This is a genomic window from Kitasatospora sp. NPDC052896 (assembly GCF_044547075.1).
Lineage (GTDB): Bacteria > Actinomycetota > Actinomycetes > Streptomycetales > Streptomycetaceae > Kitasatospora.
In genome coordinates this window covers 111,381-206,773 of the sequence record NZ_JBITZU010000007.1, presented here as the reverse complement: position 1 = coordinate 206,773, position 95,393 = coordinate 111,381, and the positions used below count along the sequence as shown (strand labels likewise).

Here is a 95,393-nt window from a genome sequence, read left to right as displayed (position 1 = left end):
GTGTTGTGGGACGGGTGTCACCGGGGTGGGCGGGGCCGCCGCGACTACCACGCGGCCGGCTGTGGAGGGGTGGGGCCCCCCCCCACCCGCGGGGGGGGGGGCCCCCCCCCCCGGCCCGCCCCCCCCACCGTGCTGTTCGGGCCGGGCCTCGGCCCGGCCTACTCGTGCCGACCCCGCCGCAGTCCGGCCAGCGCCCGGTCCGCCCCGGCCCGCCCGCGCTGCCGCAGCACCGCCAGCCGGTCCAGCGCCTGCCGGACCGGCCGGGCCAGCGAGGCCGGGAGCAGCACCGCGCGCAGCCGCTGCCGCCGCCCGGCCGCGGCCCGCAGACCGTCCCGGACGGTGCGGACGTCGGCCCCCAGCGGTGCCGAGGGCTCGGGATCGCGGGCGTACAGCACCCGCTCGGTGGCCAGCGCCACCCGTCCCACCGCCTCCCGCGCCGGGCCCTCCAGCCCGGCCGCCTCGGTGAGCCACTGACCGGTGTGCCGCGGGCTGTGGGCCTCGTCCGGCAGGATGCCGAGGTCCCAGGCCGAGTCGACCAGCTCGGTCCAGGCGGCCAGCACCGCGGCGTCGGTCAGCCCGCCGTCCGGCGCCCCGGGCCGCCGCCCGCCGCCCAGCCGACCGCGCCGCAGCCGGGCCCGCCACAGCATCGGCAGCAGGAGCAGCAGCAGGACGAGCAGCCCCCCGCCGACCCACGCGAGCAGCGCCGGCAGGACCGTGCCGCCCCCGACGGTCGAACCGGTGGCCGTCGTGGTCACCGGCGCCTGCTTGCCCGGGCAGTCGCCGGCCCGGCTCAGCTGCGCCGGGCAGCCGCCGCCGGTGGCCGGCAGCGCGGTCGGCTGGCCGGACGGCACCGCGCTCTGCCCGTCGGTGGGGGCGCTGGTGGCCGGCACCGGCAGGCTGCCGGAGTAGTCCGGCGGGGTGCCCCGGGTCGGCGTCGGCTCGAAGCGCAGCCAGCCCGCGCCCTGGAAGTACAGCTCGGGCCAGGCGTGGTAGTCCTGCGAGCCGACCACGTAGTTGCCGTTGCCGAGGGACCGGCCGGGAGCGAAGCCCACCGCGACCCGGGCCGGGATCCCCAGCGTGCGGGCCATCGCCGCCATCGAGGCGGCGAAGTGCACGCAGAACCCCTTCTTGTCCTGCAGGAACTTGGCGATGGCGGCGGGTCCGGTGCCAGGGTCCACCTGTGAGCTGTAGGTGAACAGACCGGAGGTGGCGAAGTAGGCCTGGAGCGCCATCGCCTTGTCGTAGTCGTCGTCCAGCCCCTGGGTGACCTGCAACGCGGTGCTGCGCACCACGCTCGGCAGGTTGCTCGGCAGCGCCAGGTCGCGACCGGTCACCGAGGCCGGCGCCGGGCCGGCCTGGCGGAGCTGGTCGGCGGTCGGCCTGGGGAGCAGCGAGGTGACCGTGTAGGAGAGGCCGGTGGCCTTCTGGCCGGAGTCCCCGATCAGCGAGCGGCTGACCGGCTCGTAGCGCCAGTCGCCGGACGGGTCGGCCCGGGTCATCGGGTAGGGCGCGGGGAGCCACTGGGTGCTGAGCTGGCCGCTGACCACCACCTGGGTCTGCATGGTGCTGCTCGCCGTCGCCGTGGAGAGCCCGTCGGGGGGCGGCAGGGTGCCCGGGACCGGCTCGGTGTCCTGCTGGCTGGGCTTCCACTCCACCCCGGTGAAGTCGTCCAGCGAGGTGATCCGCAGGTAGGAGCTCGCCGCGTCGGGACTGTCGCTGTGGTAGTGGATCAGGTCCTCGCTGCGCTGGTCGCGCAGCCCGTCGGCGAGCGAGACCACCGGGTTCAGCGCGTCGATGCTGTCGCCGTTGCCGGCGCCGGCGTCGGGGTTGCGGTTGATCAGACTGAGGTCCAGGTTCGGGGCGAGCCCCGGCAGGATCAGGGCCACCGCGAGGGCCAGCACGCCGATCAGCTGCCCGCCGGCGGCGAGTGCGGTGCTGTCCGCGCCGTTCCCGGCGGTCGGGCCGCGGAACACCCGGCCCCAGCGGGAGAGCCGGTCGCGGCCCTCGGCGTAGAGCAGCGCGAGGTAGCCGGTGGCGGCCAGCAGGAACCAGAGCCAGGCCGCCCCACTGCTCCCGGCCAGCCCGCAGCCGACGGTGAAGAGCGCCAGCAGCGGCAGCCCGGCCGGCGCGGCCCGCCGGTGGGTCACCGCCAGGGCGTCCACCAGCACCGCGACCACCGCGACCGAGGCGATCAGCAGGAACCGCAGGCCGGGGGTGGCCGGGGCCGGGATGGCGTACAGCCGGATGTCGCTGCCCGCGGAGCTGAGCAGGTCGCTCACCGCGCCGGGAGTGGCCGGCCCGGGCAGCAGGCCGCCGATCAGCGAGGGGCGCACCGCGCCGAGCAACAGCAGGTAGCACAGCACCAGCAGCTGGCCCGCCACGACCAGCAGCGGGTGCCGCGCGACCCGCCGCAGGCCCATCCCGACCAGGGCGTTGACCAGCAGCAGGGAGAGCGCGGGCACCAGCCAACCGGCCGGCTTCAGCAGCGGGGTCAGGCTGAGCGTGGCCAGGCCGGTGGCGGCCGTGGCGCTGAAGGTGAGCCGGGCGCCGGCGGTCATCCGCTCGCCCCCTTCCGGGTCGGGCCGCGGTCGGCGCCGGCCGCCTGGGCGTATCGGTCCAGCTGCCGCCAGAGATCGGGTACGGCGTCCCCGGCCCGGGCCGGCAGGACGGTCCAGCCGGCCTCGCGCAGCAGCCGCAGCGGTCGGTCGCTCTCCCGCCCGTCGTTCGGGAGGGGCCGGTCTAGCCCGGTCCAGCTGCCGGTGTCCAGCAGGAAGGCGACCGCGGTGCCGGCCCGCCGGCGCAGCCGGCCCAGGCTCGCGGTCCGCTCCTCGTCGAGCGTGCCGAGGATCGCCACCAGCAGGCCCTCGCCCTCCAGCCGCAGCGCCTCCTCGGCCTGGTCGAGTCCGGCACGGTCGGAGAGCCCCACCGCGGCGAGCGCGTCCAGCACCAGACCGACCGACTCGCCGACCGAGCCGACGGTGAGCCCCGCGGTGTCCGGCAGCGACTCGCCGGTGTCGGTCAGCAGGCGGGTCCGGAAGCCGCGCTCCAGCAGGTGCACCGCGACCGAGGCGGCACAGCTCACCGCCCACTCGAACGAGCCGGCCGGGCCGCTGCCGTGGTGGCCGATCTCGCGGGTGTCCAGCAGCACGGTGGCGCGGGTGCGCACCGGCTGCTCCTCGCGCCGGACCATCAGTTCGCCGTACTTCGCGGTGGACTTCCAGTGCACCCGGCGCAGGTCGTCGCCGTACCGGTACTCGCGCGGCACCGCGTCGTCGTCCCCGGCCTGCGCCAGCGCCCGGGAGACGCTCTCGCCGTAGCCCGCCCACTCGCCGGAGACCCGCACCGCGGGCAGCGGCAGCACCTGCGGCACCACGGTGAGCACGTCGGAGGCGTTGAACGCGCGGGTCAGCTCGCACATCCCGAACGGGTCGGAGAGCCGCAGCCGCAGCGGGCCGAGCGGGTAGCGGCCGCGCAGGTCGGAGCGGACCCGGTAGGAGACCTCGCGGTGGCCGCGCGGCTCGACCCGGTCCAGCACGAAGCGCGGGCGCGGCCCGAGCACGTACGGGACCATGTCCTCCAGCATCAGCAGCCCGGTGGGCACCCGGGAGACGTTGTCGACCCGCAGGTGCACCCGGGCCTCCTGCCCGGCGGTGGCCCGGTGCGGGGTGAGCCGGCGACCGGACGCGACCCGGTAGCGGGTGCGCACCAGCAGCACGGCGGCGGCCAGCGGCAGCGCGGCCAGTAGCACGCCGACCCGCAGCAGGGGGGCCTGGCCCAGCAGGTACGAGCAGACCACGGCGGTCAGGCCGGCGGCCAGGAACGCGCGGCCGCGGGTGGTCAGGCCGCGCAGCCCGGCCCGGAACCCGGACGGGTCATCCTGCTCCGCCACCTCAGCCTCGCCGCGCCGGGCCCTGCGGGTGGGGCTGCTGCGGACGTGGGATCGGCAACCGGGCCACCAGGTCCCGGATGATCTGCTCCGCGCCGCGCCGGGCCAGCTGGGCCTCGGCGGTCGGCAGCAGGCGGTGGGCCAGCACCGGGACGGCGAGCGCCTGGACGTCGTCCGGCAGCACGTAATCGCGCCCGGCCAGGGCGGCCGCCGCCCGGGCGGCCCGGACCAGGTGCAGGGTGGCCCGCGGCGAGGCGCCGAGCCGCAGTTCGGGGGAGGTCCGGGTGGCGGTCACCAGGTCGACCGCGTAGCGGCGGACGCTGTCGGCCACGTGCACCGCGCGGACCACGTCGATCAGCTTGAGGATGTCGTGCGCGTGCGCGACCGGCTGCAGGTCGTCCAGCGGGGAGGCGCCGCCGTGCACGTCGAGCATCGCCAGCTCGGCCTCGGGGCTGGGGTAGCCGATCGAGATCCGGGCCATGAAGCGGTCCCGCTGGGCCTCGGGCAGCGGGTAGGTGCCCTCCATCTCCACCGGGTTCTGGGTGGCCACCACCATGAACGGCGAGGGCAGCTCGTAGGTCTCGCCGTCGATGGTGACCTGCCGCTCGGCCATCGACTCGAGCAGCGCGGACTGGGTCTTCGGCGAGGCGCGGTTGATCTCGTCGCCGACCACGATCTGCGCGAAGATCGCGCCGGGACGGAACTCGAAGTCCATCCGCTGCTGGTCGAAGACGTTGGTGCCGGTGACGTCCGAGGGCAGCAGGTCGGGGGTGAACTGGATCCGGCGGACCGTGCAGTCCACCGAACGGGCCAGCGCCTTGGCGAGCATGGTCTTGCCGACGCCCGGCACGTCCTCCAGCAGCAGGTGCCCCTCGGCCAGCATCACGGTCAGCGCGATCCGGACGGCCTCCGGCTTGCCCTCGATGACGCTCTCGATCGAGGCCCGGACCCGGTTGACCACCGCTCCCAGCTCGGGCAACCCGGCCGGTCCGGCTGGACCGGCCGGGAACGCCCCGGCGCCGGGCCGCGGCCTGCCGGCGCGCCCGTCCAGAGGGGCCTGCTCGTTGTAGGTCGTCACCCGATTTGCTCCTCGCCCTGCTCGCGCCGGTCCGTCCGATCGGAGCCGGCCCACCCCGAAGTCGTTTCCGCTCACCGATGGTCGCCCATCGCAACCGGCTGGTCGGGAACGGGGTACCCGGACGGACCGCCCCAGGTGGTGCGGGGCGCGGGTCCGCAGCGGCATTCTTCCCTGAGCGGTGGCCAGAAGTCACCCGAGCAGGCGACGGCTGCCCGAACGGCCCGAGCCGGGCGAGGTCGCGGCGGGCCTGACGTCAGGTCAGTGGATTTCGCGGAGCAGGCCGGTGTGGACGTCGAAGACGAAGCCCCGGACGTTGTCGGTGTGCGGCAGGAACGGCGAGGTGCGGACCCGCTGCATGGACTGGCGCACGTCGCCGTCCAGGTCGACGAAGGACTCCACCGCCCACTGCGGGCGCTGGCCCACCTCCAGCTCGAGCTCGCGGCGGAAGTCCTCGGTCAGCCCGAGCAGGCCGCAGCCGGTGTGGTGGATCAGCGCGATCGCGCGGGTGCCCAGGGCGCGCTGGCTGATCGTCAGCGAGCGGATGGTGTCGTCGGTGACGACCCCGCCCGCGTTGCGGAGCACGTGCGCGTCGCCCAGCTCCAGGCCGAGCGCCGCGAAGAGGTCCAGGCGGGCGTCCATGCAGGCCACCACGGCGACCTTCTGCACGGGCCGGGCGTCCATGCCGCCGTCCCGGAAGGAGACGGCGTACTCGCGGTTGGCGGCGACGAAGCGATCGATAATCGTCTCGGTGGCCGGAGCGGTGGGACGGCCCGGGGCGGGCCGATCGGGGGTGACGGTCATAGGTACGACGTTAGTAGGAATTCGCTGGTCGCGGTGAGCCCTGCCCAAACCAGGCCCACCGGTGTGATGGAGCACATAGGGAGCGCGTGGCGGGGCGCGGCCGGCGCGACCCCGCGCGGTACGCTGGGCCGCAGTAGCAGCCCGCGGCCTCGTCCCGCTCCGTGCCACCTGGCGCACCTTCCCCGGCGCCGGGCGGTCACAGCCTTCCCCCTCGCGAGCGGGCGGGGACCCCGGGCGGTGTCCGGCTCACCCGTCGCGGTGGGCCAAAATGGTCGGATCACAGCTCCCCGGCGCCGTCCGCGCCCGGCGGACGGCTCCGTACCGAGGAAAGGCGCACCAGCGCATGGCCACAGGCAGCCCGGACCCCAAGCACGTACCGGTCATGCTGCAACGCTGCATGGACGCGCTCGCCCCGGCGATCAGCGCGCCCGGCGCGGTGGTGGTGGACGCGACGCTCGGCCTCGGCGGCCACAGCGAGGCGCTGCTCACCCAGTTCCCCGAGGTGCGGCTGGTGGCGGTGGACCGCGACCCGGAGGCGCTGCGGCTCTCCGCCGAGCGGCTCGCGCCGTTCGGCGACCGGGCCACCCTGGTGCACGCCGTGTACGACGAGATCCCCGAAGTGCTGGACCGGCTCGGCCTCCCCGAGATCCAGGGCGTCCTCTTCGACCTCGGGGTCTCCTCGATGCAGCTGGACGAGGCCGAGCGCGGCTTCGCCTACGCCCAGGACGCCCCGCTCGACATGCGGATGGACCAGACCCGCGGGCTGAGCGCCGCCGAGGTGCTCAACACCTACAGCCACGGCGACCTGGCCCGGATCCTCAAGGTCTACGGCGAGGAGCGGTTCGCCGGCAAGATCGCCTCGGTGATCCTCCGGGAGCGGGCGAAGGAACCGTTCACCACCAGCGCGCGTCTGGTCGAGTTGGTGCGCAACGCCATCCCGGCCGCCACCCGGCGGACCGGTGGCAACCCGGCCAAGCGGACCTTCCAGGCGCTGCGGATCGAGGTCAACGGCGAGCTGGAGGTGCTCGACCGGGCCATTCCGGGGGCGCTGGCCAGGCTCGCGGTGGGCGGCCGGATCGCCGTGATGTCCTACCAGTCGCTGGAGGACCGGCTGGTCAAGCAGTACTTCGCGGCCGGCGCCACCAGCACCGCGCCGCCCGGGCTGCCGTTCATCCCGGAGGAGCACCAGCCCTGGCTGAAGCTGCTCACCCGCGGGGCCGAGCTGGCCACCGAGGAGGAGATCGAGCAGAACCGGCGCGCCGCGCCCGTGCGGCTGCGGGTGGCGGAGAGGATCAGAGCGACCCGCTGACGGCGGGTGATCGGCTGTGGGACGCGGGCGGGCACCCGGGGCCGCACGGCCGTGCGGGGGGCGATGACGGGCGAGGCGTGAGGGAGAGCGTGGTGCCGGTACCGGCGGCCAACGATGGCATCCAGCGGGGCAGACTGCTGCCGGGGCAGGCGGGGCGGGCCCGGATCACCGTCCGTCCGGGCCGTTCGCCGCGCGGCGGTCGCGGGCGGGCGCCGTTCGCGATCCTGATGGGCCTGCTCCTCACGGCCGGCCTGCTCGGGCTGCTGATGCTCAACACCGCGCTGAACGAGGGCTCCTTCGAGCTGTCCAAGCTGCAGAAGCAGACCACCCAGCTGACCGACCAGCAGCAGGAGCTGCAGCAGCAGATCGCGCAGAACTCCGCGCCGGACGCGCTGGAGCGCAACGCCCGGCAGCTGGGCATGGTGCCGGGCGGCGACCCGGCCTTCCTGGAGGACGACGGCAGGGTGCTCGGCTCGCCCGCGCCGGCCAAGGACAGCCCGCCGGTGTCGCGCACCAGCGCCGACCTCTGGCCGGGCGAGTCGGCCGGCCAGCCCAGCCCGTCGCCGGCCACCGCGGCCTCGCCCGCCACGGCGTCGCTGGTCGCCGCCGCCCCGGCCGCCACCGGCGAGGGCGCGATCCGGGTGGACCCGGTCACCCCGTCGCCGAACGGCGGTGCCACGCGATGACCACCCCGCGCCGCCCCCGGACCCCGGACGATCGTCCGCGCAAGCCCGCCGCACCCCAGCAGCGCAAGGGCGCCGGCACCGCGCGCCCTCCGCAGCGGGTCCCGCGCCCGGGCGAGCGCCCGCGCAAGCCCGTCCCGCGCCCGCCGGCCCGGCCGCAGCCGCGCCGGCTCCAGCTGGCCGACCCGCGCCGCCGGCTGCGGGTGGTGACCGTGGCGCTGGCCGTGGTCTTCTCGATCTTCGCCGGCCGGCTGGTGCAGATCCAGTTCCTCGACGCCGGCGAACTGAGCCGGGACGCCAGCCGCTACCGCTACCAGGACGTGGTGCTGCCCGCCCAGCGCGGCGCGATAACGTCCTCCGACGGCGTGGCCCTGGCGACCACCGTGGACGCCTACGACATCACCGCCGACCCGACCATGTTCACCGCGGACCAGCTGCACGTCCCGGACGGCCCGGAGCAGGCCGCCGACCTGCTGGCGCCGATCCTGGGCCTGGCCAAGGACAAGCTGGCCGCCAAGCTGCGCACGCCGAAGAGCCGGGGCGTCACGCTGGCGTTCAAGCAGAGCCCGCAGGTCCGCAACCAGATCCTGGACCTCAAGGCCTCGCTCGGCCAGAAGATCAACACCAAGGCCTGCCGGGCCGAGCAGGCGCAGCTGGCCAAGCCGGCCGACCAGGGCGGCCGGAGCAGCCTGGACGACTCCTGCGTCAACCCGCTCACCGGGGTCTTCTCCGGCGACCTGACCAGCAAGCGGATCTACCCGGCCGACGGCCTGGCCTCCAACCTGGTCGGTTTCGTCAACGCGCAGGGCAACGGCGCGGGCGGCCTGGAGCTGCAGTACCAGCAGCAGCTCGCCGGCCAGCCCGGCTACAGCTACTCGGAGCAGTCCGGCGGCCAGCAGATCCCCACCGGCTCCGACTCGACGAAGCCCGCGGTGCCCGGCAGCGACCTGCGGCTGAGCATCAACCGGGACATCCAGTGGGCCGCCCAGCGGGCCATCACCGACCAGGTCAGCGCGTCCGGGGCGGAGAAGGGCTACGTGATCGTCCAGGACGTGCGGACCGGTCAGATCCTCGCCATGGCCACCTCGCCCGGCTTCGACCCGAACGACCTGAGCAGCGCGAGCCCGGACCAGCTCGGCAACCCGGCCCTGCAGGACGCCTACGAGCCCGGCAGCACCGCCAAGCTGATGACCATGGCCGCGGTGCTGGACACCGGCGCGGCGACCTGGGACACCCACGTCACCGTGCCCGGCACGCTGACCCGGGCCGGCCAGGTCTTCCACGACGACGTGGACCACGGCACCTGGTACCTGACGCTGAACGGCGTGCTCGCCAAGTCGTCCAACATCGGCACCATCGAGGCCGCCGAGCACCTGGGCGGGACCCAGCCGCAGGCCAACGCCGTGCTCGGCGGCTACCTGCAGAAGTTCGGCATCGGGCAGCCGACCGGGCTCGGGTTCCCCGGCGAGACCCGGGGCATCCTGGCCGACCCGCAGAGCTGGAAGGGCACCCAGCAGTACACCATCCCGTTCGGCCAGGGCCTCTCCGTGAACGCGCTGCAGGCCACCTCGGTCTACTCGACGATCGCCAACGGCGGCGTGCGGGTCGCGCCCACCCTGGTCGAGGGCAGCACCGGCCCGGACGGCAAGTACACCCCGGCGCCGGCCCCGGCCGAGACCCGGGTGGTGAGCCCGCAGACCGCCAAGACGCTCGGCCAGATGCTGGAGTCGGTGGTCACCGACGACCAGGGCACCGGCAACACCGCCCAGATCCCCGGCTACCGGGTCGCCGGCAAGACCGGCACCGCCAACCGGGTGGACCCCAAGACCGGGCTCTACAACGGCTACACCGCCTCGTTCATCGGCTTCGCACCCGCCGACCAGCCCCGGCTGACCGTCTCCTGCGTCATCCAGAACCCGACCACCGGCAGTCACTTCGGCGGCCCGCTCTGCGGACCGGTGTTCAAACAGGTGATGGAGTTCGCCCTGGAGACCCTCCAGGTGCCGCCGAGCGGCAGCGAGGCCCCCAACCTGCCCGTCGACTGGAAGCCCTGAACCATGAGCACCGAGCCCGACCGCGCTGTGAACCCGCTCACACCCGGGGGCCCGCCGGCCCCGGTGCCCCAGGGGACCGACGGGGCCTCACTTGGCCTCGACGGCCCCGGGGCCGATAGCCTGCCCGCCGTGCCGAAATCAGACCAAACCAGTGTGACCCCGCCCCGCCCGAGCACGGCGGCGCCGACCCCGCTCGCCGAGATCGCCGCGGTCCTCGGCCTGCCGGAGGTCGCCGGAGCCGCCGTCACCGGCATCACCCACGACTCCCGCGCGGTCCGTCCGGGCGACGTGTACGTGGCGTTCGCCGGCGCCAACCACCACGGCGCGGCCTTCGCCGGCCAGGCGGTGGCGGCGGGTGCGGTCGCGGTGCTGACCGACCGGGCCGGGGCCGAGCAGGCCGCCGCGCACGGGGTCCCGCTGCTGGTGGTGGAGAACCCGCGGGCCTGGATGGGCGCGCTGGCGGCCCGGATCTACGGCGACCCGTCGAAGTCCCTGCTGACCCTCGGCCTGACCGGTACCAACGGCAAGACCACCACCTCGTACCTGGTCGAGGGCGGGCTGCGCGGTGCCGGCCGGACCCCCGGTGTGATCGGCACCGTCGAGATGCGGGTCGGCACCGAGCGGATCAAGAGCGAGCGGACCACCCCCGAGGCCACCGACCTGCACGCGATCCTCGCGGTGATGCGCGAGCGCGGCGCGGACGCGGTGGTGATGGAGGTCTCCAGCCACGCCCTGGTGTTCGGCCGGGCGGACGGCGTCGAGTACGACGTCGCGCTCTTCAACAACCTGACCCCGGAGCACCTGGACTTCCACCCGGACATGGAGGACTACTTCCGGGCCAAGGCGCGGCTCTTCGAGCCGGGCCGGACCAGGGCCGGGGTGGTCAACCTGGACGACGCCTACGGCCGCCGGCTGGCCGCCGAGGCCGCCATCCCGGTGACCACCTTCTCCGCGACCGGCGCGGCCGAGGCCCACTGGCGGGCGGTGGACGTCCAGCTCGGTCCGATCGGTTCGACCTTCCGGGTGGTCGGCCCGGGCGGGCAGTCGGCGGACGCCGCCGTCCCGCTGCCCGGCCCGTTCAACGTCGCCAACGCGCTGGCGGCGATCACCGTGCTGGTGACCGCCGGGCTGCCGCTGGCCGAGGCGGCGGCCGGGGTGGCCGCCGTGCCGGGCGTGCCGGGCCGGCTGGAGCGGGTGGACGCCGGGCAGGCCTACGTGGCCGTGGTGGACTACGCGCACAAGCCGGACGCCCTGCAGGCCGTGCTCTCCTCGCTGCGCGAGGTCACCAAGGGCCGGCTGCACGTGGTGGTCGGCTGCGGCGGGGACCGTGACCCGTTCAAGCGCGGCCCGATGGGCGCGATCGCCGCCCGGCTGGCCGACACCGCGGTGCTGACCAGCGACAACCCGCGCTCGGAGGACGCCCTGGCGATCCTCGGCAGCATGCTGGGCGGCGTGCTGGAGGTGCCGGAGGCCGAGCGCGGCGAGGTGCTGCTGGTGCCGGACCGGGCCGAGGCGATCGCCGCCGCGGTGGCCCGCGCGCACGCCGGTGACACCGTGCTGGTGGCCGGCAAGGGGCACGAGCTCGGCCAGTACGTACGTGACGAGATCCGCCCGTTCGACGACCGGGAGGTGCTGCGCGCGGCGATCGCCCGCACCCACCCGACCGGCGTCGAGGGCCACCGAGGAGTAGAGCAGCCGTGATCGCACTGACCCTGGCCGAGGTGGCCGCCGCCACCGGCGGCCGTCTCGCCGACGTGACGGACCCGCAGGCCCAGGTGACCGCCCCGGTGGTGGTCGACTCCCGGAAGGTCGAGCCGGGCGGCCTGTTCGCGGCGTTCCTCGGCGAGCGGGTGGACGGCCACGACTACGCCGAGCGCGCGATCGCGGCGGGTGCCGTGGCGGTGCTGGCCGAGCGGCCGGTCGGGGTGCCCGCGGTGCTGGTCGAGAACGCCCAGACGGCGCTCGGCCTGCTCACCCGGGCGGTGGCCGAGCGGGCCAAGGCGGTCCGCACCGTGGCGCTGACCGGCTCGGCCGGGAAGACCAGCACCAAGGACCTGATCGCCCAGCTGCTGGAGCGGATCGGGCCGACGGTGTACACCGAGGGCTCGCTCAACAACGAGCTCGGCCTGCCGCTGACGGTCAGCCGGGTCGAGGAGTCCACCCGGCACCTGGTGCTGGAGATGGGCGCCCGGCACAAGGGCGACATCGCCTACCTGACCGGTCTGGTGCGCCCGTCGATCGGCCTGGTGCTCAACGTCGGCTCCGCGCACCTGGGGGAGTTCGGCTCCAAGGAGGGCATCGCCGAGGCCAAGGGCGAGCTGGTGGAGTCGCTGGCCGAGGACGGCGTCGCGGTGCTGAACGCGGACGACCCGCTGGTGCGGGCGATGGCCGCGCGCACCCGGGCCCGGGTGGTCTTCTTCGGCGAGGGCCGGGAGGCCCAGGTCCGCGCACAGGATGTTCGCCTCGACTCCACCGGCCGTCCATCGTTCACGCTGATCACCCCGGCCGGTTCCGCACCGGTTCAGCTGCGCCTGTACGGTGAGCACCACGTCTCGAACGCCCTCGCCGCCGCCGCGGTGGCGATGGAGCTCGGACTGTCCGTCGATGACACCGCCGCCGCCCTGGGCGAGGCGGGTGCGCTGTCCCGCTGGCGCATGGAGGTCACCGAACGGGCCGACGGTGTCACGATCGTGAACGACGCCTACAACGCGAACCCGGAGTCGATGCGGGCCGCGCTGCGGGCGCTCGCGACGATGGGGGGCCGCGGTCCGGAGCGCCGCCGCACCTGGGCGGTGCTCGGCGAGATGCGGGAGCTCGGCGAGGAGAGCCTCGACGAGCACGACGCCATCGGGCGGCTCGCGGTCCGACTCGACGTCACCAAGTTGGTGGCGGTGGGCGGGCGCGAGGCGGCCTGCATGGAACTGGGCGCGAGGAACGAAGGTTCGTGGGGTGAGGAGTCGGTGCTGGTGTCCGACGCGGAGGCGGCGGTCGAGCTGCTGCGCGGTCAGCTGCGGCCTGGGGACGTGGTGCTGGTGAAGGCCAGCCGATCGGTGGGTCTGGAGAAGGTCGCCGAGGCGCTACTCGCCGGCGGTGATGCCCGGTGATGAAGCAGATCCTCTACTCCGGCATGATCGGGCTGGTGCTGACGCTGTTCGGCACCCCGGCCCTGATCAAGCTGCTGGCCCGGCACGGCTACGGCCAGTACATCCGGGACGACGGCCCCAAGGCGCACCACAGCAAGCGCGGGACCCCGACCATGGGTGGGATCGCCTTCATCCTGGCCACCCTGATCGCCTACTTCGCCACCAAGGCGATCGCGGGTGAGCGGCCCAGCGCCTCGGCGCTGCTGGTGCTCTTCCTGACGGCGGGTCTGGGCCTGGTCGGCTTCCTGGACGACTACATCAAGGTGGTCAAGCGGCGCTCACTGGGCCTGCGGGCCAAGGCGAAGCTGCTCGGGCAGTCCTTCGTGGCACTGGCCTTCGCGATCCTGTCGCTGCAGTTCAGCGACAACCGCGGGATCACCCCGGCCTCCACGCACCTCTCGTTCGTCCGGGACTTCGGCTGGTCGATCGGCCCGGTGCTGTTCGTGATGTTCGCGTACTTCATGATCGCGGCGATGTCGAACGGCGTGAACCTGACGGACGGTCTGGACGGCCTGGCCACCGGCGCGTCGGTGATGGTCTTCGGGGCGTACACCTTCATCGGCGTCTGGCAGTACGGCCAGACCTGCTCGCGGATGCTGAGCGCGACCGCCAACTGCTACGAGGTCCGCGACCCGCTGGACCTGGCGGTGGTGGCCTCCGCGCTGATGGGCTCCTGCTTCGGCTTCCTGTGGTGGAACACCTCGCCCGCCAAGATCTTCATGGGCGACACCGGCTCGCTGGCCCTCGGTGGCGCACTGGCCGGGCTGGCCATCTGCTCGCGCACCGAGCTGCTGCTCGCGCTGCTCGGCGGCCTCTTCGTGATCATCACCCTCTCGGTGATCATCCAGGTCGGCTCGTTCCGGATGACCGGCAAGCGGGTCTTCAAGATGGCGCCACTCCAGCACCACTTCGAACTCAAGGGCTGGAGCGAAGTGCTGATCGTGGTGCGGTTCTGGATCATCCAGGGCCTCTGCGTCGCGGTCGGCCTCGGCCTCTTCTACGCGGGATGGGTGACCAGTTGACGATCCAGGAGTGGACCGGGCTGCCGGTCGCCGTGGCGGGCCTCGGGGTCTCCGGGATCAGCGCCGCCCGGGTGCTGCGCGACCTCGGTGCCGAGGTCACCGTGGTGGACGGCGGCGACGGCCCGGCGCTGCGGGCCAGGGCCGCCGAGCTGACCGGCATCACCGTCCGCCTCGGCGACGGTGACACGCTGCCCGAGGGCACCCGACTGGTCGTCACCTCGCCCGGCTGGCCGCCGAGCAGCCCGCTCTTCGCCGCCGCGGACCGGGCCGGCGTGCCGGTCTGGGGCGACGTGGAGCTGGCCTGGCAGCTGCGCAAGCCGCTGCCCGCCACCGGCGAGCCGGCCCCCTGGCTGGCCGTCACCGGCACCAACGGCAAGACCACCACGGTCCAGATGCTCGCCTCGATCCTGACCGCCGCGGGCCGGCGGACCGCCGCGGTCGGCAACGTCGGGGTCTCGGTGCTGGACGCCGTGCTGGCCGGCTTCGAGGGTGAGGGCGAGCCGTACGACGTGCTCGCGGTCGAGCTCTCCAGCTACCAGCTGCACTGGGCGCCCAGCCTGCGCCCGCACTCCGCCGCGGTGCTCAACCTGGCCCCGGACCACCTGGACTGGCACGGCTCGATGGCGGCCTACGCCGCCGACAAGGGCCGGATCTTCCAGGGCAACCAGGTCGCCTGCGTCTACAACCTGGCCGACCCGGCCACCGAGGAACTGGTCCGCGAGGCCGACGTCGAGGAGGGCTGCCGAGCGATCGGCTTCGGCCTCGACGCGCCGGGCCCCTCCCAGTTCGGCGTGGTGGACGGCCTGCTGGTGGACCGGGCCTTCGTGCCGGACCGCCAGAAGAACGCCGCCGAGATCGGCGCGGTCTCCGACGTCAACCCGCCGGCCCCGCACAACATCGCCAACGCCCTGGCGGCGGCGGCGCTGGCCCGGGCCTACGGGGTGGACACCAAGGCGGTCCGGGACGGGCTGCGGGCCTTCGCGCCCGACGCGCACCGGATCGCCCGGGTGGCCGAGGTGGCCGGGGTGACCTGGATCGACGACTCCAAGGCCACCAACACCCACGCGGCGGCCGCCTCGCTGGCGGCCTACCAGCCGATCGTGTGGATCGCCGGCGGCCTGGCCAAGGGCGCCGACTTCGACGACCTGGTCCGCGGCGCGGCCGGCCGGCTGCGCGGTGCCGTGCTGATCGGTGCCGACCGGGCGCTGATCCGGGAGGCGCTGGCGCGACACGCCCCGGATGTACCAGTGATCGAACCGGCCGAAGGTGAGACTGGCGCGGTGGCGATGGCCGAGACGGTGCGTGCGGCCGCGAGCCTGGCCCGGCCGGGGGACACGGTCCTGCTCGCCCCGGCCTGTGCGTCGATGGACATGTTCACCAACTACGGCGAGCGGGGCGACCTGTTCGCCGCGGCGGTACGGGAGCTGACGAAGTAGCGGGCACACGGGAGAGGGGCGACGCGGTGGCGGGTCAGAGCAGGGCGGAGACGACCGCACCGCCGGAGCGCGGCCCCTCCCGGCTGAACTTCATCTCGGCGACCACCACGACCTTCAAGACCGAGGGCCTGACCGGCCAGCTGCGCGCGCTGCGCGACCGGCTGCGCTACACACTGGCCCGGCCGCTCACGCCGTACTACCTGATCCTCGGGGCGTCGGCGCTGCTGCTGGTGCTCGGTCTGATCATGGTCTTCTCGGCGTCCAACATCACCGCCATCCACCAGGGTCTGCCCGGTCTGTACTACTTCCGCAAGCAGCTGGTGGCGGTGCTGCTGGGCAGCGTGCTGCTGGTGGCGGCGGCCCGGGTGCCGCCGGCGGTGCACCGGGTGCTGGCGTACCCGGTGCTGCTGGGCGCGATCGGCGCGCTGGTGCTGGTGGCCATCCCGGGCGTCGGGATGCGGATCAACGGCAACCAGAACTGGCTGAACTTCGGTTTCTTCCAGCTCCAGCCCTCGGAGTTCGCCAAGCTCGCGCTGGTGCTCTGGGGGGCCGACCTGCTGGCCCGCAAGCAGAAGGCCGGCACCCTGACCCAGTGGAAGCACCTGCTGGTCCCGCTGGTGCCGGGCGCCCTGCTGCTGCTCCTGCTGATCATGCTCGGCGGTGACATGGGGACCTCGATGATCCTGGTCGCCATGGTCTTCGCACTGCTCTGGATGGTCGGCGCACCGCTGCGGCTGTTCGTCGCCACCCTGGGCATCGCCGTGGTGGCCTGCACCGCACTGATCATCACCGTGCCGCACCGGCTCGACCGGCTGGCCTGCATCGGGATCACCAAGCAGGTGCCCGGGCCCGACTGCTTCCAGGCCCTGCACGGCCTCTACGCCTTCGGGCTGGGCGGGATCTTCGGGACCGGGCTGGGCGCGGGCTACGAGAAGTGGGGCCAGCTGCCCGAGGCGCACACCGACTTCATCTTCGCCGCCACCGGCGAGGAACTGGGTCTGGTGGGGACGCTGTCGGTCATCGGTCTCTTCGCGGCACTAGGGTATGCGGGTATCCGTGTGGCCATCGGCACGAAGGACACCTTCGTCAGGTACGCCGCGGGAGCCGCCACCACGTGGATCATGGCCCAGGCCGTGATCAACCTGGGGTCGGCGCTGGGACTGCTGCCCATCGCGGGCGTCCCCCTCCCGCTGTTCTCCTACGGGGGGTCCGCCATGCTGTCGGCCATGTGTGCCCTGGGCATGCTGCTCTGCTTCGCACGCAGCATGCCGGGGGCGAAGGCGGCCCTGGCCGCCCGGAGCTCGAAGTCCCGGTTCAGGACAGGTCTGCGCCGGGTGCTGCCACGACGACGAACCACAGCGCGCCCGGCCGCCCGGCCGCCGCGCAGGGAGCGGTGAATTTCGGTGCATGTCGTACTCGCCGGCGGGGGTACCGCCGGACACATCGAGCCCGCAATGGCGCTCGCCGACGCGCTGCGCAGGCACGACCCCAGCATCGGCATCACCGCGCTCGGCACCGAGCGCGGCCTGGAGACCCGGCTGGTGCCGGAGCGCGGCTACCAGCTGGAGCTGATCCCGGCCGTGCCGCTGCCACGCAAGCCCACGCCCGAGCTGATCACCGTGCCGGGCCGGCTGCGCGGCACCGTGCGGGCCGCCCAGGACATCATCGAGCGGGTCAAGGCGGACGTCGTGGTCGGCTTCGGCGGCTACGTCGCCATGCCCGCCTACCTGGCGGCCAAGCGCGCGGGCGTGCCGATCGTGGTGCACGAGGCGAACGCCCGTCCGGGCCTGGCCAACAAGATCGGCGCCCGGTACAGCGACTTCGTCGCGGTCTCCACCCCGGACAGCAAGCTGCGCGACTCGCGGTACATCGGCATCCCGCTGCGCCGCACCATCGCCACCCTGGACCGGAACGCGGTGCGTCCGGAGGCCCGGGCCTACTTCGGCCTGGACCAGCGGCTGCCCACCCTGTTGGTCTCCGGCGGCTCGCAGGGCGCCCGGCGACTGAACGAGACCGTCCAGGCCATCGCGCCGCGGTTGCAGCAGTACGGCGTGCAGATCCTGCACGCGGTCGGCCCGAAGAACGAGCTGCCGCGGATCGACGACATCCCCGGCATGCCGCCGTACCGCGCGCTGCCGTACGTCGACCGGATGGACCTCGCCTACGCGGCGGCCGACCTGATGCTCTGCCGGGCCGGCGCCATGACGGTGGCCGAGCTGGCCGCGGTCGGCCTGCCCGCCGCCTTCGTGCCGCTGCCGATCGGCAACGGCGAGCAGCGCCTGAACGCCCAGCCGATGGTCAAGGCCGGTGGCGGGTTGTTGGTGGACGACGCCGAGCTCACCCCGGACTGGGTGCTTGGCAACGTGTTGCCGGTGCTCACCGACCCGCAGCGGCTCTGGGACATGAGCCGGGCGGCCGCCGAGTTCGGCCGTCGGGACGCCGACGACCTGCTGGTCGGGATGGTCTACGAGGCGATCGACGCCGCTCGGGGCGGCCGTCGTCGTGGTTGACGACCGGCGGAGGGCGGACGACGAGGAGCAGCGGCTCCCTCGGCTCCGCCTCTCCCGCCGGGGGATCGTGGTCCTCACCGCACTGGGCGCGGTCCTGCTCGGGTCGGTCGTCTGGGTGGTCTTCTTCTCCTCGGTACTGGACGTCCGTTCGGTGGCGGTCCAGGGGCTGCGGGACGACCAGCTGACGGCGGACCAGGTGCGGACGGCGATCGGGCCGCTCCAGCACGGCCCGCTGGCCCAGGTGGACCTGGACGCGGTGAAGCACCGCGTCCAGGCGCTGCCCCGGGTGGCCTCGGCGGAGGTCTGGCGTGGCTGGCCGCACACCCTTCAGGTGAAGGTGGTGGAGCGCCAAGCGGTCGCCGCTGTCAAGGGTGATGACGGAAAGTTCACTCAAATGGATGCGGATGGGGTGAGTTTCGCCACCGGGCCGACTCCGCCGCCCGGCGTTCCGGTCGTCGAACTCCAGCTCAGCCCGGCCGGGCAGAACGCCCTGTCGGCCTTCCCGCCCGCCGATCTGGTCCGCGCCGCGGTCCAGGTGGCCGCCGGCCTGCCGCCCTCAGTGGCCGCGCAGGCGGGTTCGTTGCAGGTTCGTTCGTACGATGACATCGAGTTGCACCTGAGCGGCGGGGCCACCGTCCGTTGGGGGAGTCCGGAGCGGACCGACCGCAAGGCCAAGGTGCTGCTCGCACTGCTGACCCACAAGGCCACCAGCTACGACGTGAGCGCCCCCGACGCCCCGGCGATCTCGGGGTAGCCCGCAATCGGGTAGGTTCTCCTCTCTGGGGGGACCATTGACCAACCGTCGGTGACTCCCGATCCTTGTGGTCACCCCGGTTCCTGTCGGCGCTCGATGATCACATAGGCTCAAAAGAAAAAAGGGAAGCTCGGCGTGTTCGTTGAACACGGGCCCGCCGCGACTTAGTGTCCTGTGTCACCAGGCTGTGCAGCGCAGTGATCTGACGCAGGCGCAGCATGAACCCTCAACGTCAAGTTTAGGGTTCGGGTCGGCGGTCTCCATTTCGGACATTCAGTCAGGAACCGGGCTCCCCACCCATCGACATCCGTCGGCGTCCGCGACCCAGGAGCCGACCCGGAAATTCGAGGCGAGAGGCCTTCGACGTGGCAGCACCGCAGAACTACCTCGCAGTCATCAAGGTCGTCGGGATCGGCGGCGGCGGTGTCAACGCCATCAACCGGATGATCGAGGTCGGTCTCAAGGGTGTCGAGTTCATCGCGATCAACACCGATGCGCAGGCCCTGCTGATGAGCGACGCGGACGTCAAGCTGGACGTCGGCCGCGAACTCACCCGGGGCCTCGGCGCCGGTGCCAACCCCGAGGTCGGCCGGAAGGCCGCCGAGGACCACCGCGAGGAGATCGAGGAGGTCCTCAAGGGGGCCGACATGGTCTTCGTGACGGCCGGCGAGGGCGGCGGCACCGGCACCGGTGGCGCGCCCGTGGTCGCCAACATCGCCCGCTCGCTGGGCGCCCTCACCATCGGCGTGGTCACCCGCCCCTTCACCTTCGAGGGTCGCCGCCGCGCGAACCAGGCCGAGGACGGCATCGCCGGGCTGCGCGAGGAGGTCGACACCCTCATCGTCATCCCGAACGACCGGCTGCTCTCCATCTCCGACCGCCAGGTCAGCGTGCTGGACGCGTTCCGCTCCGCCGACCAGGTGCTGCTCTCCGGTGTCCAGGGCATCACCGACCTGATCACCACGCCGGGTCTGATCAACCTCGACTTCGCCGACGTGAAGTCCGTCATGTCGGACGCCGGTTCGGCCCTGATGGGGATCGGTTCGGCCCGCGGCGAGGACCGCGCCAAGGCGGCGGCCGTGATGGCGATCTCCTCGCCGCTGCTGGAGGCCTCGATCGACGGCGCCCGTGGCGTGCTGCTCTCCATCTCCGGCGGTTCCGACCTCGGCCTCTTCGAGATCAACGAGTCGGCCCAGCTGGTCAGCGAGGCGGCCCACCCCGAGGCCAACATCATCTTCGGCGCGGTCATCGACGACGCGCTCGGCGACGAGGTCCGGGTCACCGTGATCGCCGCCGGCTTCGACGGCGGCCAGCCGCCGGCCATCGTCCGCGACCCGGTGGTGAAGTCCACCCCGTCGAGCGCCGGCTCGTCCGCCCCGGCGGCGCCGGAGCGCCCGGCCACCCGACCGTACGGCGGGATCGGATCGGTGACGAACCGTTCGGAGGAGCCCGCCGCCGCGCCGGAGCGCCCGAAGGCCGAGCCGTCGGTCCCGCCGGTGCCGCCGCAGGTGCAGCCCACCCGGCCGCTGTACGTGGAGAGCCCGGCCGAGGAGCTGGACGTTCCCGACTTCTTGAAGTAGCGGGTCGGCCGCTGAGTAGCGGCGACAGTAATAAGAAGTATTTTTGGCGGGGCCAAGGTGCCCGCCGCGCGACACCACCGGTGCCGCGCGGCGGGCACCTTGGCGTGAGCGCGCCGGGACCGGACGCCGGGGCGCCGTGGCGCGGCGGATCGACGAGGGATCACAGCAGATGACGAACCAGCAGGAGCAGGAGTTCCCGGGCGAACGGCTCGCGCAACTGCGCGCCGGCCTGGACGCCGTGGAGCGGCGGATCGACGCGGCCTGCGCGGCGGCCGGGCGCCCGCGGTCCGAGGTGACCCTGATCGTGGTGACCAAGACCTACCCGGCCTCGGACACCCGGCTGCTGGCCTCGCTCGGGGTCCGGGAGGTGGCCGAGAACCGCGACCAGGACGCCGCCGCCAAGGCCGCCGCCTGCGCCGACCTGCCGCTGACCTGGCACTTCGTCGGACAGTTGCAGACCAACAAGGTGCGCTCGGTGGTCGGATACGCCGACGAGGTGCACTCGGTGGACCGGCTGCGGCTGGTCGAGGCGCTGTCAGCGGCCGTGCTGCGGGCCGAGCGTCCCGAACTGGGCTGCCTGGTCCAGGTCGCGCTGGACAAGGAGGCCGGCGCGGGGGAGGGCCGGGCCGGGGTCGCCCCCGCCGACGTGCTCGCCCTCGCCGACGCCGTCGCCGACGCCCCGGGTCTGCGCCTGGACGGTGTGATGACGGTCGCTCCGCTGGCCGGACCGCTGGCCGGCGACCCCGCCGCCGCGTTCGCGAGGCTGACGGAAATCGCAACCGCCGTACGCGCGGCCCATCCTGCTGCCACGATGGTGTCCGCTGGGATGAGCGGGGACCTTGAGCAGGCGGTTGCCGCCGGAGCGACACATGTACGCATCGGTACGGCGGTGCTCGGAGTGCGGTCACCGCTCGGGTAACGTCACCGGGTAAGTAGATCAGACTGCAGGACAAATCGGGACAAATCAATGATTCGTCCTGAGGATGCCAACCAATTGTGGATCGTATGTCCGCGGCCACGCGCACGGACTGACGGAATCTCGGCGCTCAGTGGCCGTGGTCTGACAGTCTGTGAGCGGACCGCGGTCCCGTCGGAACCACCGTACTCGAATGGGTAACGGTCCGGCGGGGTCCGGCCGGTGACGGGCCGATCCACCACAGAGCGGAGGACAGGAGCATGGCCGGCGCAATGCGCAAGATGGCGGTCTACCTCGGCCTCGTGGAGGACGAGACGTACGACGGCCAGGGTTACGACCCGGACGACGACTACGACGCGGACCCCGAGCCGATCCGAACCGGGCGCACCGAGGACATCCCGCGACCCGCGGCCGCGCCCCCGGCGCAGGTCGCGACGATCGCGCCCCAGCCGGTGCCGGCCGCCGTGCCGATCCGGCAGGAGTCGCCGCGGATGGCGCCCGTGTCGTCCATCACACCCGAACGTCGTCAGAGTCTGGAGAAGAGCGCACCGGTGATCATGCCCAAGGTCGTCAACGAGCGGGAGCCCTACCGCATCACCACGCTGCACCCGCGGACCTACAACGAGGCCCGTACCATCGGGGAACAGTTCCGTTCGGGCACCCCGGTGATCATGAATCTGACCGAGATGGACGACACCGACGCGAAGCGGCTCGTAGACTTCGCGGCTGGACTCGTCTTCGGTCTCCACGGCAGCATTGAGCGCGTGACGCAGAAGGTGTTCCTGCTGTCGCCTGCTAACGTCGATGTCACGGCGGAGGACAAGGCGCGGATCGCCGAGGGTGGGTTCTTCAACCAGAGCTGACCCGGCCACGACGTCATGTGTGGGTCTGATGGACAGTGAGTGATCGAGCGGCACCGGATTGAACTGGGAGAGGGATACCCGATGGGGATCGTGGGGGCAGTGCTCTACTACGCACTGACCGTCTTCCTGGTCATTCTGCTGTTCCGCCTGGTCATGGACTGGGTCTTCCAGTTCGCCCGTTCGTGGCGTCCCGGGAAGGCCATGGTCGTGGTCCTGGAGGCCACGTACACTGTCACGGATCCGCCACTCAAGCTTCTTCGGCGGTTCATTCCGCCGTTGCGTCTCGGGGGCGTGGCGCTCGACCTGTCCTTCTTCGTACTGATGATCATTGTGTATGTCCTGATCTCGCTCGTGCAGCGTCTGCCGTGGTGAGCGATGCGGCAGGATGCCAGTGTGCCGACGATCACGTTGAGGTGAAGAGATGCCGTTGACCCCCGAGGACGTTCGGAACAAGCAGTTCACGACCGTCCGCCTGCGCGAAGGCTATGACGAGGACGAGGTCGATGCCTTCCTCGACGAGGTCGAAGCCGAACTGACCCGACTGCTCCGCGAGAACGAGGACCTGCGCGCCAAGCTGGCCGCGGCGACCCGGGCCGCCGCGCAGAACCAGGCGAACATGCGCAAGGAGCCGCCGCAGGACTCGCGTCCGGGTGCTCCGGTCCCCGCTGCCATATCCGGCCCGCCGGTCCCCGGCCAGCAGGGCGGTCCGCAGCAGCAGCCGCAGCAGCAGATGGGCGGCCCGCAGCAGCAGATGGGCGGTCAGCCGCTGGGCCTGCCGTCCGGTGCTCCGCAGCTCCCGGCCGGCCAGGGCGGTCCGATGCAGGGCGTCCCCGGTCAGGGTGGCCCGATGCAGGGTGTGCCCCAGCAGCAGATGGGCACCATGGGTGGCCAGCAGCAGCTGGTGCAGCCGATGGGCGGCCAGATGCTGCAGCCGATGGGTGGCCCGATGGGTGGCCCGATGCAGCAGCCGATGGGTCAGACCATGGGTGGTCAGCAGCAGCTCGCCCCGATGGGCGGTCCGATGCAGCAGCCGATGGGCGGCCCGCTCGGCGGCAACCCGATGCAGCAGCAGGGCCCCGGTGGCGACAGCGCCGCCCGGGTGCTGGCGCTCGCGCAGCAGACCGCCGACCAGGCGATCTCCGAGGCCCGGTCCGAGGCCAACAAGATCGTCGGCGAGGCGCGCAGCCGCGCCGAGGGTCTGGAGCGCGACGCCCGTGCCAAGGCCGACGCCCTGGAGCGGGACGCGCAGGAGAAGCACCGGGTCGCGATGGGCTCCCTGGAGTCCGCCCGCGCCACGCTGGAGCGCAAGGTCGAGGACCTGCGGGCCTTCGAGCGTGAGTACCGCACCCGGCTCAAGTCCTACCTGGAGACCCAGCTGCGCCAGCTGGAGTCGCAGGCCGACGACTCGCTCGCCCCGCCGCGGATCCCCGCCACCGCCTCGCTGCCGCCGGCCGCGTCGTCGATGGCGCCGGCCAGTGGCTCCGGGATGAGCAGCCCGTCCTTCGGCGGCAACCAGCCCTCGTTCGGCGGCAACCAGTCCTTCGGCGGCGGACAGTCGTTCGGTGGCGGCAACGGCCAGCCCTCGTTCGGTGGTCAGCCCTCGGGCAACGGCGCTCCGCAGATGGCCCCGGCCGGGATGACCCAGCCGATGGCCGCGGTCCGCCCGCAGCCGCCGCAGCCCATGCAGCCGATGCAGCAGGCCCCGGCCCCGATGCGCGGTTTCCTGATCGACGAGGACGGCGACAACTAGTCGGCCGCCTTCCGCACGGAAGCGCCCCCACCGCATGACGGTGGGGGCGCTTCCGTGTGCTGGCCGGGTGGAGGGTACGGGAACGGCGAACGGCGCTGCCGCCACCTGGAGAGGTGGGGCGGCAGCGCCGTTCGCCGTCCGACTACGCCTTGCGGAGCTGGAAGGTCAGGCCGAGGCCCTCGTCGGTGAAGGTCTCCGACTGCCAGTCGGCCGGGCCGGTGGCGAAGTCGGTGGCGAGGACCTCGTCGGCGACCAGCGGGCCGTGCTCGGTGATGGCGTCGGTGGTCTCCGGGACGGTGGCCAGCCAGCGCAGCACGATGCGGTCGGCGACGTCCAGGCCGGAGTTCTTCCGGGCCTCCTGGATCTGCCGGATCGCGTCGCGGGCGATGCCGAGGCGCTTGAGCTCCGGGGTGATGGCCAGGTCGAGGGCGACCGTGGCGCCGGACTCGTTGGCCACCGCCCAGCCCTCGCGCGGGGTCTCGGTGATGATCACCTCGTCCGGGGAGAGCGCGACGGTCTCGCCGTCCAGCTGCACCGAGGTGGCACCGGTGGCGCGCAGTTCGGCGGCGAGCACGGCGGCGTCGGCGGCGGCGACCGCCTTGGCCACCTCCTGGACGCCCTTGCCGAAGCGCTTGCCGAGGGCGCGGAAGTTGGCCTTGGCGGTGGTGTCGACGAGCGAACCGCCGACGGCGGCCAGCGACTCCAGGGTGGAGACGTTGAGCTCCTCGGCGATCTGCGCGCGCAGGTCGGCGGGCAGCTCCTCCCAGCCCTGGGCCGCGATCAGCGCACGGGAGAGCGGCTGACGGGTCTTCACCCCGGACTCGGCACGGGTCGCCCGGCCCAGCTCGACCAGACGGCGGACCAGCGCCATGTGTCGGGAGAGGTCGGTGTCGACCAGCGCCTCGTCGGCCACCGGCCAGGAGGCCAGGTGCACCGAGGCCGGCGCGTCCGGGGCCACCGGGACCACCAGGTCCTGCCAGACCCGCTCGGTGATGAACGGGGTGAGCGGGGCCATCAGCCGGGTGACCGTCTCCAGCGCCTCGTGCAGGGTGGCGAGCGCGGCGGCGTCGCCCTGCCAGAAGCGGCGGCGGCCGCGGCGCACGTACCAGTTGGAGAGGTCGTCGACGAAGCCGGAGAGCAGCTTGCCGGCACGCTGGGTGTCGTACCCCTCCAGCGCCGCGTCGACCTCCTTGACCAGGGTGTTCAGCTCGGAGAGCACCCAGCGGTCGAGCTGCGGGCGGTCGGCCGGCGCCGGGTCCCCGGCGCTCGGCGCCCAGCCGGCGGTCCGGGCGTACAGGGCCTGGAAGGCGACGGTGTTCCAGTAGGTGAGCAGCGTCTTGCGGACCACCTCCTGGATCGTGCCGTGGCCGACCCGGCGGGCCGACCAGGGCGAACCGCCGGCCGCCATGAACCAGCGCACCGCGTCGGCGCCGTGCTGGTCCATCAGCGGGATCGGCTGCAGGATGTTGCCCAGGTGCTTGGACATCTTGCGGCCGTCCTCGGCCAGGATGTGGCCCAGGCAGACCACGTTCTGGTAGGACGACCTGTCGAACACCAGGGTGCCGACCGCCATCAGCGTGTAGAACCAGCCGCGGGTCTGGTCGATCGCCTCGGAGATGAACTGGGCCGGGTAGCGGCTCTCGAACAGTTCCTTGTTCTGGTACGGGTAGCCGTACTGGGCGAACGGCATCGAGCCCGAGTCGTACCAGGCGTCGATCACCTCGGGCACCCGGGTGGCGGTGCCGGAGCACTCGCGGCAGGCGAAGGTGACCTCGTCGATGAACGGGCGGTGCGGGTCGAGCCCGCTCTGGTCGCTGCCGGTCAGCTCGCCCAGCTCGGCCAGCGAGCCGACGCAGGTCAGGTGGCCCTCCTCGCAGCGCCAGATTGGCAGCGGGGTGCCCCAGTAGCGGTTGCGGGAGAGCGCCCAGTCGATGTTGTTGTTCAGCCAGTCGCCGAAACGGCCGTGCTTGACCGTCTCCGGGAACCAGTTGGTGGCCTCGTTCTCACGGATCATCGCGTCCTTGACGGCGGTGGTCCGGATGTACCAGGACGGCTGCGCGTAGTAGAGCAGCGCGGTGTGGCAGCGCCAGCAGTGCGGGTAGCTGTGCTCGTACGGCAGGTGGCGGAAGAGCAGGCCGCGCTCCTTGAGGTCGGCGACCAGTTGCTCGTCGGCCTTCTTGAAGAAGACCCCGCCGACCAGCGGGACGTCCGCCGCGAAGGTGCCGTCGGCCTCCACCGGGTTGACCACCGGCAGGCCGTACTTGCGGCAGGTCGCGAGGTCGTCGGCGCCGAAGGCGGGCGCCTGGTGGACGATGCCGGTGCCGTCCTCGGTGGTGACGTAGTCGGCGTTGAGCACGAAGTGCGCGCCCTCCAGCTCCACCAGCTCGAACGGGCGCCGGTAGGTCCAGCGCTCCATCTCGGCACCGGTGAAGGACTCGCCGGTGGCCTCCCAACCCTCGCCCAGCGCCTTGCCGAGCAGCGGCTCGGCGACCACCAGCTGCTCGGTGCCGTCGGTGGCCACCACGTAGCGGACCTCGGGGTGCACGGCGGCGGCGGTGTTGGAGACCAGCGTCCACGGGGTGGTGGTCCACACCAGCAGCGCGGCCCGGCCGGCCAGCGGGCCGCTGGTCAGCGGGAAGCGGACGAAGACCGAGGGGTCGACGACCGTCTCGTAGCCCTGGGCCAGCTCGTGGTCGGAGAGGCCGGTGCCGCAGCGCGGGCACCAGGGGGCGACCCGGTGGTCCTGGACCAGCAGGCCCTTGTCGAAGATCTGCTTGAGCGACCACCAGACCGACTGGATGTACGAGGGGTCCATGGTCCGGTAGGCCTCGTCGAGGTCGACCCAGTAGCCCATCCGCTCGGTGAGCTTGGTGAACTCGTCCGTGTGCCGGGTGACCGACTCGCGGCACTTGGCGTTGAACTCGGCGATGCCGTACTTCTCGATGTCCGGCTTGCCGGAGAAGCCCAGCTCCTTCTCGACGGCCAGCTCGACCGGGAGGCCGTGGCAGTCCCAGCCGGCCTTGCGGGCCACGTGGTAGCCCTTCATGGTCCGGTAGCGCGGGAAGACGTCCTTGAAGACCCGGGCCTCGATGTGGTGGGCGCCGGGCATGCCGTTGGCGGTCGGCGGACCCTCGTAGAAGACCCACTCGGGGCGGCCGGCGGACTGCTCCAGGGTGCGCTGGAAGACCTTCTGGTCGCGCCAGAAGCTGAGGATCTGGTGTTCGAGGGCGGGGAGGTCCACCTGGGCGGGGACGGGGTTGTAGGTGCTCATCGGCGGTGTCTACCTCCGGCGGATGCGTGGGTTGGCTCCGACGGAGGGACGAGACGGCATGCCGTCCCGCGGTACCACCCTCCTTGGCCGTCGATCCCGCTGACGGCCCACTCCTTGGGGGTTGCGGCCGGTTCTACTGGGCCCCGCGGGGCTGTTCTTCCGGCGGCTCCGGGTGATCTTCCCGCCGCGCTCGCCCCCGGGCTCGCACCATCCCCGGGTCGCTCCTGGCCGCACACGTCGGTACTCGTCCCATCTGCGCCTTGCCGGCCCAGTCTATCGGTCCTGGCAAGCCGTTTTGGCCAGCGCCCGCCCGGTCCCGGGGGCGGTTAAGCGGTGACGATCTGGGCACAACTTTGTCAATGCCCGGGCACGAGCCGTCCGGCGCGGCTGGCCGGGTGGGATCACTGTGAGGGAACGGTATGTCCCGTTGTGACCGGATTCGATCAGGATTATCGTTCCGGCACCAGAGGCCGACGGGAACCGTCGGCCGGAGTCATTCGTAGATGGGGTCGAAGCCATGGCTGAGAAGGCAACGGGCGCGGGTACCGCCACCAGGCGGACCCGGAAGGCCGTGGCAGGCGACTCAGGGGAGGGTTCCGTGACCACGACACGGCGGAAGACCAGCACCACCACCGGGCGCGGCGCGGCTCCCAGCCGTAACCACACTCCGGCCGGGAGCGGGGCCAGAGCTGCGAACCCCGGTGGCGCGGAGGCGGTCGACCCCGCCGAGCTGCCGGTCCGGCCGGGTGAGGAGCCGTGGACCACCGCCGAGGTCGCGGAGCTGCACGCGGAGCTGAACAGCGAGCTGGAGCGGCTGCGGGACGAGATCGACGCGGCCGAGGCGGCGCTCACCGGCCTGATGCGGGACTCCAACGACGGCGCGGGCGACGACCAGGTCGACGCCGGCACCAAGAACATCAACCGGGAGAGCGAACTCGCGCTGGCCAACAACGCGCGCGACATGCTGAGCCAGACCGAGCGGGCACTCGCCCGGTTGGAGGGGGTCGGCTTCGGCGTCTGCGAGTCCTGCGGACAGGCGGTCGGCAAGGCCCGGCTGCAGGCGTTCCCGCGGGCGACGCTCTGCATCTCCTGCAAGGCGAAGCAGGAACGCCGCTGACGGCGGGTCCGGTCGAAGGTCCAAGGGGGGCGACGGCACGGGGCCGGGTGGCCGGGCGCGCCACGTGCCGTACGCTCGACTCCGTAATGTCGGCCCCCTTTCGGCAGCGGAGCGGATCATCACTACGCCAGGTTCCCCCCAGACCCAGGACGGGTCCGTCCCGCCCGAGGACGCAGCGGCGGAAGCCAAGCCCGAGTCGGTGGAGGCGGCCCCGGCGCAGCCCGGGCCGACCGGGGCCACCGCGGCCGGTGACCGGGCGGCCGTGCGTCGCCGCCGGCTCGGAGTGCTCTTCTCGGTGGCACTGTTCGCCTACCTGATCGACCTGATCAGCAAGCTGCTGGTGGTGGCCCACCTGGAGCACCGCGTCCCGATCCGGATCGCGGGCGACGTGGTCACCCTGCAGGTGATCCGCAACCCCGGGGCCGCCTTCGGGATGGGCCAGACCATGACCGTGGTCTTCACCCTGATCGCCGCCGCCGTCATCGTGGTGATCTGGCGGATCTCCCGCCGGCTCTACAGCCTGCCCTGGGCGATCGCGCTGGGCCTGCTGCTGGGCGGTGCCTTCGGCAACCTCACCGACCGGCTGTTCCGGGCACCGGGGGTGTTCCGCGGCCACGTGGTGGACTTCATCTCGGTCCAGCACTTCGCGGTCTTCAACCTCGCCGACTCGTGCATCGTCAGCGGCGGGATCCTGGTGGTGCTGCTCTCGTTCCGCGGCAGCAACCCCGACGGCTCCACCCACCAGCCGGCGGCCAAGGGCGACTGACGGGTTACGGCATACTCGTACGGGTGAGTACCGCAGCGCAGATCCGCACGCTTCCCGTACCGGACGGCCTCGAGGGCGAGCGTCTCGACGCCGCCCTCGCCCGCATGTTCGGCTTCTCCCGCACGAAGGCCGCCGAGCTGGCCGCCCAGGGCAAGGTCCGGATCGACGGCTCCCAGGCGGGCAAGTCCGACCGGGTGATGGCCGGCTCCTGGCTGGAGGTCGAGATGCCCGCGCCGGAGGCCCCGGTCCAGGTCGTCCCGCAGCACGTCGACGGCATGCGGATCGTCCACGACGACGACGACATCGTGCTCGTCGACAAGCCGGTCGGGGTCGCCGCCCACCCCAGCCCCGGCTGGACCGGCCCGACCGTGATCGGCCACCTGGCCGCGGCCGGCTACCGGATCTCCACCTCCGGCGCCGCTGAGCGCCAGGGCATCGTGCACCGGCTGGACGTCGGCACCTCCGGCCTGATGGTGGTGGCCAAGTCCGAACGTGCGTACACCGACCTGAAGCGGCAGTTCCACGACCGGGTGACCGCGAAGAAGTACCACACCCTGGTGCAGGGCCACCCCGACCCGATGAGCGGCACGGTGGACGCGCCGATCGGCCGGCACCCGAGCTCGGACTGGAAGTGGGCGGTCACCCGGGACGGCAAGCCCTCGGTCACCCACTACGACCTGATCGAGGCCTACCGGGCCGCCTCGCTGCTGGACATCAAGCTGGAGACCGGCCGCACCCACCAGATCCGGGTGCACATGTCGGCGCTGCGCCACCCCTGCGTCGGCGACCTCACCTACGGCGCCGACCCCACGCTGGCCAAGCGGCTCGGGCTGACCCGGCAGTGGCTGCACGCCGTCTCGCTCGGCTTCGAGCACCCGGCCGACGGCGAGTGGGTGCAGTTCGACAGCCCCTACCCGGCCGACCTGCAGCACGCGCTGGACATCATCTCGGCGGAGAGCTGATGGAGATCCGGGTCGCGGCCACGCCGGACGACCTGGCGCTGGCGCGCCGGGTCCGCCAGGAGGTCTTCGTCGTCGAGCAGAGCGTGCCGGTCGAGCTGGAGTACGACGAGCTCGACGCCACCTCGCTGCACCTGCTGGCCACCGGCCCGGACGGCGTGCCGCTCGGCACCGCGCGGCTGATCAGCGGCGAGCAGGCGCTGGCGCTCACCGGTGTCGAGGGTCGGGTGCTGCTCGGCCGGCTCGCCGTGGTCAAGGCGGCCCGCGGCACCGGCCTCGGGGTGGCCCTGGTCGGCGCGATCGAGCGGGCCGGGCAGGAGCTGGGGGCCCGGGAGTGCGAGCTGCACGCCCAGGTGCAGGCGCTCGGCTTCTACCAGCGGCTCGGCTACACCGCCGAGGGCCCGGTCTACGACGACGCCGGGATACCGCACCGGACCATGACCAAGGTGCTCTGAGCACCGGGCCCACAGCTCGGACCCCGGTGGGGTCCGAGGGGTCCTCATCGGACGCGGATAGGATCGCCGACCATGAACCTCGGTGGCCCATGGCGGCGGTGGCGCGGGCGCGGCGGACCGGCGACCCGGCGAGTGGTGGCCGGCGTGGCGGCGTTGGTGCTGCTGGTCGGCCTCGGCACGGCCGGGACGGTCGCGTTCGGCGCCGAGCAGCCGGTCCACGAGCGGGACCAGATGCTGCGGATGCCGGAGACCCCCGGCAGCGCCCAGCAGGTCTCCATCGACACCGCGTTCTTCTACACCGGCAGCAGTCCGCGGCCGGCCGTCCTGCTGGCGCACGGCTTCGGCGGCAGCAAGACGGACGAGGCCCCGCAGGCCCGCCAGCTGGCCCGGTCCGGCTTCGCCGTGCTGACCTGGTCGGCGCGCGGCTTCGGCCGCTCCACCGGGCAGATCGGCCTGGACTCGCCCGACCGCGAGGTGCAGGACGTCAAGCACCTGGTGGACTGGCTGGCCCAGCAGCCCGAGGTGCAGCTGGACGCACCCGGCGACCCCCGGGTCGGCATCACCGGCGCCTCGTACGGCGGTGCGATCGCGCTGCTGGCCGCCGCCTACGACCCGCGGATCGACGCGATCGCGCCGGAGGTCACCTGGTGGAACCTGGCACAGGCGCTCTTCCCGCAGGGCGTGCAGGGCGGCTCGCCCGCGGACGGGGTCTTCAAGAAGCTCTGGGCCGGGATCTTCTTCACCACCGGCTCGGCCGGCAACCTGAGCGGCGGGACCGGTGGACCGCAGACCCCGCCCGCCGCCGCGGCCGGCCAGACCGGCTGCGGGCGCTTCACCGCCGAGCTCTGCGCGATGTACGACCGGGTGGCCGCCGCCGGGCACGCCGACCCGGCCGCGGTGGCGCTGCTGGAGCAGTCCAGCCCGTCCTCGGTGGCGGACCGGATCAAGGTGCCCACCCTGGTGGTGCAGGGCCAGGAGGACTCGCTCTTCCCGCTCGACCAGGGTGACGAGATGGCCAGGGCGATCGCCGCCAACGGCGCGCCGGTGGACGTCGACTGGTTCGACGGCGGCCACGACGCCGGCACCGAGAACGACGCCCGGGTGGACGCCCGGGTCACCGCCTGGTTCGACCGCTACCTCAAGCACCAGAACACCGACACCGGCCCGGCCTTCCGGGTCACCCGCACCGGTGGCGTGGACTCCACCGGGTTCCAGGCCGTGCTGCGCGGCGCCGACGTCGACCGCTACCCCGGCCTGGGCGGCACCGGCTCGCGGACCGTGCCGCTGACCGGCGGCCGGCAGAGCATCGCCAACCCGCCCGGCGGAGCGCCGCCCGCGATCTCCACCGTCCCCGGGCTCGGCGCGCTCTCCCAGGCCGCCTCGCTCGGCGCCGGGCTCTCGATCGACTTCCCCGGCCAGTACGCGTCCTTCGACTCGGCGCCGCTGACCTCCGCGCTCCAGCTGGACGGCAGCCCGACCGTCTCGATCCAGGTGCAGGCCGACCGGCCGGACGCGGTGCTCTTCGCCAAGCTCTACGACGTCGGGCCGGACGGCAAGCAGACCCTGCCCCAGCAACTGGCCGCCCCGCTGCGGGTGACCGGCGCCGACGCTCCCGGCGGGAGGACCGTCACGATCGCGCTGCCCGCGGTCGACCACGCGTTCGCCGCCGGGCACCGGCTGCGGCTGGTGCTGGCCAGCACCGACCTGGCCTACGCCTCGCCCACCGAGGCCGCCACCTACCAGGTCGCCCTGGCGGGCCCGGTCACCGTGCCGACCGTGACCCAGCTGCACACCGAAGCCGCGCCGCTGCCGGCCCGCACCTGGGTGCTGCCGCTGCTCGCGCTGGCGGTCGCGGCCGGGCTGCTGCTGATCCGTCGGCGCGGCCGGACCCCGGCGGCGGATCCGGCGCTGGCCGGGGTACCGCTGGTGATCACCGGCCTGAGCAAGCGCTACAAGGGCTCCAGCGACCGGTACGCCGTGCGTGACCTGGGCTTCCGGGTCGAGCCGGGTCAGGTGCTCGGCCTGCTCGGCCCGAACGGCGCCGGCAAGACCACCACGCTGCGGATGCTGATGGGCCTGATCCGCCCGGACGCCGGGGAGATGAGGATCTTCGGCCACCCGGTGCGGCCCGGCGCTCCCGTGCTCTCCCGGGTCGGCGCCTTCGTGGAGGGCGCCGGGTTCCTGCCGCACCTCAGCGGGCGGGCCAACCTGGAGTCGTACTGGCGGGCCACCGGCCGCCCGGCGGCGGACGCGCACCTGGACGAGGCGCTGGCCATCGCCGGCCTCGGCGAGGCGCTGGAACGGGCCGTGCGCACCTACTCGCAGGGCATGCGGCAGCGCCTCGCCATCGCCCAGGCCATGCTCGGCCTGCCCGACCTGCTGATCCTGGACGAGCCGACCAACGGGCTGGACCCGCCGCAGATCCGCGAGATGCGCGAGGTGCTGATCCGCTACGCCGCCGGCGGCCGGACCGTGATCGTCTCCAGCCACCTGCTCGCCGAGGTCGAACAGAGCTGCACCCACCTGGTGGTGATGGACCGCGGTCGGCTGGTCAGCGCGGGCGCCGTCGAGGAGATCGTCGGGGCCGGCGAGCTGCTGCTGGTCGGCACCCCGGCCCGGTACGGGCCGGACGAGCTGGCCGCCGCCGCCGAGCGGGTGGCCGAGCTGGCCGGGGTGGCCGGCGCCGAGGTGGCCGGCTCCGGACTGCTGATCCGGCTGGACGGCCTGACCGCCAGCGCGCTGCTCGCCGAACTCGTCCGGCTGGACGTCCCGGTCGAGCGGGCCGGTCCGCACCGACGCCTGGAGGACGCCTTCCTCTCCCTGATCGGAGGTTCCGCGTGAGTGCCGTCCCCACGGTCACCCCGACGCCCGTCGCCGCCGACCGGGCCCCGGGCTACCGGCCCGGGCACACCCTGCCGCTGCGCGTCGAGGCGCTGCGCCAGCTGCGCCGCCGGCGCACCCTGGTGATCTTCGCCGTGCTGGTCGCACTGCCGTTCATCGTGCTGGCGGCGTTCCAGATCGGCGGGACGCCCAGCCGGCCGGGCCAGACCACCTTCGTGGACCTGGCCACCGCCTCCGGGCCGAACTTCGCGGCCACCCTGCTCTTCATGGGCACCGGGTTCCTGCTGCTGATCCCGGTCGCGCTGTTCTGCGGGGACACCGTGGCGGCCGAGGCGAGCTGGTCCTCACTGCGCTACCTGCTGGCGGCGCCGGTGCCACGGGCCCGGCTGCTGGCCCGCAAGCTCGCGGTCGGGCTGTTCCTCTCCACGGTGGCGATCGTGCTGCTGCCGCTGGTCGGGCTCGGGGTCGGCACGGCCGCGTACGGCTGGGGTGACCTGCGGCTGCCCACCGGGGACAGCCTGCCGGCCGCCGAGGCGCTGCCCCGGCTGGCGATCGCGGTCGGCTTCGTGGTGCTCAACGAGCTGGTGGTGGGCGCGCTGGCGTTCTACCTGTCCACGGTGACCGACGCGCCGCTCGGCGCGGTCGGCGGCGCGGTCTTCCTGTCGATCATCACCGGGGTGCTGGACGCCATCACCGCGCTCGGCGGGCTGCGCGAGTGGCTGCCGGCGCACTGGCAGTACTCCTGGGCGGACGCGCTGCAACCGCAGCTGGAGTGGGGCGGCATGCTGCAGGGGGTCTCGCTCTCGGTCTCCTACGCGCTGGTCCTGCTGGCGCTGGCGTTCCGCGCCTTCGCCCGCAAGGACGTGGTCTCCTGACCGCTGGGGGATCATGGAGGGGTTCGCACCCGCTCACTCCCTGGAGATCCCGTGGCCCAGCTCGTCCTCTTCCACTCCGTCTACGGGCTGCGCCCCGCGGTGCACGCCGCCGCCGAGCGGCTGCGGGCGGCCGGCCACCAGGTGACGGTCCCCGACCTGTTCGACGGCAAGCTCTTCGACACGGTCGAGGAGGGCATGGCCCACACCGACGAGGTGGGCAAGGACGAGCTGTTGCGCCGGGCGGTCGGCGCGGTCGCGCCGCTGCTCACCGCGGGAACCGGGCTGGTCTACGCGGGCTTCTCGTTCGGCGCCTCGGTGGCCCAGAACCTGGCGCTGGCCGACGAGCAGGCCAGGGGCCTGCTGCTGTTGCACGGCACCTCGGACATCCGGGACGACGCCGCCACCTCGCTGCCGGTCCAGCTGCACGTGGCCGAGCCGGACCCGTTCGAGTCCGAGGACTGGCTGAACGCCTGGTACCTGCGGATGCGGCGGGCGGGCGCGGACGTCGAGGTGCACCGCTACCGGGGAGCCGGGCACCTGTTCACCGACCCCGAGCTGCCGGACTACGACGAGCAGGCGGCCGAGCGGACCTGGCTGGTGGCGCTGGACTTCCTGGCGGAGCTGGACGGCTGAGCGGCGGCGGACGGCCCGCCCGGGGTGCGCTCCCACCGGGCCGTCCGCGCGCGGGTCAGGACCGGGCGGGGTCGTGGGCGCCGGGAACCGGAGCCGGCGGGGCGACCGGGGAGCCGGCCGGGGGCACGGGCCGCGCGCCGAAGACCGCGGTGCGCGGGGCACTCTGCCGGGTGGCCAGCACCACCAGCGCGAAGACCAGGCCGAGTGCCAGCTGCGCCAGCTCGTCCAGGTTCAGCAGCAGGTTCGGCACCACCGGCGCGGCGAAGGCGCTCCGCGCCTCGGCCGTCCCGGTCAGCTGGAGGACCAGCCCGGAGAGCACACCGTACGCGTTGGTCAGCAGCAGCACGCTGCCGCCGGTGCGGACCCACCCGCGCCCGCCGAAGGCAGCGACGATCAGGACGGCCAGGGTGACGCAGGTCACCGTGTCGCCCCCGTAGAAGTTGATCGGCGCGGCGGTGTTGTGCTGGTAGCTGAATCCCAGGGCGGTCGGCAGGTAGGCCGCGCCCTCCTCGGCCAGGTCGTGCGCCAGGACGGCGAGTTCCAGCAGCAGGTCGACGATCATCAGCACGGCCAGCCCGGGCAGTGCTGCGGTCCGCGGTGCGGCGGAGGCCGGGGGTGGCGGGAAGGCTCCCACGGGCTGGGCGTGACTCATGGCGGGTTGTCCCCCTTGGACGGTCCGAGCGAAGGCGACCCGACTGCGGGGTCGCGCCGGCCGAGAGTAGCGTGCGGACCGCCCGTCGGCAGCGACGCGGGGGGCCCGAACCGCAGATCAGGCCCCCCGCGCCGGTCTTGAAGCCGGCTCAGGCGCTCCAGGCGGACGGGCCCAGCAGCATCTTCACCTCGGAGGCGAAGGCCCCGTTGTCCGGGTTGACCAGGAAGCCCAGCTCGTAGAGCACGTCCTTCTGCCGACTGGTCGTCAGCAGCCGCACCGGGACGTCCCCGGGGTGGGCCCGCAGCGAGCGCTTCAGCTCGCGGATCAGGTCCGGGTTGATCTTCGTGGCGGGCGCGCTGATCTGGATCGGCGGCTTGCCGCCGTGCTCGGCGGAGGAGATGTCCAGGGTGGTGATCTCCGCACCGAAGATGCTGAGGGCGCCGTCCCGCTCGTTGAGCCGGCCGCGCACCGAGACCACGTTGTCCTCGACCATCTGGTCGGCCATCAGGTTGTAGGTGGCCGGGAAGAACAGCACCTCGACCGAGCCGTCACGGTCGGCCAGGGTGATGATCGCCCAGGCGTTGCCGGCCTTGTTGATCCGCCGGTCCACGCCCGTGATCAGCCCGGAGAGCCGGACCTCGCCCTCGGTGCGGCCGGAGCCCATCAGCTCGGCGATCGAGGTGTCGCGGTTGCGGGAGAGGATGTGCTCGGCGCCGTCCAGCGGGTGGCTGGAGACGTACAGACCGAGCATCTCCCGTTCCAGGCTGAGCAGTTGCTTGCGCGGCCACTCCCGGTCGGTGAGCTCGAAGTCGAGTCCGATGGTCGGGGTGTCGGCACCGGTGTCCAGTGCGCCGAACAGGTCGTCCTGGCCGATCGCCTGCTGCTTCTTGACCCCGGTCACCGCGTCGATCGCGGTCTCGTGCACGGTGGTCAGCGACAGCCGGGTGTGCCCGAGCGAGTCGAACGCGCCCGCCTTGATCAGCGAGTCGACGGTCCGCTTGTTGCACGCGACCAGCTCGACCTTGTCCAGGAAGTCCGCGAAGGAGGTGTACTTGCCCTTCTCCTTGCGGGTCTTGATCAGCGACTCGATCACCGGGACGCCGACGTTGCGCACGGCCTTCAGGCCGAACCGCACGTCGGAGCCGACGGCGGTGAAGTCGACCACCGACTCGTTGACGTCGGGCGAGAGGATCTTGATGTTCATCTTCCGGCACTCGGCCAGGTAGACGGCCATCTTGTCCTTGTCGTCGGCGACCGAGGTGAGCAGGGCGGCCATGTACTCGGCCGGGTAGTTCGCCTTGAGGTAGGCGGTCTGGTAGGAGACCAGCCCGTACGCGGCGGAGTGCGATTTGTTGAACGCGTATCCGGCGAACGGGACCAGCACGTCCCACACCGCCTGGATCGCCTCGTCCGAGTAGCCGCGCTCCTTGCAGCCCGCGTGGAAGGGGACGAACTCCTTCTCCAGGACCTCCTTCTTCTTCTTGCCCATCGCGCGGCGGAGCAGGTCTGCCTGTCCGAGCGAGTAGCCGGCCAGCACCTGGGCGGCTCGCTGCACCTGCTCCTGGTAGACGATCAGACCGTAGGTGGGGCCGAGGACCTCCTTGAGCGGTTCCTCCAGCTCCGGGTGGATCGGGATGATCTCCTGCTGGGCGTTCTTGCGCAGCGCGTAGTTGGTGTGCGAGTTCATGCCCATCGGGCCGGGGCGGTACAGCGCCGAGACGGCGGAGATGTCGGCGAACTCGGTGGGCTTCATCAGTCGCAGCAGGGCGCGCATCGGGCCGCCATCGAGCTGGAACACGCCCAGGGTGTCGCCGCGGGCCAGCATCTCGTACGTGGTCGGGTCGTCGATCGGGATCTTCTCGATGTCGACGTCGACGCCCCGGTTGGCCTTGATGATCTTGATGGCGTGGTCGATGATGCCCAGGTTCCGCAGACCCAGGAAGTCCATCTTGATCAGGCCCATGGCTTCGCACGACGGGTAGTCGAAGCCGGTGATGATCACGCCGTCCTTGTCCCGCATGTGCAGCGGGATCAGGTCGAGCAGCGGGGTCGAGGAGAGGATGACGGCGGCGGCGTGCACGCCGGTGCCGCGGATCAGGCCCTCGATGCCCATGCCGGTGTCGATGATCTTCTTGACGTCCGGCTCGTTGGCGTACATGTTCCGGATCTCGGTGCCCTCGTTGTAGCGGGGGTGAGACTCGTTGAACAGGTCGGAGAGCGGGACGCCCTTGCCCATCACGTCCGGCGGCATCGCCTTGGTGATCCGGTCGCCCATCGAGAAGGGGTAGCCGAGGATGCGGTTGGCGTCCTTGACGGCGGCCTTGGCCTTGATGGTGCCGAACGTGTTCACCTGGGCGGTGTAGGCGGCGCCGTACTTCTCGGTGACGTAGCGCACCATCTGGTCGCGCTGGCGGTCGTCGAAGTCGATGTCGACGTCCGGGGGGTTGATGCGCTCGGGGTTGAGGAACCGCTCGAACAGCAGATCGTGCTCCAGCGGGTCCAGCTGGGTGATCCCGGTGAGGTAGGCGACCATCGAGCCCGCCGCCGAACCACGACCCGGACCGACCGGGATGCCGTTGTCCCGGCCGTACTGGCAGATGTCGGCGACCACGAGGAAGTAGGCGTCGAACCCCATCGGGGTGATGACGCCCATCTCCAGCTCGATCCGGTCCAGCACCTCCTGGCTCGGGTTGTCGCCGTAGCGGTGCTCGAGGCCGGCCTCGATCTTCTTGCGCAGGTAGGAGGCCTGGGTCTCGCCCGCGGGGACGTCGAACTGCGGCATCCGGTCGACGTACTCGAAGACCTCGTCGTACGGCTGGATCCGCTCGCCGATGGCCAGCGTGTTGGAGCAGGCCTCCGGCAGCTCGTCGAAGAGCGCGCGCATCTCCTCCGGCGTCTTGATGTAGTAGCCGGTGCCCTGGAACTTGAAGCGGTTCGGGTCGTCCTTGTTCTTGCCCACGCCGACGCAGAGCAGGCTGTCGTGCGCGTCCGCCTGGTCGGCGGTCACGTAGTGCGAGTCGTTGGTGGCCAGCAGCGGGATGTTCAGCTGCTTGGCGAGCTGCAGCAGGCCGGCCCGGACGTCCCGCTCGATGGACAGGTCGTGGTCCATCAGCTCCAGGAAGTAGTTCTCCTTGCCGAAGATGTCCTGGTAGGCGGCGGCGGCCTTGACCGCCTCGTCGTACTGGCCGAGCCGCAACCGGGTCTGCACCTCGCCCGAGGGACAGCCGGTGGTGGCGATGATCCCGGTGGCGTTGGCGGCGATCAGCTCGCGGTCCATCCGGGGCTTCATGTAGTAGCCCTCCATGGACGCGAGCGAGGAGAGCTTGAAGAGGTTGCGCAGGCCGGTGGCGTTCTCCGCCCACATGGTCATGTGGGTGTAGCGGCCGCCACCGGAGACGTCCTTGCCGCCCTCGCCGTCCGCGCTGGCCGGGCGCTGGCCGCCGGGGGACCAGAAGACCGGCTTCTTCTCGAACCGCGAGCCCGGGGCGACGTACGCCTCGATGCCGATGATCGGCTTGACCGAGCTGCCCTTGGCCTTCTGGAAGAACTCGTAGGCGCCGAACATGTTGCCGTGGTCGCTCATCGCGATGGCCGGCATGCCCTGCCGCTCGGCCTCCGCGATCAACTTGCCGTTCTTCGCTGCCCCGTCGAGCATCGAGTACTCGGTGTGGACATGCAGGTGGACGAAGCTGTCAGCCACGGTGCGACCGGCTCCTCGGCATAGATCTCGGCGGGGGAACCTCCACCCTAGCGCGCTCCGGCTCCCTCCTCGGCGCTCGCCGAAGCCGGCCGTCGCGCCGGATCCGCTGCCCCGTCGGCGAGTTCGGGCGGGACGACGGTGCGCAGGGCGGTGGTGAAGGCGGCCACCGCGGGGTGGCGGGCGGCGCCGGCGCGGAAGGCGGTGCGGGTGCGGCGGGACGTCGGGAGGCGGGTCAGGGCGACGCCCGGCGGGGGGTCGGTGGCGCCCAGGTGGGGGACCAGGGCGACGCCCTGGCCGGCCGCGACCAGGGCGAGGACGGTCGCGAAGTCGTCGATCTGGTGGCGGATCCGCGGGCTGAAGCCGGCGGCCTGGCAGGCCCGGACCACCATGGTGTGGCAGAGCGTGCCGGTCGGGGCCACGATCCAGGGCGCCTGCCGCTGGTCGGCCACGGTGCCCGGGGCCGGCGCGGCCAGGTACATCGGCTCGGTGAAGAGCGGCTCGCCGGCCAGGCCGGGCTCCGGCTCGGCCGGCACGAAGTCGTACTCGTGCACGAGCGCCACGTCCAGCTCGCCGGCCCGCAGCGCGGCGGCCACGCCGGCCGGGTCCACCTCGGTCACCCGGGGCTCCAGGGCTGGGTGGCGGCGGGCCAGCTCGGCCAGCGCGGCCGGGACGATCGCCCGGGTGGCCGAGGGGTAGCTGCCGATCCGCAGCGGCCCGGCCAACCCCTGCCGGGCGCCGGCCAGCTCGGCCGAGGCCCGTTCCAGCCGGGCCAGCACCGCCTCGGCGTGCACGACCAGGCCGAGCGCGGCCGGGGTGAGCGTGACCCGTCGGCCGGTGCGTTCCAGCAGTGGCAGGCCGGCCTCCCGTTCCAGCGCGCTGAGCTGCTGGGAGACGGCGGAGGGGCTGAAGGCCAGCGCCTCGGCGACGGCGGCGATGGTGCCCCGGTGGGCCAGCTCCCGCAGGAGCCGCAGGCGGCGGACGTCGAGCATCAGCACAGCTTACGGTTCAGCGTGGAAATGCGAACTGGACCTGTCGGGTCGGCTGGGTCAGGCTCGATCGCATGGCACTTCTCGAGGGCATCCACGTCCCCCTGGTCACCCCCTTCACCCCCGCCGGCGAGCTGGCCGGCGAGGCGCTCGAAGGCCTCGCCCACCGGCTGCTGGACGACGGCGCGGCCGGGCTGGTCGCGCTCGGCACCACCGGCGAGCCGGCCGCGCTGGACGAGGCCGAGCGGCGGGCGGTGATCGCGATCTGCGCCCGGGTCTGCCGGGAGCGCGGCGCGGCGCTGACCGTCGGCGCGAGCGGTGGCGACACCCGCGGCGCGCTGCGGGCACTGGACGGGCTGCGGCGGTGGCCGGAGGCGGTGGCCGCGCTGGTGCCGGTGCCGGCGTTCACCCGTCCGGGGGAGGCCGGGGTGCTGGCCCACTTCGCCCGGCTGGCCGCCGAGAGCCCGGTGCCGCTGATCGTCTACCACATCCCCTACCGCACCGGGCAGCCGCTGGGCGCGGCGGCGCTGGGCCGGATCGTCCGGCTGCCCGGGGTGGCCGGGGTGAAGTACGCGACCGGGGTGCTGGACCAGGAGACCGTGGCGTTCCTGGGCGACCGGCCGGAGGACTGCGCGGTGCTGGCCGGCGACGACGCGTTCCTCTCGCCGCTGCTGGCGCTCGGCGCGGCGGGCGGGATCCCGGCCTCGGCCCATCTGGGCACCGCGCGCTTCGTCGAGTTGACCGGGCACTGGCGGGCCGGCCGGGTGGCGGAGGCCCGCGCGCTCGGCCACCGGCTGGCGGCGCTCTCCGCGGCCGCCTTCGCCGTGCCCAACCCGGCCGTGGTCAAGGGCGTGCTGCACGCGCTGGGCCGGATTCCCAGCCCGGCGGTCCGGCTGCCGCTGCTGCCGGCCGGCTCGGCGAGCGTGGCGGCGCTCGGTGCGTTGGCCGGGGAGCTGGATGAGGGGCCGGCTGTCCAGCAGGCGGATCGATTGGCGGTCCACCCCGGGTGACAAGGCAGGATGAAGAGGACAGCAGCAACGGAGGAGGACGACGGATGAAGATCGGCATCGTGGGGGCGACCGGCCAGGTCGGCGGTGTGGTGCGGGAGGTCCTGGCGGAGCGCCGGTTCCCGGTGGAGCAGCTGCGGCTCTTCGCCTCGGCCCGTTCGGCCGGCCGCGCGCTGCCGTGGCAGGGCGGCGAGGTCACCGTCGAGGACGCGGCCACCGCCGACTACCGGGGCCTGGACATCGTGATCTTCTCGGCCGGCGGCGGGACCTCCCGTGAGCTGGCGCCCAAGGTGGCCGCGGCCGGCGCCGTGGTGATCGACAACTCCTCGGCCTGGCGGCGTGACCCCGAGGTGCCGCTGGTGGTCAGCGAGGTCAACCCGGAGGCGATCGCCGACCGGCCGAGGGGGATCATCGCCAACCCGAACTGCACCACCATGGCCGCGATGCCGGTGCTGCGCCCGCTGCACCAGGAGGCCGGGCTCACCGCGCTGGTGGTGGCCACCTACCAGGCGGTCTCCGGCAGTGGCCTGGCCGGCGTGCGGGAGCTGCAGGAGCAGGCCGCCAAGGTGGTGGAGAACGCCGCCGCGCTCACCCACGACGGCTCGGCGGTCGAGTTCCCGGCACCCGCCGTGTACAAGCGTCCGATCGCCTTCAACGTCCTCCCGCTGGCCGGCTCGATCGTCGACGACGGCTCGAACGAGACCGACGAGGAGCAGAAGCTCCGCCACGAGAGTCGCAAGATCCTGGGCATCCCGGAGCTGAAGGTCTCCGGCACCTGCGTCCGGGTGCCGGTCTTCACCGGTCACTCGCTGCAGGTCAACGCCCGGTTCGCGGCCGAGCTGAGCCCCGAGCGGGCCGCCGAGCTGCTGGCCGGCGCGCCGGGCGTGCTGCTCAGCGACATCCCGACCCCGCTCCAGGCGGCCGGCCAGGACCCGACCTACGTCGGCCGGATCCGCCGGGACGAGACGGTCGAGCACGGTCTGTCGTTCTTCCTCTCCAACGACAACCTGCGCAAGGGCGCGGCGCTGAACGCCGTGCAGATCGCCGAGCTGGTCGCCGCCGAGCTCGGCTGAGGTCGGCCGGCTGAGCCACCCGGGGGTCACGGAGCGGTCCGTGACCCCCGGGTGGCTCAGCCCGTGGCGCGGGCAGGCGGGTGATTCACCGGTCCGTCGGGGGGTAAAGGAGACCGCAACGGTCGGGCGGGGTGCTCTCGGCGGCCCCGCTCCGGCAGACTGCTCGGGCCGACCGGGAGAGAGGTGCGGAAGTGGACCGCTGCGTCGTCCTCGTGGATGCCGGATACCTGCTGGGCGCCGCCGCCAGCCTGCTCGCCGGCGAGTCCGCGCGCTCCCGGGTGACGGTGGACCACACCGCGCTGATCGCCTCGCTGCGGGAACGGGCCGAGGAGGAGACCGGGCTGCCGCTGCTGCGGATCTACTGGTTCGACGCGGCCCCCGAGCGCCGTCCGATGCCGGAGCACCGCCGGCTGCGGGTGCTGCCCCGGGTCACCGTCCGGCTCGGTGCGCTGACCCGGGCCGACGGCCGCTGGGTGCAGAAGGGCGTGGACGCCGCGATGCACGCCGAGCTCTCCGAGCTGGCCCGCAACCGGGCCTGCGCGGACGTGGTGCTGGTGACCGGCGACGGCGATCTGCTGCCGGGCATGATGTCCGCGAAGGAGCACGGGGTCGCCGTCCACCTCTGGGCGCTGCAGGCCGCCGACGGGGACTTCAACCAGTCCGAGGACCTGGTCGGCGAGGCCGACGAGCGGCGGGTGCTGGACCGGGCCTGGATCACCCGCTCGGTCCGGCTGCGCGAGCCGGCCACCGTCTTCCCGTCCGCCGGGCCGCGCCCGGAGATCGCCAAGATCCTGGCCGCGCCGCCCACCCCGGCGCCCGGTCCGACCCCGGGTCCGGACGAGGAGCCGTGCCGGCCCGCCGCGGAGGCTCCCGCCCGCCCGGCCGAGCCGGCCCTGCCGCCGGTCGCGCTGAAGGCCGTGCCCACCCCGAAGGACCTGGCCGGCCGCACCGCGGCGGCCGCCGCCCAGCCACCCGCCGCCGCGGCGCACAACGGCCCGGTGCTGCGCTGGTCCTCCGACCGCGGCTGGGTGGACCGGCCGTCGCCGGCCGAGACCAGTACCGCTGCCGACGGGCTGCCCACGCTGGCCCAGCTCACCACCGCCGAGCAGCGCTGGGTGGACCGGGAGGAGGACATCACCGCGATCGGCGGCGACCCGCACGAGGTCGGCCAGGTGTTCGCGCGGCGCTGGACGGACCGGCTGGGCGAGCGCGAGCGGCTCGGGGTGCTGTGGTCCGACTACCCCCGGATCCCGCACCGGGTGGACGGCGAACTGCTGCGCTACGCGGCCCGGTTCGGCCTGCTGGCGCACAAGGACGACCAGATCGACGAGCACGACCGGTACGCGATCCGGGCCGGCTTCTGGAAGGAGCTGGCGGCCCGGATCCCGGGCGGTGAACTGATCGTGGTGGACGACTGACCGACCCGGCCGGCGGCGGGGTGACCCGCCCCGCTGATTCTCATCCGCAGCGCGTAGAGTCTTCGCTCGTGAGCGAGCCCCCCCTGCCCTGTTGCTCCGTCCGGGGCCTCACCAAGAGCCACGGTGAGATCCGCGCCACCGACGGGGTCGACCTGGAGATCCACCAGGGTGAGATCTTCGGCCTGCTCGGCCCCAACGGCGCCGGCAAGTCCACCCTGGTCCGCCAGCTCACCGGGCTGCTGCGGCCGGACTCCGGCAGCATCGAGATCCTCGGCCACGACGTGGTGCGCCACCCCGAGCGGGCCGCCCGGCTGCTCGGCTACCTGGGCCAGGAGTCCACCGCGCTGGACGAGTTGACGGTGGCGCTGGCCGCCGAGACCACCGGCCGACTGCGCGGGCTCACCCGGGCGGCGGCCCGGGCCGAGGCCGCCGAGGTGCTCGCCGAGCTGGGCCTGGAGCCGCTGGCCGGCCGCCCGCTCAGCAAGCTCTCCGGCGGCCAGCGCCGGCTCGCCTGCTTCGCCGCCACGCTGGTCGGCGAGCGCCCGCTGCTGGTCCTGGACGAGCCGACCACCGGCATGGACCCGGTCGCCCGGCGAGCCGTCTGGGCCGCGGTGGACCGCCGCCGTTCGGAGCGCGGGACCACCGTGTTGCTGGTCACCCACAACGTGATCGAGGCCGAGACGGTGCTGGACCGGGTCGCCGTGCTGGACGAGGGCCGGGTGATCGCCTGCGACACGCCCGGGGGGCTGAAGGCGCTGGTGGACGGGGACGTCCGGCTCGACCTGGTCTGGCGGGCCGAGGCGCCGCTCGGGGTGCCGACGGTCGCGCTGCTGGCCGACCGGGCCGAGCGGTCCGGCCGGCGCTGGACCCTGCGCACCACCCCGGAGGAGGCCAGGGAGCTGGTCGCCGCGGTGACCACCGGGCCGGCCTTCGCCGCCCTGGACGACTTCACGCTGGCCACCCCGAGCCTGGAGGACGCCTACCTCCGGCTCGGCGGACGTCACGGAGGACTGGCCAAATGAGCACGCTGACCGCCACCGCCACCGCGACCCGGCCGGCCGCGCAGGCCGCCGCGCTGGCCCCCGCCGCCCGGCCGCTGCCGGCGCTGGCCGCCGTCTACCGGGCGCAGCTGGCCCGGGCCAAGGTGGCCCGGATCCCGCTGATGTTCGTGGCGACCTTCCAGTCGGTCGGCATCCTGGTGATGATGCGCGGCGTGGTCGCCGCGGGGGACAACGCGTCGGCGCGCGCGGTGGTGTCCGGCTCCAGCGTGCTGGTGGTGGCCTTCGTGGCGCTCAACCTGCTCGCCCAGTACTTCGGCCGGCTGCGGGCCACCGGTGGCCTGGACCACTACGCGACACTGCCGGTCCCGGCCGCCTCGGTGGTGCTCGGCGCGGCGGCCGCGTTCGCCTCGTTCACGCTGCCCGGCGCGCTGGTCACGGCGGCCGCGGGGGCCCTGCTGTTCAAGCTCTCCCTGGTGCACCTCTGGGTGCTGCTGGCGGTGGTCCCGCTCTCCGGCGCGGCGCTCTCCGGGCTGGGCGCGGCCTGCGGGCTGCTGGCGCCCAAGCAGGAGATCGCCACCATGCTCGGCCAGCTGGGCATGTCGGCCGCGTTGTTGTTGGGCGTGTTGCCGGCCGCGCACCTGCCGGGGCCGGTCCAGTGGCTGCGCGACCTGCTGCCCTCGACCTACGGGGTGAACGCCTTCGCACTGACCTTCGCGGCCCGGCCGGACTGGCCCGCGGTCGGCGGTGATCTGGCGGTCTGTGCGGCCGTTGGAGTGATCTCACTGGCCGTGGCGACCTGGGCTTACCGCCGCGCCACCACCCGTTAGCCCGGATCTCGGGCGCTTCGTGAAACGATGGAGCGGTGACCGAACCGAACACGCCTCCGGAGGCCGGACCCCTCCCGCCCCGGTCCGAGCCGTCCTCCGCCCAGCCGCCGGCCCACCGGCTCGGCGCCGAGCTGAAGATCGGTGTGCCGATCGGCCTGGCCTGCGCACTGCTCGGGCTGGTGATGGGCCTGCTCTGGGTCTGGCTGGCACCCGAGGTACCGCTGGTGGTGCACGGGCAACAGGTGCTGTACGTCGACCCGGAGGGTGAACAGCGAGCCGGCGCGGACGGCACCTTCGTGCTGCTCGGCCTGGCGTTCGGGCTGCTCACCGCGGTGCCGGCGTTCCTGCTCACCCGGCGGCGCGGCGGCGGGATCGCGGTGGCGGTCGGGCTGGCGCTGGGCGGGCTGGCCGGCTCGCTGGCCGCCTGGCGGCTCGGCGTGACCCTCGGCCCGACCAGTGACATCGTCGCGCACGCCAAGGCGGTGGGCGACGGGCACACCTTCAACGAGGCGCTGGCGCTGAGCGCGCACGGCGCGCTGCTGGTCTGGCCGATGGCCGCGATGGTGCTGCTGCTGATCCTCTCGGCGGCCTTCGGCAAGCGGGAGGAGGACCTGCCGCCGTACTGGGCCGGTCCGCAGTGGCCGCAGGCCGACGAGGCGCCGGCCGGGTCCGGTGACTCCTCAGCGGCGGCCGATCTCGGCACTGACGGCAGCCGTCAGGCGCAGTAGGTCCTGCGGCGCCAGCTCGACCTCCAGACCGCGCCGCCCGGCCGAGACGAAGACCGTCGGGTGCGCCAGCGCACCGGCGTCCAGCACGGTGGGCAGCGGGCGGCGCTGCCCGAGCGGCGAGATCCCGCCGCGGACGTAGCCGCTGCTGCGCTCGGCGGCGGCCGGGTCGGCCATCACCGCCTTCTTGCCGCCCAGTGCGGTGGCCAGCGCCTTGAGGTCCAGCTGCCCGGCGACCGGCACCACGCCGACCGCGAGCCTGCCGTCGACCTCGGCCACCAGGGTCTTGAAGACCCGCTCGGCCGGGACACCCAGCGCCTGCGCGGCCTCCTCGCCGTAGGAGGCCGCGGCCGGGTCGTGCTGGTAGGCGTGCACGGTGAACGGCACCCCGGCGCTCTCCAACGCCACCGTGGCCGGGGTCCCCGCGCCACCGCGCTGCTTCTTCGCGGCTTTCGCCACTGATCGCTCCCTCGACTCGGTGGGTGGTCAGTTCGGGCTGAAGGCCTGGCGGGTCAGGTCCACCGCCGGGACGGAGGGCAGCCAGGCCAGCAGCGCGGTCTCCCGGCGCAGCAGCTCCAGTTCGGTGGCCAGCCGGCTCGCGGTGTCCGGGCAGGCCAGCAGCCGCTGCTTGACCGGCACGTCCAGCACCGAGGCGGCCGCCACCAGGTAGGAGAGCACCTGCGGGTCGTCCGGCAGCTCCTGCTCGCCGCTCAGGCTGGCCCGGCGGGCGCCCGCCAGCCGCTTCTGGTACGCCCGGAAGGCCCGCTCGACCCCGCCGGCCAACGCGCCGGCGCCCTCTCCGAGCTGCTCCTCGACCGTCTCGACCTCGCCGACCAGGTACGGCCCGTCCGTCTCCACCGAGCGCAGTCGGAACCGGGTCGTCCCGGTGATCAGCAGCTCGTAGCCGCCGGCCGGCCGCGGCTGCACCGACGCGACGTCCGCCACACAGCCGATGTGGTGCAGCGCCTGCAACGGGTCGCCGTCGGTGCCCAGCCCGTCCAGCGGGCCGGCCGGCCGGTCGCGGTCGGTGACCGGGGCGACCTCCCGGCCGTCCTTGATGGCCAGCACGCCGAAGCGGCGCGGCTGGTCTTCGGGCTGTTCGAGCAGATCGGCGACCAGCCGCCGGTAGCGCTCCTCGAAGACGTGCAGGGGCAACACGAGCCCGGGGTAGAGCACCGAGTCGAGCGGGAAGATCGGCAGCCGTTCTGTCACGGCGCACAGCGTAGTTGCCCGCGGCTCCGCCGCGAGGGCCAGGTGGCCGGCCACCACGGCGCCGATGGTCCGCTCGGGCGCCCGGCGGTCTGCGCCGAACGGGTCGTCCTCGACGGGCCGGGCGGCGGACCCCGCGGCACCGAAGGGCCCGGCGCCACCGGAATCCGGCCGCCCGCCCACCGCGGTCCTCGCTCGAACGGCTGTCTCGCCCCACGTATCACGGAATGGAATGCGGGACCGATGATTCCGGCCACTCCTTACACTTGGGCCTGTGATCTCTCGAATCGACCTGCGCGGCGCCTCCGGCGACCCGCGTGACCTGCTGCCCCGTGCCGAGTTCGACGTGGAGGCCGCCCTGGAGAAGGTGCGGCCCATCTGCGAGGACGTCCGCCATCGTGGGGTCGCGGCGTTGATCGAGTATGCCGAGCGGTTCGACGGCGTGGTGCTCGAGCGCACCCGGGTGCCCGAGGCCGAGCTGACCGCCGCGCTGGAGACGCTGGACCCGAAGGTGCGGGCCGCGCTGGAGGAGTCGATCCGGCGGGCCCGGCTGGTCCACCACGAGCAGCGCCGCACCGACCACACCACCCAGGTGGTGCCCGGCGGCACGGTCACCGAGCGCTGGGTGCCGGTGGACCGGGTCGGCCTGTACGTGCCGGGCGGGCTGGCGGTCTACCCGTCCTCCGTGGTGATGAACGTGGTCCCGGCGCAGGAGGCCGGCGTTCCGGGCATCGCGGTCACCTCCCCGCCGCAGCGGGACTTCGGGGGCAAGGTGCACCCGACCATCCTGGCCGCCTGCGCGCTGCTCGGGGTCACCGAGGTCTACGCCGCCGGCGGCGCCCAGGCGATCGCGATGTTCGCCTACGGCACCGAGGAGTGCGCGCCGGTCAACCTGGTGACCGGCCCCGGCAACATCTACGTGGCCGCCGCCAAGCGGCTGCTAAAGGGCCGGATCGGGATCGACGCCGAGGCCGGCCCGACCGAGATCGCCGTCCTGGCCGACGACAGCGCCGCGCCGGCCGAGGTGGCCGCCGACCTGATCAGCCAGGCCGAGCACGACCCGATGGCCGCCTCGGTGCTGGTCACCGACTCGGTCGCGCTGGCCGAGGCGGTGGAGGCCGAGCTGGCCGAGCAGGTCGCCGAGACCAAGCACCGCGAGCGGGTCACCGAGGCGCTGGGCGGCCGGCAGTCCGGCATCGTCCTGGTGGACGACCTGGAGCAGGGCCTGCTGGTGGTCAACGCCTACGCCGCCGAGCACCTGGAGATCCAGACCCGGGACGCCGCCGCGGTGGCCGCCCGGGTGCGCAACGCGGGCGCGATCTTCGTCGGCCGGTACGCGCCGGTCTCGCTGGGCGACTACGCGGCCGGTTCCAACCACGTGCTGCCGACCGGTGGCTGCGCCTGCCACTCGTCCGGTCTCTCCGTGCAGTCCTTCCTGCGCGGCATCCACGTGATCGACTACGACCGCGAGGCGCTGGCGGACATCGCCGCGCACGTGGTCAACCTCGCCGCGGCCGAGGACCTGCCGGGTCACGGCGACGCGATCCGCGCCCGCTTCGACTGGACGGTGCCTGGCCAGTGAAGATCGACGATCTCCCGGTCCGCGACGAGCTGCGCGGCCAGTCCCCGTACGGCGCGCCGCAGCTCGACGTGCCGGTCCAGCTGAACACCAACGAGAACCCGTACCAGCTGCCCGAGCCGCTGGTGGCGCGGATCGCCGAGCGGGTCGCCGCGGCCGCCCGCGACCTCAACCGCTACCCGGACCGGGACGCGGTCGAGCTGCGTGACGGCCTGGCGGCCTACCTAACCCGCACCACGGGCGTGCCGCTCACCCGGGCCCAGGTCTGGGCGGCGAACGGCTCCAACGAGGTGATCCAGCAGCTGCTGCAGACCTTCGGGGGGCCCGGTCGCAGCGCGCTGGGCTTCGCGCCCTCGTACCAGATGCACGAGCTGATCTCGCGCGGCACCGGCACCCGGTGGGTCGCCGGCCCGCGCCGCGCCGACTTCACCATCGACCTGGACGCGGCCGTCGCGGCGCTCGCCGAGCACCGCCCGGACGTGCTCTTCGTCTGTTCGCCGAACAACCCGACCGGCACCGCGGTCGAGGCCGACACCGTGCGGGCGCTGTACGACGCCGCGCAGGCGGTCAAGCCGACCATGGTCGTGGTGGACGAGGCGTACGTCGAGTTCTCGCACCGCGCCTCGCTGCTGTCGCTGCTGGCCGGCCGGCCGCACCTGGTGGTCACCCGGACCATGTCGAAGGCGTTCGGCGCGGCCGGGCTGCGGCTCGGCTACCTGGCCGCCGACCCGGCCGTGGTGGACGCGGTGCAGCTGGTCCGGCTGCCGTACCACCTGTCCGCGGTCACCCAGGCCACCGCACTGGCCTGCCTGGAGCACACCGACACCCTGCTCGGGTACGTCGAGCGGCTCAAGGCCGAGCGCGACCGGGTGGTGACGGCGCTGCGCGCGCTGGGCCTGGAGGTCACCGACTCGGACGCCAACTTCATCCAGTTCGGGGTCTTCACGGACCCGCACGCCGTCTGGCAGGGCCTGCTGGACCGCGGCGTGCTGGTCCGCGACAACGGCGTCCCCGGGCGGCTGCGGGTCACCGCCGGCACGCCCGCCGAGAACGACGCCTTCCTGGACGCCCTCACCACCGTGATCAAGGAGCTGTGAACCCCATGTCCCGCATCGGGCGCGTCGAGCGCGCCACCAAGGAGACCTCGGTCCTGGTCGAGATCGACCTCGACGGCACCGGCCGGACCGACATCTCCACGGGCGTCGGGTTCTACGACCACATGCTCGACCAGCTGGGCCGCCACGGTCTCTTCGACCTCACCGTGAAGACTGACGGCGACCTGCACATCGACACCCACCACACGATCGAGGACACCGCCCTCGCGCTGGGCGCCGCGTTCAGGCAGGCGCTCGGCGACAAGGTGGGCATCTACCGCTTCGGCAACTGCACGGTGCCGTTGGACGAGTCGCTCGCCCAGGTGACCGTGGACCTCTCCGGCCGCCCGTACCTGGTGCACACCGAGCCCGAGGGCATGGCCCCGATGATCGGGACCTACGATGTGACGATGACCAGGCACATCCTGGAGTCGTTCGTGGCCCAGGCGCAGATAGCCCTGCACGTCCACGTACCGTACGGCCGCAACGCGCACCACATCGTGGAGTGCCAGTTCAAGGCACTCGCCCGGGCGCTGCGCTACGCGTCCGAGTTCGACCCGCGCGCGGCCGGCATCCTCCCCTCGACCAAGGGCGCACTGTGAGCAAGGCAACTCTGTTGATCGTCGTCGGGCTCTTCCTCGGCGGCGGGGTGTACTCCTTCTGGAAGCAGAAGCTGCCCAAGGGCGTCATCGCCGTGCTCGCCCTCGGCTCGGTGCTCTGCCTGGCCGCCGGCGCGCTGCGGCTCTAGAGAGGGGGAGGTCCGCCATGGGCAAGAACGTCGTGGTCCTCGACTACGGGTCGGGGAACCTCAGGTCGGCGCAGCGGGCGATGGAGCGCACCGGCGCGACCGTCACCGTGACCTCCGACTTCCAGCAGGCGATGGACGCCGACGGGCTGCTGGTCCCCGGCGTCGGCGCCTTCGAGGCCTGCATGCGCGGGCTGCGCAAGGTCCGCGGGGAGCAGATCATCGGCCGCCGGCTGGCCGGTGGCCGTCCGGTGCTGGGCATCTGCGTCGGCATGCAGATCCTCTTCGAGCGCGGGGTCGAGCACGGGGTGGAGACCGCGGGCTGCGACGAGTGGCCCGGCACGGTCGAGCCGCTGGACGCCCCGATCGTGCCGCACATGGGTTGGAACACGGTCTCGGTGGCCGAGGGCAGCAGGCTCTTCGCCGGGCTGGACCCGGAGACCCGGTTCTACTTCGTGCACTCCTACGGCGTGCGCCGCTGGGAGCTGGAGGTCACCAACGAGCGGATCCACCCGCCGCTGGTCAGCTGGACCACGCACGGGCAGCCGTTCGTGGCCGCCGTCGAGAACGGGCCGCTCTGGGCCACCCAGTTCCATCCCGAGAAGTCCGGCGACGCCGGCGCCGCCCTGCTGACCAACTGGGTCGACACGCTGTGAACCGGCCGGCTCCGGCCGTGCGTCCGTGTTCCCCCCTCCGATGTGATGAAGGTAGTTACCGATGAGCCGCCTCGAACTCCTGCCCGCCGTCGACGTCCGGGACGGCCAGGCCGTCCGCCTGGTCAAGGGCGCCTCCGGCACCGAGACCTCCTTCGGTGAGCCGCTCGCCGCCGCGCTGGCCTGGCAGTCGGCCGGCGCCGAGTGGCTGCACCTGGTCGACCTGGACGCCGCGTTCGGCACCGGCTCCAACCGTGACCTGCTGCGCGAGGTCACCGGCGCGCTGGACATCAAGGTCGAGCTGTCCGGCGGCATCCGCGACGACGAGTCGCTCGCCGCCGCGCTGGCCACCGGCTGCACCCGGGTCAACCTGGGCACCGCCGCGCTGGAGAGCCCGGACTGGGTCGCCAAGGTGATCGCCGAGCACGGTGACAAGATCGCGGTCGGCCTGGACGTGGTCGGCACCACGCTGCGCGGCCGGGGCTGGACCCGGGACGGCGGAGACCTCTACGAGGTGCTGGCCCGGCTGGACTCCGAGGGCTGCGCCCGCTACGTGGTCACCGACGTCAACCGGGACGGCACCCTGACCGGACCCAACCTCCAGCTGCTGCGCGACGTCTGCGCCGCCACCGACAAGCCCGTGGTCGCCTCCGGCGGGGTCTCCTCGCTGGACGACCTGCGCGCCATCGCCACCCTGGTGCCCGAGGGTGTCGAGGGGTCGATTGTGGGCAAGGCCCTCTACGAGCAGAAGTTCACCCTCGAAGAGGCCCTGGAGGCCGTCTCGTGACAGAGCGTCAGATCGTACGCGGCCGGGTCGCCGGATTCTCGCCCTGGGAGGAGGAGTTCGGCTACGCGCGAGCCGTCGCCGCCGGCGACCACGTGCACGTGGCGGGCTCGACGGCCTGGGTGAACGGTCGGGTGGAGCACGACGACCCGTACCAGCAGGCCCTCACCGCCTTCGGCGTCGGCCTCAACGCCCTTGCCGCGTACGGTCTGACGGCGGACGACGTGGTCCGCACCCGGATGTACATCACGCACCTGCGGGACGCCGACGAGGTCGGCCGGGCGCACAAGAAGCTCTTCGACCGGGTCCGCCCGGTGGCCACCATGGTGGTGGTGGAGGGCCTGATCGACTCGCGGATGGTGGTCGAGGTCGAACTCGACGCCTACCGTGCCGGCCTGGCGGCCGAGTTGGAATCCCTGGAAGGCAAGCCATGACCCTCGCCGTACGTGTGATCCCCTGCCTGGACGTCGACGCCGGTCGGGTGGTCAAGGGCGTCAACTTCCAGAACCTGCGCGACGCCGGCGACCCGGTCGAGCTGGCCAAGCTCTACGACGCGCAGGGCGCCGACGAGTTGACCTTCCTGGACATCACCGCCTCGTCCGGCGACCGGGAGACCACCTACGACGTGGTGCGTCGCACCGCCGAGCAGGTCTTCATCCCGCTCACCGTGGGCGGCGGGGTGCGCGCCGTCGAGGACGTCGACCGGCTGCTGCGGGCCGGCGCCGACAAGGTCGGGGTGAACACCGCGGCGATCGCCCGGCCCGAGCTGGTGCGCGAGATCGCCGAGCGGTTCGGCCGCCAGGTGCTGGTGCTCTCGGTGGACGCCCGGCGCTGCCCGCCCGGCACCGGGACCGCCTCCGGCTACGAGGTCACCACCCACGGCGGGCGGCGCGGCACCGGCCTGGACGCGGTCGAATGGGCGGTCCGGGCGGCCGAGTTGGGGGCCGGCGAGATCCTGCTCAACTCGATGGACGCGGACGGCACCAAGGACGGCTACGACCTGGCGATGATCCGCGCGGTACGGGCCGAGGTGGCCGTGCCGGTGATCGCCTCCGGCGGCGCGGGCAAGCTCGCCGACTTCGCCCCGGCGGTGTCGGCCGGCGCCGACGCGGTGCTCGCCGCCTCGGTCTTCCACTTCGGCGACCTGCGGATCGGCGACGTCAAGACGGCGCTGCGCGAGGCGGGTCACCCGGTCCGCTGAGCCGGTGATCCGGGCGTGTCGGGGCGCGCCCGGGTTGGCACGGCGTCACCGGGGAGCCCGGTCAGCCGTCCGACGCGTCCGCCGCCGGGAGCGGCAGGCGGGCGCGCAGGGCGTCCACCGCCGCCGGCGCGCCGTCCACCACGACGCGGGCGCGCGCCCCGCGACCGAAGGCGAAGAGCAGCAGCTCGGCCGGCTCGCCGGCCACCTCCACCGGCTCACCGTCCGGCGCGCCGACCGTCAGCAGGCCCGGACGGTCGGCGCGACGCAGCTGCACCCGGAGCGGGGTCCGCCGGCCCACCCCGATCCGGGCGGGCAACGGCAGTCGCCGCCAGAGCAGTTCGGTGAGCTCCGGGTCGAGCGGTTCCGGCTCCCAGCCGCCGGGAGCGGCCCGCCGGACGTCCTCGGCGTGCACGAAGTACTCCACGCCGTTGGCCAGTTCGTCCACGCCGGGCAGTGCGAAGAGCGACAGCCGGGGCGGGCCGCCGCGGAACTCCCGCACCAACCGCTCGTACGGCCGGCGCGCGTAGCCGTCCTGCACCCGCCTGGTCCAGCCGGCCAGCGCCGGCAGCTGGATGCCCGGCGCGGCGTCCGGCCGGCGCTCGCGCACCAGCAGGTGGGCGACCAGATCACGGGTGCGCCAACCGGCGCAGAGGGTGGGGGCGTCGGGCCCGGCCCCGGTCAGCAGTCCGGCCAGCCTGGCCCGTTGGGCCTGCGCGTGGTTCGCCATCGGGCCAGCGTACCCAGCCACCGCCGGTGGTCGCCGCTGCCGCGCGGTCAACTCTTCAGCGGGCCGGTCAGTTTGGCGCCGCCCTGGGCGTCCGAGGTGGCCATCGTGCAGCTCACCGCGCGCATCCCCTGCTGGTAGAAGGAGACGTCGGGGCCCACCGGGAAGCTGTACCACTTGCCGCCGCCCTGCTTGGCGGACCAGGCCTGGAAGTACGGCTGGCAGAGCTTCCACATCGCGAGACCCTGGTCCCGCCCGGTGATCCCGTCCGGCAGCCGCGGGTTGGCGATCGACTCGGCGTCGTGCGGCTGGTCGCAGGGGCGTGCCACGGTCGTCGTGATGCCGGTGCTGAGCTGCGGGTTGTCCAGGCAGCTGCCGGCCGCGAAGTACGGGTACGGCAACTGCGGGGTCGGGCTGGTGGCGGGGGATGGCGGCGCGCTGGTCCGGGGCGGCGCGGGCGGCGCGGCCACCGGCCGGTGCGGCGAGGGCCGGAGCAGCACGGCGGTCCCGGCGCCGGCCAGCAGCAACAACCCGACGGCGAGTGCGATCAACCGCCCGCGGCGGGGCCGGCGCTGGGGAAGCTCGGTGGTCATGCGCACCAGAATCCCGCAGCGCGGGCGGGCGCGGGGGCGGTTTCGCCGAGCCGGTCGGGTCCGCGAGGTGGACCGGGACCGGGCCGGGCCGGTCCCGCGCGGTCCGCAGGGTGGGCGGCGGCGGTCCGAAGATCGGAAAGTGCTCGGTCCGGCCGGCCGGTGCTGCCAGAATGGCCGCATGTCATCCGCACCGCCCCCCGTCCCCGCCGCCGCCGGCAGCACCGCCCTCGACCCGGCCATCGCCGCCCGCCTCAAGCGCACCGAGGACGGGCTGGTGCCCGCCGTCGCGCAGCAGTACGACACCGGCGAGGTGCTGATGCTCGGCTGGATGGACGACGAGGCGCTGCACCGCACCCTCACCACCGGCCGGTGCACCTACTGGAGCCGCAGCCGCCGCGAGTACTGGGTCAAGGGCGGCACCTCCGGCCACGTCCAGCACGTGAAGTCGGTGGCGTTGGACTGCGACGGCGACACCCTGCTGGTCCGGGTCGACCAGGTCGGCGCGGCCTGCCACACCGGCGCCCGGACCTGCTTCGACGAAGACGTCCTGCTCAGCCACTGAAGCCTGAGCCACTCGGCCAGGCCCTCCCACCGATCGACCGCTGGAGAACACGGTGCCGTCCATGGACCTCGACGCCTTCCGCAAGCTCGCCGTCGACACCCGGGTCATCCCGGTCACCCGCCGGCTGCTGGCGGACGGCCTCACCCCGCTCGGGCTGTACCGCAGCCTGGCGGCCGAGCGCCCGGGCACCTTCCTGCTCGAGTCGGCGGAGCAGGGCCGCAGCTGGTCGCGCTACTCGTTCGTCGGAGTGCGCTGCGCCGCCACGCTGACCGCCGACCGCCAGGGCAACGCCCGCTGGCACGGCACCCCGCCGGTCGGCATCCCGACCAGCGGTGACCCGCTGCAGGTGCTGCGCGCCGCGGTCGAGGCGCTGCACACCCCGCGGCACACCGAGGACCTCCCGCCGCTCACCGGTGGCCTGGTCGGCTACCTCGGCTACGACATCGTCCGGCGGCTGGAGAAGCTGCCCGAGCTCACTCCGGACGACCTCCGGTTGCCGGAGCTGACCATGCTGCTGGCCACCGACCTCGCGGTGCTGGACCACGCCGACGGCACGGTGCTGCTGATCGCCAACGCGGTCAACCACAACGACCTGGACACCGGCGTGGACGAGGCCTACGCGGACGCGGTGGCCCGGCTGGACGCGATGGAGGCCGAGCTGGCCAAGCCGGTCGAGCCGGGGCTGGCCACCTTCACGCCGACCACGGTCGAGGCGCACTCGCCGTTCGGCGGGGCGCCCTACCGGGCCGCGGTCGAGGTGGTCAAGGAGCGGATCCGGGCCGGCGAGGCCTTCCAGGTGGTCCCGTCGCAGCGCTTCGAGGTGCCCTGTCCGGCCTCCGCGCTGGACGTCTACCGGATGCTGCGGACCAGCAACCCGAGCCCGTACATGTACCTGTTCCGGTTCCCCGGCCCGGACGGCGGCGCCGAGGGCGGCTTCGACGTGGTCGGCTCCAGCCCGGAGGCGCTGGTCAAGGTCACCGAGGGCCGGGCGATGGTGCACCCGATCGCCGGCACCCGGCACCGCGGCGCCACCCCGCAGGAGGACGCCGACCTGGCCGCCGAGCTGCTCGCCGACCCCAAGGAGCGGGCCGAGCACCTGATGCTGGTCGACCTCGGCCGCAACGACCTGGGCCGGGTCTGCACCCCGGGCAGCGTCGAGGTGGTCGACTTCATGTCCGTCGAGCGCTACAGCCACGTGATGCACATCGTCTCCACCGTCACGGGCGAGGTCGCCGCCGGCCGGACCGCCTTCGACGTGCTCACCGCCTGCTTCCCGGCCGGCACCCTCTCCGGGGCGCCCAAGCCGCGTGCGATGCGGATCATCGAGGAGCTGGAGCCCACCCGGCGCGGCCTCTACGGCGGCTGCGTCGGCTATCTCGACTTCGCGGGCGACTCGGACACCGCGATCGCCATCCGCACCGCCGTGTTGCGCGACGGCACCGCGTACGTGCAGGCCGGCGCGGGCGTGGTGGCCGACTCCGACCCGCACGCCGAGGACACCGAGTGCCGCAACAAGGCCGCCGCCGTGCTGCGCGCGGTGGCCACCGCCAACACCCTCCGCGCGCCGCTGCTCTGAGGCTCGTCGGGGCCCCGAGTCCGCCGGGAGGCGTTGGGCGTGACGGCGCCGGCGACCGAGAGCGCTCGGCACCGTGCGCAGCGCTCCGCACCGGCGGGTTCCCGCGGGAGCGGAGCGGCTGAGTCGGGGGCGGTGCGCGGAAGTGATCGGGGACGGGGGATAGTGGTCGGGTGACCGATTCGCCCCCGCCCCACAGTGCCGACCCGTCGGCCGCCCCGTCCTCCTCCCGGCGCAGCCTGGGTCTGATGTTGCTGCTCATCGCGCTCGGTGCGGTGCTGGTGCTGACCGCCGGGGGGCGGGTGTGGGCGCAGGGCCAGGTGAGCGGGCACCTCTCGGTGACCGCGACCGGCAGCGAGATCTCCGGTCTGCCGGGCGCGCTGGCGCTGGTCGCGCTGGCCTCGGCGGTGGCGGTGTTCGCGGTCCGCGGGTTCGGGCGGCTGCTGGTGGGCGTGCTGGTCACGCTGGCGGGGATCGGGGCCACGGTGGGCGCGGCGCTCGGCGCGCGCAACACCAACGCGCTGGACGAGACCGCCGCGCAGAAGCTCGCGCTGGTCGGCACCACGGCCTCGCAGGTCACCCACACCGCCTGGCCGTGGGTGGCGGCGGTCGGTGGCGTGCTGCTGGCCGCGGCCGGCCTGGTCACCGTGGTGTGCGGCCGGGCCTGGCCCGGGATGGGCGCCCGGTACGACGCGCCGACCACGGGCCCGGCCCGGCCGGCCGCGGCGGCCGGCCTCCGCGAGACCCCCGCCGACCTCTGGAAGGCGCTGGACCGCGGCGAGGACCCGACCACGAGCTGAGTCGGTCCGCGAGCCGGACCCGTCCGTCCGGGTGACGGCTGTCACGGCGCCCCGGCTTTGGGTCGCGGATAAGGGTCCGCCACAATGGACGGTGACCATCCGCCGGGCTCGGTAGGACCCGTAGAACCAAGGAGCACCATCAGATGTCGGCTGCCTCGCACGGACACTCCGTCGCCGCCTGGACCGGGTCGGCGATCGCTTTCGCCGGCTTCTGCGTTGCCGGTGCTGCCATGATCATGGAGTCGGTGATGTTCTTCGCCGTCGGCATGGCGGTCGTCGTGCTCGCCGGCGTGGTCGGCAAGGCCATGGCCATGGCGGGCATGGGCGTGCAGCCCGACCCGGCGGTCGAGGCGTACAAGGCCGAGGCCTACGCCAAGGCGCAGGCCGCCGCCCTCACCGCCAACGCGGGCTGAGTCAAGCCCCCCGCAAACCTGCGGCACCCGCGCGGACCGGGGTGCCCGGGCCCTCACCGGCCCCGGGCGCCCCGGTCCGCGCGCGTTCACGGTCGAAGAGCGCTCGCCGCCGTCCCCACGCCGGTTCCCGCGCGCTCGACTGCGGGCCCGGCCGAGGTCGGGGCACAATCAGCGGGTGACCGCCCCCAGTACCCCGGTCGGCCGGCCCTCGGCGGCCCGCCGGCTGGCCCGCCCGTTCGCCGCGCTCGGCGCGGTGGCCCTGCCCACCCTCTACGTCTCGGTGGTGGACCCGAACAGCCCGGGTCACTATCCGACCTGCCCGTTCCGGCAGGCCACCGGCTGGTGGTGCCCCGGCTGCGGCGGGTTGCGCTGCGTGCACGCGCTGACCCACGGTGACCTCACCACCGCCTGCCACGACAACCTGCTCGCCGTGGTGCTCTTCGCGGTGCTCGGCGTCTACTGGCTCCGCTGGGCCTGGGCGGCGCTGACCGGCGGCCCGCCGCCGCGGCTCTCGCTCGGACCCGGTTGGACGGTGCTGCTGGTCGTCGTCCTGGTCGTGTTCACCGTGGTGCGCAACCTGCCGGGTGGCGCGGGTCTGGCGCCGCCCGCGGTCTGACCTCGGCGGGGGCGTTCGGCCCGCCGGGGGTCCGCTGGGCGAGATCCACGCCGGGTGAATGCGCCGCGCGCCCCTGGTGCCGATACCATCGAGGAGCCGACGGGGGCGTTCCGCCCAGATCGGGTCCGACCGGATCCAACGGCGGCGCGCACGCCCGGAGGCTGATCAGAACATCCGGCAAGCAGATTTGATGGGGGCCCCGAGTGAGTGTGCTCGACGAGATCATCGACGGGGTCCGCGCGGACCTCGCGGAGCGGCAGGCCCGGGTCTCCCTGGACGAGCTGAAGGAGCTGGCCGCCAAGGCCCCGATCGCGAAGGACGGCGTGGCCGCCCTGCGCGGCGAGGGGGTCCGGGTGATCTGCGAAGTGAAGCGCTCCAGCCCGTCCAAGGGCGCGCTGGCGGCGATCGCCGACCCGGCGGCGCTGGCCGTCGACTACGCGGCCGGTGGCGCCGCCGCGATCAGCGTGCTCACCGAGCAGCGCCGGTTCGGCGGTTCGCTGGCCGATCTGGACGCGGTCCGAGCGGCGGTGGACACCCCGCTGCTGCGCAAGGACTTCATCGTCACCGCCTACCAGCTGTGGGAGGCCCGGGCGCACGGCGCGGACCTCGCGCTGCTGATCGTCGCCGCGCTCGAACAGCCGGCCCTGGTCTCGCTGATCGAGCGGGCCGAGTCGATCGGGCTCACCCCGCTGGTCGAGGTGCACGACGAGGAGGAGATCGCCCGCGCGGTCGACGCCGGCGCCAAGATCATCGGCGTGAACGCCCGCAACCTGAAGACCCTCGAGGTGGACCGCGACACCTTCGGCAACGTGGTGCACGCCATCCCGGCCGGCGTCGTCAAGGTGGCCGAGTCCGGCGTGCGCGGCCCGCACGACCTGATCGCCTACGCCAACCAGGGCGCCGACGCGGTCCTGGTCGGCGAGTCGCTGGTCACCGGCAGGGACCCGAAGGCCGCCGTGGCCGACCTGGTCGCGGCCGGCGCCCACCCGGCGCTGCGCCACCACGACGGACGGGACTGACCGCGCCGTGTCACTCGCCGCCCGACTCGCCCCCGGTTGCCGCCCGCGCGGCTGCCGCGCTCCCGCGCGCCGGGTGCTGGGCCGTCGGGTGCGCTACGTGATCGGTTGTGAGCCCGGCCAGGTGCCGGGCCGTCGATGGCGCGGGACGCACGGCTGAACGCCGTTCCGTCGTCCCGTACACCATTGACCAAGGAACACCCATGTCCTCCCACGACACCCCGTCCGGCCCGCAGGTGCCCGACGCCCGAGGCTACTTCGGTGCCTACGGCGGCCGTTTCATCCCCGAGGCGTTGATCGCCGCCGTCGAGCAGGTGGCCGACGAGTACGAGAAGGCCAAGCGCGACCCCGCCTTCGCCGCCGAGCTGGACGCCCTGCTCAAGGACTACACCGGCCGCCCGAGCCCGCTCACCGACGTGCACCGGTTCTCCGCCGAGGCGCGCGGCGCGCGGGTGCTGCTCAAGCGCGAGGACCTCAACCACACCGGCTCGCACAAGATCAACAACGTGCTGGGCCAGGCCCTGCTCACCCGTCGGATGGGCAAGACCCGGATCATCGCGGAGACCGGCGCCGGTCAGCACGGCGTGGCCACCGCCACCGCCTGCGCGCTCTTCGGCTTCGACTGCACGATCTACATGGGTGAGGTCGACACCCAGCGGCAGGCGCTCAACGTGGCCCGGATGCGGATGCTCGGCGCCGAGGTGGTCGCCGTGAAGTCCGGCAGCCGCACCCTCAAGGACGCCATCAACGAGGCGTTCCGCGACTGGGTCGCCAACGTCGACGACACCCACTACCTGTTCGGCACGGTGGCCGGGCCGCACCCCTTCCCGGCCATGGTCCGCGACTTCCACCGGGTGATCGGGATCGAGGCCCGCGAGCAGGTGCTGCAGCGCACCGGACGGCTGCCGGACGCCGTGGTCGCCTGCGTCGGCGGCGGCTCCAACGCGATGGGCATCTTCCACGAGTTCATCCCGGACGCCGGGGTGCGGCTGGTCGGCTGCGAGGCGGCTGGCGAGGGCGCCGAGACCCCGCGCCACGCGGCCACCCTCACCAAGGGCGACCCGGGCGTGCTGCACGGCGCCCGCACCTACGTGCTGCAGGACGAGGACGGCCAGACCATCGAGAGCCACTCCATCTCGGCGGGCCTGGACTACCCGGGCGTCGGCCCCGAGCACGCCTGGCTGAAGGACACCGGCCGGGCCGAGTACCGCCCGATCACCGACGACGCCGCGATGCAGGCGCTCCGCCTGCTCTCCCGCACCGAGGGGATCATCCCGGCCATCGAGAGCGCGCACGCGCTGGCCGGCGCGCTCGACCTGGGCCGCGAGCTGGGCCCGGGGGCGACCATCCTGGTCAACCTCTCCGGCCGGGGCGACAAGGACATGCACACCGCCGCGCAGTACTTCGGCCTCTACGACACCGATGCCGAGGGGGGCAACTGACCATGGCTTCCAAGCTCACCGAGATCCTCGCCGCCGCCAAGGCGGAGAACCGGGCCGCCCTGGTCGGCTACCTGCCGGCCGGTTTCCCGACCGTGGACGGCGGCATCCGGGCGGTCAACGCCCTGATCGAGGGCGGCTGCGACATCGTCGAGGTCGGCCTGCCGCACTCGGACCCGGTGCTGGACGGCGCGACCATCCAGACCGCCGACGACATCGCGCTGCGCGGTGGGGTCCGGATCAAGGACGTGCTGCGCACCGTTCAGGAGGTCGCGGCGGCCCACCCGGCGGCCGCGGTGCTGGTGATGACCTACTGGAACCCGGTGGACCGGTACGGCACCGCCCGGTTCGCCGCCGACCTGGCCGCGGCCGGCGGGGCCGGCGTGATCCTGCCCGACCTGCCGGTCGAGGAGTCCGGGCCGTGGCGCGCGGCGGCGGCCGAGCACGGTCTGGACACCGTCTTCGTGGTCGCGCCGAGCAGCCGGGACCCGCGGCTGGCCGAGGTCACCGCGGCCGGCAGCGGCTTCGTCTACGCGGCGGCCGTGATGGGGGTCACCGGGAGCCGGGCCCAGGTCGGCGAGCTGGCCGAGGACCTGGTCGCGCGCACCCGGGCCACCACCGAGCTGCCGGTCTGCGTCGGTCTCGGGGTCTCCACGGCGGCCCAGGCGGCCGAGGTGGCCGGCTTCGCGGACGGCGTGATCGTCGGCTCGGCCTTCGTCCAGCGGATCCTGGACGCGGACGGGGACGAGGAGGCCGGCCTGGCGGCCGTCCGGGCGCTCGCCGCGGACCTCGCCGCGGGGGTCCGCAAGCGCTGACCCGACGGCTCGACGGCCCGCCGCCCCCGCCGAGGGGGTGGCGGGCCGTCGGCGTTCGCGGCCTTCCCCGTACGGGTGAAGAATGTGCGGCTGACGTGTCATCAATAGTGACCGGGCGTTGGACCGGAGGCGGCCGGGGGAATGTCTCTCGCCGTCTGTGTTCGCGCACTTCTGACCGTTTGAGGGGAAGCTTCCGTGCCCTGCCTCCAGCGTGCCGTACTCGTCAGGGCCGCCGCCGCCGTCCTGGTACTGGCCGCGGCGTTCGGGGGTGAGCACGCGGTCGGCCACGCGCTGGCCAAGCGCGGCGCGGAGCGCGCGGCGCAGCAGGCCACCCAGCCGGCGCCCGCCCCGGTGGTCAAACCGGGCAGATAGTGTTTCCTCCCCCATTCGGGTGAATGGGGTAATGTGCAGGAACAGGGTCATATCCCCTACGGTTCATCAGGTAGCCCAGGCCGCAGGTCGGTCCGGGTGGACGGTGTTCCCGAGGGGGTCGCACAGATCATGATGGACAGTCAGCATGACAGCGCGTCGGCTCAGCCGGTCGCGCCACCGGCCGTGCCGGTCGGCCGGTCCACCGGGGCGGTCGAGTGGACCGGCACCGCCGTCCGGCTGGGCCTGGCCGTGGTGTGGGCCTGGGCCGGGCTGGCCAAGGTCTCCGATCCGGCGGTGGCCGCCCAGGCGGTCCGGGCCTACCGGATCCTGCCGGAGGGGCTGGTCAAACCGGTCGGGTACGGGCTGCCGTTCCTGGAGCTGGCGGTGGCCCTGCTGTTGGTGGTCGGCCTCGGGGTGCGGATCGTCGGGGTGATCTCCACGGTGCTGCTGCTGACCTTCATCGCGGGCATCTCCTCCGCCTGGGCGCGCGGGATCTCGATCGACTGCGGCTGCTTCGGCGGCGGCGGCGCGGTGGACGCCTCGCAGACCGAGTACCTGCAGGAGATCCTGCGGGACATCGGCTTCCTGTTGCTGGCGCTCTGGCTGGTGTTCCGCCCCCGCACCAGGCTGTCGGCCGACGCCTGGCTGGCCGGCTAGCCACCCCACCCCGATCCCGCACGTCGTCGAGAGCAGTTGAGAGCAAGTCATGAGCGAGAAGAACCGAGAAGGCAAGCGCACGGCCCGCGAGCGGATGCTGGAGAAGCGGGCCACGGAGGAGAGCCAGGCCGCGCGGAGGAAGAAGCTGGTCGTCCTCGGTTCGGTGGGCGTGGTGCTGGCGGCCGCGGTCAGCGTCGGGGTCGCGGTGCAGAGCCAGCGCTCCGCGCCGGACCGGCCGACCGCCGCGCCGGCCGGCGCGATCGGCGACAAGAGCCTGGTGATCCCGGACGGTCCGGCCAACGCGCCGTCCACGATGACCGTCTACGAGGACCCGCGCTGTCCCGCCTGCGGTGCCTTCGAGCACGACTTCGCCGCGACCGTGGACCAGTTGCAGGACCAGGGCAAGCTCTACGGCAACTACCACATCGTGTCCTTCATCGACCGGCACGACAACGGCAAGGGCTCCAAGAACGGCGCCAACGCGCTGGCGTGCGCGCAGAACGCCGGGTACTTCCGCGCCTACCACGACGTGCTCTACCGCAACCAGCCGAACGAGACCACCGACCCCTGGGCCGACCGGAACAAGCTGGTCGACCTGGCCAAGCAGGTCCCCGGGCTGGACTCACCGGCCTTCGAGGGCTGCGTCAAGAACAACACCTACGGCAGCTGGGTCTCCGCGGTGGAGCAGGACTTCGACAAGTCCGGCTACAGCTCGACCCCGACCATCCTGCTCAACGGCAAGCCGATCTACCCGAAGAACGGCAACGAGGAGATCACCCCGGCCAACCTGGTGAAGTGGGTGAACGAGGCGAACGCCGGCAAGCCGCTGGGCACCACCGGGTCGGCCTCGGCGAGTCCCGCGCCGACCGGTACCGCCTCGCAGACCCCGGCCGCGAGCGCGAGTGCCAGTGCCAGTGCCACCGCGAGTGCCAGTGCCAGTGCCACCGCGAGTGCGAGTGCCACCGCGAGTGCCAGCGCCGGCGCGAGCTCCACCGGCTGAGCGGGGGTTTTCCGCGAGCGGGCGTCGGTGAGTGCGGATCTCCGGATCACGACGGGGTAGCGTCGACCTTGTCATGGATATCGCTTACATTCCGAGCCCGTCGCGGGGCGTCATCCACCTCGGCCCGATCCCGCTGCGCGCGTACGCCTTCTGCATCATCATCGGTGTCGCCGTCGCCGTCTGGTTCGGCAGCAAGCGCTGGGTCGCCCGCGGCGGCGGCAAGCACACGGTCGGCGATGTCGCGGTCTGGGCGGTGCCGTTCGGGCTGGTCGGTGGTCGCCTCTACCACGTGATCACCGATCACCAGCTGTACTTCGACAAGGGCCAGGACCCGTGGAACGCGCTGCGGATCTGGGAGGGCGGGCTCGGCATCTGGGGGGCCATCGCGCTCGGCGCGGTCGGTGCCTGGATCGGCTGCCGACGGCGGGGGGTCCCGCTGCCGGCCTACGCGGACGCCATCGCGCCGGGCATCGCGCTCGCGCAGGCCTGCGGGCGCTGGGGCAACTGGTTCAACCAGGAGTTGTACGGCCGGGCGACCAAGCTGCCCTGGGGCCTGGAGATCCACAAGACGCTGCCGGACGGCACGGTGGTCAACGGGGTCTTCCAGCCGACCTTCCTGTACGAGTCGATCTGGTGCGTCGGTGTCGCGTTCCTGGTGCTCTGGGCCGATCGCCGCTACACCCTGGGCCACGGCCGGGCGTTCGCGCTGTACGTCGCCGCCTACACGGTGGGGCGGGCCTGGATCGAGTACCTGCGGATCGACGAGGCACACCACATCCTCGGCCTGCGGTTGAACGACTGGACCTCGATCGTGGTCTTCCTCGGCGCGGTGGTGTACCTGGTGGTGGTCGGCCGCAAGCGGCCGGGTCGGGAGGCGCCGGACTCGATCGATCCGACCGTCCGGGCGGAGGCGCCCGGAGCGGAGTCGGCCGTGGTGGAGCCACCAGCGGCGGACTCAGCTGCGGCCGGGTCGGCCGACACCGAAGCCGGCGGACCCTCTGGGGACGAAACCGCAGGTCAGCGAGGTTAGCCAGGGCTTGCTTGCTGGAAAGCGTCAGATCATCGGACTACTTTCGGAGCATGACAGCCCTGCGGGCAGCCCTTTTCCCACGGTGATGCGCCGTGCCCGGCTGCGGACAGGGGGGAATTCCGCACCGGAGGCCGAAACGCCATGAGCACCATCGTCGCCGAGCCCACCCTGGACAACCCGCCCCCACGGATCCCGGACGCCGACCACCACCGTGACGTCAACGGCGGCTGGCTGCGCCCGGCGGTGTTCGGCGCGATGGACGGCCTGGTCTCCAACTTCGCGCTGATGACCGGCGTGGTCGGCGGCGCGGCCGGCCACGGCACGATCGTCCTCACCGGCCTGGCCGGCCTGGCGGCCGGCGCCTGCTCGATGGCGGCGGGGGAGTACACCTCGGTCGCCTCGCAGCGCGAGCTGGTCGAGGCGGAGATCGAGGCCGAGCGGATCGAGTTGCGCCGCAACCCGCGTGGCGAGCTGGCCGAGCTGGCCCAGCTCTACGTCGGCCGCGGGGTGGACCCGGACCTGGCCCACGAGGTGGCCCGGCAGCTCACCCGCGACCCGGAGCAGGCGCTGGAGGTCCACGCCCGGGAGGAACTCGGCATCGACCCGCACGACCTGCCGAACCCGCTGGTGGCCGCGGTCTCCTCGTTCGGCTGCTTCGCGCTCGGCGCGCTGCTGCCGCTGCTGCCCTACCTGCTGGGCGCCACCTCGCTGCTCCCGGCGCTGGTCATCGCGCTGCTCGGGCTCTTCCTGTGCGGCGCGGTGGTGGCCCGGGTGACCGCCCGCAGCTGGTGGTTCAGCGGCCTGCGGCAGCTGGTGCTGGGCAGCGGGGCGGCCGGGGTGACCTACCTGCTGGGCTGGCTCATCGGTGGCCACGTCGGTTGACCGGGCTGTCGGAACGTACGCCGGTCTGCATGTTCATACGGACGGGCGAGTGATGTTCCACACATCGGCCGGCCTCGCCGGTCCGCCCTACCCTCGCCGTCGGGCGCCCAGGGCCATCGGTCCAGCGCCTCGGACCGCGCCCGGAGGGCGGAATCACAGGACGGCTCACGCGGGCGCCCGCCCCGGCGGATTTCCACTCTGTTTCGGGCGGTTAACGGCGGGGCACACTTGGGGGAGCGCGCGGACCGCGTAGTCCGCCCCCTTTGCCTCCATTACCGGCCGGTAACAGCCTCTGACCTGGGGTTGCGTCCGCCATGTGGACGACAGATTCCACTTCCCGGGATGTTGGGCATCATGTAACTTGCACGAACCCGCAGAGGGCCAACGTCGTCCCTGTTGCACCCGCACCTCCACCGGCCGTCGGCCGGGAGATGCCCCCCATGCCAAGACGACGACGGGAGAGCCGATGCTGTCTGCATCCCCGCACTCCGCCGACGAGCCCCAGGGCAGCGCCGTGCGCCCCTACTCGCTCGTCCCGGACGCGCGACCTGCTGCTCAGGGCCTGTACGACCCGCGGAACGAGCACGATGCCTGCGGCGTCGGCTTCGTCGCCACGCTGACCGGCAGGGCCGATCACACCATCGTCGAGCAGGCGCTCACCGTCCTGCGCAACCTGGAGCACCGCGGTGCCACCGGCGCCGAGCCGGACTCCGGCGACGGCGCCGGAATCCTCACCCAGATCCCGGACGCCTTCCTGCGCGCCAGGGCCGGCTTCGAGCTGCCCGCCGCCGGCTCCTACGCGGTGGGCATCGCCTTCCTCCCCGACGAGGACGCCGCCGACGCCGCCGCGGTCACCGCCATCGAGGCCATCGCCGCCGAGGAGGGCCTGACCGTCCTCGGCTGGCGCGACGTGCCGACCGCCCCCGACCTGCTGGGCGCCACCGCCCGCTCGGTGATGCCGCGGTTCCGCCAGCTCTTCGTCACCCACGGCGAGCGGACCGGCCTGGAGCTGGACCGGATCGCCTTCGTGCTGCGCAAGCGTGCCGAGCGCGAGGCCGGGGTCTACTTCCCCTCGCTCTCCGCGCGGACCATCGTCTACAAGGGCATGCTGACCACCGGGCAGCTGGAGCCGTTCTTCCCGGACCTGTCCGACCGGCTCTTCGCCTCGGCCCTCGGCCTGGTGCACTCCCGGTTCTCCACCAACACCTTCCCGAGCTGGCCGCTGGCCCACCCGTACCGCTTCGTCGCGCACAACGGCGAGATCAACACGGTCAAGGGCAACCGCAACTGGATGACCGCGCGGGAGTCCCAGCTCGCCACCGACCTGATTCCGGCCAACGAGAACGGGCAGGGCCTCGACCGGATCTTCCCGATCTGCACCCCGGAGCACTCCGACTCGGCCTCCTTCGACGAGGTCCTGGAGCTGCTGCACCTCAGCGGCCGGTCGCTGCCGCACTCCGTGCTGATGATGATCCCGGAGGCCTGGGAGAACCACGCCACCATGGACCCGGCCCGGCGGGCCTTCTACCAGTACCACTCCAACCTGATGGAGCCCTGGGACGGCCCGGCCTGCGTCACCTTCACCGACGGCACCCGGATCGGCGCGGTGCTGGACCGCAACGGCCTGCGCCCGGCCCGCTACTGGGTCACCGAGGACGGCCTGGTGGTGCTCTCCTCCGAGGTCGGCGTGCTCGACCTGGACCAGCAGAAGGTGGTCCGCAAGGGCCGGCTGCAGCCCGGCAAGATGTTCCTGGTCTCGCTGGACGAGAACCGGATCGTCGACGACGAGGAGATCAAGTCCGCCCTCGCCGCCGAGCACCCCTACGAGGAGTGGCTGGCCGCCGGCCAGATCCAGCTCTCCAAGCTGCCCGAGCGCGAGCACATCGCGCACACCCACGCCTCGGTGACCCGCCGCCAGCAGACCTTCGGCTACACCGAGGAGGAGCTGCGGGTCATCCTCGCGCCGATGGCCCGCACCGGCGGTGAGGCGCTCGGCTCGATGGGCACCGACTCGCCGATCGCCGCGCTCTCCGAGAAGCCCCGGCTGCTCTTCGACTACTTCGTGCAGCTGTTCGCGCAGGTCACCAACCCGCCGTTGGACGCCATCCGCGAGGAGCTGGTCACCTCGCTGCTGAGCAACCTCGGCCCCGAGGGCAACCTGCTCGGCGCGGAGGCGGCCGCCTGCCGCTCGGTCGCCATGCCGTTCCCGGTGATCGACAACGACGAGCTCGCCAAGCTGATCCACATCAACGCCGACGGCGACCAGCCCGGCCTGAAGGCGGTCACCCTCTCCGGCCTCTACCGGGTCTCCGGCGGCGGCGAGGCGCTGGCCGCCCGGCTCCAGGCGATCGCGGACGAGGCCGACGCGGCGATCGCGGACGGCGCCCGGATCATCGTGCTGTCCGACCGTCACTCCGACGCCGAACACGCGCCGATCCCCTCGCTGCTGCTCACCTCCGCGGCGCACCACCACCTGATCCGCACCAAGCAGCGCACCAAGGTCTCGCTGCTGGTCGAGGCCGGTGACGTGCGCGAGGTGCACCACGTGGCGCTGCTGATCGGCTACGGCGCGGGCGCGGTCAACCCGTACCTGGCGATGGAGTCGGTCGAGGACCTGGTCGCCCAGGGCGTCTTCATCCAGGGGGTCGAGCCCGAGAAGGCGATCCGGAACCTGATCAAGGCGCTCGGCAAGGGCGTGCTCAAGGTGATGTCCAAGATGGGCATCTCCACCGTGGCCTCCTACCGCGGCGCCCAGGTGTTCGAGGCGATCGGCCTCTCCCAGGAGCTGGTGGGCGGCTACTTCGCCGGTACCACCAGCAAGCTCGGCGGCATCGGCCTGGACGAGCTCGCCCGGGAGACCGCCGCCCGGCACGCCAAGGCCTACCCGGCCTCCGGCATCTCCGCCGCGCACCGCGCGCTGGAGATCGGCGGCGAGTACCAGTGGCGCCGCGAGGGCGAGCCGCACCTGTTCGACCCGGACACCGTCTTCCGGCTGCAGCACGCCACCCGTACCCGCCGGTACGACATCTTCAAGCAGTACACCGAGCGGGTGAACGAGCAGTCCGAGCGGCTGATGACGCTGCGCGGCCTGTTCCAGCTGGACGCCAGGGGCCGTGCGCCGGTCCCGGTGGAGGAGGTCGAGCCGGTCTCCGAGATCGTCAGGCGGTTCTCCACCGGCGCGATGTCCTACGGCTCGATCTCGATGGAGGCGCACGAGACGCTGGCCATCGCGATGAACCGGCTCGGCGGCAAGTCCAACACCGGTGAGGGCGGCGAGGACCCGGAGCGGCTGTACGACCCGGAGCGCCGCTCGGCGATCAAGCAGGTCGCCTCCGGCCGGTTCGGCGTCACCTCCGAGTACCTGGTCAACGCGGACGACATCCAGATCAAGATGGCCCAGGGCGCCAAGCCCGGCGAGGGCGGCCAGCTGCCCGGACACAAGGTCTACCCGTGGGTGGCGAAGACCCGCCACTCCACCCCGGGCGTCGGCCTGATCTCCCCGCCGCCGCACCACGACATCTACTCGATCGAGGACCTGGCGCAGCTGATCCACGACCTCAAGAACGCCAACCCGCAGGCCCGCATCCACGTGAAGCTGGTCTCCGAGGTCGGCGTCGGCACGGTCGCGGCGGGCGTCTCCAAGGCGCACGCGGACGTCGTGCTGGTCTCCGGCCACGACGGCGGCACCGGCGCGTCCCCGCTGACCAGCCTCAAGCACGCCGGTGGCCCGTGGGAGCTCGGCCTGGCCGAGACCCAGCAGACCCTGCTGCTGAACGGCCTGCGCGACCGGATCGTGGTGCAGACCGACGGCCAGCTGAAGACCGGCCGGGACGTGGTGATCGCCGCGCTGCTCGGTGCCGAGGAGTTCGGTTTCGCCACCGCGCCGCTGGTGGTCTCCGGCTGCATCATGATGCGGGTCTGCCACCTGGACACCTGCCCGGTCGGCGTGGCCACCCAGAACCCGGTGCTCCGCGAGCGGTTCTCCGGCAAGCCCGAGTTCGTGGTCAACTTCTTCGAGTTCATCGCCGAGGAGGTCCGCGAGCTCCTCGCCGAGCTGGGCTTCCGCTCGATCGAGGAGGCGGTCGGCCACGCCGAGCACATCGACCCGACCGCCGCCGTCGACCACTGGAAGGCCGCCGGGCTCGACCTGGCCCCGCTCTTCCACGTGCCGGAGCTGCCGGCGGGCGCGGCGCTGCACCGCACCATCGACCAGGACCACGCGCTGGACAAGGCGCTGGACAACCAGCTCATCGAGCTGAGCCAGGACGCCCTGGAGCGCGGCGAGGCGGTCCGGATCCAGCTGCCGATCCGCAACGTCAACCGGACGGTCGGCACCATGCTGGGCCACCAGGTGACCAGGCGGTACCGCGGTGAGGGCCTGCCCGAGGGCACCATCGACGTCACCTTCACCGGCTCGGCCGGGCAGTCGTTCGGCGCCTTCGTGCCGCGCGGCATCACCCTGCGGCTGGAGGGCGACGCGAACGACTACGTGGGCAAGGGCCTCTCCGGTGGCGTGCTGGTGATCCGGCCGGCCCGGGACGCGGCGGCGATCGGCGCCGACGCCCAGCACCACGTGATCGCCGGCAACACCATCGGGTACGGCGCCACCAGCGGCCGGATCCACTTGCGCGGCAAGGCCGGTGAGCGTTTCGCGGTCCGCAACTCGGGCGCCACCCTGGTGGTCGAGGGGGTCGGCGACCACGGCCTGGAGTACATGACCGGCGGCCGGGTGGTCATCCTCGGCGAGACCGGCCGCAACCTGGCCGCGGGCATGTCCGGCGGCATCGGGTACGTGCTGGACCTGCGCCCGGCCAACGTCAACGGCGGCATGGTGGGCATCGAGGCCCCCGACGCCGCCGACCGGGAGTGGCTGCGGGCGACCGTCCAGCAGCACTACGAGGAGACCGGCTCGACGGTGGCCGCCGAGCTGCTGGCCGACTGGGGCAGCGGGGTCTCCCGGTTCTCCAAGATCATGCCGACCGACTACAAGGCAGTGCTCGCCGCCAAGGACGCCGCCGAGCGCGACGGACTCTCCGAGTCCGAGACCACTCGCAAGATGATGGAGGCGGCACATGGCTGACCCCAAGGGCTTCCTGACGACCCCGAAGCAGCTGGCCGAGCGCCGCCCGGTGGACGTCCGACTGCGCGACTGGAACGAGGTCTACGTCGAGCGCGGCCTGCTGCCGATCATCAGCAAGCAGGCCGGCCGCTGCATGGACTGCGGCATCCCGTTCTGCCACAACGGCTGTCCGCTCGGGAACCTGATCCCGGAGTGGAACGACCTGGCCTACCGGGACGACTGGCGCGGCGCCATCGAGCGGCTGCACGCGACCAACAACTTCCCGGAGTTCACCGGCCGGCTCTGCCCGGCGCCGTGCGAGTCGGCCTGCGTGCTGGGGATCAACCAGGACGCGGTGACCATCAAGAACGTCGAGGTCACCATCATCGACAAGGCCTGGGACCGCGGCGGGGTCACCCCGCAGGTCCCGGAGCGGCTCTCCGGCAAGACGGTCGCCGTGGTCGGCTCCGGCCCGGCCGGCCTGGCCGCCGCCCAGCAGCTCACCCGGGCCGGACACACCGTGGTGGTGTACGAGCGGGCCGACCGGATCGGCGGCCTGCTGCGGTACGGCATCCCCGAGTTCAAGATGGAGAAGCGCCACATCAACCGCCGCATCGAGCAGATGCGCGCGGAGGGCACCCGGTTCCGCACCGGCGTCGAGATCGGCGTCGACCTGACCGGGCAGCAGCTGCGCGAGCGGTTCGACGCCGTGGTGGTCGCCGCGGGTGCCACCACCGCGCGTGATCTGCCCGTCCCCGGACGGGAGTTCAAGGGCATCCACCAGGCGATGGAGTACCTGCCGCTGGCCAACAAGGTGCAGGAGGGCGACTACGTCGAGTCGCCGATCAGCGCCAAGGACAGGCACGTGGTGGTGATCGGCGGCGGCGACACCGGCGCGGACTGCGTCGGCACCGCGCACCGGCAGGGCGCGGCCTCGGTCACCCAGCTGGAGATCATGCCGCGGCCGGGCGACGACCGTCCGGCCCACCAGCCCTGGCCGACCATGCCGATGACCTACAAGGTCACCTCCGCGCACGAGGAGGGCGGCGAGCGGGTCTACTCCGTCAACACCACCCACTTCACCGCGGACGAGGACGGCAACGTGGCCGAACTCCACCTGGTCGAGGTGGAGTTCAAGGACGGCCGGTTCGTACCGGTGCCCGGCACCGAGCGGTCCATCCCGGCCCAGCTGGTCACCCTGGCGATGGGCTTCACCGGCACCGACGTGCGCAACGGCCTGGTGGAGCAGCTCGGCGCCGAGCTGGACGCCCGCGGCAACGTGGCCCGCGACGGCGCCTTCGCCACCAGCGTGGACGGCGTGTACGTCTGCGGCGACGCGGGCCGTGGCCAGTCGCTGATCGTCTGGGCCATCGCGGAGGGCCGCTCGGCCGCCGCCGCGGTGGACCGCTACCTCGCCGGCGCCACCGCGCTGCCCGCCCCGATCCGTCCGACCGACCGCCCGCTGGTGGTCTGACCCCGCAACCTCACCGCACCACCCTCCCCGCAGTTGCCCGGTCCGCCGGGCGGCACCACCGCGGGCCCGCCAGAGCCGCCGGGCCGCGCGGAGTTCCAGGACGGCGCCCGCCCCCTCCCCGACCACGTGGGGGGCGGGCGCCGTCGCGTCCGGGGCCGGCAGTGTGATGATCTTGTACGATCCGCCGATCGGCGGATCCGGTGGTGGTCCTGTCGAGGCGGTCCCCGCGGCGGCGGGGACGTGGCAGACTGCCGCCGGGGTGGGGCATCGGACGAGGGGAGGGCTGATGAGCACGGTGCAGACCGGCAGCGGCGGCACGGTGCGCCGACTGCTGCTGGGCTCCCAGTTGCGGCGGCTGCGCGAGGCCAGGGGAGTGTCCCGGGAGGACGCCGGGTACGAGATCCGGGCCTCCGGATCGAAGATCGCCCGGATGGAGCTGGGCCGGGTCAGCTTCAAGGAGCGGGACGTCGCCGACCTGCTGACCCTCTACGGCGTCGGCGACGAGCGGGAACGGGCCGCGCTGCTCGGCCTGGTCCGGGAGGCCAACGCGACCCCGTGGTGGCACGGTTACGCCGACGTGCTGCCGTCCTGGTTCCAGACCTACCTGGGCTTCGAGGAGGCCGCCTGCTCGATCGCCTCCTACGAGGTGCAGTTCGTCCCCGGGCTGCTGCAGACCGAGGGGTACGCCCGGGCGGTGATCCGGCTCGGCCTGCCGGGCGGCACCGCGAGCGAGATCGAGCGCCGGGTCGAGGTGCGGCTGCGCCGGCAGCTGCTGCTCACCGCCGAACGGGCGCCGCAGCTGGTGGCCGTGGTGGACGAGGCCGCGCTGCGCCGGCCGTGCGGCGGGCCGGAGGTGATGCGCGGGCAGCTGGAGCAGCTGTTGCGGCTCTCCGAGCGGCCCAACGTGCTGCTCCAGGTGATGCCGCTGGGCTTCGACGGGCTGGCCGCGGAGAGCGGCGCCTTCTCGGTGCTGGGCTTTCCCGAGCCCGACCTGCCGGAACTGGTCTACCTGGAGCAGTTCACCACCGCGCTCTACCTGGACCGACCGCGCGAGGTGGCCGAGTACACCGCGACCCTGGACCGGCTGCGCGCCGACAGTCTGTCACCGGAGGACAGCAGGCGGCTTCTGACCAGTCTCCTTCAAGAGGCCTGACCCGTCGGTAGGATGAGTGTTCATCAGGACGTGTGAAGGGGAGTCGGGTGTCCTATTTTTCGGAACTCTCGCAGCAGTACATCGCCGGGCAGTGGTGTCCCGGTAGCGGTTCCTGGGACATCGTCGACCTCAACCCGTACAACGGGGAGAAGCTCGCCTCGATCACCGTGGCGACCGTCGACCAGGTGGACCAGGCCTACCGGGCGGCCGAGGCCGCCCAGCGGGAGTGGGCCGGAGTCAACCCGTACGAGCGTCGGCTGGTCTTCGAGCGCGCGCTGCGGGTGATCGAGGAGCACGAGCGGGAGATCACCGACGCCATCATCGCCGAGCTGGGCGGCACCCATCTCAAGGCAGGCTTCGAACTCGGGCTCACCAAGGACCTGTTGCGCGAGGCGATGCAGCTGTCGCTGCGCGCCGAGGGCCGGGTGCTGCCCTCGCCGGTGGACGGCAAGGAGAACCGGCTCTACCGCCTGCCCGTCGGCGTGGTCGGCGTGATCAGCCCCTTCAACTTCCCGCTCTTCCTCTCCGTCAAGGCGGTCGCTCCGGCGCTGGCGCTGGGCAACGCGGTGGTCCTGAAGCCGCACCAGGACGCCCCGATCGTCGGCGGCACCCTGGTCGCCAGGATCTTCGAGCGGGCCGGGCTGCCGGCGGGCCTGCTCAACGTGGTGGTCACCGACATCGCCGAGATCGGTGACGCGCTGCTGGAGCACCCGGTGCCCAAGGTGATCGCGTTCACCGGCTCGGACCGGGTCGGCCGGCACGTCGCCACCGTGGCGGCCTCGCACTTCAAGCGCTCGATCCTGGAGCTCGGCGGCAACAGCGCGCTGATCGTGCTGGACGACGCCGACCTCGACTACGCGGTGGACGCCGCGGTCTTCAGCCGCTTCGCCCACCAGGGCCAGGTCTGCATGGCGGCCAACCGGGTGCTGGTGGACCGCGCGGTGCTGGCCGAGTTCACCGGGAAGTTCGTGGCCAAGGTCGCCTCGCTCACCGTCGGTGACCCGAAGGACCCGGCCACCCAGCTCGGCCCGCTGATCAACAGCGTCCAGGCCGACGCGCTGACCGCCCAGGTGGACCAGGCGGTGGCGGACGGCGCGACGGTGCTGCTGCGCGGCAGCACGGTGGGCACCCTGATGGAGCCCGTGGTGCTGACCGACCTGGCCCCGGACGCGCCGATCCTGCGGCGGGAGCTGTTCGGGCCGGTGGCGCTGCTGGTGCCGTTCGACGGCGAGGACGAGGCGGTGGCGCTGGCCAACGACACGCCGTTCGGGCTGAGCGGCGCGGTGCACACCGGGGACACCGAGCGGGGTGTCCGGGTGGCGAAGCGGATCGAGACCGGCATGATCCACGTCAACGACGGGACCATCCACGACGAGGCGATCGTGCCGTTCGGCGGCGAGAAGAACTCCGGGCTGGGCCGGCTCAACGGCGAGTCCACGGTGGACGCCTTCACCACCCTGAAGTGGATCTCCATCCAGCACGGTCGCAGCCGCTTCCCGTTCTGAGTGCTGCCCGTCTCCGGGGCGACCGGGTTCTGCGCCGACCGGGTGAAAGCTTCCATAACTGGACATACCATCGCAGAAAGGCGTTGATGGGAGGCCCAGGATGACCAAGCGATCGACGGGCGGTACGACCAAGGCCCGCGCGAGCAAGCTCAGCACGGCCAAGCTCCGTCAGGGCACCCAGGAACTGCTGGAGCGCCGCGGCATGGCGGCCGCCGCGACCGGCAGGAGGCGCGGGTTCGGCCCCGCGCTGCACACCCCCGCCGCGGGTGCCGTCCCGGCCCCCGCGGCGTACGGCACGTACGCGGCGCTGGCCGGCGAGCCCGCCTTCAGCCACGGCGGGCGGCGGGCCCCCGAGCAGCGGGCGCTGACCGGCGCGCTGCCGGCCCACGCCGAGCTCAAGGGCCACCGGCACCGGGGCGCCGAGAAGCACTCCGCGCACTGAGTACGACGGATCCGGCCCGGGGGGCCGCGGGGCGGGGGCGGAGCCGGCCGACAAAGGGCCCCCACGAAACCACCACCCCCCCCCCCGGGGCCCCCACACCCCCAGCCCCGTCCCACCCCCCCCCCCGCCGGCCCGCCCCCCGCGGCCCCCCGGCCCGGATCCGTCGTACTCAGGGCAGCTTCTCCAGCACCACCCGGACCCGGTCGGTGAACTCCTCCTCCGGCGGTGGTCCGCCCGGTTCCAGCCGCCACCAGGAGCGGCCGCGCTCGTACCAGTCCAGGACGGCCGGGAGCGCCTCCCGGACCACCGGCGCGAGCTGGCCGGCGGTCTCCGGGGCGAGCCGCTCCCGGACCGCGGTCAGCAGCTGTCGGGCGGCCTGCGCGGGCGGCTCCGGCCAGCCGGACCGGGTCACCCGCTGGTCCTGGGCAGCCAGCTCCCGGCCCAGCCGTCCGGCCAGCTCTGCGTCGGCGGGCGGCGGGCTGGCCGGCGGTGGGCTGGCGGGCGGAGGTGGGCTCACGGGCCGCGACCTCACGGCCGGCCGCGGGGCGGCGGCCGGCTCGGGCGGTGACCCGACGGGCTCGGTGCGCTCGGTGGGCTCGGTGGTGGCCGGTGGCTCGGCCGGCGCCGGCTCGGCCCGAGCCGGGAAGGCCAGCCCCAGCACCGCGCCCGCGCCGTACAGCCCCGCCACCGCGCCGGTCCCCACCACCGCCCAGTCGGCGCTCGGCCCCAGCAGCGTCAGCAGCAGCCCGATCCCCGCGCCGCCGCACCCCAGCAGGTGCGCCCGCGAGCCGAAGTAGGCCGGCACCCGCCTACTGGTAGCCACGGATGTCCTCGAACACGCCGTTCAGGTCCCCCGAGGTCCCGTCGAAGAGCAGACCGCCGGTGGTGTCCGCGATCCCCTGCAACTGCTGCCGGGCGCCCTCGCCGAACAGGATCGGGAAGACCGGCACCGCCTGCTGGGCGGCCGGCAGCGCGTGGTAGAAGGCCGTGAAGTCGGCCGCCGTCGCCCCCTCGTTGCTCTCGCCGTCGGTCATCAGCACGATCGAGGTGAACCGGTCGTCCTGTGCCGCCGCCTGCTGCTGGGCCACCACCCGGTACGCCTGCTCCAGGGTGCTGTAGATGGCCGTGCCGCCGCCCGCCGACAGGCTCTGCACGTCGGCGTCGATGGCCGCCAGCGCGGTGCCCGGGTCGTCCGCCGGGACGGTGTGGGTGTGCTGCCACTTCACCGCGTCGGCGAACGAGATCAGCGTGACCTCCTCACGGTCCCGGAACCGGTTGACCGCCATGGTGTCGGCGGCGCCGGTGAGTTGGCCCAGCGCCTGCTTGAGCGCGGCCAGCCGGGGGCCCGCCATCGACCCGGAGGTGTCCAGCACGTAGACCGTCCGGGACGGCCGGCGCAGCTGGTTCTGGTACGCCGCGAGCAGCGCGTCCGCCACCGCCCGGCTGCCCGGGAACGGCAGCTCGGGCCGGATGTCGGTGGGCAGCCCGGCGGCCGGCGCCACCCCGGGGGCGACCGGCCGCCGTTCGGTGCTGTCGGAGATCTTCCGCTGTACGTCGGGCCGCAGCAGGTAGGCCGTCAGCCGCTGGAAGGCGTCCCGGGCCTGCGGTGAGGCGGAGGTCAGCAGGGTCAGTGGATAGTCGGCGGAGACCACGCCGTCGGTCGGCCGGATCACGGTGAGCCTGGCGTCGGCCGGCAGGGTGCGGTTCAACTCCAGCAGCACCGACTCGTAGTTGACCAGCGCGCCGACCTGTGGGCCCGAACCGCCCTGCGCGGTCCGGGCGTAGGCCTGGGCCAGCCAGCCGGAGGAGCCCGAGGTCAGCTTCTGTCCGGTGAAGAAGCTCTGCAGCGCCGGGGCGGCCCTGGTCACGTCGTCCTCGGTCAGCGCGGCCTGCGCGCCGGAGAACGCCGAGGCCAGCCCGACCAGCGCGGAGAGACCGGAGTTGGAGCGTGACGGGTCGGTCATCCCGAAGGTGAGCTTCTGCGCCGTCACCGCGTCGCCGATCTGCGACCAGGTCACCTTGGCCGGATCCCAGCCCAGCGCGGTCAGTTGGGAGGAGCGCACGCCGATGGCGACCGGTGAGACCATGATCGGGGTCTCCGAGAGCAGCTTGCCCGCCCCCGCCGGGTCGAGCCGCAGGTAGCGGTTGGACGGGAACCAGAGCGCGTCGTAACTACCGTCCGCCTTGCCGGAGGTGACCGTCTGCGCGCCGTCCAGCGTTCCGCTGTAACTGAGTTGGACGGTCACTCCGGTGGCCTTCCGGGCGTCGTCCAACACCGGTGCCATGTCCTGGAGTTCACTGCCGGCCAGTACGCGCAGGGTGACCGGCGGCCCGGCGGACGGTGAGTCGCCCGGGGTCGGCCGCGGGTGCGCGGAGTCGCAGCCGGCCGTCACGGCGAGCAGCAGGGCCAGCAGCAGGGCGGGCAGGGGCTTCGGTATCCGCATCAGTTCCCCTTGGCCGCGGCGATCAGTTGCTGCATGACCGGCGGTGCCGGGATGGCCACCTGGGCCACCCCCGCCGCCGTCAGGTCCGGTGCGAAGCCGGTGGTCCTGGTGGTCGCCATCGCCTTGCCGAACGCGGTCGGGTCGCCGGCCGGCCGGAAGCCGTTCGCGGCCTCCAGCTGTTGCAACTTGGGGTCGTTCTCCAGCGCGTCGGCCAGCCGGTGGGCGTTCGGCGTCAACTCGACCACGGTGTGGTCACTCAGGAAGGTGGTGTCGGGATAGAGCAGCACGGTGTCGCCCGGCAGTTGCCCGGCCTCCGCCGCGGCGGCCACCTGGGACTCGTAGACCCAGACCAGCGGGTTGCCGACGCCGGACAGGAAGTTCCGGAACGGTCCGTCGGAACTTGGCAGTTGGGCGCCCTGGATCTCGGTTAGATGGCGCAGGAGCGATCGGGTCCGGTCAACTCCGGCCTGGTCAGCCACTACTGTGTCGCCGTTCGCCAGGTAGGACATCACCGCCAGGTGCAGCGCGCCGGAGGAGGAGCTGGCCGGGTCGGTGGTGGTGACGTACAACAGGCCGGTCAGCGAGGGGTGTTGGGCCGCACCCTGGAGGCTCTGCCAGGTGGTCTGGGCGTTCAGCGCCTGTAGGTAGGCGGTCATCCGGAAGGTCCAGACGCCCGACGCGGACCGGGTGGCCAGGCCGTTCTGGGCCAGCAGCGCCGCGGTGTCCTGCCTGGCCACGATCACCAGCGGCGAGTAGAACGGCCGGACCGGCACCGGGTTCAGGTCGCCCGGGATCGAGTCGGCCACCACCGAGCTGGAGGGGAAGACGAAGTCGTCCTTCTTGTCGTCCGTCGGCGTCATCTCCAGTGAGCCGGCCGGGACGACCTGCACGGTCAGGCCCCTGGCCCGTAGCTCCGCCTGCACCCTGGGGTCCGCGAAGAACGCCGACTTCTCCGAGCCGACCAGCCCGGTGAGCACGGTCTGTGGCGGTAACGGCGGCGAGCCGCAACACCAGGGCCGCCAGATCAGCACCACCACGCCGGCGATCAGCACCAGTGCCGACACCACCCCCAGCAGACGCCGCACGGCGTTCTCCCCCCCTGCCCCAGCTCGTCCGGACCCAGAGGGTCCCGCCGGGGGCCGAGCACGGCGCGGCGGACAGGTGAACCGGAGGTGAACAAGCCATCCCGGAACCGCATCGGCGAGTGACTGATGGGGCCAACTCCGCTTGGTGGCAAGGGATGTCACGCTGCCTCAGAGAGTTCAACGAAGCTTTCGGCAACGGTCACCCGGAGGTCTGCCGGAACGTCATTGTTACGCGCCGGTAATGAATACCCTCAGTCCCATGCGCCGAGCAAAAATCGTCTGTACCCTCGGGCCCGCCGCCGACTCGTACGACCAGATCAAGGGCCTGGTCGACGCCGGCATGGACATCGCCCGATTCAATCTGAGCCACGGCTCGCACGCCGAGCACGAGGAGCGGTACCGCCGGGTCCGCAAGGCCGCCGACGAGACCGGCCGGAGCGTCGGCATCCTGGTCGACCTTCAGGGCCCGAAGATCCGGCTGGGCACCTTCGCCGAGGGGCCGGTACTCCTTGAACGCGGCGACGACTTCACCATCACGGTGGAGGACGTCCCCGGGGACAAGGAGTGCTGCGGCACCACCTACCGGGGCCTCGCGGGTGACGTCACCCGCGGTGAGCGGATCCTGGTCGACGACGGCCGGGTCTGCCTGGAGGTCACCCACGTCGACGGGCCGCGGGTCCACTGCATCGTCATCGAGGGGGGCCTGGTCTCCGACCACAAGGGCCTCAACCTCCCCGGAGTCGCCGTCTCGGTGCCCGCGCTCAGCGACAAGGACGTCGCCGACCTGCGCTGGGCCCTGCGGATCGGTGCCGACCTGATCGCGCTCTCCTTCGTCCGCAGCGGCCGGGACATCGAGGACGTCCACCAGGTGATGCGCGAGGAGGGGCGGTTCCTCCCGGTCATCGCCAAGGTGGAGAAGCCGCAGGCGGTGGCGAACCTGGACGGCATCGTCGACGCCTTCGACGGGATCATGGTCGCCCGCGGCGACCTGGGCGTCGAGATGCCGCTGGAGCAGGTCCCGCTGGTCCAGAAGCGGGCCGTCAAGCTGGCCCGGCGGAACGCCAAGCCGGTGATCGTCGCCACCCAGATGCTGGACTCGATGATCAACGCGTCCCGGCCGACCCGCGCCGAGGCCTCCGACGTCGCCAACGCGGTGCTGGACGGCACCGACGCGGTGATGCTCTCCGGGGAGACCTCGGTCGGCAAGTACCCGATCGAGACGGTCCGGACGATGGGCCGGATCATCGAGGCCGCCGAACAGGAGGTGCTGGCCGCCGGACTGCCTCCGCTGACCGAGCGCAGCAAGCCGCGCACCCAGGGCGGCGCGGTGGCCCGGGCGGCCGCCGAGATCGGCGACTTCCTGCACGCCAAGTACCTGATCGCCTTCACCCAGAGCGGCGACACCGCCCGCCGGCTGACCCGCTACCGCTCGCCGATCCCGGTCCTCGCGTTCACCTACGAGCCGGCGGTGCGCAGCCAACTCGCGCTCACCTGGGGGGTGGAGACCTTCCTCGGCCCGTTCGTGCCGACCACCGACGAGATGGTTGCCCAGGTCGACGCGCAGCTGCTCAGCCTCGGGCGCTGCAAGCGCGGTGACATCGTGATCATCACGGCCGGTTCTCCGCCCGGCCTGGCCGGCTCGACCAACCTGGTGCGGGTGCACCACGTGGGGGAGCTGGACAACTGACCGACGGGTGGCGCCTCCCGCACGGGGGGCGCCACGCCCGTCCCCGTGCGATGAGCGCGGCGGCCGATCCACCGCTTCACCCGTAGTGACGAAGATCTCCAAGGATGGAAATCGGCCTTTGAAAGAAAGGACTAGTACCCCGGGTGGGATTCGAACCCACGCTGGATGGTGTTTGAGACCATTGCCTCTACCGCTGGGCTACCGGGGCTTGCCTCGGATTCGAAGGAAGCCCCCGACCCGAAGTGACACCAACATACCGTGTCTGGGTACCCTCGTGCATGCAGTCCCCGCCGGAACGAGGAGCCCCGTGAGCACCGCCGACGAGCAGCCCCAGGCGCTTGAGACCGACTCGCCCCAGATCACCCGAATTGTCATCGCCGAGGACGAGGCGCTGATCCGCCTCGACCTGAAGGAGATGCTGGAGGAGGAGGGTTACACCGTCGTCGGCGAGGCCGGGGACGGCGAGACGGCGGTCAAGCTGGTCGAGGAGCTGCGGCCGGACCTGGCGATCCTCGACGTCAAGATGCCGGTGCTGGACGGACTCTCCGCCGCCGAGCGGATCCACCAGGCGCACCTGGCGCCGGTGCTGATGCTCACCGCCTTCTCCCAGCGCGAGCTGGTCGACCGGGCGCGGGACGCCGGCGCGATGGCGTACATCGTCAAGCCGTTCTCCAAGAGCGACCTGGTGCCGGCGATCGAGATGGCGGTCTCCCGCTACACCGAGATGCGCACGCTGGAGGAGGAGATCGCCGACCTCACCCAGCGCCTGGAGACCCGCAAGCTGGTGGACCGGGCGAAGAGCGTGCTGCAGACCAAGTTCGGGCTGACCGAGCCGGCCGCGTTCCGCTGGATCCAGAAGACCTCGATGGACCGTCGGATGACCATGGCGGCGGTGGCCGAGGCCGTGATCGAGGAGGGCGTCGCCCAGGACCGGAAGAAGGCCGAGGGCGGCGAGGGCTGAGCGGCCCGGCCGCGACGCCGTGGGGCCCGGATCCTGGGGGCGGATCCGGGCCCCACGGCTTTCGTTCCGGTCGCCGTCTCAGAGGTCGCGCAGCGCGCAGGTCAGCCGGCAGCTGGTGATCCGCCGGCCGGTGTCGTCGGTGATCGCGATCTCGTAGGTGGCGGCGGTCCGGCCCTTGAAGACGGCGGTCGCCACCCCGGTCACCAGGCCCGAGGTGGCCGAGCGGTGGTGCGTCACGTTCAGGTCCACGCCGACCGCGTACCGGCCGGGCCCGGCGTGCAGCATCGCGCCGATCGAGCCGAGGGTCTCGGCCAGCGCGGCCGAGGCGCCACCGTGCAGCAGGCCGTACGGCTGCTGGTTGCCCTCCACCGGCATGGTGCCCAGGACCCGGTCGCCGGAGGCCTCGACGATCCGGATGCCCAGCTTGTCGCCGAGGTGCCCGCCGGAGAAGGTGGCGGCGGTGACGCCCAGCTTGGCGAAGTGGTCCAGGACGTCCTGCGGCACGTCCAGCACCGGTTCGGCCGGGCTCTCGGCGGCCGCGGTCTCGGTGGGGGTCGCCTCGGTCATGCGAATCTCCTGCCGTCGTGGGGGGCCGCGAGGGGGCGGCCTTTCGTGATCGTACGACCGGCGCTCGGGTCGCCGGGCGCGGGGTGGCGGGTGCTGGGGGCGTCCGCTGTCCGCGTTGCCCGGGATGTCGGTGCGGCGCCCTAGGATGCCAGGACAGGCAGTGGAGTCGGCTAGGAACGGACGTTGACGTGGCTACGCAGAGTGCGGTGCAGAGTGCGGCGGGTGGCGCTTCGGGGGCGCGGCCCCGGCTGATGCTGCTCGACGGCCATTCCCTGGCGTACCGGGCGTTCTACGCCCTGCCGGTGGAGAACTTCAACACCTCCACCGGCCAGCCGACCAACGCGGTCTACGGCTTCGCCTCGATGGTCTCCAACACCGTGCGGGACGAGGCGCCCACCCACCTCGCGGTCGCCTTCGACGTCTCCCGGAAGACCTTCCGGTCCGAGGAGTTCCCCGAGTACAAGGCCAACCGGGCCAAGACACCGGACGAGTTCCGCAGCCAGATCGGTCTGATCGGCGAGCTGCTGGACGCGATGAAGGTGCCGCGGATGGCCCTGGAGGGCTTCGAGGCCGACGACATCATCGCCACGCTGGCCACCGCCGCCGCCGAGCGTGGCTTCGAGGTGCTGATCGTCACCGGCGACCGCGACTCGCTGCAGCTGGTCAGTGAGCACGTCACGGTCCTCTACCCGACCAAGGGCGTCTCCGAGCTGACCCGTTACACCCCGGAGAAGGTGGCCGAGAAGTACGGCGTGACGCCCCGTCAGTACCCGGACCTCGCCGCGCTGCGCGGCGACCCGTCCGACAACCTGCCCGGCATCCCCGGTGTCGGCGAGAAGACCGCGGCGAAGTGGGTCAACCAGTTCGGCTCCTTCGACGAGCTGATCGCCCGGGCCGACGAGGTCAAGGGCAAGATCGGCGAGAAGCTGCGCGAGCACCTCGACTCGGTCAAGCGCAACCGGGTGCTCACCGAGCTGGTCCGGGACGTCGAACTGCCGTTGGGCGTCGACGACTTGGCTCGGGCCCCGTTCGACCGGGCGGCCGTCGGGCAGCTGATGGACGCGCTGGAGTTCCGCAACCCCAACTTCCGCGAGCGGCTGTTCGGCGTCGACCCGGCCGGTGCCGCCGAGGCCGGGCCGGTCCTCGTCGAGCCCGGTGTCGAGGTCGAGGGCGCCCTGCTCACCGAGCCCGGCGCGCTGGCCGGCTGGCTCGCCGAGCAGGCCGCTGGCGCCGACCCGGTGGCGCTGGCCGCCCTCTACGCCTGGGCGCTCGGCAGCGGCGAGGTGCGGGAGATCGCGCTCGCCTCGGCGACGGACGCGGCCTGGTTCGACCCGTCCCAGCTCGCCGAGGAGGACGAGCGGGCCTTCGCCGACTGGCTGGCCGACCCGACCCGGCCCAAGGCGCTGCACATCGCCAAGCAGGTGATGCGCGCCTTCGCCGAGCACGGCTGGCGGATCGAGGGCGTCACCGCCGACACCGCGCTCGCCGCCTACCTGGAGAAGCCCGGCCGGCGCACCTTCGGCCTGGAGGTGCTCGCCGAGGAGTACCTGGGCCGTTCGCTCAGCCCGGCCGCGGCCGCCGAGAGCGGCCAGCTCTCCTTCGACGCGCCGGAGGAGGACGCCACGGCCGACGCCCGGGCGCTGATGGCCCAGGCCCGGACCGTGCTCGACCTGGCCGCGCTCTTCGAGGTCCGGCTCGCCGAGGTCGGCGCCACCGAGCTGATGCGCGACATGGAGCTGCCGATCGCCGCCCTGCTGGCCCGGATGGAACGCGCCGGCATCGCCGCCGACCGGGCCCATCTCACCGCGCTGGAGAACCAGTTCGCGGTCGAGATCCAGCGGGTCGTCGAGGAGGCGCACGCCGCCGCCGGCCGCCCGTTCAACCTCGGCTCGCCCAAGCAGCTGCAGGAGATCCTCTTCGGCGAGCTGAACCTGCCCAAGACCAAGAAGATCAAGACCGGGTACACCACCGACGCCGACGCGCTGACCTGGCTGGCCACCCAGACCGACAACGAGCTTCCGGTCATCCTGCTCCGCCACCGCGACCAGGCCAAGCTGCGCACCACCGTCGAGGGCCTGCTCAAGACGGTCTCGCCGCAGGGCCGGATCCACACCACCTTCAACCAGATGGTCGCCGCCACCGGCCGGCTCTCCTCGCAGGACCCGAACCTGCAGAACATCCCGGTCCGCACCGAGGAGGGGCGGGCGATCCGGCGCGGCTTCGTGGTCGGCGAGGGGTACGAGTCGCTGCTCACCGCCGACTACTCGCAGATCGAACTGCGGATCATGGCCCACCTCTCCGAGGACGAGGCGCTGATCGAGGCCTTCACCAGCGGGGAGGACCTGCACACCACGGTCGCCTCGTCGGTCTTCGGGGTCGAGCGGACCCAGGTCGACGCCGAGATGCGCCGCAAGATCAAGGCGATGTCGTACGGGCTGGCGTACGGGCTCTCGGCGTACGGGCTGTCGCAGCAGCTCGGGATCAAGCCGGCCGAGGCGCAGGGGTTGATGGACACCTACTTCGAGCGCTTCGGCGGGGTGCGCGACTACCTGCACCGGGTGGTCGAGGAGGCCCGCGCGGTCGGCTACACCGAGACCCTGCTCGGCCGTCGCCGTTACCTGCCCGACCTGACCAGCGACAACCGTCAGCGGCGCGAGATGGCCGAGCGGATGGCGCTGAACGCCCCGGTCCAGGGCTCGGCCGCGGACATCGTCAAGATCGCGATGCTGCGGGTCGACGAGCGGCTGACCGGCGCCGGGCTCCGCTCGCGGATGCTGCTCCAGGTGCACGACGAAATCGTGCTGGAGCTGGCGGCGGGCGAGCGCGAGGAGGTCGAGGCCCTGGTCCGGGAGGAGATGGCGGGCGCGTACGCGCTGCGCGCACCGCTGGACGTTTCGGTGGGCCTGGGAAGGGACTGGGAGGCCGCGGCGCACTGACGCCGGGCCGGCGCCGTCGTGCCCCGGGGCGCGGCGCGGATGCTGCGCCCCGGCGCTCGGTTGCCGCCCGCCGCGCTGGCCGGGTGCCCGTGGGGGCGCTGGGCTCGCGCTTCCGGGGCGCTTTTCCCGGGGCGAATCCGTTGCCGAGGGCGTTCTCCCGGCATGGGAAGTCGGCGGGGTCAACTTTCCTGACTCGTTGTCGGGCGGGAGCGGGTATGCCCAGGGCCCCGGGAAGTCGAGCCCTCGGACCCCCGTGCCCCCGGGAAGTCGGCGGGGTCGACTTTCCGCGTATTGCTGGGCGGTCGGTTGGAGCGGTGGCACCGTGCTGGTGCTCCCGGGCGCTTTTCTCGGGCTCGGTGGGGTTGATTCCTGGCGCGGCAGCGGGTGGGTCGGGGGTTGGTTTCGCCGACTCTTCAACTCGCCAGTGGCGGTGGATCATTGGCGCGGGAAGTCGGCAGGGCCGACTTTCCAGCCGGCTGAGCGTGCCTCGGGTCTCTCGATCCCGGCTGGGTGTTCGAGGGGTGGTGGGGCGAGAGGTCGGCGGGGCGGACTTCGGGGGCGCTGCGTGGGGGTGAGTGTGTGCGAGCACGCAACCTTTCGATGGCTGGGTGTGCCAAGGAGCGGGAAGTCGACGAGGCCGACCCTGGGGGCGCTGTGGCGCTGGGGGCGCTGGCGGGCCTCCCCCGGATCGGGCCGGCTCAGCGGCGGGGGTTGGTGCGGCGGGTCGGGGTAGCCGTCGTCGGGTCCTCGGGCCAGGGGTGGCGAGGATAGCGGCCGCGGAGGTCGGCGCGCACGGCACGGTAGCCGTCGCGCCAGAAGGAGGCGAGGTCGCCGGTGACTGCCGCCGGGCGGCCGGCGGGGGAGAGCAGGTGGACGGTGAGCGGTACCCGGCCGCCGGCCAGGGCGGGGGCCGCGTCCCAGCCGAAGAGCTCCTGCAGCTTGACCGCGAGGACCGGGCGTTGGTCGCTGTAGTCGACCCGGATCCGGGAGCCGCTGGGGACGGTGATCCGTTCCGGGGCCAGTTCGTCGAGTCGGCCGGCCTCTCCGGAGGCCCAGGGGAGCAGGCGTTGCAGGGCGGCGGCGGTGTCCAGGCGTTCCAGCTCGGCGCGCCGGCGCGCTCGGGAGAGTTCCGGTTCCAGCCACTGCTCGGCCGCCGCCAGCAGGGCCTGGTCGCTGACGTCCGGCCACGGTTCGCCGATCGCGTGGTGCAGGAAGGCCAGCCGCTGGCGCAGCGAGCCCGCCGCCTCCGACCACCGCAGGAGCTCGGTCACCCCCTCGCGGGCCAGCCCGTCCAGCAGGGCGGCTCGGAGCAGTGCCGGCGCGGCCGTGCCGAGCGGTTCGGCCTCGAGGTCGAGGGCACCCAGCGAGGAGACGCGCCGGGCCGCCACGTCCCCGCGACGGCTGCCCGGCGGCACCGCCCAGAGCACCTCCTCCCGCTCGCCGAGCAGGTGCGCGGCAGCACTGCGAGCAGTGCTCTCGTCGATGAGCGCCGCTCTCTGAATCCGCGCGGACGGTGAGCCGGCCGGCCGGTCCGCGACCGCCACCGCCAGCCACTCCGCGCCGGACAACGCGGACCCCGCCGACAGCTCCCCGGCCGTCCCGGAGGCCATCAGATAGGCGGTGGCCCCGCGCCCCCGGACCCGGGCGATCCGCTCCGGCTGGGCCAGCGCGGTGATCAGTCCCGGCGTCGCCGCGTCCGGCAGGCCGGCGGCCGGGGCGTCCACGGCAGCGTCCACGGCAGCGTCCACCTGGGCCCGCAGTCGCCGGGTCTCGTCCCGCCAGCGCGCCGCGTACGCGTCCCCGCTCGCCGCCGCGCGCACCGCGTGCCAGACCCCCGCCAGGTCGTCGCCGAGCGTCCGCGGCGGCTCCTCCGACAGCAGCGCGACCAGCTCCGCCGCCCGTCGCGCGCCCACCAGCGGCGCGCCGTCCAGCAGCGCCCGGGCCAGCCGCGGGTGCAGCCCGGTGCGGGCCAGCCGCCGCCCGCGCGCGGTGGCCCGGCCGTCCGGGTCCACCGCACCGAGCGCGGTCAGCGTCCGCCGCGCCGCGGCCATCGCCCCCGCGGGCGGCGGATCCGGCAGGGCCAGCGTGCGCGCCTCCGGGTCACCCCAGCAGGCGGCCTGCAGGGCGAACGGCGTGAGGTCGGCCAGCGCGATCTCCGGCGCGGGGAACCGCGGCGCCCGGGCGTCCTCCAGCTCCGCCCAACAGCGGTAGACCGCGCCCGGAGCCTCACGTCCGGCCCGCCCGGCCCGCTGCCGCCCGGTGGCCAGCGAGGAGCGGACGGTCGCCAGCCCGGCCAGCCCCCGCGCGTGGTCGGTGCGCGGCTCCCGGGCCAGCCCGCTGTCCACCACGATCCGCACCCCCGGCACGGTCAGCGAGGACTCGGCCACCGAGGTGCTCAGGATCACCCGTCGCCGCCCGCCCGCGGTCAGCGCCGCGTCCTGCACGGTCCGCGGTGCCCCGCCGTGCAGTTGCAGCAGCTCGACGCCGTCGGGCCCGGCACCGCCGCCGAGCAGCCCGGCGACCCGGGCGATCTCGCCCACCCCGGGCAGGAAGCAGAGCAGGTCGCCGCTCTGCTCGGCGAGCGCCCGGCGCACCACGGCGGCCACGTGCTCCAGCAGCGCGGGGTCGGTCCGGGTGCCCTGCGGCGGCCGGACCGGGCGGGGCGGTGGCGCCCAGAGGGTCTCGACGGGGTACGAGCTGCCGTGCGCCTCGACGACTTCGGCCGGTCCGTCCGGGCCGCCGAGCAGCTCGGCCCAGGCGGCGGTGTCCGAGGTGGCGGAGGCGCAGACCACCTGGAGCTCGGGGCGGAGCGCGGCCCGGACGTCGAGCAGGAAGGCGAGCGCGGTGTCGGCGTCCAGGTGTCGCTCGTGGCACTCGTCGAGCAGCACGGTGTCGACCCCGGTCAGCTCCTGGTCGCGCTGGAGCCGCTGGAGCAGGACGCCGGTGGTGACCACCTCGACCACGGTGTCCGGCCCGACCACCCGCTCCCCGCGGACGGTGTGTCCGACCCGGCCGCCCACCCGCTCGCCGAGCAGCCAGGCCATCCGGCGGGCGGCGGCGCGGACGGCCAGCCGGCGCGGTTCGGCGACCAGCACCCGGCGCGGCCCGGCACCGCCGTCCGGCCGGGGGAGCAGTCCGGCCAGCGCGAGCGGCACCAGCGTGGTCTTGCCGGTTCCGGGCGGCGCCGCGAGCACGGCCACCCCGCGCGCCGTGAGGGCACGCTCCAACGCGGGCAGCGCGGCGCGCACGGGCAGGTCGAGCGCCGACGGGGACGAGGTCACGGGATCCACCCCAGCAGTATCCTCAGTCGCGCTCGGCCACGAAGATCGCCGTCCCCGGCAGGTGCCGCCCGCGCAGCGGACTCCAACCGCCCCACTCCTGCTCCAGCCCCGCCGGCCACTCCGGCTCCACCAGGTCGAGCAGCCGGAACCCGGCCCCGACCAGCTCCCGCACCCGGTCGCCCAGCGTCCGGTGGTGCTCGACGTAGGTGGCCCGCCCCAGGGCGTCCTGCTCGACGTACGGGGTCCGGTCGAAGTAGGACGCGGTGGCGGTCAGCCCCTCGACGCCGGGCTCGTCCGGGAACGCCCAGCGCACCGGGTGGGTCACCGAGAACACCCAGCGCCCGCCGGGCCGCAGCACCCGGTGCACCTCCCGCATCAGCCCGGCGGTGTCGGCGCTGAACGGCACCGCGCCGTAGGCCGAGCAGGCCAGGTCGAAGGAGTCCGCCGCGAACGGCAGCGCCGCCGCGTCGGCCTGCACCACCGGGATCAGCGGCCCGCCCCGCCCGAGGTCGATCCGCCGCGAGTGCTGCAGCTGCCGGTACGAGATGTCCAGCGCCACCGGCCGGGCGCCCCGGCCGGCCAGCCAGCGGGAGCACTGGGCGGCCCCGGCGCCGATCTCGAGCACGGCCCGGCCGCGGAGTCCGGCCGGGTCGCCGAGCAGCCGGGCCTCGGCCTCGTCCAGGCCCTCGGGGCACCAGGTGAACCGGTCGTCGCCGAGGAACTGCCCGTGCTCGTCCTGGTACTCGTCCGCGTTGCGGTCCCACCAGTGCCGGCTGGCCTGGCTGCTCTCGGCGGGCGGCGTCGTGCGGTGCAGCGCGACGTCGTCGTCCCCGCCGTCGGGGATCCAGTCGGCGGCGGCCGGCTGGCCAGGGGTGGTGTCCGCGGTCATAATGCGCCTCGCGTAAGGTAGGGGATGCGGAAAGCGCCGCTGTTTGGCACCGGCCCCTGCGGGGCGGGATTCAGGCGGTGGCATCCGGGGAGCCGGCCCCTGCGGCAGTCACTCCCCACACCTGCCGGTCGGCGGTGTGAGGTGGCGGTTGCGAGGATATGGCCTGATCCACAGCGGTCCGCACGCGCTCGGCGCCCCTGGCGTTGACCGTGCTTGACTGTCCCCGTATGCTACAAGTTGCGCTGCGGGCCTGCGCGCCTCGGACGGAGCAGGTCGCGCTCGCATCTGTCGAAGACCCCACGGTCGCAAGACGGACGCCGGATCTCCCTTGGGGAGAAACCCGGTGCGCCGTGTTCTTGGCTGTCCGGCTTTCGGTGGGAGCGATACGGGCCCCCGCGTGGCATTACCTACGACTTCATGTCCGTACCGGAGCCCTTTTCCTAATGACGAGCCCCACCGACACCTCTGTCAGCACCACCCCGCAGGTTGCGGTCAACGACATCGGCGACGCGGAAGCCTTCCTCGCGGCGATCGACGAGACCATCAAGTACTTCAACGACGGTGACATCGTTGAGGGCGTCATCGTGAAGGTCGACCGTGACGAGGTGCTCCTCGACATCGGTTACAAGACCGAGGGTGTCATCCCGTCCCGCGAACTCTCGATCAAGCACGACGTCGACCCGCACGAGGTTGTCTCCGTTGGCGACAACATCGAGGCCCTGGTTCTCCAGAAGGAGGACAAGGAGGGTCGTCTGATCCTGTCCAAGAAGCGTGCGCAGTACGAGCGCGCCTGGGGCACGATCGAGAAGATCAAGGAAGAGGACGGCATCGTCACCGGTACCGTCATCGAGGTCGTCAAGGGTGGTCTCATCCTCGACATCGGCCTCCGCGGCTTCCTCCCGGCCTCGCTGGTCGAGATGCGCCGGGTCCGCGACCTCCAGCCGTACGTCGGCAAGGAGCTCGAGGCCAAGATCATCGAGCTGGACAAGAACCGCAACAACGTGGTCCTGTCCCGCCGTGCCTGGCTGGAGCAGACCCAGAGCGAGGTCCGCCAGACCTTCCTCACCACCCTGCAGAAGGGCCAGGTGCGCTCCGGCGTCGTCTCCTCGATCGTCAACTTCGGTGCCTTCGTGGACCTGGGTGGCGTCGACGGCCTGGTGCACGTCTCCGAGCTGTCCTGGAAGCACATCGACCACCCGTCCGAGGTCGTCGAGGTCGGCCAGGAGGTCACCGTCGAGGTTCTCGACGTCGACATGGACCGTGAGCGCGTCTCCCTGTCGCTGAAGGCGACCCAGGAGGACCCGTGGCAGCAGTTCGCCCGGACCCACCAGATCGGTCAGGTCGTCCCGGGTAAGGTCACCAAGCTGGTTCCGTTCGGTGCGTTCGTCCGCGTGGACGAGGGCATCGAGGGTCTGGTCCACATCTCCGAGCTGGCCGAGCGCCACGTCGAGATCCCGGAGCAGGTCGTCCAGGTCGGCGACGAGATCTTCGTCAAGGTCATCGACATCGACCTCGAGCGTCGCCGCATCAGCCTCTCGCTGAAGCAGGCCAACGAGGCTCTCGGTGCCAACCCGGCCGAGGTCGAGTTCGACCCGACCCTGTACGGCATGGCCGCCTCGTACGACGACCAGGGCAACTACATCTACCCGGAGGGCTTCGACCCCGAGGCGAACGACTGGCTGCCCGGCTACGAGAAGCAGCGTGAGGAGTGGGAGCGCCAGTACGCCGAGGCGCAGGCCCGCTTCGAGCAGCACCAGGCCCAGGTCATCAAGAGCCGTGAGGCCGACGCCGAGGCCGCTGCCGAGGGTGGCGACGCCGTCGCCGCCGCTGCCGGTGGCTCCTACTCGTCCTCCAGCGACGAGGGCTCCGGCGCTCTCGCCTCGGACGAGGCGCTCGCCGCGCTGCGCGAGAAGCTGGCCGGCGGCCAGAGCTGAACCGCAGCTGAGCTGAGTTGAGGCTCAGGAGGGCCCCCACCCGGGGTGACCGGGTGGGGGCCCTCCGTCGTGTCCGGACCGGTTCCCGGCGGTGGCGGCGCGGTCTGTGACATTGCGCTCATCTCGACGCTATGGGTCTTTTCGGACACACCACCTACCGTGGGAGGAGTTACCCAACGGGCCCACCCGCCCCGGAAGCTAGGCAGTTCCGCTTTATGCGCCACTCCGCAGCTGTGACTCCTCCCCTCACCTCAGCAGTTCCCGGCCGGCTGGCCGCGCTCGGCCGGGCCTGCCACCGTCACCGGCGGTGGGTGTTGGCGTTCTGGGCTGTGGTGCTCGTGGTCGGTGTGCTGATCGGCGGCCGGGTGTTCGAGGGCACCTCGACCGGCAACGCCACCGGCGGCTCCGAGTCCGCCGCCGGCACCAGCGTGTTGGCGGCCGCGGATCCGTCGGCCGGTGCGATCACCGCCGTGGTGGACGGCCCGCCGGTGGACACCCCTGCCGTCCGGGACGCGGTCACCGTCGCCGCCCAGGACCTGGCCAGGCTCCCCGGGGTGCTCTCGGTCTCCGACGCCTACCAGCCCGGGGCCGGGACGACGCTGCGCGCGGCGGACGGTTCGGCGAGCCTGATCAACGTGCAGATGACCGACGCCAGCACCACCAAGCAGCAGGAGGCGGTCGCCCAGCGGCTCGGCGAGCTGCGGGTGCCGGACGCGAAGGTCACCGTCGGTGGGGACCTGGTGGTCCAGCAGGAGGTCAAGGACCAGACCCAGTCCGACACCAAGTTCGGCGAGCTGGTCACCCTGCCGCTGACCCTGATCGTGATGGTGCTGGTCTTCGGCGGCCTGGCGGCGGCCAGCCTCCCGGTGATCGGCGCGGTCGCCTCGGTGGGCGGGGCGCTGCTGGCCATGTTCGGTTTCAGCCAGATCATGGACATCGACACCAGCGTGCTGCCGATCGCCACCGTGCTGGGGCTGGGACTCTCGATCGACTACGCGCTGCTGATGGTGAACCGCTTCCGCGAGGAGCGCGGCCACGGCGCACCACTCGCCGCCGCGGTGGAACGGACCGCCGCGACCGCCGGGCGCACGGTTGCGTTCTCGGGGCTCACGGTGGCGGTCGCGCTCTCCGGCCTCTTCGTCTTCACCAGCCCGGTGTTCCGGGCGGTCGCCGCGGCCGGGGTCAGCGTGGTGGTGATCGCGGTCGCCGCGGCGCTCACCCTGGTCCCCGCCCTGCTCGGCTTCGCCGGGCACCGGATCAAACCACCCAAGAAGTCCGAGCCGGACGACGGCTTCTTCGCCCGCACGGTCCGCCGGGTGCAGCGCCGGGCCGTCCCGGTCGCGCTGGTCTGCGTCGCGCTGCTGGGGGCGGCGGGCGCGCCGTTCCTCGGCGCCCAGATGCGGGACACCGGGGCCGCGGTGCTGCCGGTCTCCTCGCCGGGCCGCCAGGTGGTGGACACCGTCGCCCAGCGGTTCCCGCAGCTGGCTCCGGCGCCGATCACCGTGGCGGTGCGGGGGAGCGAGCAGGCGGTGCGGACGTACGCGGACACCGTGGTGGCCAAGCTGCCCGGGGTCACCGGGGTGCGGGCCGTGCAGCCGGTGGGGCCGGACCTCAACACGGTGGAGGTGCTGGTACCCGGCGACCCGCAGGGCGGCCAGGCCAGACAGGTGGTGCACGAGCTGCGCGAGCACCGCGGTGGGTTGACCACCTGGGTCACCGGCGGGGCGGCCACCGTGGTCGACTTCCAGCACGAGCTGGGTGCCCGCGGGCCGTGGGCGCTCGGGCTGGTGGCGGTCGGCACCCTGGTGCTGCTCTTCCTGATGACCGGCTCGGTGGTGATGCCGATCAAGGCACTGCTGATGAACGTGCTCTCGCTGGGTTGTTCGCTGGGCGCGCTGACCCTGGTGTTCCAGCACGGCTGGTTCAGCGGGCTGCTCGGCTTCGCCCCGACGGGCGGTCTGGAGACCTTCATCCCGGTGCTGGTCTTCGCGTTCGCGTTCGGCCTCTCGATGGACTACGAGGTCTTCCTGCTGGCCCGGATCAAGGAGCTGCGGGACCAGGGCTACGGCTGCCGGGAGGCGGTCCAGCTGGGACTGCAACGCAGCGGTCGGATCATCACCTCGGCGGCGCTGCTGATGGTGATCGTCTTCGCCGGGTTCGCGGCCGGGCAGATGCTCATGGTCAAGGAGATGGGGATAGCGCTCGCGGTGGCGGTCGCGGTGGACGCGACGCTGGTGCGCTGTCTGCTGGTGCCGGCCACCATGTCGTTCTTCGGGGAGTTCAACTGGTGGGCGCCGGCGCCGCTGCGCCGGCTGTACACCCGGTTCGGGCTGCGTGAGCACGTCGCCCTGCCGTCGCTGACGGACGTACCGGCCGACGTGCCCGCGCCGCGCGAACCGGCGGCGACCGGGCCGGTGGTGGCGGCGGCTACCCGCCGTTGACGCGGGCGTTGCCGAAGCCGGAGTTCAGGGCGCCGCCGAGGTTGGCGCTGTCGCAGGCCGCGGCGGCACCCGCGGCGCCGATCGGCCGACCGCGGACGGTCGCGGCGACGAGCAGGGTCTTGCGCGGGGAGGTCGCGCGGGGATCCTTCGGTTCGGGACGGGGAGCCCTGAACAACGCGCGAGCCGTGCGAAGGTGAGTCCTGGGCCGGCTCAGGTGAGCCGGCGCATCAGCTCGACGGCCGCCCGCAGGGTCCGCTGCTCCTCCGGGCTCAGCTCGCGCTCGATGGCGGTGGCGAGCAGGCGCTCCCGGCGGCGGCGCTGGTCGTGCAGGGCCGCGATGCCGGCCGCGGTGGCGTGCAGCACCAGCTTGCGGCCGTCGGTGGGGTGCCGCTCCTGGTGGACTAGTCCGGCCTCGGTCAGCAGGGTGACCGTGCGGGCCATCGACTGGTGCCGCACCTGCTGGCGCTCGGCCAGCTCGGCGGTGGTGTGCGGGCCCTCACGGACCAGCCAGCCCAGCGCGCCGACCTGGTTCTGCGGGAGTACCGACTCGCTGCGCGCCTGGCGGACCAGATCGCCGATGGTGCTGCGGAGGTCTGCGGCGAGCTGGAGCGGGTCGATCGGGTCGGTGGCGTTCATGGCTCCACCCTACCGAAGTATCTGCAGCAAAACTGTGCAGTATTGCTGTACTGTTTCCCCCATGCGACTGACCAAGTTCGGACATGCCTGCGTCCGCATCGAGCAGGACGAGACCACATTGGTGATCGACCCCGGTCTGTTCACCGAACCCGAGGCCGTCCAGGGCGCCGACGCGCTGTTGATCACCCACGAGCACTTCGACCACTTCACCGAGGACCAGGTGCGCGCGGCGCTGGCCGCCAACCCCGGGCTGCGGATCTGGACCAACCGCGCGGTCGCCGACCAGCTGGCCGGGCTGGGCGCCGCGGTGACCGTGGTCGGCGAGGGCGACGCGTTCGACGTCGGCGGGATCGACGTCACGGTGCACGGCGAGTGGCACGCGCTGATCCACCCCGACGTGCCGCGGGTCGGGAACATCGGCTTCCTGCTGAACGGCCGGCTCTTCCACCCCGGTGACGCGCTGACCGTGCCCGAGCGGCCGGTGGAGACCCTGCTGCTGCCGCTGTCCGGCCCGTGGAACAAGATCGGCGAGCTGGTCGACTACGTCCGCGAGGTGCGGCCGGGCCGGGCGCTCGGGATCCACGAGGCGCTGCTCAGCGAGGCCGGGCTGGGGGTCGGCGCGCGCTTCCTGGGCGACGACGGCCCGGGGACGGGAGCGCCGTACCGGTACCTGACCTCCGGTGCCGGGCTGGATCTGGACGCTGTGTAGCCTTCCCCCATGCGGAGGATCGGGCTGACCGGCGGGATCGGGGCGGGCAAGAGCGAGGTGTCCAGGCTGCTCGTGGCGCACGGGGCGGTGCTGGTGGACTCCGATGTGATCGCCCGTGAGGTGGTGGCCCCGGGCACGCCCGGACTGGCCGCCGTGGTGGCCGAGTTCGGCCCCGGGGTGCTCGGGCCGGACGGCGCGCTGGACCGTCCGGCGCTGGGCGCGCTGGTCTTCGCCGACGCCGAGCGACTGAAGGCGCTGAACGCCATCGTGCACCCGCTGGTCCGGGCCCGGTCCGCCGAGCTGGAGGCGGCGGCCGGGCCGGACGCGGTGGTGGTGCACGAC

82 protein-coding genes and 1 tRNA gene (1 of these 83 only partly in view) are annotated in these 95,393 nt (G+C 73.0%); 62 read left to right on the top strand and 21 right to left on the bottom strand.

Going from position 1 to position 95,393, the window contains the following annotated elements; all coding sequences use genetic code 11:
- Positions 1-158 precede the first annotated feature (158 nt).
- The 4 genes from ACIGXM_RS17260 to ACIGXM_RS17245 all read right to left on the bottom strand — a co-directional run bounded on the left by ACIGXM_RS17260 (position 159) and on the right by ACIGXM_RS17245 (position 5,765).
- Complete coding sequence (locus tag ACIGXM_RS17260) at positions 159-2,558, bottom strand: transglutaminaseTgpA domain-containing protein (protein ID WP_396561614.1); 2,400 nt, start codon at positions 2,556-2,558, stop codon at positions 159-161.
- Positions 2,555-3,889 (bottom strand): DUF58 domain-containing protein, encoded by a 1,335-nt coding sequence (locus ACIGXM_RS17255; protein WP_396561612.1) that lies wholly within the window; start codon positions 3,887-3,889, stop codon positions 2,555-2,557. Before ACIGXM_RS17255 ends, ACIGXM_RS17260 begins: the two co-directional genes overlap by 4 nt.
- A 1-nt stretch (position 3,890) precedes the next feature.
- Positions 3,891-4,865 carry an AAA family ATPase gene (locus tag ACIGXM_RS17250; protein ID WP_396561959.1) on the bottom strand — a complete coding sequence of 325 codons (975 nt, stop codon included), beginning with the start codon at positions 4,863-4,865 and terminating at the stop codon, positions 3,891-3,893.
- Between the two features lie 357 nt (positions 4,866-5,222).
- Positions 5,223-5,765 (bottom strand): beta-class carbonic anhydrase, encoded by a 543-nt coding sequence (locus ACIGXM_RS17245; protein ID WP_396561610.1) that lies wholly within the window; start codon positions 5,763-5,765, stop codon positions 5,223-5,225.
- Positions 5,766-6,108: 343 nt separating this feature from the next.
- Here ACIGXM_RS17245 and rsmH point away from each other — a divergent pair, with 343 nt between their 5' ends.
- From rsmH to ACIGXM_RS17170, 15 genes are all read left to right on the top strand, one after another.
- Complete coding sequence (gene rsmH, locus ACIGXM_RS17240) at positions 6,109-7,074, top strand: 16S rRNA (cytosine(1402)-N(4))-methyltransferase RsmH (RefSeq protein WP_396561608.1); 966 nt, start codon at positions 6,109-6,111, stop codon at positions 7,072-7,074.
- Between the two features lie 77 nt (positions 7,075-7,151).
- Complete coding sequence (locus ACIGXM_RS17235; protein ID WP_396561606.1) at positions 7,152-7,760, top strand: septum formation initiator family protein; 609 nt, start codon at positions 7,152-7,154, stop codon at positions 7,758-7,760.
- Entirely contained in the window at positions 7,757-9,811 is a 2,055-nt protein-coding gene (locus ACIGXM_RS17230; protein WP_396561604.1) for a peptidoglycan D,D-transpeptidase FtsI family protein, read from the top strand. Before ACIGXM_RS17235 ends, ACIGXM_RS17230 begins: the two co-directional genes overlap by 4 nt.
- A 129-nt stretch (positions 9,812-9,940) precedes the next feature.
- Positions 9,941-11,512, top strand: a complete 1,572-nt coding sequence (locus ACIGXM_RS17225) for a UDP-N-acetylmuramoyl-L-alanyl-D-glutamate--2,6-diaminopimelate ligase (RefSeq protein ID WP_396561602.1) — start codon at positions 9,941-9,943, stop codon at positions 11,510-11,512.
- A complete protein-coding gene (murF, locus tag ACIGXM_RS17220; RefSeq protein WP_396561600.1) occupies positions 11,509-12,915 on the top strand; it encodes a UDP-N-acetylmuramoyl-tripeptide--D-alanyl-D-alanine ligase in 1,407 nt (468 codons plus the stop codon). The genes ACIGXM_RS17225 and murF overlap by 4 nt, the downstream gene beginning before the upstream one ends.
- Positions 12,915-13,976: a phospho-N-acetylmuramoyl-pentapeptide-transferase gene (mraY, locus tag ACIGXM_RS17215; RefSeq protein ID WP_396561957.1), complete on the top strand. Its 1,062-nt coding sequence runs from the start codon at positions 12,915-12,917 to the stop codon at positions 13,974-13,976. Before murF ends, mraY begins: the two co-directional genes overlap by 1 nt.
- Entirely contained in the window at positions 13,961-15,412 is a 1,452-nt protein-coding gene (gene murD / locus ACIGXM_RS17210) for a UDP-N-acetylmuramoyl-L-alanine--D-glutamate ligase (protein WP_396561598.1), read from the top strand. The genes mraY and murD overlap by 16 nt, the downstream gene beginning before the upstream one ends.
- A 26-nt stretch (positions 15,413-15,438) precedes the next feature.
- Positions 15,439-16,809 (top strand): putative lipid II flippase FtsW, encoded by a 1,371-nt coding sequence (ftsW, locus tag ACIGXM_RS17205; RefSeq protein ID WP_396561596.1) that lies wholly within the window; start codon positions 15,439-15,441, stop codon positions 16,807-16,809.
- Between the two features lie 6 nt (positions 16,810-16,815).
- Positions 16,816-17,922, top strand: a complete 1,107-nt coding sequence (gene murG, locus ACIGXM_RS17200) for an undecaprenyldiphospho-muramoylpentapeptide beta-N-acetylglucosaminyltransferase (protein WP_396561594.1) — start codon at positions 16,816-16,818, stop codon at positions 17,920-17,922.
- Positions 17,915-18,676 carry a cell division protein FtsQ/DivIB gene (locus ACIGXM_RS17195; protein ID WP_396561593.1) on the top strand — a complete coding sequence of 254 codons (762 nt, stop codon included), beginning with the start codon at positions 17,915-17,917 and terminating at the stop codon, positions 18,674-18,676. Before murG ends, ACIGXM_RS17195 begins: the two co-directional genes overlap by 8 nt.
- A gap of 365 nt (positions 18,677-19,041) precedes the next feature.
- Positions 19,042-20,256 carry a cell division protein FtsZ gene (gene ftsZ / locus ACIGXM_RS17190; RefSeq protein WP_396561591.1) on the top strand — a complete coding sequence of 405 codons (1,215 nt, stop codon included), beginning with the start codon at positions 19,042-19,044 and terminating at the stop codon, positions 20,254-20,256.
- Positions 20,257-20,425: 169 nt separating this feature from the next.
- A complete protein-coding gene (locus ACIGXM_RS17185) occupies positions 20,426-21,175 on the top strand; it encodes a YggS family pyridoxal phosphate-dependent enzyme (protein WP_396561589.1) in 750 nt (249 codons plus the stop codon).
- 257 nt (positions 21,176-21,432) lie between these two features.
- Positions 21,433-22,035 carry a cell division protein SepF gene (locus ACIGXM_RS17180; RefSeq protein ID WP_396561587.1) on the top strand — a complete coding sequence of 201 codons (603 nt, stop codon included), beginning with the start codon at positions 21,433-21,435 and terminating at the stop codon, positions 22,033-22,035.
- A gap of 81 nt (positions 22,036-22,116) precedes the next feature.
- On the top strand, positions 22,117-22,407 hold the full coding sequence (locus tag ACIGXM_RS17175) for a YggT family protein (RefSeq protein ID WP_110665401.1): 291 nt from the start codon (positions 22,117-22,119) through the stop codon (positions 22,405-22,407).
- Positions 22,408-22,456: 49 nt separating this feature from the next.
- Entirely contained in the window at positions 22,457-23,785 is a 1,329-nt protein-coding gene (locus ACIGXM_RS17170) for a DivIVA domain-containing protein (RefSeq protein WP_396561586.1), read from the top strand.
- A 142-nt stretch (positions 23,786-23,927) separates the two neighbouring features.
- Here ACIGXM_RS17170 and ileS read toward each other — a convergent pair whose 3' ends face one another.
- Complete coding sequence (gene ileS, locus ACIGXM_RS17165; protein WP_396561584.1) at positions 23,928-27,056, bottom strand: isoleucine--tRNA ligase; 3,129 nt, start codon at positions 27,054-27,056, stop codon at positions 23,928-23,930.
- Positions 27,057-27,654: 598 nt separating this feature from the next.
- On the opposite strand from ileS, the gene ACIGXM_RS17160 reads away from it, so the two are divergent.
- From ACIGXM_RS17160 to ACIGXM_RS17130, 7 genes are all read left to right on the top strand, one after another.
- Positions 27,655-28,173 carry a TraR/DksA family transcriptional regulator gene (locus ACIGXM_RS17160; protein WP_396561581.1) on the top strand — a complete coding sequence of 173 codons (519 nt, stop codon included), beginning with the start codon at positions 27,655-27,657 and terminating at the stop codon, positions 28,171-28,173.
- Between the two features lie 64 nt (positions 28,174-28,237).
- Positions 28,238-28,939, top strand: a complete 702-nt coding sequence (gene lspA / locus ACIGXM_RS17155) for a signal peptidase II (RefSeq protein ID WP_396561579.1) — start codon at positions 28,238-28,240, stop codon at positions 28,937-28,939.
- Between the two features lie 23 nt (positions 28,940-28,962).
- A complete protein-coding gene (locus ACIGXM_RS17150) occupies positions 28,963-29,901 on the top strand; it encodes an RluA family pseudouridine synthase (protein ID WP_396561577.1) in 939 nt (312 codons plus the stop codon).
- Complete coding sequence (locus ACIGXM_RS17145; protein ID WP_396561576.1) at positions 29,901-30,353, top strand: GNAT family N-acetyltransferase; 453 nt, start codon at positions 29,901-29,903, stop codon at positions 30,351-30,353. Before ACIGXM_RS17150 ends, ACIGXM_RS17145 begins: the two co-directional genes overlap by 1 nt.
- Positions 30,354-30,425: 72 nt before the next feature.
- On the top strand, positions 30,426-33,194 hold the full coding sequence (locus tag ACIGXM_RS17140; protein ID WP_396561574.1) for an alpha/beta fold hydrolase: 2,769 nt from the start codon (positions 30,426-30,428) through the stop codon (positions 33,192-33,194).
- Positions 33,191-34,069: an ABC transporter permease gene (locus ACIGXM_RS17135; protein WP_396561572.1), complete on the top strand. Its 879-nt coding sequence runs from the start codon at positions 33,191-33,193 to the stop codon at positions 34,067-34,069. Before ACIGXM_RS17140 ends, ACIGXM_RS17135 begins: the two co-directional genes overlap by 4 nt.
- A 51-nt stretch (positions 34,070-34,120) precedes the next feature.
- Positions 34,121-34,702 carry a dienelactone hydrolase family protein gene (locus tag ACIGXM_RS17130; RefSeq protein WP_396561570.1) on the top strand — a complete coding sequence of 194 codons (582 nt, stop codon included), beginning with the start codon at positions 34,121-34,123 and terminating at the stop codon, positions 34,700-34,702.
- Positions 34,703-34,757: 55 nt separating this feature from the next.
- Here ACIGXM_RS17130 and ACIGXM_RS17125 read toward each other — a convergent pair whose 3' ends face one another.
- From ACIGXM_RS17125 to ACIGXM_RS17115, 3 genes are all read right to left on the bottom strand, one after another.
- Complete coding sequence (locus ACIGXM_RS17125; protein ID WP_396561568.1) at positions 34,758-35,354, bottom strand: hypothetical protein; 597 nt, start codon at positions 35,352-35,354, stop codon at positions 34,758-34,760.
- A 148-nt stretch (positions 35,355-35,502) separates the two neighbouring features.
- Positions 35,503-39,054: a DNA polymerase III subunit alpha gene (dnaE, locus tag ACIGXM_RS17120; protein WP_396561566.1), complete on the bottom strand. Its 3,552-nt coding sequence runs from the start codon at positions 39,052-39,054 to the stop codon at positions 35,503-35,505.
- A gap of 47 nt (positions 39,055-39,101) precedes the next feature.
- On the bottom strand, positions 39,102-40,043 hold the full coding sequence (locus tag ACIGXM_RS17115; RefSeq protein ID WP_396561564.1) for a LysR family transcriptional regulator: 942 nt from the start codon (positions 40,041-40,043) through the stop codon (positions 39,102-39,104).
- Positions 40,044-40,114: 71 nt separating this feature from the next.
- On the opposite strand from ACIGXM_RS17115, the gene ACIGXM_RS17110 reads away from it, so the two are divergent.
- From ACIGXM_RS17110 to ACIGXM_RS17085, 6 genes are all read left to right on the top strand, one after another.
- A complete protein-coding gene (locus tag ACIGXM_RS17110) occupies positions 40,115-41,050 on the top strand; it encodes a dihydrodipicolinate synthase family protein (protein ID WP_396561562.1) in 936 nt (311 codons plus the stop codon).
- 44 nt (positions 41,051-41,094) lie between these two features.
- On the top strand, positions 41,095-42,120 hold the full coding sequence (locus ACIGXM_RS17105; RefSeq protein WP_396561560.1) for an aspartate-semialdehyde dehydrogenase: 1,026 nt from the start codon (positions 41,095-41,097) through the stop codon (positions 42,118-42,120).
- Positions 42,121-42,311: 191 nt separating this feature from the next.
- On the top strand, positions 42,312-43,538 hold the full coding sequence (locus tag ACIGXM_RS17100; protein WP_396561558.1) for an NYN domain-containing protein: 1,227 nt from the start codon (positions 42,312-42,314) through the stop codon (positions 43,536-43,538).
- Between the two features lie 68 nt (positions 43,539-43,606).
- The gene (locus tag ACIGXM_RS17095) at positions 43,607-44,560 is read left to right on the top strand and encodes an ABC transporter ATP-binding protein (RefSeq protein WP_396561556.1); all 954 of its coding nucleotides are present in this window, start codon (positions 43,607-43,609) and stop codon (positions 44,558-44,560) included.
- Positions 44,557-45,366, top strand: coding sequence for an ABC transporter permease (locus ACIGXM_RS17090; protein ID WP_396561554.1), 810 nt, complete (start codon positions 44,557-44,559; stop codon positions 45,364-45,366). Before ACIGXM_RS17095 ends, ACIGXM_RS17090 begins: the two co-directional genes overlap by 4 nt.
- 35 nt (positions 45,367-45,401) lie before the next feature.
- Positions 45,402-46,094 carry a hypothetical protein gene (locus ACIGXM_RS17085; RefSeq protein WP_396561552.1) on the top strand — a complete coding sequence of 231 codons (693 nt, stop codon included), beginning with the start codon at positions 45,402-45,404 and terminating at the stop codon, positions 46,092-46,094.
- Here ACIGXM_RS17085 and ybaK read toward each other — a convergent pair.
- Entirely contained in the window at positions 46,047-46,550 is a 504-nt protein-coding gene (ybaK, locus tag ACIGXM_RS17080; protein ID WP_396561550.1) for a Cys-tRNA(Pro) deacylase, read from the bottom strand. The two genes, ACIGXM_RS17085 and ybaK, sit on opposite strands and share 48 nt — an antisense overlap.
- 27 nt (positions 46,551-46,577) lie before the next feature.
- Positions 46,578-47,303 carry an LON peptidase substrate-binding domain-containing protein gene (locus tag ACIGXM_RS17075; protein WP_396561548.1) on the bottom strand — a complete coding sequence of 242 codons (726 nt, stop codon included), beginning with the start codon at positions 47,301-47,303 and terminating at the stop codon, positions 46,578-46,580.
- A 271-nt stretch (positions 47,304-47,574) separates the two neighbouring features.
- Here ACIGXM_RS17075 and hisD point away from each other — a divergent pair, with 271 nt between their 5' ends.
- The 8 genes from hisD (at position 47,575) to hisF (ending at position 53,356) form a co-directional block, all read left to right on the top strand.
- The gene (hisD, locus tag ACIGXM_RS17070) at positions 47,575-48,882 is read left to right on the top strand and encodes a histidinol dehydrogenase (protein ID WP_396561546.1); all 1,308 of its coding nucleotides are present in this window, start codon (positions 47,575-47,577) and stop codon (positions 48,880-48,882) included.
- A complete protein-coding gene (locus ACIGXM_RS17065; RefSeq protein WP_396561544.1) occupies positions 48,879-49,976 on the top strand; it encodes a histidinol-phosphate transaminase in 1,098 nt (365 codons plus the stop codon). Before hisD ends, ACIGXM_RS17065 begins: the two co-directional genes overlap by 4 nt.
- A gap of 5 nt (positions 49,977-49,981) precedes the next feature.
- Positions 49,982-50,575 carry an imidazoleglycerol-phosphate dehydratase HisB gene (gene hisB / locus ACIGXM_RS17060; protein ID WP_396561543.1) on the top strand — a complete coding sequence of 198 codons (594 nt, stop codon included), beginning with the start codon at positions 49,982-49,984 and terminating at the stop codon, positions 50,573-50,575.
- On the top strand, positions 50,572-50,721 hold the full coding sequence (locus tag ACIGXM_RS17055) for a hypothetical protein (protein WP_396561541.1): 150 nt from the start codon (positions 50,572-50,574) through the stop codon (positions 50,719-50,721). The genes hisB and ACIGXM_RS17055 overlap by 4 nt, the downstream gene beginning before the upstream one ends.
- 17 nt (positions 50,722-50,738) lie before the next feature.
- On the top strand, positions 50,739-51,374 hold the full coding sequence (gene hisH, locus ACIGXM_RS17050) for an imidazole glycerol phosphate synthase subunit HisH (protein WP_396561539.1): 636 nt from the start codon (positions 50,739-50,741) through the stop codon (positions 51,372-51,374).
- Positions 51,375-51,435: 61 nt separating this feature from the next.
- Positions 51,436-52,158: a bifunctional 1-(5-phosphoribosyl)-5-((5-phosphoribosylamino)methylideneamino)imidazole-4-carboxamide isomerase/phosphoribosylanthranilate isomerase PriA gene (priA, locus tag ACIGXM_RS17045; protein WP_396561537.1), complete on the top strand. Its 723-nt coding sequence runs from the start codon at positions 51,436-51,438 to the stop codon at positions 52,156-52,158.
- The gene (locus ACIGXM_RS17040; protein ID WP_396561535.1) at positions 52,155-52,589 is read left to right on the top strand and encodes a RidA family protein; all 435 of its coding nucleotides are present in this window, start codon (positions 52,155-52,157) and stop codon (positions 52,587-52,589) included. Before priA ends, ACIGXM_RS17040 begins: the two co-directional genes overlap by 4 nt.
- Positions 52,586-53,356: an imidazole glycerol phosphate synthase subunit HisF gene (hisF, locus tag ACIGXM_RS17035; RefSeq protein ID WP_396561533.1), complete on the top strand. Its 771-nt coding sequence runs from the start codon at positions 52,586-52,588 to the stop codon at positions 53,354-53,356. Before ACIGXM_RS17040 ends, hisF begins: the two co-directional genes overlap by 4 nt.
- A gap of 61 nt (positions 53,357-53,417) precedes the next feature.
- Here the strand turns inward: hisF and ACIGXM_RS17030 are convergent, their stop codons facing one another.
- Both ACIGXM_RS17030 and ACIGXM_RS17025 read right to left on the bottom strand, forming a co-directional pair.
- The gene (locus tag ACIGXM_RS17030; protein ID WP_396561531.1) at positions 53,418-54,083 is read right to left on the bottom strand and encodes a TIGR03085 family metal-binding protein; all 666 of its coding nucleotides are present in this window, start codon (positions 54,081-54,083) and stop codon (positions 53,418-53,420) included.
- A 47-nt stretch (positions 54,084-54,130) separates the two neighbouring features.
- Complete coding sequence (locus ACIGXM_RS17025) at positions 54,131-54,673, bottom strand: hypothetical protein (RefSeq protein WP_396561529.1); 543 nt, start codon at positions 54,671-54,673, stop codon at positions 54,131-54,133.
- Positions 54,674-54,851: 178 nt separating this feature from the next.
- Here ACIGXM_RS17025 and hisI point away from each other — a divergent pair, with 178 nt between their 5' ends.
- From hisI to ACIGXM_RS16930, 19 genes are all read left to right on the top strand, one after another.
- Positions 54,852-55,235, top strand: coding sequence for a phosphoribosyl-AMP cyclohydrolase (gene hisI, locus ACIGXM_RS17020; RefSeq protein WP_396561527.1), 384 nt, complete (start codon positions 54,852-54,854; stop codon positions 55,233-55,235).
- A gap of 61 nt (positions 55,236-55,296) precedes the next feature.
- Positions 55,297-56,811: an anthranilate synthase component I gene (locus tag ACIGXM_RS17015; RefSeq protein WP_396561525.1), complete on the top strand. Its 1,515-nt coding sequence runs from the start codon at positions 55,297-55,299 to the stop codon at positions 56,809-56,811.
- A 170-nt stretch (positions 56,812-56,981) separates the two neighbouring features.
- Complete coding sequence (locus ACIGXM_RS17010; protein WP_396561523.1) at positions 56,982-57,608, top strand: TIGR02234 family membrane protein; 627 nt, start codon at positions 56,982-56,984, stop codon at positions 57,606-57,608.
- A 143-nt stretch (positions 57,609-57,751) separates the two neighbouring features.
- Positions 57,752-58,021, top strand: coding sequence for an HGxxPAAW family protein (locus tag ACIGXM_RS17005; RefSeq protein ID WP_396561521.1), 270 nt, complete (start codon positions 57,752-57,754; stop codon positions 58,019-58,021).
- 175 nt (positions 58,022-58,196) lie between these two features.
- The gene (locus tag ACIGXM_RS17000; RefSeq protein ID WP_396561519.1) at positions 58,197-58,637 is read left to right on the top strand and encodes a DUF2752 domain-containing protein; all 441 of its coding nucleotides are present in this window, start codon (positions 58,197-58,199) and stop codon (positions 58,635-58,637) included.
- A 203-nt stretch (positions 58,638-58,840) separates the two neighbouring features.
- Positions 58,841-59,656 (top strand): indole-3-glycerol phosphate synthase TrpC, encoded by an 816-nt coding sequence (trpC, locus tag ACIGXM_RS16995; protein ID WP_396561517.1) that lies wholly within the window; start codon positions 58,841-58,843, stop codon positions 59,654-59,656.
- Between the two features lie 7 nt (positions 59,657-59,663).
- On the top strand, positions 59,664-59,813 hold the full coding sequence (trpM, locus tag ACIGXM_RS16990; RefSeq protein ID WP_396561515.1) for a tryptophan biosynthesis modulator TrpM: 150 nt from the start codon (positions 59,664-59,666) through the stop codon (positions 59,811-59,813).
- 43 nt (positions 59,814-59,856) lie between these two features.
- Positions 59,857-61,095 (top strand): tryptophan synthase subunit beta, encoded by a 1,239-nt coding sequence (gene trpB / locus ACIGXM_RS16985; RefSeq protein WP_396561513.1) that lies wholly within the window; start codon positions 59,857-59,859, stop codon positions 61,093-61,095.
- Between the two features lie 2 nt (positions 61,096-61,097).
- Positions 61,098-61,907: a tryptophan synthase subunit alpha gene (gene trpA / locus ACIGXM_RS16980; RefSeq protein ID WP_396561511.1), complete on the top strand. Its 810-nt coding sequence runs from the start codon at positions 61,098-61,100 to the stop codon at positions 61,905-61,907.
- Positions 61,908-62,102: 195 nt separating this feature from the next.
- On the top strand, positions 62,103-62,279 hold the full coding sequence (locus ACIGXM_RS16975; protein WP_396561509.1) for a hypothetical protein: 177 nt from the start codon (positions 62,103-62,105) through the stop codon (positions 62,277-62,279).
- Positions 62,280-62,408: 129 nt separating this feature from the next.
- Positions 62,409-62,936 (top strand): MauE/DoxX family redox-associated membrane protein, encoded by a 528-nt coding sequence (locus ACIGXM_RS16970; protein WP_396561507.1) that lies wholly within the window; start codon positions 62,409-62,411, stop codon positions 62,934-62,936.
- Between the two features lie 49 nt (positions 62,937-62,985).
- Positions 62,986-63,936 carry a DsbA family protein gene (locus tag ACIGXM_RS16965; protein ID WP_396561505.1) on the top strand — a complete coding sequence of 317 codons (951 nt, stop codon included), beginning with the start codon at positions 62,986-62,988 and terminating at the stop codon, positions 63,934-63,936.
- A 73-nt stretch (positions 63,937-64,009) separates the two neighbouring features.
- The gene (gene lgt, locus ACIGXM_RS16960) at positions 64,010-64,966 is read left to right on the top strand and encodes a prolipoprotein diacylglyceryl transferase (RefSeq protein ID WP_396561503.1); all 957 of its coding nucleotides are present in this window, start codon (positions 64,010-64,012) and stop codon (positions 64,964-64,966) included.
- Between the two features lie 141 nt (positions 64,967-65,107).
- Positions 65,108-65,848: a VIT1/CCC1 transporter family protein gene (locus ACIGXM_RS16955; protein WP_396561501.1), complete on the top strand. Its 741-nt coding sequence runs from the start codon at positions 65,108-65,110 to the stop codon at positions 65,846-65,848.
- Positions 65,849-66,314: 466 nt separating this feature from the next.
- Positions 66,315-70,928 carry a glutamate synthase large subunit gene (gene gltB / locus ACIGXM_RS16950; RefSeq protein ID WP_396561499.1) on the top strand — a complete coding sequence of 1,538 codons (4,614 nt, stop codon included), beginning with the start codon at positions 66,315-66,317 and terminating at the stop codon, positions 70,926-70,928.
- A complete protein-coding gene (locus ACIGXM_RS16945) occupies positions 70,921-72,381 on the top strand; it encodes a glutamate synthase subunit beta (protein WP_396561497.1) in 1,461 nt (486 codons plus the stop codon). Before gltB ends, ACIGXM_RS16945 begins: the two co-directional genes overlap by 8 nt.
- A 286-nt stretch (positions 72,382-72,667) precedes the next feature.
- On the top strand, positions 72,668-73,534 hold the full coding sequence (locus ACIGXM_RS16940) for a helix-turn-helix domain-containing protein (protein ID WP_396561495.1): 867 nt from the start codon (positions 72,668-72,670) through the stop codon (positions 73,532-73,534).
- A gap of 47 nt (positions 73,535-73,581) precedes the next feature.
- Positions 73,582-75,039, top strand: a complete 1,458-nt coding sequence (locus ACIGXM_RS16935; protein ID WP_396561493.1) for an aldehyde dehydrogenase family protein — start codon at positions 73,582-73,584, stop codon at positions 75,037-75,039.
- Positions 75,040-75,139: 100 nt separating this feature from the next.
- A complete protein-coding gene (locus ACIGXM_RS16930; RefSeq protein WP_396561491.1) occupies positions 75,140-75,481 on the top strand; it encodes a hypothetical protein in 342 nt (113 codons plus the stop codon).
- Between the two features lie 169 nt (positions 75,482-75,650).
- Here the strand turns inward: ACIGXM_RS16930 and ACIGXM_RS16925 are convergent, their stop codons facing one another.
- The 3 genes from ACIGXM_RS16925 to ACIGXM_RS16915 are packed head-to-tail and all read right to left on the bottom strand — an operon-like array spanning position 75,651 to position 79,010.
- Positions 75,651-76,304, bottom strand: a complete 654-nt coding sequence (locus tag ACIGXM_RS16925; RefSeq protein WP_396561489.1) for a hypothetical protein — start codon at positions 76,302-76,304, stop codon at positions 75,651-75,653.
- A complete protein-coding gene (locus ACIGXM_RS16920) occupies positions 76,291-77,925 on the bottom strand; it encodes a VWA domain-containing protein (protein ID WP_396561487.1) in 1,635 nt (544 codons plus the stop codon). The genes ACIGXM_RS16925 and ACIGXM_RS16920 overlap by 14 nt, the downstream gene beginning before the upstream one ends.
- On the bottom strand, positions 77,925-79,010 hold the full coding sequence (locus ACIGXM_RS16915; RefSeq protein ID WP_396561485.1) for a hypothetical protein: 1,086 nt from the start codon (positions 79,008-79,010) through the stop codon (positions 77,925-77,927). The genes ACIGXM_RS16920 and ACIGXM_RS16915 overlap by 1 nt, the downstream gene beginning before the upstream one ends.
- 259 nt (positions 79,011-79,269) lie before the next feature.
- On the opposite strand from ACIGXM_RS16915, the gene pyk reads away from it, so the two are divergent.
- Positions 79,270-80,697 carry a pyruvate kinase gene (pyk, locus tag ACIGXM_RS16910; protein ID WP_396561483.1) on the top strand — a complete coding sequence of 476 codons (1,428 nt, stop codon included), beginning with the start codon at positions 79,270-79,272 and terminating at the stop codon, positions 80,695-80,697.
- Positions 80,698-80,832: 135 nt separating this feature from the next.
- On the opposite strand, the gene ACIGXM_RS16905 is transcribed toward pyk, so the two are convergent.
- Positions 80,833-80,905: transfer RNA gene (locus ACIGXM_RS16905), tRNA-Leu, on the bottom strand.
- A gap of 99 nt (positions 80,906-81,004) precedes the next feature.
- Between ACIGXM_RS16905 and ACIGXM_RS16900 the strand changes: the two genes are divergently transcribed.
- Positions 81,005-81,658, top strand: a complete 654-nt coding sequence (locus ACIGXM_RS16900; RefSeq protein ID WP_396561481.1) for an ANTAR domain-containing response regulator — start codon at positions 81,005-81,007, stop codon at positions 81,656-81,658.
- Positions 81,659-81,736: 78 nt separating this feature from the next.
- On the opposite strand, the gene ACIGXM_RS16895 is transcribed toward ACIGXM_RS16900, so the two are convergent.
- Positions 81,737-82,225: a PaaI family thioesterase gene (locus ACIGXM_RS16895; RefSeq protein WP_396561479.1), complete on the bottom strand. Its 489-nt coding sequence runs from the start codon at positions 82,223-82,225 to the stop codon at positions 81,737-81,739.
- A 251-nt stretch (positions 82,226-82,476) separates the two neighbouring features.
- On the opposite strand from ACIGXM_RS16895, the gene polA reads away from it, so the two are divergent.
- Positions 82,477-85,161 carry a DNA polymerase I gene (polA, locus tag ACIGXM_RS16890; protein WP_396561954.1) on the top strand — a complete coding sequence of 895 codons (2,685 nt, stop codon included), beginning with the start codon at positions 82,477-82,479 and terminating at the stop codon, positions 85,159-85,161.
- A gap of 698 nt (positions 85,162-85,859) precedes the next feature.
- On the opposite strand, the gene hrpB is transcribed toward polA, so the two are convergent.
- Together hrpB and ACIGXM_RS16880 are read right to left on the bottom strand one after the other, a co-directional pair.
- On the bottom strand, positions 85,860-88,442 hold the full coding sequence (hrpB, locus tag ACIGXM_RS16885; RefSeq protein ID WP_396561477.1) for an ATP-dependent helicase HrpB: 2,583 nt from the start codon (positions 88,440-88,442) through the stop codon (positions 85,860-85,862).
- A 22-nt stretch (positions 88,443-88,464) separates the two neighbouring features.
- Positions 88,465-89,331, bottom strand: coding sequence for a class I SAM-dependent methyltransferase (locus ACIGXM_RS16880; protein WP_396561475.1), 867 nt, complete (start codon positions 89,329-89,331; stop codon positions 88,465-88,467).
- Between the two features lie 443 nt (positions 89,332-89,774).
- On the opposite strand from ACIGXM_RS16880, the gene rpsA reads away from it, so the two are divergent.
- Together rpsA and ACIGXM_RS16870 are read left to right on the top strand one after the other, a co-directional pair.
- Positions 89,775-91,265: a 30S ribosomal protein S1 gene (gene rpsA / locus ACIGXM_RS16875; RefSeq protein ID WP_396561473.1), complete on the top strand. Its 1,491-nt coding sequence runs from the start codon at positions 89,775-89,777 to the stop codon at positions 91,263-91,265.
- Between the two features lie 233 nt (positions 91,266-91,498).
- Complete coding sequence (locus tag ACIGXM_RS16870) at positions 91,499-93,706, top strand: MMPL family transporter (protein WP_396561471.1); 2,208 nt, start codon at positions 91,499-91,501, stop codon at positions 93,704-93,706.
- Here the strand turns inward: ACIGXM_RS16870 and ACIGXM_RS16865 are convergent.
- Positions 93,693-93,881 carry a hypothetical protein gene (locus tag ACIGXM_RS16865; protein ID WP_396561469.1) on the bottom strand — a complete coding sequence of 63 codons (189 nt, stop codon included), beginning with the start codon at positions 93,879-93,881 and terminating at the stop codon, positions 93,693-93,695. The genes ACIGXM_RS16870 and ACIGXM_RS16865 overlap by 14 nt on opposite strands.
- 35 nt (positions 93,882-93,916) lie before the next feature.
- Positions 93,917-94,342 (bottom strand): MarR family winged helix-turn-helix transcriptional regulator, encoded by a 426-nt coding sequence (locus ACIGXM_RS16860; RefSeq protein ID WP_396561467.1) that lies wholly within the window; start codon positions 94,340-94,342, stop codon positions 93,917-93,919.
- Between the two features lie 61 nt (positions 94,343-94,403).
- Here ACIGXM_RS16860 and ACIGXM_RS16855 point away from each other — a divergent pair, with 61 nt between their 5' ends.
- Together ACIGXM_RS16855 and coaE are read left to right on the top strand one after the other, a co-directional pair.
- Entirely contained in the window at positions 94,404-95,051 is a 648-nt protein-coding gene (locus ACIGXM_RS16855) for an MBL fold metallo-hydrolase (protein WP_396561465.1), read from the top strand.
- A 9-nt stretch (positions 95,052-95,060) separates the two neighbouring features.
- Positions 95,061-95,393: the 5' portion of a dephospho-CoA kinase gene (gene coaE, locus ACIGXM_RS16850; protein ID WP_396561463.1), read on the top strand. 258 nt of this gene lie beyond the right edge of the window; 333 of the gene's 591 nt are visible here — the first part of the coding sequence; the start codon lies at positions 95,061-95,063; the stop codon falls past the right edge of the window.

Coding starts and splice junctions, on each gene's coding strand:
- ACIGXM_RS17260 (WP_396561614.1), bottom strand. CDS start 2,558: ATGACCGCCGGCGCCCGGCTCACCTTCAGCGCCACGGCCGCCACCGGC.
- ACIGXM_RS17245 (WP_396561610.1), bottom strand. CDS start 5,765: ATGACCGTCACCCCCGATCGGCCCGCCCCGGGCCGTCCCACCGCTCCG.
- rsmH (WP_396561608.1), top strand. CDS start 6,109: ATGGCCACAGGCAGCCCGGACCCCAAGCACGTACCGGTCATGCTGCAA.
- ACIGXM_RS17230 (WP_396561604.1), top strand. CDS start 7,757: ATGACCACCCCGCGCCGCCCCCGGACCCCGGACGATCGTCCGCGCAAG.
- mraY (WP_396561957.1), top strand. CDS start 12,915: ATGAAGCAGATCCTCTACTCCGGCATGATCGGGCTGGTGCTGACGCTG.
- murD (WP_396561598.1), top strand. CDS start 13,961: ATGGGTGACCAGTTGACGATCCAGGAGTGGACCGGGCTGCCGGTCGCC.
- ACIGXM_RS17185 (WP_396561589.1), top strand. CDS start 20,426: ATGACGAACCAGCAGGAGCAGGAGTTCCCGGGCGAACGGCTCGCGCAA.
- ACIGXM_RS17180 (WP_396561587.1), top strand. CDS start 21,433: ATGGCCGGCGCAATGCGCAAGATGGCGGTCTACCTCGGCCTCGTGGAG.
- ACIGXM_RS17175 (WP_110665401.1), top strand. CDS start 22,117: ATGGGGATCGTGGGGGCAGTGCTCTACTACGCACTGACCGTCTTCCTG.
- ACIGXM_RS17170 (WP_396561586.1), top strand. CDS start 22,457: ATGCCGTTGACCCCCGAGGACGTTCGGAACAAGCAGTTCACGACCGTC.
- ileS (WP_396561584.1), bottom strand. CDS start 27,056: ATGAGCACCTACAACCCCGTCCCCGCCCAGGTGGACCTCCCCGCCCTC.
- ACIGXM_RS17145 (WP_396561576.1), top strand. CDS start 29,901: ATGGAGATCCGGGTCGCGGCCACGCCGGACGACCTGGCGCTGGCGCGC.
- ACIGXM_RS17140 (WP_396561574.1), top strand. CDS start 30,426: ATGAACCTCGGTGGCCCATGGCGGCGGTGGCGCGGGCGCGGCGGACCG.
- ACIGXM_RS17125 (WP_396561568.1), bottom strand. CDS start 35,354: ATGAGTCACGCCCAGCCCGTGGGAGCCTTCCCGCCACCCCCGGCCTCC.
- ACIGXM_RS17115 (WP_396561564.1), bottom strand. CDS start 40,043: ATGCTCGACGTCCGCCGCCTGCGGCTCCTGCGGGAGCTGGCCCACCGG.
- ACIGXM_RS17110 (WP_396561562.1), top strand. CDS start 40,115: ATGGCACTTCTCGAGGGCATCCACGTCCCCCTGGTCACCCCCTTCACC.
- ACIGXM_RS17105 (WP_396561560.1), top strand. CDS start 41,095: ATGAAGATCGGCATCGTGGGGGCGACCGGCCAGGTCGGCGGTGTGGTG.
- ACIGXM_RS17090 (WP_396561554.1), top strand. CDS start 44,557: ATGAGCACGCTGACCGCCACCGCCACCGCGACCCGGCCGGCCGCGCAG.
- hisB (WP_396561543.1), top strand. CDS start 49,982: ATGTCCCGCATCGGGCGCGTCGAGCGCGCCACCAAGGAGACCTCGGTC.
- hisH (WP_396561539.1), top strand. CDS start 50,739: ATGGGCAAGAACGTCGTGGTCCTCGACTACGGGTCGGGGAACCTCAGG.
- priA (WP_396561537.1), top strand. CDS start 51,436: ATGAGCCGCCTCGAACTCCTGCCCGCCGTCGACGTCCGGGACGGCCAG.
- hisF (WP_396561533.1), top strand. CDS start 52,586: ATGACCCTCGCCGTACGTGTGATCCCCTGCCTGGACGTCGACGCCGGT.
- ACIGXM_RS17030 (WP_396561531.1), bottom strand. CDS start 54,083: ATGGCGAACCACGCGCAGGCCCAACGGGCCAGGCTGGCCGGACTGCTG.
- ACIGXM_RS17025 (WP_396561529.1), bottom strand. CDS start 54,673: ATGACCACCGAGCTTCCCCAGCGCCGGCCCCGCCGCGGGCGGTTGATC.
- hisI (WP_396561527.1), top strand. CDS start 54,852: ATGTCATCCGCACCGCCCCCCGTCCCCGCCGCCGCCGGCAGCACCGCC.
- ACIGXM_RS17015 (WP_396561525.1), top strand. CDS start 55,297: ATGGACCTCGACGCCTTCCGCAAGCTCGCCGTCGACACCCGGGTCATC.
- ACIGXM_RS17005 (WP_396561521.1), top strand. CDS start 57,752: ATGTCGGCTGCCTCGCACGGACACTCCGTCGCCGCCTGGACCGGGTCG.
- trpB (WP_396561513.1), top strand. CDS start 59,857: ATGTCCTCCCACGACACCCCGTCCGGCCCGCAGGTGCCCGACGCCCGA.
- trpA (WP_396561511.1), top strand. CDS start 61,098: ATGGCTTCCAAGCTCACCGAGATCCTCGCCGCCGCCAAGGCGGAGAAC.
- ACIGXM_RS16970 (WP_396561507.1), top strand. CDS start 62,409: ATGATGGACAGTCAGCATGACAGCGCGTCGGCTCAGCCGGTCGCGCCA.
- ACIGXM_RS16965 (WP_396561505.1), top strand. CDS start 62,986: ATGAGCGAGAAGAACCGAGAAGGCAAGCGCACGGCCCGCGAGCGGATG.
- lgt (WP_396561503.1), top strand. CDS start 64,010: ATGGATATCGCTTACATTCCGAGCCCGTCGCGGGGCGTCATCCACCTC.
- ACIGXM_RS16955 (WP_396561501.1), top strand. CDS start 65,108: ATGAGCACCATCGTCGCCGAGCCCACCCTGGACAACCCGCCCCCACGG.
- gltB (WP_396561499.1), top strand. CDS start 66,315: ATGCTGTCTGCATCCCCGCACTCCGCCGACGAGCCCCAGGGCAGCGCC.
- ACIGXM_RS16945 (WP_396561497.1), top strand. CDS start 70,921: ATGGCTGACCCCAAGGGCTTCCTGACGACCCCGAAGCAGCTGGCCGAG.
- ACIGXM_RS16940 (WP_396561495.1), top strand. CDS start 72,668: ATGAGCACGGTGCAGACCGGCAGCGGCGGCACGGTGCGCCGACTGCTG.
- ACIGXM_RS16930 (WP_396561491.1), top strand. CDS start 75,140: ATGACCAAGCGATCGACGGGCGGTACGACCAAGGCCCGCGCGAGCAAG.
- ACIGXM_RS16920 (WP_396561487.1), bottom strand. CDS start 77,925: ATGCGGATACCGAAGCCCCTGCCCGCCCTGCTGCTGGCCCTGCTGCTC.
- pyk (WP_396561483.1), top strand. CDS start 79,270: ATGCGCCGAGCAAAAATCGTCTGTACCCTCGGGCCCGCCGCCGACTCG.
- ACIGXM_RS16895 (WP_396561479.1), bottom strand. CDS start 82,225: ATGACCGAGGCGACCCCCACCGAGACCGCGGCCGCCGAGAGCCCGGCC.
- polA (WP_396561954.1), top strand. CDS start 82,477: ATGCTGCTCGACGGCCATTCCCTGGCGTACCGGGCGTTCTACGCCCTG.
- ACIGXM_RS16880 (WP_396561475.1), bottom strand. CDS start 89,331: ATGACCGCGGACACCACCCCTGGCCAGCCGGCCGCCGCCGACTGGATC.
- rpsA (WP_396561473.1), top strand. CDS start 89,775: ATGACGAGCCCCACCGACACCTCTGTCAGCACCACCCCGCAGGTTGCG.
- ACIGXM_RS16860 (WP_396561467.1), bottom strand. CDS start 94,342: ATGAACGCCACCGACCCGATCGACCCGCTCCAGCTCGCCGCAGACCTC.
- ACIGXM_RS16855 (WP_396561465.1), top strand. CDS start 94,404: ATGCGACTGACCAAGTTCGGACATGCCTGCGTCCGCATCGAGCAGGAC.